The sequence below is a fragment of the Microbacterium sp. CIAB417 genome (assembly GCF_022788845.1).
The window spans coordinates 334,300-448,450 of the sequence record NZ_JAHZUT010000002.1 but is presented as its reverse complement, the minus strand read 5'-3'; the positions used below and the strand labels follow the sequence as shown (position 1 = coordinate 448,450).

Sequence of the window (114,151 nt, the reverse complement as noted above, 5' to 3'; positions counted from 1 at the left end):
CTCGCGGGCCGAGGTCAGCGAGTAGAGGATGCTCGAGGGGTTCATGCGGTCGACGGCGAGGCGCGCGAGCACGTGCTCGCGGGTGACCGTCTCGACGCCGTCGGGCGGCAAGGATCCCATGACCGCGAGCAGCGAGCGGCAGGCGGTGTCCTCGTCGATCCAGGGGTCCTCGAGCAGCAGCTGCAGATGCACGTCGAGGATGCGGGCGGTGCCGTCGCTGCGCTCGATGTAGCGCCCGATCCAGAACAGGCTCTCGGCGATCCGGCTCAGCAGCATTCCGCACCCCCATCCATGTCCCGATTGCTGCAAGGCATGTCCCGGTTGCCGCAGTTTTCGGGGTCGACTCCTGCGGAAAGTGGGACATGCCGTGGGGCGGATGCGGCCTGTTGTTGCTGCTCCTGCTGCTCGACGTGGGAGCGCGGGCGGTCATGCGGCGAGTGATCGACCTCGTCGGGGGTGACCTCGAGTGCCGCATCCGTGATGATCGGGATGGCCTGCGTGATCGTCGAGGCCTGGTCGGCCACGAGCCCCGCCAAGCCCTGGCCCTGGCCGTACTCGACGTGGCCGGGCGCTGCGCCGCCGACCACCCACGTGTCCTTGGAGCCGCCACCCTGGCTCGAGTTGACGACGAGCTGACCCTCCGGAAGCGCCACCCGGGTGAGCCCGCCGGGCAGTACCCAGATGTCGTCGCCGTCGTTCACGGCGAACGGTCGCAGGTCCGCGTGACGCGGCCGCATCCCGTCTTCGACGAGGGTGGGGATGGTGGAGAGCATGACCACGGGCTGCGCGATCCACCCGCGCGGGTCGGCCAGCAGGGTCTTGCGGAGCGTGTCGAGCTCGGCGCGGGATGCGTCGGGGCCGACGACGAGTCCCTTGCCGCCGGAGCCGTCGACGGGCTTCACGACGAGCTCGTCGAGCCGGTCGAGCACCTCTTCCAGCGCCGCCGGATCCTCCAGCCGCCAGGTGTCGACGATCGGCAGGATGGGCTCCTCCGACAGGTAGTAGCGGATGAGGTCGGGCGTGTACGTGTAGAGCAGCTTGTCGTCGGCGACGCCGTTGCCCACCGCGTTCGCGATCGTGACGTTGCCCATGCGCGCGGCGAGCATGAGCCCGGGCGCGCCCAGCATCGAGTCGGCGCGGAACTGGAGCGGGTCGAGGAAGTCGTCGTCGACACGGCGGTAGATGACGTCGACGCGCTTGGGCCCGCGGGTGGTGCGCATGAAGACGCGCCCGCCCATGCACAGCAGGTCGCGTCCCTCGACGAGCTCCACGCCCATGAGTCGCGCGAGCAGTGTGTGCTCGAAGTACGCCGAGTTGTAGACGCCGGGAGTCAGCACGACGACGTTGGGGTCGTCGATTCCGGGCGGAGCCGAGGCGCGCAGGGCCGCGAGCAGCTTGTTGGGGTAGTCGCCCACGGGGCGCACCCGCATCGAGAGGAACAGCTCCGGCAGGGTCTGCGCCATGACCCGCCGGTTGGAGATGACGTAGCTGACGCCCGAGGGCACCCGAACGTTGTCCTCGAGCACCCGCATCTTGCCGTGCTCGTCGCGGATGAGATCGATGCCGGACACCTGGATGCGGACGCCGTTCGCCGAGTGGATGCCGGCTGCCTGGCGGTAGAAATACTGGCTCGACGCGATGAGCCGTGCGGGGATCACGCCGTCGCGCACGCAGTTCTGGCGGCCGTAGGCGTCGTCGAGGAAGGCCTCGAGGGCGCGGACGCGCTGCTTGACGCCCGCCTCGATCTCGCTCCACTCCGCGTAGTCGATGATGCGAGGCACCGCATCCAGCGGGAACGGCCGCTCCTCGCCCGCGAAGTCGAAGGTCACACCCTGCGCGAGGTAGCTGGAGGCGAGCGACTCGGTGCGTCCGCGCAGCTCCTCCTGCGTCATGCGCGCCAGCGCCTGGTAGAGCTCCCGATAGGCTCTGCGTGACTCCGCCGCGGCCCCGGGGTGCGCGGGATGACCGAACATCTCGTCGAAAGCGGGCAGCCCCTGCGGGGTCTTGCGCGGCGCGAGAGTGGAGCCGTAGCCGTCGAACAAGTCGCCCATGCGATGAGCCTAATCGCGAGCGTATTGCCAGGATGTTTCTCCGCCGTTCGCGGCGCGGATTCGGGCCCCCGCCCGCGCGGATTCGGGTGACCGCCCGGCGGGGCGCGCCACCCCGCCCCGCGCGGTGCGCACCGCCCCGCGCGCCCTGCCCCGTGCCGCGCGCCCCGCCCCGCATCCGTGTCGCGCGCACCCTCCCCTGTCGCGCGCCCTGCCCCGCATCGGTGTCTCACTTGTGCACGCTCAGCACCTCCGAAACCTGCACGAGTGAGACACGCACCGCCCTGCATCCGTCGCGCGCGCGTCACTCGGCATCCGTGTCCCACTTATGCACGCCTGGCACCCCCGAAACGTGTACAAGTGAGACACGCACCGCCCTGCATCCGTCGCGCGCGCGTCACTCGGCATCCGTGTCCCACTTGTGCACGCCCAACGCCCCCGAAACGTGCACAACTGAGACACGCAGGGTCCCGCACCACGCCGGGGTCCGCCGCGCCCCGGGGGCCCGCACCACGCAGGGTCCCGCCCCCCCGGGGGCCCGCCGCACCACGCAGGGTCCCGCACCGCGCAGCGGCGCCCGAACCGCCCCGGCGTGCGCGTCAGGCGGTGAGGACGAGCTTCAGCTGCTCGATCGCCCAGTCCAACTCGGTCGCGCGCACGACGAGCGGCGGCGCGATGCGGATGGTCTGTCCGTGGGTGTCCTTCACGAGCACGCCGCGCCCGAGCAGCCGCTCGGCGATCTCGCGCGCGGTGCCCTGCGCGGGGTCGATGTCCACGCCCGCCCAAAGCCCCGCCACACGCACCGCCGTCACGCCATGACCGACGAGGTCGTTCAGACGTGCCTCGAGGTGCTCGCCGAGGGCCTTCGCGCGCTGCTGGAACTCGCCCGTCGCGAGCATCTCGACCACGCGGTGACCGACGGCCGCGGCCAGCGGGTTGCCGCCGAACGTCGAGCCGTGCTCGCCGGGACGGATGACGCCCAGCGCCGCCGCGTCGGCGGCGACGGCGGACACGGGAAGGATGCCGCCGCCGAGCGCCTTGCCGAGCACGTACATGTCGGGCACCACGCCCTCGCGCTCGCACGCGAACGTGTATCCCGTGCGGCCGAGGCCCGACTGGATCTCGTCGGCGATGAACAGCACGCCGCGGCGGGTGCAGATCTCGCGCACGGCGGCGAGGTACCCCGCGGGAGGCACGATGACACCGGCCTCGCCCTGGATCGGCTCGATCAGCACGGCCGCGGTGTGGTCGGTGATGGCCGCTTCGAGGGCGTCCGCATCGCCGAAGGGCACGGTGACGAAACCGGGCGTGAACGGCCCGAAGTCTCCGCGCGCTTCGGAGTCGTCGCTGAAGCCGACGATGGTCGTCGTTCGCCCGTGGAAGTTGCCGCCCGCCACAACGATCTCGGCCGCGCCGGCCGGCACACCCTTCACGCGGTACGCCCACGCGCGGGCGACCTTGATGGCCGTCTCGACCGCCTCGGCGCCCGTGTTCATGGGGAGCACGAGGTCCTTGCCGCAGAGCTCCGCGAGCGCTGACGCGAACACGCCCAACTGGTCGTTGTGGTACGCCCGGCTGGTGAGGGTGAGACGCGTGAGCTGCTCCTGCGCGACCGCCACGATCGCCGGATGCAGGTGCCCGAAGTTGAGGGCGGAGTACGCCGACAGCAGGTCGAGGTAGCGCTTGCCCTCCACGTCGGTGACCCACGACCCCTCGGCGCGGGAGATGACGACCGGCAACGGGTGATAGTTGTGGGCGAGGTGCTCCTCCTCGGCCGTGATGATGTCGCTCGTGGTGGTGTCGAGCACGGACATGTCGGTCTCCTTCATCGCCGTCATCGGCGCAGTTCGAGCGTGCAGCACTTGATGCCGCCGCCGCCGAGCAGCAGCTCGGACAGATCGATCAGCACGGGGTTGTAGCCGCGCTCACGCAGCTGCGCCTCGAATCCCTTGGCGCGGGGCGAGATGAACACGTTGTAGCCGTCGCTGGCCGAATTGAGCCCGAAGACGTCGCCGTCCGCATCCGAGACGCGGATGGCGTCGGGGTAGCGCTCGGCGAGGATCTTCTGGCTCTCCTCGTCGAACGCGCCGGGAAGGTAGGCGATGTTCGCCTTCTCGACGCCGCCGGGGCCCTCGACAGGGTCGAGCACGGCGATCGCGGTGTCGAGGTGGTAGAACCGCGGGTCCACGAGCGTGAGCGAGACGACCTCGCGGTCGAACACCTCCCCGACCTCGCGGTGGCTGTCGCCGGTGGAACGGAAGCCGGTGCCGGCGAGGATCGTGTTCCCGACCAGCAGGAAGTCGCCCTCGCCCTCGTTGACCTCCTCGGGGCGGGCGACGCGGAACCCGTTGGCGGCGAACCAGTCCATGAACGGCTCCGCCTCGTCGGCGCGCTCGGCGAAGCGGAACTTCGGGCCGTACGCGACACCGTCGATGATGAAGCCGCCGTTCGCGGTGTAGACCATGTCGGGAAGCCCGGGCACGCCGTCGATGAGGCGCACCTCGTGGCCGAGCGCGACGTAGGCGTCGTACAGCGTCTGCCACTGCGCGACGGCCTTGGCCGTGTCGGTCGGGTCGGCAGGCCGCATCCACGGATTGATGGAGTAGCTGACCGTGAAGTGCTCGGGACGGCACATCAGGTAGCTGCGGCGCTGGGCGATACGGGATGAGGGCACAGATGCGGTGGACATTCAGCTCCTTCGACACACGGCGGACGCTGTCCTCGGGCCCGGCGGAGCTGTCAGAGAGCCGGCGACACGGGCACGCCGGATGACATTCTCGCACGACGAGACGCATCACGACCGGAAGCGCGTACCCGGATGCTGTCGTGCCAGTCTGGTGACCACACCACCTGTCGAAGGAGACCCATGAAGCAGCGCACCCTCGGCCCGTTCTCCGTCTCGGCCATCGGCCTCGGAGCCATGCCTCTCTCGATGAACAACGACAACGAGCTCCCCGACCGGCAGAGCGCGATCGCGACCGTGCACGCGGCTCTCGACGCCGGCGTGACGCTCATCGACACGGCCGACATCTACGCCCCGAGCTGGGACGCGATGGGGCACAACGAGGAGCTCGTCGCCGAGGCCCTCGCATCCTGGGGAGGCGACAGGTCCTCGATCGTGGTGACGACGAAGGGCGGCATCACCCGCACCGAGGAGAAGGACTTCGGCCGCGACGGCTCGCTCCCCTACTTGCGCGGCGCCGTCGAGTCGTCGCTGCGCCGCCTCGGCACCGATGTCATCGACCTCTACCAGTACCACCGCCCCGACCGGTGGATCGTTTACGGCGAGATCATGCAGAACCTCAAGACGCTGCACGACGAGGGCAAGGTGCGGGCCCTGGGCATCTCGAACGCGAGCATCGAGGAGATCCAGATCGCCCAGGAGGTGCTCGGCGACGCGCTCGTCAGCGTGCAGAACGAGTTCTCGCCGCGCCACCCCGGCAGCTACAAGGAGCTGACCTACTGCGCGGATGCGGGACTCGCGTTCCTCCCCTGGAGCCCGCTCGGCGGCACCGGCGGCGGCGGACGCTCGGTCGGCGAGCGCTTCCGCGTGTTCTCCGAGGTCGGCGAGGCGCACGGCGTCAGCCCGCAGCAGGTCGTGCTCGCGTGGGAGCTCGCTCTCGCCGACACCGTGATCCCGATCCCGGGCGCGCGGCGTGCCGCATCCATCACCGACAGCGCGAAGGCGGCCGATCTGCAGCTGAACGCGGACGAGGTCGAGCGCCTGTCGTACTCGGTGGGCATCGACGCCTGATCACCCGGCGGCGAGCGCGGAGGGGATGCGGCGGGCGAACGCCCCGACCGCATCCCCTCCTGGTCGATAGCCCCGTGGCGTCCGGTGGTCACGGAGCGGGTCTAGGATCAGACGTCCGATAGTTGCGGATAGTCAACTTTTTCCGCCTCATCCCGCCGGAGGCTCCATGTCCGAGACTGCGCGCACCGACCAGCCCGTGATGACGCACCGCGCCATCCTGCTGGTGATCTTCGGCCTCATGGCCGGCATGTTCCTCTCCGCCCTCGACCAGACGATCGTCGGCACGGCGATCCGCACGATCGGCGACGACCTGCACGGGCTGAGCCTGCAGGCGTGGGTGACGACGGCTTACCTGATCGTTTCGACGATCGCCACGCCCATCTACGGCAAGCTCTCCGACATCTTCGGCCGTCGCCCCCTGTTCCTCTTCGCGATCATCGTGTTCATCGTCGGCTCCGTGCTCGCGAGCTTCTCGACCGACATGGTGCAGCTCGCCGCGTTCCGCGCCGTGCAGGGTCTCGGCGCGGGCGGGCTCATGTCGATGCCGCTGGCGATCATGGGCGACATCCTCGCGCCGCGCGAGCGCGCCAAGTACCAGGGGTACTTCCTCGCCGTCTTCGGAATCTCGAGCGTCATCGGACCCCTCGTCGGCGGCCTCTTCTCCGGTGCGAACGAGATCCTGTGGATCGCGGGATGGCGCTGGGTCTTCCTCATCAACGTGCCGATCGGCATCATCGCGCTGTTCATCGTCGTGCGCTTCCTGCACATCCCGCACCACCCCCGCGAGTCCGTCCGCATCGACTGGTGGGGTGCAGCCCTCGTCGTGGTCGCCCTCGTGCCGCTGCTGCTGGTGGCCGAACAGGGCCGCGAGTGGGGCTGGGACTCCCCCATCGCGATCGCCTGCTACGTCGTGGGCGCCCTGGGCGCGGTGGCGTTCGTCTTCGTCGAGCGCGCCATGAAGACGGATGCGCTCATCCCGCTGAGCCTGTTCCACTCGTCGACGTTCTCGATGGCGACCGTCATCGGCGTCCTCGTCGGCTTCGGCATGTTCGGCGCGATGCTGACGCTGCCGCTGTACCTGCAGCTCGTGCTGGGAGCCACGCCCACGGAGAGCGGCTTCCAGATGCTGCCGATGATCCTCGGACTCATGATCGCCTCGATCGCGAGCGGTCAGATCATCGCGCGCACCGGCCGGTACCGCATGTTCCCGATCCTGGGCACGCTGTTCCTCTCGGGCGGCTACGTGCTGCTCACGTTCCTCCGCGTCGACAGCTCGTACTGGTTCCTCGCGGGGGCGATGCTGCTGCTCGGCCTCGGCCTCGGCCAGCTCATGCAGACGCTGACGATCGCCAGCCAGAACTCCGTCGGCCTGCGCGACATGGGTGTGGCCACGAGCGCATCAACCTTCTTCCGCCAGATCGGTGGCACGCTCGGCACGGCCGTGCTGCTCTCGCTCCTGTTCACGCTGGTGCCCTCCAACATCCAGAACTCGTTCGCCGACGAGGGGACGGTGACGAACGCGCTGGAGGCCGCGCTCGACCCCGCCGTCGCCGAGGCTCCCGAGAACGCGGCGATCATGAAGACGATCTACGACCCGATCGTGGCGAACCTGCAGCAGGCGGCGACTGCCGCATCCGTCGACCTGTCGAACGAGGCGGCTCGCGAGGCGTTCGTCGCTCAGGCCGTGCCGCAGGTGCAGGAGGCCCTCGCCACGAAGAGCGACGACCAGAGCTTCGACGGCTCGGTCATGAACGACACGTCGTTCCTCAACGGCGCAGATCCCCGTCTGACCGCGCCGATTCTCGTCGGGTTCAACGACTCGGCGACGGTGGTCTACCGCGTGGCGCTGGGCGTCGTGCTGCTCGCCTTCGTGCTGACGCTCTTCTTCCGCACACCTCCGCTTCGGGCGAAGTCCGCGCTGCAGGAGGCGGCGGATGAGGCGGCCGCCGCATCCGAGTCCGACGACCCGTCCGTGCTCGCGCAGGCCGCGGCGGCGGATGCGGGTGCGCTGGTCGCGCCCGACACCGGCCCCGTGCCCACCGCGGACCGACCGCTCACCCGACGCGACCTTCGCGACTGAGTTCCGTCGGCCCCGCGCGGCATGTCCCACGTGCTGCACCGCATGTCCCACGTGCTGCAGGAATCGGGCCTGATTTCTGCAGCAAGTGGGACACGGATGCCGGCGGCGGGACACGGATGCGGAAGCCGACCGGCCCGGGCGACCCTCAGATGACGGCTTCGCTCCACGCGTCGGGGTTGCCGAAGCGATGCGCGGTGATCGCGATGGCCTGCTCGTGCAGGAACGGCAGCAGCTCGAGGCGCCCGGCCGTGGTGACCGGGTTCGCGTAGACGGCCAGATCCGGGTCTCCCGCGATCGCCTCGGCGAGGGTGCGGTGCAGGATCTCGGTCTCGGATGCGGGGCCCACCAGGCGTGCCCGTGCGACGCGCGGCTTCACGCTGACACCGGCCTCATCCGCCTCGGCGCGAGTGAGGCGCTCGATCCACTGCGCATCCGTCTCGACGTGCACCGTGAGCCCAGCCTCGCCCAGCGCGCGGCGCACGGCAGGCGGAAGGCCCGTCGCCGTGCTGAGGGATGCGGCGGAGCCCGCGCGCAGGGCGGCGAGCGCGACGCGCAGCACCTCTTGCACCTCGGCGCCCGCGGTCGCCCGCACGGCCGCATCGACCGAGCGGTACCGGAACAGGTTGCGCTCGACGCCGAGGCCCGTCACATCCTTGATGCGGCCGAACTCCCGATCCCACTCCACGGCATCCGACAGCGCGGCGCGGCGCAGCCATTCGAACCGTTCGTAGTCCAGCGACGGCTGGGCGGCTTCGATGATCGCCGTCATGCGCGAGTCGAGCCCGCGTAGGTGCAGCGTGGTCGAGCCGCTGACAGCGGTGGGTCGCCAGCTCCCGAGACCGATCAGGTAGTTCGGGCCGCCGGCCTTCGTGCCCGCGCCCACCGATGAGCGTTTCCAGCCGCCGAACGGCTGGCGCTGCACGATCGCACCCGTGATGCCCCGGTTCACGTACAGGTTGCCCGCTTCGACGCGGTCGAGCCACAGCGCGAGGTCATCGGGGTTCTGCGTGTGCAGGCCCGCCGTCAGGCCGTAGGCGACCGCGTTCTGCAACTCGATGGCCTCGGCCAACGACGACGCGTGCATGATGCCCAGCACCGGCCCGAAGAACTCCTCGAGGTGGAAGCGCGACCCCGGCGCGACGCCGGTGCGGATGCCGGGACGCCACAGTCGCCCCGCCAGCTCCGGCGCCCCGTCGATCCGCTCGGGCTCCACGAGCCACTTCTCGCCGTCGTCGAGCGTGGTCAGCGCCCACGCCAGCTTGCCCTGCGGCGGCTCGATCACCGGGCCGACCTCGGCGGCGGCGTCGGCGGGCGATGCGACCACGAGGGAGCGCGTGGCATCGACGAGCTGGCGCGCGAAGCGGGCCGAGCGTCCCACCGATCCGACGAGGATCGCGAGGGATGCGGCGGAGCATTTCTGTCCGGCGTGCCCGAACGCGCTCTTGACGAGATCGGATGCGGCGAGGTCGAGATCAGCCGACGGCATGACGATGATGGCGTTCTTACCGCTGGTCTCGGCCAGCAGCGGAAGGTCGGGCCGCCAGGAGCGGAACAACTGCGCGGTCTCCCAGGACCCGGTGAGGATCACACGGTCCACGGCGGGGTGGGAGATGAGCTGCTCCCCCAGCGCACCCTCGTCGATGTCGACGAGAGCGAGCAGGTCGCGGGGGATGCCCGCATCCCACAGCGCTTCGGCGACGACGGCCGCCGAGCGGCGCGCCTGCGGGGCGGGCTTGAACACCACACCGGATCCGGCCGCGAGGGCCGCGAGCACACCTCCCGCGGGGATCGCGAGCGGGAAGTTCCACGGCGGCGCGACGACCGTCAGCCGCGCCGGGACGAAGACGGCGCCGGCGACCCGGTCCAGCTCGCGCGCGGTCGCCGCGTAGTAGTTGGCGAAGTCCACCGCCTCGCTCACCTCGACGTCGGCCTCGGCGAGCACCTTGCCGGTCTCGGATGCGGCGACTTCGATGAGCAGGTCGCGGCGCGCCTCGAGCGAGCGCGCCGCCGCCTGCAGCACCACGGCGCGGTCGGCCGCGGGCAGCGTGCCCCAGCCGGCGGCCGCATCGCGCACCCGCGCGATCGTGCGCTCGAGCGTGTCGGCGTCGCCGACGCGGGCGCCGCCGATGGTCGCGTCACCGGCGGTCGAGGTCTCGATCCGCTCGATGATGCGCTGCGCCCACTCGCGGTTGGCCGGGAGCGCCGGATCGGTGTCGGCCGCGGGGCGGAAACCGGGAGCGCCGTGCACGCCGGCGTTCGATTCGCGCGGGGAGAAGACTGCCGTCTCGACGAACTCCGCGCCGCCGAACAGGACGGAGTGCGCGTCGGGTTCGGTGCGGTCGGCGGCGATGCCGAGCACGGCCTGGGTGAGGCCGGCGACCTCCTGCGTGGGTGCGGGGTCTCGCAGGATGGCGGGCCCGGCCGCGTCCGGCGCGCTCTGCTGGCGGTTCTGCCCACGGCGGGGGCCGGTGCGCAGCGCCGCATCCGTCGACCGCTCGATCGAAGCGAGGAAGCGGTCGCGCTCCCGCGCGAACAGCTCCGGATCGGTGTCGAGATCGAACGCGGCGGAGAGGAAGTTCTCGCTCGAGGCGTTCTCCTCGAGTCGGCGCACGAGGTAGCTGATCGCCACGTCGAACTCGTCGGGACGCACGACCGGCACGTACAGGAGCACGGCGCCCACCTCGCGCGAGACCGCGGCGACTTGACCTGCGGCCATGCCCAGGAGCATCTCGAACTCGATGCGCTCGCGCACGCCGCGCTCTCCGGCGAGGAGCCACGCGTAGGCGACGTCGAAGAGGTTGTGACCGGCGACACCCACCCTCACGGCGGCGGCGTGTTCGGCATCCAGCGCCCAGTCGAGGCAGCGCAGATAGTTGGCGTCGGTGTCGAGCTTCGTCTCATACGGCGCCTGCGGCCACCCGTGCATGATGGCATCGACGCGCTCCATCGCGAGGTTCGCGCCCTTCACCAGACGCACCTTGATGCCGGAGCCGCCGCCCGCGACGCGCTGCTGGGCCCACGCGGTCAGCTCCTGCAGAGCCGGAAGCGCATCGGGCAGGTACGCCTGCAGCACGATGCCCGCCTCGAGATGCGAGAGCCGCTCGTCCTCGAGGATGCGGGTGAACACCGCGATCGTGAGGTCGAGGTCGCGGTACTCCTCCATGTCGAGGTTGATGAACGTGCCGTCGGCGGCTGCGCTCAGATAGAGGGGTAGCAGCCGCTCGACGACGCGCTCGATGACCTCGTCGAAGGCCCAGAGCGAGATGTGCCCGGCGATGGCCGAGACCTTGACCGAGACGTAGTCGACGTCGGGTCGGCGGATGAGCTCGTGGATGCCGTCGAGGCGACGCCGCGCCTCGTTCTCACCGAGCACGGCCTCGCCCAGCAGGTTGAGGTTCAGTTTCGCGCCGCCTTCGCGCAGCGTGGCGATCGCGGCACCGAGCTTCTCGGGGCGCGCATCGACGATGAGGTGGCCGACCATGTCGCGGAGGGCACGGCGGGCGATCGGCACGACGGGTGCCGGCACCGCGGGGGCGACGGCCCCTCCGACCCGCACCGCGGAGCGAAGGTACCAGGGCAGGAAGTCGGGCACGAGCGGGGCGATGCGGCTGAGGTTCGCCGCCGCGGCCGACAGGCTCTCGGGGCGCATGACGCCGTCGACGAACCCGATCGTGAACGGGAGCCCGTTGGGGTCGCGCAGCACTCCCGCGAGGCGTTCCGCGGCAGGGTCGGCGTGAGCGTCGGCGGCTTCGGTGACCCAACGGCGCGCGAGGGTGACCGCGTCGTCGGCGAGGGATGCGGGACGCGGCGCTCGTGGCGCCCCCGCCTCGGTGCTGGAGGACATGCGCTCAGCCTACGTCGGGGCCCTGCGGCGCCACGGGCGTGACACGAGCCCGCCGGCGGCGCCGGTTCAGCGCCAGATGCTGGGCGCGGGGCGGCGCGTCGAGGGGAGCGCCACGTCCTCCGCCCAGCGCAGCATCCACTCCTCGGGAGCGGGCACGGTGGCGGGGTCCTGGCCGAGCGCTTCGAACAGCTCCGCGAGGCCGACCGTGCCGCCCGAGCGGCGCACGAAACGTCCGCGCGCGATGAGCTGCGCGTAGATCTCACCGTCGACGACGGCACGGTGTTCGAGGTAGACGGCACGGTCGTCGGCAGCGATGACGCGCGACTCGACATCGAAGCGCTGCCACAGATGCAGCGACTTGCGATAGCTGATGGTCGCGTTGGCGACGACCGGATACCAGCCGCGCTCGCGCATGAGGTCCCAGAGGCCGGTGCGCATGAGCAGGTCGAAGCGTCCGAGGTCGAACAGCGACAGGTACCGTCCGTTGTTCATGTGTCCCACGACGTCGAGGTCGGTGGGAAGCGTCGTCAGCCGGATACGGCCGACGCCGAGCGAGTCCATCGCGCCTTCGCGACGGTAACGGCGGCGAGAGGAGGCGAGCAGAAGCAGGGTGCGCCAGATCACGTTCACGACGTCAGATCGTAGGAGAGGGCAGGCGGATGCGGGATTCGATTGTGTGATCCCGACAGCGGCGGCGGCCGCATCCGGCTCGTCGCTGGTGGCCCGCAATGACCCGGCGCAGCCGATTTCCGCCGGTCGTGCCGCCCGCGTAGAGTCTGGCCATGGAAGCCGACCTCACCACCGATGTGATCGTCCGCCCGGTACGCGATGTGGACGCCGAAGCCCTCGGTCGCGTGCACGCGACGTGCTGGCACGAGACCTACGACCACCTGATCAGCAAGGCCGCACTGGAGCGCGTCTCGCCCCGCAGGCTCGCCGAGCTCTGGACCCACTGGGCCGAGCAGGGCCCCGACTACCGCATGTCAGCCGCGCTCGTGGAGGGCGAGATCGTGGGTTTCGTGGGCTCCGGCCCCGCGCGCGACGAAGACGCCCCGCGCGAGCGCGAGCTGTACTTCATCTACCTGCTGGACGCGTGGCACGGCACCGGAATCGGCCAGAAGCTCTTCGACGCCGCGGTCGAGGAGGGCGAAGGGCTGTACCTGTGGGTCGCCGAGGACAACCCCCGCGCCCACCGCTTCTACACGCGCAACGGTTTCGCCCTCGACGGCGCGACGCACACCGAGCCGTTCCTGGGCGAGACGCTGACCGAGGTCCGCTTCACCCGCTGACCCGGCCCCGCTCTTCCGCGAGACTGCATCTTCGTCACGAGATCACGGGTAAACACCGTGATCTCGTGCGGGAAATGCAGTCTCGCGGTCGTTGGAAGGGGTACGCGCGGCAACCGGATGCGGGTCAGCGGGCGCTGACGGTGCCGAAGAGTCGCGCGATGGGCGCGAGCACGAGGGGACGCGCGGCGATCCACCCGCCGGCCATCACGAGCACGGATGCGGCGAAGATCCAGAACCCGACCCAGTTGTCCGCGTAGGCGGTGGGATCCGTCGACCCCTGCGCGGCGTACATGTGGTTGAGGTTGCGCAGCGCACCGGTCGCGAAGACGAGGGCGACGTGCACGATGATGAACGCGACGAAGAAGAGCATCACGGGGAAGTGCACCCTGCGCGCCCATTCGATCGGATAGGCCCGGTTCAGGGTCTCCGCCTTGCGCGGCCACAGCCCGCTCATCCGCACCCCCGTGAGGATCGCGAGCGGCGCGGCAACGAACACCGTGGTGAAGTAAGCGAGCTGCTGGAGGCTGTTGTAGTTCACCCAGCCGTTCTCGCTCGGCCAGTCCAGCGACGCGTACTGCAGCATCGCCGACAGCGCGTTGGGCAGCACCTCCCAACTAGTCGGGACGATCCGCATCCACTGCCCCGTCACGAACAGGAGCACGAGGAACACGAGCCCGTTCACGAGCCACAAGAGGTCGAGCGACTGGTGGAACCAGATCGTCAGGCTGGTCTTGCGCTTGCTGTTCCACCGCGGCGTCCAGAACGCCGACGGCCGCTTCTCGCGCCGCACCTGCAGACCCGACCGGATGATCAGCAGCATGAAGAACGCATTGAGGAAGTGCTGCCACCCCAGCCACGCGGGAAGCCCCACGGGGGCGCTCTCGGGGAGGTGGTACTCGCCCGGGTAGGTCGCGAGGAAGTCGCGCAGCGGCTCGAGCGAGACGAGCCACCGCGTCGCGAACACGACCATCGCGAGGGCGAACAACGCGCCCACGCCAGCCACGATGGAGGCGCCCACCCACTGCAGTGCGGTGAACGGACCGTAGCGGCGAGGCTCGGGCCGAGGCGCGGGGCGCTCGAATGCGGCACGTCCGGGAAAGACGGTCGGCGTGAACGGCAGCGGATCCCGCATCCGTTCGACGTCCGCACTCCCCGGTTCGAGGGACTCCGGATGCGGCTCCGCGCCCGATTTCCGCGCAGGTGGGGTCTCTTGAACTCTCGACGTGGGCGCAGATCCGGCGGCGGATGCCGCGAGCCGCCCCGCCGCGGCGGACTCGGACCCCGGGACGGCGCCGGCGTTCGCGGCGGACCCGGGCTTCGTGACGGCGCCCGGCTCCGGGCCGGGGCCCGCGTTCGCGGCGGGTGCCACAGCGGCCGCCGGCCGCATCCGTCCCGCCGGAGGCCACGGCTCGCCGCCCGCAACGCGCGGCAGCCCACGCCGGAGGGGCCGCGCATCCGCGTCGAGGGACTCCTGCTGCGGCCCGGAGCCCGTGAACGCAGCATCGCGCGTCCCGTCAACGGGAGGGACGGGGGCCTCAGGAGCCGCATCGGGCACGGTCGGCGGCACCGGCGCGGGCACCGGCGCCGGTATGGTTCGCACGGCGGCGCCCGTGGACACCGCAGCGACGAATGCGGGAGGCCAAGGCTCGCCGCCGGGCACCCTCGGCAGGCCGCGGCGGCGCTTCACCCCCGCGACACCGGACTGCGTCGCGTCCCCACCGACACCGGTCCCCATGTCCTGTTCGACGGACTCTTGATGCGCCTCCCGGGCCGAGAACGCCGCATCGCGCGTCCCTTGAACACCGACAGGGACACCCACACTCGGTTTGAGGGACTCGTGATGCGCCTCCAAGCCGGAAAACACCGCATCGCGCGTCCCTTGAACACGGAGACCGACGGAACCGGCGGGAGAAGCACCGGCACCCGCGGCACCCACGGCACCCGAGGCACCAGCGGCACCAGCAGAAGCCTCGGCACCACCGCCGGCGCCAGCGGCCGGGACGAAGGATGCGGGGGGCCACGGCTCCCCGCCGGCGACGCGCGGGAGTCCCCGGCGCACGCGACGCGGGAGGTCGGCCACGCTCAGCCTCGCTTCGCCGCGAGGGCGTCGATGAGCTGCGGCACCACCTGGAACACGTCGCCCACGACGCCGAAGTCCGCGATCTGGAAGATCGGCGCGTCGGCGTCCTTGTTCACGGCGACGATGGTCTTCGCGGTCTGCATTCCGGCCTTGTGCTGGATGGCACCGGAGATCCCGAGCGCGACGTACAGCTGCGGCGACACCGAGACCCCGGTCTGGCCGACCTGGTGCTCGTAGGGGATGTACCCCGCATCCACCGCCGCGCGAGAGGCGCCGACAGCGGCGCCGAGCGCGTCGGCGAGCTGCTCCACGAGCGCGAACTTCTCGGCCGAGCCCAGTCCGCGCCCGCCCGACACGACCCGCGCGGCTCCTCGCAGCTCCGGCCGCGACGAGGCCTTCTCGACCACCTCGGTCGACACGACGGATGCGGCCGGCGCACCCGACGCGGTCACCGACAGCTCCGTCACGACCGGCTCAACGGCCGCCGCACGGTCCTCGACCGCGCCCTGCCGCACCGTCGCCACGAGCGGCCCGAAGGTCGCCGCCGCGTCGACGGAGTACGCGCCGCCGTACACGGAGTGGTGCGCGATCACGCCCTCCTCATCGCGATCGAGGCCGACGATGTCGACGGCAAGGGCCGCGCCCAGGCGCGCGGCGAGCCTGCCCGCGACGTCGCGCCCGTCGAGCGAGTGCGACACGAGCACGGCCTCGGGGCTCACGTGCGCCACCGCAGCGGCGAGCGCGTCGACCTCGGCTACGCCGAGCCCCTCGCCGGCCGGTGCGACGAGCACACGAGTCGCGCCCCATTGACCGGCGGTCTCGGCGAGCTCCGCGTCCCCCACGACGAGGGCGACGGGTGTTCCCACGCGGGACGCGGCCCCGATGAGTGCGGCCCCGGATGCGGCGAGTCCCCCGCCCGCCGAGGTCTCGAGCAGCACCAGGATGGCGTCGTCGGCGAAGTCGGTCATCGTCGTCACCTCTCAGACCAGACGGTTCTGGATCAGGAACTCGGCGAGGCGGTTGCCGCCGTCTCCGTCGTCGACGATCACCTGCCCCGCCGCCCGCGCGGGGCGGGGAGCGATGGCGATCATGATCGAACGTGCGACGGTCGGATCGTCGGCGTCGATCGCGAGATCGGCGAGCGACAGCGTCTCGATGGGCTTCTTCTTCGCCGCCATGACGCCCTTGAAGCCCGCCATCCGCGCCTCGGGCATCGCCTCGGTGATCGAGATGACGGCGGGCAGTTCGGCACGGATGCGGCGCACGGCGCCCTCTCCGGGACGGTCGCCCTCGACGGCGTCCTCGGCGAGCTCGACGCGGGCGAGCCCCGTCGCCGAGGCCACCCCCAGTCGCTCGGCGATCATGGCGGGGATGACGCCGCCCACACCGTCGGTGGACTGGTTGCCCGCGATGACGAGGTCGAATCCGGTTCGCGCGATGGCAGCGGCGAGCACCTGCGCGGTGAGCCCCAGGTCGGCACCGCGGAGCGCGTCGTCGACGATCTGCACGGCGGAGCCCGCACCGAGCGCGAGCGCCTTGCGCAGCGTGGGCGTCGCCTCGTCTGCGGCCATCATCATCGCCACGACCTCGGTGCCCGGGTGCGCGTCGGCGTAGGAGAGTGCGGCCTCGAGGGCGCGCTCGCCGATCTCGTCGATGACGCGATCGCTGGCGGCGCGGTCGGCGAGGCCGGTCTCGAGATCCAGAACGCGGTCACCGTAGGTGTCGGGGACTTCTTTGACCAGCACGACGATTCTCATGGGGCGGTGCTCCTTCGACGGGACGAGTCTAGACGACACTGGGTGTCAGCGATGGCGGAACTCAGGCGCACGCTTCTCGCGGAACGCAGCCATCCCCTCCTTCTGGTCGTCGAGCGCGAAGAGGGTCGCGAAGCTCTGCTTCTCGAACCGCAGGCCCTCCGCCAGCGTCGTCTCCTGCGCGGCACGCAGAGCCTCCTTCGCGGCGTAGACCACGGGCAGCGACTTCGCGGCGATGGCCTCGGCGACCTCCATCGCCGCATCCCGCAGCTCGGCCGCGGGAACGACGCGCGAGACGAGGCCCGCACGCTCGGCCTCCTCGGCCCCCATGCGGCGGCCGGTCAGCACGAGCTCGGCGGCCTTGTACGCCCCGACAGCACGGGTGAGCCGCTGCGTTCCACCGAGGCCCGGGATCACTCCGAGCGCGATCTCAGGCTGACCGAACTGCGCGGTGTCGGCGGCGAGGATGATGTCGCAGATCATGGCGAGCTCACACCCGCCGCCGAGGGCGAAGCCGGCGACCGCCGCGATGAGTGGCGTCCGGGCCCGCGCCACGTCTTCGAGGGCCGCGAACGGGTTGTCCACGAGCATGTCGCGTGTCGACTTGTCGGCCATCTGCTTGATGTCGGCGCCTGCGGCGAAGGCGCGCTCGCTCCCCGTGAGCACGATCGCCCCGATGCCCTCGTCGGCGTCGAACGCCGCGACCGCCGCCGCGAGCTCACCGACCAGCGTCGAGTTGAGGGCGTTCAGGGCGTCGGGACGATTCAGGGTGATCCAACCGACGCGGCCGTGCTGTTCGACGAGGATCGTCTCGTAGGTGCTCATCTGCCCATCGTGGCATGAGCGCTCGAGGGTGCGGCAGGGTCGATCCCGGAGGAATCCCTCTCAGACCCGTTCGATGATCAGGGCGTTCGCCATCCCGCCGCCCTCGCACATGACCTGCAGCCCCCGGCGACCGCCGGTGTGCTCCAGGTGGGCGACGAGGGTTCCCAGCAGGCGCGTCCCGGATGATCCGAGCGCGTGGCCGAGTGCGATCGCACCGCCCCAGGGGTTGAGACGCGCGGGGTCGGCGTCGAGCTCCTCCTGCCACGCGAGCGGCACCGAGGCGAACGCCTCGTTCACCTCGTACGTGTCGATGTCATCGATCGTGAGCCCCGCCCGGTCCAGGATGCGGCGCGTCGCCGGGATCGGCGCGGTGAGCATCATGAGCGGGTCGTCGCCCACGACGGCGAAGGAACGCAGCACGGCACGGGGCCGCATCCCGAACTCGGCCGCGCGCTGGGCGCTCATGAGCAGCACCGCGGACGCGCCGTCGGTCAGCGGTGACGAGGACCCGGCGGTGACGCGCCACTCCAGCTGCGGGAACCGGGCCGCGGCGGCATCGGTGCGAAACACCGTCGGCAACCCCGCGAGCGCGTCCGCGGTCGTGGCCGCACGGACCGTCTCGTCGACCTCGACGAGCCCTGCGGGCGTCTCGACGGGCACGATCTGCGAGGCGAACAGTCCCGCCGCAGCGGCTGACGCGGCGCGGCGATGCGACTCGGCGGCGTACGCGTCCAATGCCTCGCGCGACAGACCCCACTTCGCAGCGATCAGCTCGGCGGCGATGCCCTGCGACACGAGCCCGTCGGGGTAGCGCCCAACGAGCAGCGGCGAGACCGGGGATCCGGATGCGGCCGCCGACCCCAGCGGCACTCGGCTCATCGACTCGACGCCGCCGGCGATCACGATGTCGGCCGCCCCCGCCATGATCGCCTGCGCCGCCGAGTGGACGGCCTGCTGCCCCGAGCCGCACTGGCGATCGAAGGTCGCTGCGGGCACCGTCTCGGCGAAGCCGGCCGCGAGCACGGCCTGGCGCGCGATGTTCGTCGACTGCTCGCCGACCTGACTGACGCAACCGAGCAGCACGTCGTCGACGAGGGCGTCGTCGAGAGAGTTGCGATCGGCGAGGGCGCGCAGCACACCGGCCGCGAGATCGACGGGGTGCACACCGCTGAGCGCACCGCCCGGCTTTCCCCGACCGGAGGGCGTGCGCACCGCGTCGACCAGCACCGCCTCGCGCACGGTCTCAGCCCTTCTCTTCGGGCCGCTCGCTGACCTGCTCTGCCGCGTCGTCGGGGACGTAGCCTGCGACGTGCCGTTCCTCGTGGCCGGTGTAGACCGAGAGCGGCCGGATGAGGGCGTTGCGGCTGTACTGCTCAATGATGTGCGCCGTCCACCCGACCACACGGGCGGCGACGAACAGCGGGGTGAAGGTCACCGTGTCGAACCCGATGAGGTTGTAGGCGGGCCCCGACGGGTAGTCGAGGTTGGGGTAGATGCCCTTGCGCGCCACGAACTCGCTCTCGAGCGCGTCGTAGAGGCGGGCCACATCCGGGCGGCCGTAGTGGGCGACCAGGTCGTCGAGCGCGGCCTTCATGGTGGGCACGCGGGAGTCGCCCCGCTTGTAGACGCGGTGGCCGAAGCCCATGATCTTGCGCTTGTTCGCGAGCGCATCATCGAGCCAGGCGGAGACGTTCTCCGCCTCGCCGATCTCGTCGAAGATGTGCAGCACCGCCTCGTTCGCGCCGCCGTGCAGCGGGCCCTTCAGCGCGCCGACCGCGCCGACGACCGCGGAGTGCAGGTCGCTGAGCGTCGAGGCGATGACCCGCGCGGTGAAGGTGGACGCGTTGAACGAGTGCTCGGCGTACAGGATCATCGATCGGTTGAAGGCGTCGGCGACGACCGCATCCGCCTCTTCACCGAAGGCCATCCAGAGGAAGTTCGCCGCGTAATCCAGATCGTCGCGCGGCGGGATCGGAAGCTGTCCGCGGCGGCGGCGCTGGCCGTAGGCGACGATCGCTGGCAGCGCAGCGAACAGCCGAAGACTGCGCGCGAGGTTCTCCTCGGGGGTGCCGACCGCATCCAACACCGAACCGACACCCGCGAGATCCGCCGCCCCCAGCACGCTGAGCGCGGTGCGCACCTCGTCCATCGGATGCGCGTCCAGCGGCACGAGCTCGATCGCCGCCTGCACGGCCGCCGTCAGCGGCCGGTGCTCCCGCTCGGCACGTCGGAGCTCCGCGAGCTGCTCGTCGCTCGGCAGCTCGCCGTGCCACAGCAGGTAGGCGACCGCCTCCACGGGCTGCGTGGCGGCGAGCTCCTGCACCGGGTAGCCGCGGTACAGCAACGAGTTCGTCTCGGGGTTGACCTTGGAGATGGCGGTCTCGTCCGCGACGACCCCCGCCAGTCCCTTCCGGATCTGCTCCTGCTCGGTCATGTCACTCCTTCGTGCTCGGCCGCGCGTCACGGACGCGTGTAGGTGAAGATGCTGTCGTCGAAGCTGTTGTACTGCTCGTAGTCGATCAGGTCGTAGAGCTCGGCGCGATGCTGCATCTCGCCGACCTTGTCGCGCAGGTGTCCCTTGTCGACGAGGTCCTCCAGCGCGCGCTCGGTGGCTCCCATCGCGATGCGCAACAGCGAGACCGGCCAGATCACGATGTTCACGCCCACGTCGCGCAGCTGATCGACGGAGAAGAGATCGCTCTTGCCGAACTCGGTCATGTTGGCGAGGATCGGCACGTCGACGGCACGGCGCATCGCCTCGAACTCGTCGAGGGTCGCCAAGGCCTCCGGGAAGATCGCGTCCGCCCCCGCATCCACGAGCGCCTTGGCGCGGTCGATCGCCGCGTCCAGTCCCTCGATCGCGCGGATGTCGGTGCGTGCCATCACGAGGAAGTCGGGATCGCGGCGCGCGTCCACGGCGGCACGGATGCGGCGCAGCGCCGTCTGCTCGTCGACCACGGCCTTGCCGTCGAGGTGCCCGCAGCGCTTCGGGTTGATCTGGTCCTCGATGTGCGCCCCGGCGACGCCCGCGTCCTCGAGCATCTGGATGGTGCGGGCGACGTTCATGGGCTCGCCGAATCCGGTGTCGGCGTCGATGAGCGCAGGGAGCTCCGTCGTGCGGGCGATCTGAGCCCCGCGCCCGGCGACCTCGCTCAAGGTGGTCAGGCCGATGTCGGGAAGCCCGAGATCGGCCGACAGCACCGCGCCGGAGATGTAGACGCCCTCGAATCCCTTGCGTTCGATCACGCGCGCCGACAGGGGATTGAAGGCGCCGGGCAGCCGCATCAGCTCGCCCGAGGCGAGTCCGGCGCGGAAGGCGCGGCGCTTGTCGGATGCGGAGGCCGTCGACCCGAGCATCAGAACAGCCCCTTCGGTGCCGGCTGCGAGAGCAGCAGTCCCGGCTTCGCGACGATCGAGAGCTGGCGCACCTCGTCGGCGGTCAGCTCCGGCAGGCGCTGCACGAGCTCGAGGAACCGTTCGATCTCCGCCTCCTCCAGCACGGGCTCCGCCAGCAGCCGGAACTTGCGGACGTAGTCCTCGCGCACGAAGGGGCGGGCGCCGAGCGGATGCGCGTCGGCGACGGCGATCTCATCCTCCACGACCGATCCGTCGGCGAGCGTGATGATCACGCGCCCGCCGAACGCCTTCTCGTTCGGGTCCTCGGAGTGGTAGCGGCGGGTCCACTCGGCGTCCTCGGCCGTGGTCACCTTGTTCCACAGCTCGACGGTGTCTTCGCGCGCCGCGCGCTCGGGCGCGTAGGAGTCGACGTGGTGCCACGCGCCGTCCTGCAGCGCCACCGCGAAGATGTACGGGATCGAGTGATCCAGCGTCTCGCGGGATGCGGTCGGGTCGTACTTCTGCGGGTCATTCGCCCCGGAGCCGATCACGTAGTGCGTGTGGTGGCTGGTGTGCAGCACGATCGACGCCACGTTCGCGGGGTCGCGCAGCTCGGGTCGCTCGGTGCCGAGCTTGCGGGCCAGGTCGATCCACGCCTGCGCCTGATACTCGGCCGAGTGCTCCTTCGTGTACGAGTCGAGGATCGCCCGTTTGGGCTCACCCGCGGCCGGAAGCGGCACGTCGTACGAGGCGTCCTTGCCGTCGAGCATCCAGGCGACGACGCCGTCTTCACCCTCGTAGATGGGCGACGGGGAGGTCTCGCCGCGCATCGCGCGGTCGACGGCCTCGACCGCCATCTTGCCGGCGAACGCGGGGGCGTGTGCCTTCCATGTGGAGATCTCGCCCTTGCGGGACTGACGGGTCGCGGTCGTCGTGTGCAATGCCTGCGCGACGGCCTGAGAGATCGTCTCGGTGTCCAGGCCCAGCAGCGTGCCGATACCGGCCGCCGCCGACGGGCCGAGGTGTGCGACGTGGTCGATCTTGTGCTTGTGCAGGCTGATCGCGCGCACGAGGTCGATCTGGATCTCGTAACCGGTCGCGATGCCCCGCACGAGCGCCTCCCCGTCGGCGCCCACGTGTTGCGCGACGGCGAGGATCGGCGGGATGTTGTCGCCGGGGTGCGAGTAGTCCGCGGCGAGGAAGGTGTCGTGATAGTCGAGCTCGCGCACGGCGACGCCGTTCGCCCACGCCGCCCACTCGGGCGAGGTGCGGCGCTCGAGCGCGCATCCGAACACCGTCGCACCGGCGCCGCCGATGGAGACGGCGTGGTCGAGTGCCTGCTGGCGTGCGGCGACGACAGGACGGCGGGTGAGGGATGCGGCGGCGACGGCGGCGTTGTCGATGAGCCGGTTGACGATCATGTCGACGACCTCCGGCTCTACCGCCACGGGGTCGGTGGCGACCTCGGCGATGTGCCAGGCCAGCTGGCCCTCGCGGGCGAGCTTCTCCTCGCTCGTGTGGACACGGAGGTGGTGCGTGATCATGCTGCTCCCGGGGTGGATCGTGCGACGCGGGGGGCGTCGGATGCGTCGGCGAGCGACGCGAGGATGGCGGTCAGGGCGTGGTGCAGGTGCACGTGGGTGGCGTGGGCTGCGAGCTCAGGGTCGCCGTCGGCGATCGCGCACGCGATGAGGCGATGCTCGGCGGCGGAGGCGGCGAGGCGTGCGGGGTTGTCGCGCGCGAGGCGACGCACCCGCACGAGATGGGTGCGCACGGTTCGCAGTGCTGCGATGAGATAGTCGTTGCCGACGGCGGCGTCCAACGCCTGATCGAACTCTGCGATCGTGGCGTAGTAGGCGTCCGCATCCGCCTGCGGGTCTTCGGCCGACCAGCGCTCGGCGAGCGCCGCGAAGGGCTCGCCCGCAGCTCCGTCGGCCACCCGTTCCGCCGCGATGCGGGCCGCGGACTCCTCGAGCGCGCGGCGCACGGCGAAGAGGGCGCGGATGTCGTCGGCATCGATGTCGGTCACGACGGTGACCCGCGGCGAGGCCTGAGCGACGAGTCCGTCGGCGGCGAGCCGACCGATGGCCTCTCGCAGCGGAGTACGGCTCACGCCGAGCCGGCGCGCCTGCTCCACCTCGGCGAGCACCGTTCCCGGCGCCAGCTCGCCGGACTGGATCTGCTCGAGAAGAGTGCGGTACGCACGGTCGCTGGCCCGCATCCCGCCTCCTCTGGCACCGTCCGACGAACTCGCACAGTGTATGCACAATCGGCACCGCGATGCCACCCGCTGACTCGATGAGCGCTTTGGGTATACACAATGTGTTCGCGGCGTTCAGCCCACCAGGTGCGGGGCGAGGGCGTCGAGCACGGGGCGCTGCGCGGCGACCAACAGGTCTCGCGCATCGTCGACCCGCACCCATTCGGCACGGTCGACCTCGGGGAACGACTCCATGCGCCCCGAGTGCGGCGGCCACTCCAGCGCGAACTCCCCGAACCGCATGCCGACGAGAGCGAAGCCGTCGGCGTCCAGCGCGAAGACACGCAGGCGCTTGCCCGACGAGTAGCGGAACTCGCCGAGCTCCACCCGTTCGCCGGCGGGCGGAGTGAGCCCCAACTCCTCGCGGAACTCCCGCTCGGCGGCGGCGAGCGGGTCCTCGGATGCGGGGTCGTACTCCCCCTTCGGGATCGACCACGCCCCCGCCTGCTTGCGCTGCCAGAACGGGCCACCCATGTGCGCGATCAGCACCTCAGCGGTGTCGGGCCGGAAGAGGAGGAGTCCTGCGCTGTACGCGGTCATCGCCGCATCCCGTCGCTTCTTCGCCGCACCCGTCCACGCTAGCGGGGTCTGAGACGGCGAGGGTCGGCAGGCCCCTATCGCCGCCGCTCGAAGGCCGCGCGAAGGCTCCGCAGCAGCAGGAGCAACCCGCCGAGTCCCACCACGGCGCCGAGGAACGGGAACAGCGGCACCTGCGCGGTGAGGTGCGGCCCCGCATCCGAGACACCGAGCAGCACCGCCGAGATCACGAGGGCGATGCCCACCAGCGTGGTCGTGAAGCGCGAGAACAGCTGCTCGACGAAGCCTCGACCGGTCGCGTCGTCGAAACTGCGCAGACGCACCGAGAACGTGCCGTCCTCGAGCTGCTGGCTGAGAGTCGAGATCGTCCGCGGCAGTCGCCGCAGCTGCTCGCCCACGATCGCCGCCTGCGTCTGCGCCGTGAGCGCGAAGCTCTTCGGCGAGGTCAACGCGCGCGTGAAGGCGGGTGCCTGCGACAGCGCTCTGCCCACCATGTCGTAGTCGTGACGCAGGCGCCGCAGCGACCCCTCCAACGAGGCCAGCGTGCGAAAGACCAGCAGGAGCGAGGGCGGCAGCGCGAGCCTATGGTGGCGCATGACGTCCACGAGGGCGGCGAAGACGTTCTGGTCCACTCCCGCGTTGTGCATGCGGGTCAGGATCACGCCGATGTCGTGCTGCAGCGCGACCTGGTCGAACGTGTCGGTGTCGGGAGGGGTCACGAGCATGAGCACGATGTCGGTCGCGGCGACGTCGTCCTCGTTCGCGATGGCCACCAGCAGCGGCAGCAGCAGGCGGCGCATGCTCTTCTCGAGCACCCCGACGGAACCGAAGTCGATGAGGGTCACGGTGCCGTCGTCCGCGAGCATGAGATTGCCGGGATGCAGGTCGGCGTGGAAGACGCCCCGCACCGCGATCTGCTCGAAGACGGCGTCGACGACCCCGTCGGCGATCCTCGTCGCCGCATCCGGGTCCAGCGTCGACGCATCGACGTGTCCGAAGGGGATGCCCTCGGCGCGCTCCTGCACGAGCATCTGCGCGGTCGTGTACTGCGCGAAGACTTTCGGCACGGCGAGCGGGGTGAGCGTCGAGCGGGCCGCGGCCCCGCGCAGCATCTCGGTGTTCGCCGCCTCGATGCGGTAGTCCAGCTCCTCCCGCAGCGACCTCGCGAACTCCGCCGCCAGCGCCGTCACGCCGTAGTCGCGTGCCCACGTCGTGTGGCGCTCCGCATCCGCCGCCAGACGCTCGACGATGTCGAGGTCGGTCGCGACCTGGGCGCGTGCGCTCGGGCGCTGGATCTTGATGACGACCTCCTGGCCGTCCTGCAGCGTCGCCGCGTGCACCTGCGCGACGGATGCGGCCGCCAACGGCGTCTCGTCGACGCGCGCGAAGACCTCTTCAAGCGGCCTGCCGAGCTGCGTCTCGATCGCGTGGCGTGCCTCGACCCACGGGATCGGCACGGTCTCCATCTGCAGCGTCGACAGGGCGGTCGTGAACTCCGGCGGCAGCACATCGTCGCGGGCGGAGAGCACCTGGCCGATCTTGATGAACGTGACGCCGGCGTCGTTCAGCGCGGCGACGATCGCCGCCGGCAGCTCCTCGCGATCGGGCCGATGCCGGCCTCGGTACACGCCGAGCCCGTGCCGCGAGGCGATCGCGATGATCTCGGCGTAGCGGCGCGCGCGGTCGCGGCGGCGGAACATGTCCCGCACCACGACGATCGGATTGCGCAGCGGCCGGGTCGGCCAGAGGAACTCGAGCGCGACGATCGCGATGACGTCGATCGCGAACAGCCACCCGATGGTCAGCAGCAGGAACAGCGCACCGATCGCGTCGTCGACCGTGAGGACGTCGCCGTCGACGACGTCGGCCTGCTGGAGGGCCCACAGCGCCAGCGGAGCGCCAGCGATGACCACCAGCACGCCCGTCACGAAGGGCCGGATCCACCCGATTGGCATCCCCAGCAGCCTGCGGGCGACCCAGGCTGCCACGCTCGCGAACACGAGGATGAACAGAATCACCCACACGATCTGCGGCATCGCACCCTCCCCTGTGCGACGACGCTATCGCGTCGGGGGTGCCACCGGGAGGCTATCGGCGGCGGATCAATCGACCGGGGTCGCCGCCGCGACCGCCTGGTCCTCCTCGGTCGCCACCAGCTGACCGCACGCGCCGTCGATCTCCTTGCCACGGGTGTCGCGGAGCGTCGTCGGGATGCCCGCATCGTTCAACCGCCGCACGAACTCGTTCTGCACCGGGCGCTCGGACGAGGTCCAGACGGAGCCGGGGGTGGGGTTCAGGGGAATCGGATTGACGTGCACCCAGCCGCGACCGCGCGCATTGAGCTTCTCGGCCAGCAGATCCGCTCGCCACGCGTGGTCGTTCATGTCCTTGATCAGCGCGTACTCGATCGACACGCGCCGGCCGGTCTTCTCGAAGTAGCCGCGCGCGGCGTCCAGCACCTCGTCGACCTTCCACCGCGAGTTCACGGGGATGAGCTCATCGCGCAGCTGATCGTCGGGCGCGTGCAGCGACAGGGCGAAGGTCACCGGGATGTCCTCGTCCGCGAGCTTACGGATGGCGGGAGCGAGTCCCACGGTGGAGACCGTGATGCCGCGCGCGCTCATGCCCAGACCGTGTTTCTTGTCGGTCATCACGCGCACGGCGTGCATGACGCGGGCGTAGTTCGCCAGCGGCTCCCCCATGCCCATGAACACGATGTTGGTGACGCGCTCGTCCGGGTGCTCGGCGGGTCCGAGGCCGCCGTCGCGGATCAGCCGGTTCGCGCGGACGATCTGCTCGATGATCTCCGCCGCGCTCATGTTGCGGGTCAGGCCCGCCTGACCGGTCGCGCAGAACGGGCAGTTCATGCCGCATCCGGCCTGCGACGAGACGCACAGCGTGATGCGGCCCGGGTAGCGCATGAGCACGGACTCGACGAGGGCCCCGTCGTGCAGCTTCCAGAGGAACTTGATCGTGTCGCCGCGGTCGGTCTCGAGCCGGCGAACCTCGGTCAGCAGCGGAGGCAGCAGGCCCGCGACGAGCTCCTCGCGGCCGGACGCGGGCAGGTCCGTCATGAGCGCGGGATCGCTCGTGTAGTGCGTGAAGTAGTGCTTCTCGAGCTGCGCGGCGCGGAACTTCGGGAACCCGAGCTCGACGAGCTTCTCGGCGCGCTGATCGTGCGTGAGGTCGGCGAGGTGCACCGGCGGCTTGCCGCGCTTGGGGCTGGCGAACTGCAGGAGGGGCCTACCGCTCTCGTCCTTCTGCTGCGACCAGCCCTCGGTGCGGGGGCGCACCTGCCGCACGGCGGATGCGGCATCGCGCGGCACAGTCGTGCGGATGGGAGGCTGGTCGGTCATACCCTCCAGGCTACCGGTGCGCGGCTGCCAGGGCCCTGGGCGCGACAGCCCTGACAGACCGCGCCGAACGAGCACCCGATCATCCAACGAGCATCCGATGGAGTGCTCACTCGGCGAACGGATGCTCCCTCGGCGAACGGCGCGAGGCCGGGCCTGGAGTCCCCAACCCGATTAGGATGCACGCATGCCCTCACCCGAAGGGCGCGACGGCGCGCGCGAGAATCACGTCGTCGCGCACAAGGTCCTCAACAACAACGTCGTCATCTCGATCGACGAGCACGGCCGCGAGCGCGTGCTCATGGGGCGCGGCCTCGGGTTCCAGCTGAAGCCCGAGGACCGACTGGATCCCACGAAGGTCGAGAAGACGTTCGTCCTCGACTCCGGCGCCGAGGGCGATCGGGAGCGGCAGCTGCTCACAGACGTGCCCTATCCGGTGATCGAAGCTGTTACCGGCGCGGTCGACCTGGCCGAACGCGAACTCGGCCACCACCTCGGTCGGCGCCTCGTGATTCCGGTCATCGACCACATCCAGTACGTGTTGGAACGCCTCGACCAGGGCGTGCGCATCCCGGCGACCCACATGCCCGAGCTGCGGGTGCTGCATCCGCACGAGTTCCGCGCGGCCGAGCACATGGCCGACCACATCGCCACCGCGCTGGATCGGGAGCTGCCGCCCGAGGAGGCCGTCTTCCTCACGATGCACCTGCTGAACGCGACACGCGACGAGCCCAACGGCACGGCGGCCCTGCTGTTCCGACGCGTGCAGCACGTGGCGACCACGGTCGAGACGGGGCTCGGGGTCACCCTCGACGTCGAGAGCCCCGACTACGCGCGGTTCATCCTGCACGTGCAGTTCCTGCTGCAGCGGCTGGTCTCCAAGACCATGCTGCGATCGAACGACACCTCGTTCTTCGAGTTCGCCAAGCACAGCTACCCGCGTTCCTACGCGATCGCCGAGCAGGTGAAGGCCTATGTGCGCGCCGCCACGGGGTCGGACCTGACCGACGAGGAGCTGCTGTATCTCATCGTGCACGTCGAGCGACTCGCGTCCCAGGTGGGTGCCGAGACCGATCCGGGAGACGCTGGCGGCGGCATCGAAGAGGTGCTACGGTAACTCGCGCAGGGCGTCGTCGCTCTGCGGACGCGACGGATTGTTACTGCGGCAGCAGGCAAAACCTGAACTCACATCGTCTTGACCGACGGTGAACGAGTTCAGGTTTTTTTGTTGCCCGGAAACGACCCGACCCGGCGCGTCCCCCACTCGAGTGCCGCACCGATGCGGCGGAAAGAGGGAGTCCGAGATGGACTACTCGAAGACAGCAGCGGGCGTCCTGAAGGGCGTCGGCGGCGAGGAGAACGTCACCTCGCTGGTCCACTGCATGACGCGCCTACGGTTCGTCCTCAAGGACGAGAGCAAGGCGGATGCGGCTGCCATCAAGGCCGTCCCCGGCGTCGTGACCACCGCGCAGGCGGGAGGCCAGTACCAGGTCGTCATCGGCAACGAGGTGCCCGAGGTCTTCGCCGCGATGGGCAAGATCTCGAAGTTCGGCGGCTCCGGTGATTCCTCCGCACCCGCCGAGGACGCCCCCAAGGGCAACCTGTTCAACCGCTTCATCTCGATGATCTCCGCGATCTTCACCCCCGCACTCTGGGCCCTCGCCGGCACGGGGCTGCTGAAGGCGTTCCTCGCCGCCGCCGTGACGTTCGGCTGGATCGACACGACCACGTCGACCTACATCGTGCTGAACGCCCTGTCGGATGCGTTCATCAACTTCCTGCCCCTCGCGCTCGCGATCACCGCCGCCCGCTACTTCAAGGCGTCCGAGTTCACGTCGCTCGCCATCGCCGGCGCGCTCGTCTATCCGAGCATCACGGCACTCGTCGGGGCTCCCGATCTGACCTTCTTCGGGATCCCGTTCACGATGGTCAGCTACGTCTCGAGCGTGATCCCGATCATCATCGTGGTCTGGCTGCAGAGCCATGCCGAGCGCTTCCTCTACGCGAAGCTGCCCGCGGCCGTCCGCCGCTTCGTCACCCCGATGATCGTCGTGCTCATCGCCGTGCCGCTCGTCTTCGTCGTCATCGGCCCGATCTCCGCCATCGTCAGCGGCTGGGTCGGATCGGGCATCGGCTGGGTCTTCGAGACCGTGCCGTGGCTGGGCGGCGCGATCATGGGCGGCCTGTGGCAGGTCTTCGTGATCTTCGGTCTGCACTGGGGCCTCGTGCCGCTGTTCCAGCTCGAACTGCAGACCACCGGCCAGATGCTGCTGATCGCTCCCGTCTTCGCCGCAGTGCTCGCGCAGGCCGCGGCCGTCGCCGGCGTCTGGGCGCGCACGAAGGACAAGAACCGTCGATCGCTCGCCGCTCCCGCGACGCTCTCGGGCTTCCTGGCCGGCGTCACCGAGCCCGCCATCTACGGTGTGAACCTGCCCCTCAAGCGCCCGTTCGCCTTCGGAATCGTCGGCGGTGCCGTGGGTGGCGCGATCATCTCGCTCGGCGGCGTGTTCTCGACCGCGTTCGTGGTGCCGTCCGGCCTCGCGATCCCCGCGCTGCTCGGCAACGGCAACATGGTGTTCCTCGTGCTCGGCCTGGGCGCCGCGATCATCATCCCGTTCCTGCTCACGGTGATCGTGGGCTTCAACGAGCCCACCACGGATGCGGCGACTGCCGCTGACAGCACCGATCTGGAGGTCTTCAGCCCGGTCGACGGCACCGTCGTGCCGCTGTCCGAGACCCCGGATGCGGCCTTTGCCGACGGTTCGCTCGGTCAGGGCGTTGCGATCATCCCCCGCAGCGGGGCGCTGTACGCACCGTTTGATGCGACCGTCGCCGCCGCGTTCCCGACCGGTCACGCGATCGGCCTGCGTCATGCGGATGGCGCCGAGGTGCTGATCCACATCGGCATCGACACCGTCAAGCTCGCGGGTGAGCACTTCAGCCTCAAGGTCACCGGCGGTCAGCAGGTGAGCAAGGGCGACCTGCTGGTCGAGTTCGACATCGAGGCGATCGCCGCCGCCGGTTACGACCTGACGACCCCCGTCATCGTGACCAACTCCGACCTGTACCCGACCGTCGCCTCGCCCGCATCCGGGCCGATCGCGCACGGCGAGCCGCTGTTCTTCGCGGTCGCCGTCGAGCAGGCCGTCGCGGCCAAGTGACACCCCGTGCGGGCGGGGGCGCATGCTCCCGCCCGCACGCCGCATCCCCAGATACGAAACGGAAGAGAACCATGAGCACCACCACCCCGTTCCCCCAGGGCTTCCTCTGGGGCGGCGCCACCGCCGCCAACCAGGTCGAGGGCGCCTACGATCAGGGCGGCAAGGGTCTGTCGGTCCAGGACGTGATGCCCCGCGGCATCGTCGGCCCGCGCACGGCTGAGCCCACGGCCGACAACCTCAAGCTCGAGGCCATCGACTTCTACCACCGCTACGCGGAGGACATCGCCCTGTTCGCGAAGATGGGCTTCGGCGTCTACCGCTTCTCGATCGCATGGAGCCGCATCTTCCCGAAGGGCGACGAGGCCGAGCCCAACGAGGAGGGCCTCGCGTTCTACGACCGCGTGCTCGACGAACTCGAAAAGCACGGTATCGAACCGCTCGTGACGATCTCGCACTACGAGACGCCGCTGCACCTGGCCGAGACCTACGACGGCTGGACCGACCGCCGCCTGATCGGCTTCTACGAGAACTACGCCCGCACGCTGTTCGAGCGCTACGGCTCGCGCGTGAAGTACTGGCTGACCTTCAACGAGATCAACTCGCTGCTGCACGCGCCGTTCATGTCCGGCGGCATCAACACCCCGAAGGAGCAGCTGAGCGACGCTCAGCTGTACCAGGCCATGCACCACGAGCTGGTCGCATCGGCCCGCGCGACGCGCATCGCCCGCGAGGTCGCGCCGAACGCGCAGATCGGCTGCATGGTGCTGTCGATGCCCGTGTACCCGCTGACGCCGTCACCCGCCGATGCGCTCGCCGTCATGGACTTCGACCACTCCAACCTCGTCTACGGCGACGTGCACACCCGCGGTGCGTATCCCGGCTACTTCCTGCGCACTCTCCGCGAGAAGGGCATCGAGCTCGAGATCACAGACCAGGACCGCGAGGACCTGACCAACACGGTCGACTTCGTCTCGTTCAGCTACTACATGTCGGTCGCTCAGACCGCCGACCCCGCCAAGAAGGTCACGGGCGAGGGCAACATCATGGGCGGTGTCCCGAACCCGACCCTCGAGGCCAGCGAGTGGGGCTGGCAGATCGATCCCGTGGGTCTTCGCCTCGTGCTCAACCAGTTCTGGGACCGTTGGCAGAAGCCGCTGTTCATCGTCGAGAACGGCCTGGGCGCCAGGGACGAACTGGTCGAGGTCGACGGCGTCAAGACCGTCATCGACGACTACCGCATCGCCTACCTCAACGACCACCTCGTGCAGGTCGGCGAGGCCATCACCGACGGCGTGAACGTGCTCGGTTACACCTCGTGGGGCTGCATCGACATCGTCAGCGCCTCCACCGCGCAGCTGAGCAAGCGGTACGGCTTCATCTACGTCGACCGCAACGACGACGGCAGCGGCACGCTCGAGCGCTTCGAGAAGAAGTCATTCGGCTGGTACGCCGAGGTCATCCGCACGAACGGCGCCAGCCTCACGCGCTGACGCCACCTGCGCACGTGTGCCCACCGGCGTCCCTCGCGGACGTCTCGTGGGCACACGCGTCTGGCGTCCCCCTCCCGAGCCCACCCCGACATGCCTCCCAGGCGGAAGCGGGGAGAATGGATCATCGTGACCCCTCCCCGCATCGCATTCCTCGACGTCGACGGCACGATCCTCGATCACGGCACCACGATCGCCCCGTCCACCGTGACCGCGATCCGCACCGCCCGCGAGCGCGGCGCGCTCGTGTACCTCAGCACCGGACGCTCGGCCGGCGACATCCACCCGGCGGTGCGGGAGATCGGCTTCGACGGCGCGATCACCAACGGCGGCGCGTACGCCGTTGCAGGAAACGAGGAGATCGTCGCCGAGCCCATGCCGGCGGATGCGGTCGACCGGCTCGAGCGGTTCTTCCGCTCGCACGACATCCACTACTTCCTCCAGACCGACGAGGCCGTATACGCCTCGGCCGAGGTGCAGGCGGCCGTCGTCGCAATGCTCTCGTCGTTGCGCGCCCAGCTCGCCGGCGACGAGCCGCAGACGGCCCCGCAGGGTCGACCCCGCTTCCGCGATCTGGCCACGGTGGACCGCACCCGCGTCGCCAAGGCGGTCTTCCTCAGCGACTCGACGGATGCGGTCTCGCGCGCGCAGTCCGAACTCGGCGACCGCTTCCACGTCGTGCCTGGCAGCATCCCGCTTCCGGGTGGGACCAACGGCGAGATCGGCATGCAGGGCGTCACGAAGGGCTCGGCGATCACTGCCGTGCTCGACCACCTCGGGATCGACGCCGCCGACGCGATCGGCATCGGCGACAGCTGGAACGACGTCGAGATGTTCCAGGTGTGCGGCACCGGGATCGCGATGGGCAACGCCGCGCAGGAGCTGAAGGACCTCGCCGACGAGGTCACGACCGCGGTGCTCGACGACGGCGTGCACAACGCCTTCGCCCGCCACGGCCTCATCTGACCCCCGCGGCTCTCCCCTTCCCCCTGCCCGAGTTGCGTCTCCCCCTGCCCGAGTTGCGTCGCAGTTGCGCACCCGCGCCACTTCTGTGCAGATGCGCCTGTTATTGACTGGCGCATCTGCACAGAAGTGTGGCGCCACGTGGCTGTCCGAGGGCGGATGCGGCGCGTGCCCGCATCCTGGTTCGGCCCGCAGCCGCGGCGCGGCGTGACGGATGCGGGGCAGGTTGCGAGGATGGGGGGATGCAACGCGGGCGGGTGCACATCCTCGGAGCGAGCGGCAGCGGCACCACGACGCTCGGCGCCGCCCTCGCCTGCGCGTGGAGCGTGCCGCACGCGGACGCCGACGACTACTACTGGCTGCCCACCGACCCGCCGTTCACCGAGAAGCGCGCGGATGCCGATCGGGTGGCGCTCATGCGGGCGATCTTCGCGCCGCGCGCGGCATGGGTGCTCTCCGGCTCGATGATGGGCTGGGGCGACAGCATCGCCGCGGAGTGCGACGCGATCGTCTTCGTCACGCTGGACCCAGCCGAGCGGATGCGGCGGCTCGAGGCGCGGGAGCGGCGCCGGCGAGAGGGACGCCCCCTCGATGACCAGGCGTGGGAAGCGTTCCGCGACTGGGCGCGGAACTACGACGATCCGGGATTCGGCGGACGGAGCCTCGCGACCCACGAAGCGTGGCTCGCAGCGCTCGGCAGACCGGTCCTCCGGCTCGACGGCGCCCACCCGACGGCGGACCTGCTCGACGCCGTCCTCCGTTGGCATCCCGCGTAGCCCTCACCCAGCGTCCCCACCTCCCGCGAGACTGCATTTCGAGCACGAGTTCACGGGTAATGACAGTGATCTCGTGATGAAGATGCAGTCTCGCGGGCGAAGCGGAGGAGAAGCCGAGCCCGCTAAGAGACGGCGGCGGGAGGGCCGGATGCGGGCGGTGCGGGTGCGGTGACGATCGCCGCACGCTCGTGCCACGTCTTCGCGGTCACCCGGTCGAGCGAGACCTGCCGACGGAGGGCATCGGCCTTCTCGTAAATAGACGGGTCACCGAAGCTCGTCAGCACCTTCACCAGCACGGGCAGCAGCTCGATCATGAAGAACAGCGCCGCGATGAGCCAGTGCGCCCACGCCAGGGTCGGCTCGCGCTCGGACAGTCGTTCGAGCGCGCTGATCTGACTGAGCAGCCCGACCGCCTGCGCGTTGCCGCCCGCGATGGATGCGGCGCGCTCGTTGTAGGCGGCGAGAGCAGCGTCGTACTGCGCCTGCGCCGCCGGCAGCTGGTCCTCGGCCTGCTTCTTGTTCTGCTCGGCGGATGCGGCGGCCGCATCCGTTCCGGCGGCGTTGGCCGCGGTGAGGGCGGCCTGCGCCTGGCTGAGCTGGGTGGCGAGGGCGTCGTAAGCGGACTGCGCCTGCGTGAGCTGCGCCTGCGCAGCGTCCGAGCTCGTGCCCGATCCCTGCACGCCGGTGCATCCCGGGACGGTGCCCGATCCCTCGCCGGTCAGCTCGCACTGGTAGAGCGCACGGGCCTGATCGATGACCTTCTGCTGGTCGGCGAGCTGCTGGGTGAGCTGGTCAACGTTCGCCTGGGCCGCCACCGACTCCGCCGAGGTCGACGAGGTTCCCGTGACGATGCCGGTCGCCGCCTGGTTCTGCAGGGCGGCGAGCGAGGCGGATGCGGCATCCAGCGCCTGCTTCTCGGGTCCGTTCGTGACCGCGTCCTGGTCGGACTGCGCCTGCACCACGTTGGTCGAGTTGACCTCCCGGGCGATGTCGTTGTGGAACACCTGCAGCACGAGCGGCTCGGCGACGACGATCCCGATCAGCGCGGCCATGATGACACGCGGGAACGCGAGACCGAGCAGCCGCCACACGTTCCGGGTCGAGCGCATCGTCGAGGTGAGGAAGCGGTCGAGGTTGAAGATGATGAGCGCCCAGATGATCGCGAGCGGCACGGCGGCCCACACGGCGATTTGCACACCTGTGACGAGCGCGAATCCCATCGAGAGGGCGGAGACGAGCGCCGTGCCGACCAGCACGAAGAACATCTGCACGAAGCGCGGCGTCTCGCCGGGCACGTCGTCGAGCACCTCTCCGTCGGCGCCGCCGAGCACTGCGAGGGTGCGCGAGAGCGGTTGCCGGGGACGGCGGCGCGGGCTCCGGCGCTCGCGCACCACGGGCGGTGCGGGATCGGGAACCGACGCTTCGGGCTGCGGCTCGGCCTCGGGTTCGTCGATCGGGTCGATCACCTCGGTCGGGCCGGTCGCGACGTCACCGGAGGGACGGACGTCGCTCAGATACAACGCCTCCTCTTCGGCCTGCGATTCGAGGTCGATGCGGCCGTCGGAGCCGAAGCGACCGGGTCGATGCGCGGAGAATGACACTGCGCAAGGGTAGGAGGCCCTGCCTGTGTGACAGGTGCGAGCCGCCCGAGCGCGCTCAGTCGAGGAAGATGTCGGGGAACATCGCCGAGTCGGGGGTGCCGGGCACGGCGGCGTATCCCGAGAGGTCGGTGACGCCCGCCTCGGCCAGCACGTCCTCGACGATCAGCGTCTGGCCCGTGTACTCGCGCGCGGGCCGCGTGATCACCTCGTACGCCGCGTCCGCGTAGATCTCGGGGGTGCGGCTGACGGCCATCATCCGCTCGCCGCCCAGCGAGAACTGCACGGCGGCGGTCGCGATCGTCGTCCGCGGCCACAGTGTGTTGGCGGCGATACCCGCATCTGCGAACTCCGCGGCCATGCCGAGGGTCGCCATCGTCATCCCGTACTTCGCGAGGGTGTAGCCCGTGTGCGCGCCGAGCCACCGCGGCGACAGGTTCAGCGGCGGCGACAGCGACAGGATGTGCGGGTTCGGCGCATCCTTCAGCATCGGCACCGCGGCGCGGGAGAGCAGAAAGGTGCCGCGCACGTTGACGTCCTGCATGAGGTCGTACTTCTTCGTCGCGAGCTCGAGAGAGCCGGACAGGTCGATGACCGACGCGTTGTTGACGACGACGTCGATGCCGCCGAACTCCCCGTGGGCGGTCAGCACGGCCTGCGTGATGTCGTCCTCGTTGCGCACGTCGCCCACGAGGGGCAACGCGTGCCCGCCCGCTTCCTCAATCGCTGCCGCCGCGGTGTGCACGGTGCCCTCGAGCTTCGGATGCGGGGTGTCGGTCTTGGCCAGCAGGGCGATGTTCGCGCCGTCGCGCGCCGCGCGCAGCGCGATCGCGAGGCCGATGCCGCGGCTACCGCCGGACATCAGGATGGTCTTGCCGGCGAGCGGCTTCTGCTCGGTCATGGGATCTCCTTGGTACGTCTGAGACGTCGGCGTCACCCGCGGCGGGCGGATGCGGCGGCGAACGCCTGGATGCGGGCTTTCGCCTCGGGGGTGTCGAAGGCGGCGCCGATCGTGCGCGCCTCGTCGTCGAGGTTCTCGGCGAACGACCGGTCGGCGCCCGAGCGGACGAGCCGCTTGGCCTGGCCGAACGCGCCCGTCGCGCCCTCGAGCCAGAAGCGGGCGATGTCGAGAGCACGGGATGCGGGATCGGCGACCACCTCCGCGACGAGCCCCCATTCGAGCGCCTCCGGAGCCGACAGCGTGCGGTCCTGGAGGAGCAGCTGCAGCGCGCGGCGCGAGCCGACGGCGGCGGCCAGCAGGGTCGAGACGCCGAGGTCGGGCGTGAGGCCGATGTTCGCGTAGCGGCTGACGAACTTCGCACCCTCCGCCGCGACGATGTAGTCCGCCGTGAGCATCAGGCCGAGCCCTCCCCCGGCGACCGCGCCTTGGACCGCCGCGACCACGGGTACGTGGGACTCGGTGAAGGCACGGATGCCCTCGTGGATCACGTGCGCCGCCGCGGTGACGTCGCTGCCGCCGGCGCCGGAGGTCGCCATGGAGATCACGTCGCCGCCGGCGCAGAAGGCGGGGCCCGCCGCATCCAGGAGCACGGCGCCGACTGCGGGGTCGGCGGTGACCTGGCGGGCGACGTCGCGCCAGCGCTCGCCCATGGCGAAGTCCATCGCGTTCAGTCGATCGGGACGATTCAGCGTCACGCGGGCGAGACCGTCGGCAATCTCCACCAGGATCGAGTCGGCGCTCATCGCGGAGCCATCCGAATCGCGCCGTCGAGACGGATCGTCTCGCCGTTGAGGTAGCCGTTGCGCACGATCTCGGCCACGAGGCCCGCATACTCGTCGGGCCGTCCGAGGCGGGCGGGGTACGGCACCTGCTGACCGAGCGAGTCCTGCGCGGGCTGCGGCAGACCCGCGAGCATCGGCGTCTCCATGATGCCCGGCGCGATCGTGACGACCCGGATCGCATGGCGGGCGAGTTCGCGGGCGATCGGCAGGGTCATCGCGTGCACGCCGCCCTTGGACGCGGAGTACGCCGGCTGCCCGATCTGCCCGTCGAACGCGGCGACCGACGCCGTGTTCACGATGACGCCTCGGTCACCGCCCGCGGCCGGCTCGGTGCGGGCGATGGCGGCTGCTGACTGGGCGATGACGTTGTAGGTGCCGACGAGGTTCACGCGCACGAGCTTCTCGAAGTCGGCGAGCGGTGTCGGGGCGCCCTCACGATCCAGCACCTTGGCCGGCGGGGCGATGCCGGCGCAGTTGACGACCACGCGAAGGGGCGCGACGGCGGATGCGGCGGCGACCGCATCCGCAATCGGCTCCGGACTCGTGACGTCTGCCGCGGCGAACGTGCCGCCCAGCTCGGCCGCGCGTTCCTCACCCGCCGAGGACGGCAGATCGACGAGCACGACGTGCGCCCCGTCGGCGGCGAGTCGCTGCGCCGTGGCCCAGCCGAGTCCGCTCGCGCCGCCCGTGACCAGCGCGGATGCACCCGCGACATCCATACGTTCTCCTTCGTACGTCGGTATCGGGTTCCACCCTACGCGGCACCGGGTCCCACCGTCACGCGCCACCCCCGCTTCGGCTCCGCGGACCCGCTCACCCTGCCCCCCGCCCGCCCGCCCCCGGCCCGTTCGCCCGGCCACACTCTCGCTCCCCTGTCACAGATCGACGCGCAGCGCTCGATCTGTGACAGGGGAGCAGGCGGGGTGACTGTTCGCCTGTCTGAGATCGAGGCCGGCGGCTCGATCTCAGGCAGGCGAACAGCGGGCGGAGCCCGGAAGCGTCAGAGGGCGAAGACGAGGGTCCAGGTGCCGGCGAGCACCGCGGCGGTCACGGATGCGGCGGCGATCACCGCCGCGAGGGCGAGCAGCACCGCGTCGCGCCAGCCCAGCCGCGACGGCCGAGCCCACGTACGCGGTGCGTCCGACCCGAAGCCGCGGGCCTCCATCGCCGTCGCGAGCTTCGTGCCGCGGCGGATGGAGAGCACGAAGAGGGCGAACGCCTGACCGAGGAAGCGGCGGATGCGGCCGCGGTCGGCCACCCCGCGCGCCCGCCGCGCCAGCGCGAGCTCGCGCCAGTCGTCGACGAGCAGCCCCACCAGGCGCAGGCCCGCGAGCGCACCGAGCACGAAGCGGGCGGGCAGGCGCAGCAGTTGGGCGAGACCGTCGGCGAGGTCGGTCGGATCGGTCGTGATGAAGAGGACGACCGACGGCAGCGCGATCGCCAGCACCCTCAGCACGATGGCGGCTGCGAGCGAGAGGGATCCCTCGCTGACACGCACGAGCCCCCACTCGAAGAACACCGCGCCGGAGGGCCGGCCGTACAGCACGGTGGCGGCACCGCCGATGAGTGCCGCGACTCCGATCGGCCACACGCGCAGCCAGAGCTCGCGCGCCCGCAGCCGCGAGAAGGCGAGGAGCACGAGCGTGGCGGCGAGAGTGACGGCTGCCGAGACCGGGTCGATCGAGAGCAGCAGGGTGACCGAGACGACGAGGGTCGCGACGAGTTTGGCGACCGGGTTGATCCGGCCCAACGGACTGGCCGAGGCGTCGATCGCGAACAGGCTCATGAGGCCCGACCCAGCCGCAGCTCGTCGTCGGCGAGCGCCTCGACGAGGGCGGGATCGTGCGAGACGAAGCCGATCGCGGTGCCGTCGGCGCGGAGCTCGTCGATCAGGTCCGCGAGCTCCCGCCAGGTGCGCGCGTCCTGCCCGTAGGTCGGTTCGTCGAGCAGGATGACGCGGGGCGCGGTCGCGAGAACCGCCGCGACCGTCAACCGGCGCTTCTCCCCGCCGGAGAGCGTGAAGGGGTTCACCTCGGCGAGGCGTCCCAGGCGCAGGCGCTCGAGCAGCGGATCGATCCGCGCGGCGACCTCCGCCTCGGAGAGCCCCAGCGCGCGAGGACCGACGGCGAGCTCGTCGCGCACCCGCGCGGTGAGCAGCTGATGCTCGGGCACCTGGAAGACGGTGCCGATGCGGGTGAGCAACTGCGCGGCGCGCCAGCGCGAGGGGTCGGATCCGACGCCGGCGGCCAACGCATCCGCCGCGCGTACCTCGCCGCCGATCGGCGGCAGCAACCCCGCCAGGGTGAGGGCGAGCGTGGACTTGCCGGCGCCGTTGGCTCCCGTGATCGCGAGCGCCCGCCCCGCGCTCAGCTGCACGTCGATCCCGGATGCGGCGGCGAGCGCCTCGCGGCGTCCGATCCGCCGCCGCCCGACCGCGAGGCCGGCGCCGATCACGAGCGGTGACGCCTCGGCGGTGCGCGGGCGCCGGGTGGTCTGCACCGGCACTCCCGGCACCCAGACCCCGGCCTGCGTGAGGGCGTCTGAGGCCGCGGCGAAGACGTCGGCGGGAACGCCGTCCGCCAGCACCCCGCCCTCGGGCGCGAGCACGACGACGCGGTCGACGAGATCGGCCCACAGGTCGACGCGGTGCTCGACGACGACGAGCGTCGCCCCGGTGCGGGCGGCGACCGCGGCGACCGCATCCCGCACCTGTCGAGCGCCGTCGGGATCGAGGTTGGCCGTCGGCTCGTCGAGCAGCAGGAGCTTCGGGCGCATGGCCAGCGCACCGGCGAGCGCGAGCCGCTGCTTCTGTCCGCCCGACAGGGCGGACGTGGGGTGGTCGAGCGGCACCGACAGCCCCACCGCATCCAGCGCTTCACCGACTCGCGGCCAGATGTCGCCGGCGGGTACCCCGAGGTTCTCGCAGCCGAACGCGACGTCGTCGCCGACGCGGGCGAGGATCACCTGCGCGTCGGGGTCCTGCAGCACCATGCCCGCGACGCCGCGGACGGATGCGGGGGGCTGGCCGTCGACGGTCAGCTCTCCCGTGGCCTCGCCGTCCTCGTCGCCGCCCAGCACGCCGGCGAAGGCGCGCAGCAGCGTCGACTTTCCCGCACCGCTCGCTCCCAGCAGCAGCACCCGCTCACCGGGCTCAATCGTCAGATCGATGTCGGCGACGGCCCAGCGCCTGCGGCCGGCGTGCCGCCACCCCCACCCGCGGGCGACGACCCGCGCGCCGAGCGTCACGCCGCGTCGGCGGCTTCGACGATGCGCGCCTGACGTCCGGAGGCGAACCGGTCGAGCGCTCCCGTCGCGGCGAGCGCACGAGCGATCAGCCACGAGACGAGCCCCGCGATGAGGATGCCCGAGACGATCGCCGAGACGAAGTAGATCGCGCGGGGGCCGGCGTCGTACGCCGCGATGGAGGAGAAGTTGGTGTCGAGCAGCGCCACGGCCAGTCCCGTGAGCGCACCCGAGACGAGGGCGACCCAGAGCCGGTAGTTCGCGTAGGCGAACAGCGCGAAGCCGAGTTCGGCACCCACCCCCTGCACGACGCCCCAGATGAAGGTCGTGAAGCCCCACTGCGTGCCGAGCGCCATGGAGACGACCGCGGCGACGATCTCGCCGTACAGCGCCGCGCCGGGCTTGCGGATGATGAGCCCCGTGAGCACACCCGCGAACAGCCAGCCCCCGGCGAGCAGGCCCTCGAGCCCCGGCAGGAACGCGAGCGCCGTGCTCAGCGGCGTCCAGGCCTGGCCCCAGACCCAGAAGATGACGCCGGCGGCGACACCGATCACGCTGGCGACGACGATGTCGACGACCCGCCAGCGCCACCGGGAGGTGAGAGAAGGACGAGCGGATGTGGACGTGGACGTGTGCATTGATGCTCCTTCCTGCGCCGGCATGATCCGGATCAGGTTCGACGGTCGAAGCGTGGATCCGCTTCCTCTCAGCCCGGCTCACCGGACTCCCGTGGTTGACGTGCCGAGTATAGACCCGCAGCTCGCGCTACCGTAGGCGAGTGACCGTGACAGGCCCGACCCCGCCCACTCGGCGTTCGCTGCGCCGCGGCGGACGCGCCGAGCCGACCGTCGACGAGGCGCCGCTGCCGCCCGACGACCTCCAGATCGACGTGCCGCGCGTGCCGGCGGATGCGGCATCCACTCCGGCGATGATCGCGGCCGCGAGCTTCGACGACACATCGGAGCACACCTTCTCTCCCGCGCAGGATGCGACCGCGTCGGTGCCGGTGGTCGTGCCTCCCGTGACCACGGCGCTGAGCTGGGTCGATGAGACCTCCGTTACCCACGCGTCCCGGGCGGTTCCGCAGATCGAGGCCGCGGGCGCCGCATCGTTCACCCCCGTCGCCGCAGACCTGCTCGCCCGCGCCCCGCGCCGCACCCCGTGGCGCCCCGGGGTGCTCGTTCCGATCGGGCTGATCGTCGCCGTGATCGCGGCGTACTGCGGCACCACGCTCCTCTGGCCGCTGCATGCGATCGCCCCCACCGTGCAGGCGTCCGTCGTCGAGCCCACCCCCGCGGCAGCGGCCGTCGGCGCCTGGCCGGGCGAGGGCAGCGCCGCCGTTGTGGTCGACGGCGTGGGCTCGGCCATCGCGTCCAGCGCCGATGCCCGGTCGATCGCGAGCATCACCAAGGTCGTGACGGCGATGGTCGTCCTCGACCAGATGCCCCTGGCCGCGGGCGAGCAAGGCAGGGAGTTCGCCTTCAGCGCCGCCGACGAGCGCGAATACTGGTCGTACCGCCGCAACGGCGAATCGGCGCTGGACGTTCCTGTGGGAGGAACGCTCAGCGAGTACCAGATGCTGCAGGGCATGCTCATGGGCTCCGCGAACAACTACGCCGACCGCCTCGCCGACACCATCTGGCCCAACAACGCCGTCTACGCGCGGGCGGCCAACGACTGGCTCGCCGCCCACGGCCTGGCGGGCATCACGATCGCCGGCCCCGCCGGCATCGAGGCCGAGAACACGGCGACCCCCGAGGCGCTCCTGGAGGTCGCCAAGCGCGCGTTGGCAGACCCGGTCATCGCCGAGATCGTGCGCACGCCCTCCGTCGAGCTTCCGGGCGCGGGTCTCGTCGAGAACACGAACAACCTGCTCGCGGACCCCGGCGTCGTCGGCCTCAAGACCGGCACTCTCGACTCCTACAACCTGCTCGCCGCGAAGGACGTCACGATCGGCGACACCACCGTGCGCATCTACGCCGCGACGCTCGGACAGCCCGACGTCGAGACGCGGGATGCGGTCACGCGCGCCCTGTTCGCCCAGGTCGAGCAGGAGCTGCAGCTGGGGCCCTCGGTTGCGGCCGGCACGACGGTCGGACGGGTGGAGACGCGGTGGGGCACGACCGTTCCGATCGTGACCGCGTCCGACGCCGATGTGGTGCTCTGGAACGGCTCCGCCGCGTCGGTGGCGACCTCGTTCGACCTCGGCGACGCACGTGAGCAGGGCGAGGTCGTCGGCTCTCTCATCGCGACCGGCCCGAAGAACGCGTCGACCGTGGACGTCGTGCTCGACGGCGAGGTGGACGGCCCCAGCCCCTGGTGGCGTCTGACCCACCCGCTCGAGCTGTTCGGCCTGGTCTGAGCGATCCCGTCGACGGCGCTCAGGCGCGGAAGTCGGGAGAGCCGAGCACGCGCTCGACCGTGATCTCCAGCACGACCCGGTCCGGGTTCGGACGCGGCTCGCGGTAGCGCCGGGTGTAGAGCTCGACGGCGTGGGCGACCGCATCCGCATCCTCGACGACGCGCGCCGCGCCCTCGAAGCTGAGCCAGCGCGGACCGTCGACGGTGTTGACGGCCGCACGGCCCGCGCGCTCGGCGTTGAGGAACTTCTGGCTGCCACGGGAGCCGATCACCCGCACGACGCCGTCCTCGTACGTGATGCCGACCGGCACCGAGTGGATGCGGTTGTGCCGGCCCAGCGTCGACAGCGTGGCGAGGTGGTACTCGGACAGGAACGCGCGCGCGGCATCGGTGATCACCGCCTCAGCCTGCCAGAGCCCGATAGGCGAGCGCTCACCGTGGGCCGACTCTCCCTCAGAAACGCCAGACGAGCGGCACGTAGAACACGGCCGCGGCGAGGAAGAGAAGGGCGAGCGGGAGTCCGAGGCGCCAGTAGTCACCGAAGCGGTATCCGCCCGGGCTCAGCACCATGAGGTTCGCCGGGGTCGCGACGGGCGTCAGGAAGGAGGCTGCGCCGGCGACGGTCAGCGCCATGAGAAAGGTGATGGGGCTGACCCCGAGGTTCACCGCGATCGCCGTGGCGACGGGCGCGACGATCAGCACCGTCGCGACGTTCGAGATGAACTGACCGAGCACAACCGTCACGACGCAGACGGCGAGCAGCGCGAGGTGCGGATCGGCCGAGCCCACGACGCGGAGAACACCGTCGGCCACGACCTCCGCCGCGCCCGTCTGCAGAAAGGCGGCCGAGAGCGGGATCATGCCGGCGATGAGCACCAGCGTCGTCCACGAGATGTCCTGATACAGGGCAGGCAGCGTCACGACGCGGGTGAGGACGAGGGCACCGGCCGCCACCAGGCCCGCCACCGCCGGCGGCGCGATCCCCGTCGCGAGCAGCACGACCATGATGCCGGTGATGACGAGCGTGCGCCGGGCTCCGCGCCGCATCCCCGTGCGCACGGTCCGCACGGCGCCCGTACGCACGGTCTCGGGAACAAGCGACAGTGTCTCCGCCTCACGCGGCCCGGGTGCGGGATCCGGGAGGACATCGGTTCGGGAGGGCAGCAGACGGTCCCCGAACAGGATGATGACGGCGAGGGCGCCGCCCAGCAGGGGGAGCCCGACGAGCGCGAACTCCGCGAAGCCGAACCCTCGGCCGGTCTCGGCCTCGGCGAGCTCGGAGACGACGACGTTCACCGGTGTGCCCGTGAGCGTGAGCAACGAGGCCGCCGACGCCAGGAACGCGAGCGGGATCATCACCTTCGACGCGGGGATGCGGGCGCGCCGGGCGATCACTGCGGCCACAGGCACCAGGGCGGCCACGGCGCCGTTGATGCTGAGAAAGGCGGTCAGCACCGCCACGAGCGCACCGAGCGCGGCGATGACCGGGCCACGGCGATGGCCGGCGCGCGCGACGATCAGGCCTCCGAGCCAGCGGGTGATGCCGCTGCGTTCGAGCGCGCTGGCTACGACGAACAGACTGGCGATGAACAGCACCGTGGGATCGCCGAAGCCGGCAAGCGCTTCGGGGAGCGTGAGCACACCTGTCGCCCACAGGGCGAGCGCGACGCCGATCGCCACGACCTCCAGGGGCACGCGGCCGGAGAGGAACGCGAGCACCGCCAGCCCCAGGATGAGGAAGGTCGCGGCGATCGGATCCATGCCTCCACGCTAGCGGCGGGCTGTTCGCCGCGCCGGTGCGAGGCCGTGCGATCAGACGAAGCGCACGGTGGCGTCGAGGCGCGTGCGCACGTCGAAGACCTCGTTGCCGCCGATGTCGCGCGCCCCGCTCACGCCGCGACGCAGCACGGTGGCCAGCGCCGAGCGACCTGCGACGACGACGGGCGTGCCGCGCACGGTGCCGAGCTCGGTGATCTGCTGGGCGAGGTCGTTGTCGGGCAGCACGACGATGGCGCCGCTGAAACGCACCCGCGCTGCGCGGGCCACGACCCGCATCCGCGAGATCAGGTCGCTGACGGGAGCGCCGACGACGGCGGGGCCGATGATCTCGCCGCGGCGGAAGCCGACCGGGCCGCCGAAGTCCTCCGAGAGCACCCCGTACAGGCCGCTCGGGCCGAGCACGATGTGGTCGAGCTTCTCGTCGAGGTCGCCGCTGCGGCCGGATGCGGCCACGTCGTGCCAGACGCTGTAGCCCATGCCGAGATCGGCGACGATGCGCGCGGTCGCCTCCTCGGCGAGCGCGTCGGCCAGAAGGCGCCGGATCTCGCGCGGCGCCGAACGCACCAGCTGCGCGTCGTAGGGATCGGGCACCTCCGCACCGCGCCCCACCCACTCGCGGATGAGGGTGAGGTAGCGCTCGCGTCGCCATCCGCCGGGCTGGCCGGCCGATCGGGCGCGCGGACGCGTGTCCTGCCGCGCACGCGGCGGCGTCCACGCGCCCTCCGCCTCGGGTGCGGCACTCACCGCGCCCCGGCCGCGGTCGTACGCCGCTCGCGCCTCGGGCGTGCCCACGAGCTCCCACGCGCGCTGCACCTCGACGAAGCGCACGGCGTCGCCGCCGGTGTCGGGGTGCGTCTCTCGCAGGCGCACCCGGAACGCACGCCGCAGAGTCTCGTCGTCGGCGTCGGCGGCGACCTGGAGGACGTCGTACGCGGATGCGGAGAGGGGACTGTCGAACACGCCGCCTCGCTTTCACCTGCCGCACGGCAGCGTCCAGGCTACCGGCCCGCGCCTGTTCGGGCGCCGTGAGCTCAGCGGCGTTCGTTGCGTCGCGCGTACGCCGCGGCCTTGCGGCTGGACAGCGCGAGCAGCACCAGGATGTCCAAGCCGAGGTTCAGCAGGGTGCCGCTGATGCGGATGTCCTGACCCTGCACCCACCAGGTCGAGAACGCGAAACTGATCGACAGCACCGAGAAGACGAGCACGGTGACCCGCGAGCGGTTGCCGCCGCGCAGGACGAAGATCGCCATGAGGGCGTCGAACAGCAGGACGGCGCCGCCCACGGCCCACACGAAACCGAGCCCGAGGGCCCGCTCCTCTTCGCTCAGGGGCACGCCGTCGATCACGAGCGACGCGTCGTGCACGATGTGACGCCACTCGAGGCTGATCGACAGCAGCCAGAACACGCCCGCGAGCACACGCAGCAGCACGAGGAGCCCGCCGGCGACGGTCGCAGCGGGCCGGGGCATGTGCGGGTCGTAGGCCAGCGGGCGCGCGAGACGCACCGGCGACTCGAACGCCGCGCGTTTGCGCGGGACTCTCTCGCTCATGCCCTCACCCCCCGCACATCCACGATCGGCAGATCGCCGTCGGTGCGGATGCTGTCGCCGCCGCCGTTGCGGGCGTGATAGCCGGTGGAGAAGTCCGCGATGACGTCCACGCTCACCCGCGGCTCGGCCGCGGTCACCGTCTGCACGATGTGGTCGCGCTCGACATCGGTGTCGGCGTCGATGCGGTGGGTCACCTGGAGGGTGAACAGCGACAGTCCGACGGCCGTGTCGAAGGTGCCGGCGGCCAGCCAGTCGACCCGACGCCCGCCCGGCAGCAGCCAGTCGTCGGGGCAGCGCCAGAAGCGCACATGATGCCGCTGCGCGGGATTGCCGTCCACCTCCTGCTGGTAGGCGAAGTCCTGCTGCCTGGAGAACAGGAACAGCGGACTGACGGGGGCCTCGTCGTAGCTGCGTCTGGTCAGCGTCGACGTGATGATGCGCCAGGACGAGGCGAGGGTCACCGGATCGGCCTTCGTCCAGCCGGCGCGGCGCAACACCTCCTCGATCTGCTCCGCACTGCCCATGAACGCGAGGTTCACCGGGTCGCCGAGCAGTCCGTCGCTCGTGCGCGTGCGGCCGATGAAGTAGTCGGGCACGTAGATCATCGTCAGGATCCGGTGCAGCCGCGGCAGCACCAGGTAGGCCAGCAGCACCCAGAACGCGATGGCGAGCGGGATGCCCCACCATCCGACACGGAACGTCTCGGTGAAACTGAGATACGCGAGCCAGACGGAGGCGAGGCCGGCGAAGACGAAGAAGAAGCCGTCGAGCGCGACGCCGATCGAGTAGGCCCGACGCTTTCGCTTCTCCCCCGCAACCATGATCAACCCCAGAGCGCCCGCGGAGGTCGGAAAGCGAAGGCCTGGTCGATGAGACCGGGATCGAGCTCATCGAGGGAGGCGGGTTGCCAGCGCGGGGACCGGTCCTTGTCCACCAGCTGCGCGCGGATGCCCTCGACGAGATCGGGCTGGGTGAGGGCGAACCACATCACGAGGCCGTACTCCTGCTCCAGCACCTCGCGCAGCGACCGCTTGCGCCGTGCGCGACGCACCGCCTCCAGCGTCACGGTCAGCGCGGTGGGCGAGAGCGAGGCGATCAGCTCGGCGGCGGCGGCCGCATCCGGCTCGGGGTGCGCGCGCAGCCGCGCGAGGATCTCGCTCACCGAATCGGCGGAGAACACGTCGTCGATCCAGGGCCTCGCCTTCTCGAGGCGGGAGGTCTCCGGGGTCTCGTCGAACAGGAGCACCAGCTCGGCCGGGCCCTGCGGGTCTGCGCGGGTCTCGAGCGCGTCGCGGAACGCATCGATACGGTCGGCGGGAACGAGGTGGTCGGCGAAGCCCGCGTAGATCGCATCGGCCGCATCCATCGTGCCGCCGGTCAACGCGAGGTACTCGCCGATGCGCCCGGGCGCGTGGGCGAGCAGCCACGTGCCGCCGACGTCGGGGGTGAAGCCGATGCGGGTCTCGGGCATCGCCAGCTGCGAGCGCTCGGTGACCACGCGGTGCCCGGCGTGGGAGGCGAGCCCCACGCCGCCGCCCATCGTGATCCCGTCGGCGATCGTCACGACCGGCTTCGGGTACTCGGCCAGGCGGGCGTTCAGCGCATACTCCGCGAGGAAGAACTCGGCGGTGCGCTCCGCGTCGGAGCTCATCGCCTGCTCGCGGAGCGCCCGCACATCCCCGCCCGCGCAGAAGCCGCGATCGCCCGCGCCGTCGAGCAGCACGACCTCGACATCGGCGTCTCGCTCCCAGGCATCCAGCGCGGCGGCGAGACTGCTCACCATGTCGATGTCGACCGCGTTGAGCGCGCGCGGGCGGTTGAGCGTCAGCCGCCCCACCCCCTGATCCGACCGCACCAGCACCGTCGCATCCGCACCGCTCATGCCCGCCACGTTAGCGCCGCCCGAGCGTCCGGACGGGATCCGCGAGAGTCGATCCCCGTTTTTCCGCGGATTTCCGCCAGAATGGAGAAACGTTCTGACCTTGACGGAGGTTCCCATGCCCGACGGCCAGATCCTGGAGTTCTCCGAGGTCACCAAGAGATTCGGCGCGATCGACGCCGTCTCCCGGTTGAGCGCGCGTATCGAGCCCGGCCTCGTGACCGGCTTCCTCGGCCCGAACGGCGCCGGCAAGACCACCTCGCTGCGCATGCTGCTGGGGCTCGTTCGACCCACCTCCGGCACCACGACGATCGGCGGATCGCACTACAGCGAACTGCGCCATCCGCTGCGCACCGTCGGCGCGGCGCTCGAAGCGTCGAGCTTCCACCCCGGCCGCAGCGGCGCCAACCACCTGAAGGTGTACGCGCAGGCGGCGGGGCTGCCGACCGGCCGCATCGACGAGACGCTGGCCCTCGTCGGTCTCTCCGACGCCGCCGGGCGCAAGGTCGGCGGCTACTCGCTCGGCATGCGGCAGCGGCTGGGCCTGGCGACGGCTCTGCTCGGCGACCCGGGCGTGCTCGTGCTCGACGAGCCCTCCAACGGACTCGATCCCGAGGGCATCAAGTGGATGCGGATGCTGCTGCGCACCTTCGCCGACGAGGGCCGGACGGTGCTCGTCTCCTCGCACCTACTCATGGAGATCCAGCAGACCGCGGATCGCCTGCTCATCCTCGCCCGGGGAAACCTCGTCTTCGACGGCGGCATCGAAGACCTCGCCGACCCCGACGAGTACGCGACGGTCGTCGATGCCCCCGATCGCGCCGCCCTCGAGGCCGCGCTCACCGCAGCGGGCCACTCGTTCGAGGTGCTGCGCTCGGGTCTCACCGTGCGCGGAGCGGAGCCGGTCGAGGTCGGCGCGCTCGCCGCCGCATCCGGCATCGCCCTGTCGAGTCTGCAGCGCCGTGGCCCCGAACTCGAGGAGATCTTCCTCGCCCTGGTCGACGGCACGCGGGTGCATCCAACGGTGAGCGAGGTCTCGGCCATCCCCGCGGTCGACGAAGAGGCCCCGCTCGCGCCGGAGAACGACCCCGCCCCGGAGACGTCGGAGATCACCGAGGCGCCGGATGTGGAGGTGCCGCTGGACACGCCCGTCCCCGAGGGCGCCGCCGAGGCCGCCCGCGAGGATGCCGCCGCCGCCGAGACCGTCCCCGCGGATCAGACCGCGCCGGTCGTCGAACCCGCGGCGCTGAGCGAGCAGAAGGGTACTGCCGCCGATGACCTCCCGCCCGCCGTCGAGAGCGCACAAGCTCCCGCATCCGACGTCGCACCGGCGGAAGGCGAGGCCTCGGACGCGGATCCGGCCCCAACCGAGGCCATCCAGATCAGCGAGCCGATGGATGAGGCCGAGCCGCATCCCGAAGCCGACGACCACGCGGAAGGGGGCCGGGCATGAGCCTCGTGAACGTCACCCGCTCCGAGCTGACCAAGCAGTTCACCACCTCGATCTGGTGGATCCTCGGGATCGTCCTCGCCGGTTACGTCGGGTTCACCGCGGCCGGGCTGACCGTGGTGTTCGCGCTGGCCGCGAGCGGCGCCCTGCCCTCGAGCGGCGGCGGCCTCACGGCGACGGGCGTACCCGGTGATGTCAGCGCCCTGATCTACAGCCTCGCCGCATCCGTCGGTTACGTGTTCCCGTTGCTGATCGGCACACTGCTCGTCACCGGCGAGTTCCGCCACAACACGCTCACCCCGACGTTCCTCACCACTCCGAAGCGCGGGCGGGTGCTCACGGCGAAGGTCCTGGCCGGGGCCGTGATGGGCCTGGTCTACGCCGCCCTCGCGCTGATCGTCACCGTCGGTCCCGCCGCCGGCATCCTGGCCGGATTCGGGCAGCACACGGGCCTCGACTCCTCCGACACGTGGGCGATGTTGGGACGCATCGTGATCGCGTTCGTGCTGTGGGTCGTGGTCGGCATCGGCGTGGGTCTCGTGGTGCGCAACCAGGTCGCGGCCGTCGTGATCGTGCTCGCCTTCACGCAGTTCGTCGAGCCCCTGTTGCGCTTCGGCGGCGCCTTCGTCTCCGGCTTGAGCGACGCTGCCCGGTTCCTTCCGGGCGCCGCGAGTGACACCCTCGTCGGCGCGAGCCTGTTCTCGGCCAGCGCGGGAGGGGATGCGGGCCAGCCGTTGGAGTGGTGGGTCGGCGGCCTCGTGCTGCTCGCCTACGGCCTGCTGTTCACCGTGCTCGGCTACCTCTCGAGCTGGCGCCGCGACGTCGGCTGACCCGCGCCCGCGGGCGCTCCCGCACCCTCCCTCTCGCCGACTCGCCCTCTCGCCGAGTGAGTATTCATTCATCGAGCGAGCACCCCATTGAGTGCTCATTCGGCGAACGGATACTCACTCGGCGGATGCGCGGATGCGCGGATGGGGGGATGCGGGGACGTGGGGATGCGGGGATGCGGGGGGCCGGGCGCGGCGACCCGACGCAGTTCCCGCAGGAACCGGCTTAGGCGCGCGTCTCGGCGCCGCGTCCCACCCACCCGTCCCAGCCTCGACCTCGCCGAGTGAGTATTCATTCATCGAGCGAGCACCCCATTGAGTGCTCATTCGGCGAACGGGTGCTCACTCGGCGGATGCGGCGGCTGCGGGGGGATGCGGGGGCTCCCGCCGGGGGTCCCGGGGATGCGGGCTCAGCTGGAGGCGAGCTCGACGATGTCGGTCGGGTCGTCGCCCGCGTCGACGCGAAGCGCCCGCACGAGGGCCTCGCCGTGACGAGTGCCGAGCACGAGTCGCTGGAACTCGGTGTCGCCCTCGAGGTCGATCACCACGCCGGGACGCTTCTTGCGGATGACGGCGAAGTCCTTGCCGCCCGCGTACCGCCAGGTTCCGATGGCGAGGGTCGCGGGGATGAACGTGCCCGGGGAACGGACCCCGCGCAGCCACGTCCAGGGGTCGTCCGTCAGCTGCACCCGCGAGATCGCGGCACGATCGAGCGTCACATTCCGCTTGCGGAATGCCAGCGCCTTCTCGGCGCCCGACAGCACGATCTCGAGGTGCCCCGAGTCGAGCATGAGCGTCACCATGGTCCAAGTCTGCCAGCGACCCCTCGACCGCGGCAGCGAATTTGCTCACAGACGGACAACGATCCGCCAGCTTCGTGCGACCCCGACCCCGCACGGCGGTGGAAGACTGTAGCGGTGCCCACGCCTCGTACCGACCTCCGGTCAGATGTGGGGCCCGAGACGGCTCCCGTGCTCGTCGCCCACGTGATCGACCGCGCCCGAGCCGGCGCACGGCTGAGCGTGGACGAGGTGCTCGCCCTCGTGACCGCGGACGACACCGACCGGGATCTGCTGTTCGCCGCCGCATCCACGCTGCGCGACGAGGGCCTCGCTCTCGCGGGACGCCCCGGCGTCATCACCTACTCGCGCAAGGTGTTCGTGCCGCTGACGACCCTGTGCCGCGACCGGTGCCACTACTGCATCTTCGTCGACACTCCGGGCCAGCTGCTGAAGAAGAACAAGCCCGCCTACATGTCGCCGGAGCAGGTGCTGCAGGTCGTGCGCCAGGGTGCGGCACTCGGTTGCAAAGAGGTGCTGTTGACCCTCGGCGACCGGCCCGAGGATCGCTGGCCCGAGGCGCGCGACTGGCTCGACGAGCACGGATACGCATCGACCCTCGACTACGTCGCCGCGATCGCCCGCCTCGTCACCGCGGAGACGGGCCTGCTCGCGCACCTGAACCCGGGCGTCATGCACGCCCACGAGCTCGCAGAGCTCCGCCCGGTCGCCCCGTCGATGGGCATGATGCTCGAGACCACCTCTCGCGCTCTCTTCGAGACGCCGGGGCAGCCCCACTTCGGCTCTCCCGACAAGGATCCCGCGCTCCGGCTGCAGGTGATCGAGGATGCGGGGGCTGCCCGCATCCCGTTCACGACCGGCATCCTCGTCGGCATCGGCGAGACCCCGGTGGATCGCGCGGAATCGCTCATCGCGCTGCGCGATGCCGAGGAGCGGCACGGCCACATCCAGGAAGTGATCGTGCAGAACTTCCGCGCGAAGCCGCGCACGGCGATGCAGGACGCCCCGGACGCGGACCTCCTCGAGTACGCGACGGTCGTCGCTGCGGCGCGGGTCGTGATGGGCGCACGGATGCGGATCCAGGTACCGCCGAACCTGTCCGACCCGACCGAGTTCGCCCTGCTCGTCGGTGCCGGGATCGACGACTGGGGCGGGGTGTCGCCGCTGACCGCGGACCACGTGAACCCCGAGCGCCCCTGGCCGCACGTCGACGATCTGGCGGCGGCGACCGCATCCCTCGGCTACGAGCTGCGCGAGCGCCTGACCGCCCACCCCGAATACCTCGCCGATCCGGAGACCTGGCTCGACGCGGCGATGCACGCACCGGCCGCCGCCCTCGCCGACCCCGCGACTCACCTCGCCCGCACCGCACCCCCTGTTCAAGGGACCCGAAATGCGGCCCCGGCGGGCTCCGGGGCGCAAGAAGAGTCCCTCGAACAGGAAATCGGCGCCGTCGATCATGTTCGAGGGACCCGAAACGCGATGCCGAGCGCTCCCACGCCGCAGACCGGGTCCCTCGAACACGGGACGACGCGCGGCACGAGCACGGGCGGCACCGTGCGGGGGCTGGCGGAGCGGGCGGCGGCCGATCCGCTCGCGCTCGACGATGCCGCATGGCAGCGACTGCTCGAGGCGACGGGCACCGACCTCGACGACCTCGCGCGCATCGCCGACGACGTGCGTCGCTACACGGTCGGCGAGGCGATCACGATCGCGGTCAACCGCAATCTCACCTCCACCGGATTCCGCGCCGCGGGCGCGCAGACGCCCGACCAGTTCGACCTCGCGGATGCGGCAGCGATCGCCGCGGACGCCTGGGACCTCGGCGCGACGGAGCTCTGCATCCAGGGCCTCATCGCCCCGGAGGAGGCGCCGACGGCCTACCTCGACATCGTCCGCGCCGCGCGCGCCGCGGCGCCCGGTATCCACCTGCACGCCTACCGTCCGCAGGATGTGCAGGACCTCGCCGCCCGCAACGGCCTCACGCTCGACGAGGCGTTCGCCGCGATGCGGGATGCGGGCGTCGGCACCGTTCCCGGCACCGGGGTGAAGGTGCTCTCGGAGCGGGTCCGCGGTCTCGTCGCCCCGGGCGACCTTGAGATCGACCGCTGGGTCGAGACCGTCACGGCCGCCCACCGCGCCGGATTCCGCTCGACGAGCGTGCTGTTCTACGGCCACGTCGAGACCGCGGCGGAGCGCATCGCACACCTCGGCGCCCTCCGCCGCATCCAGTCCGAGACGCGCGGGTTCACGGAGTTCGTGCCGATCCCCCTCCCCGGCCCAGCGGGCGGCGTCGGCCTGGTCCCCGGCCGCTCCGCGCTCGACGAGCACCGCGCGATGGCGGCGGTCGCACGCCTGTTCCTGTCGGGCAGCATCCCTCACATCCAGATCCCGTGGACGCGGCACGGCCTCGAGACGAGCACCGTGCTGCTGCAGGCGGGCGGCGACGACCTCGGCGGCACGCTGCTCGACGGTCGCGTGCGCCCCGAGGCGGGGATCGAGTCGGGCAACGAGCTTCCGCTGACGGATGCGGCGCGCATCGCCCGGCGACTGTTCCGCCCCCTGCGCCAGCGCACCACGGTCTACGGCGAGCCGTCGGACGAGCGCAAGGCGGCGGTGCGATGACGCGCGAGGTCGACGTCGCGATCGTCGGCGCGGGCTTCGGCGGGCTCGCGATGGCGTCGGCGCTGCGGCGGGCGGGGCGGGAGTCGTTCGCCGTGCTCGACCGGGGATCCTCGGTCGGCGGCACCTGGCGCGACAACACGTATCCGGGCGTCGCGTGCGACGTCCCCTCTCACCTCTACGGGCTCGAGAACCACCCGTGGCCGGACTGGTCGGGACTCTTCGCCCGCGGCGACGAGATCCACCGCTACCTGCAGCACATCGCGGAGGCGGAACAGCTCGGCGAGCGCCTGCTGCTGGACACGCCGCTGCAGTCGGCGGCGTGGGACGGCGAGCGCTGGCTCGTCGAGACCGGGCGCGGCGAGGATGTGCGTGCCCGCCGCCTCGTACTCGCGTGCGGACGGCTGACGGAGCCGTCGATCCCCGACATCCCGGGACTCGAGACCTTCGAGGGCCCGCTGTTCCACTCCGCGCGGTGGGACCACACCGTGCCGCTCGCCGGCCGGCGCATCGCCGTGGTCGGCACGGGCGCGTCCGCCGTGCAGCTCGTGCCGGCGCTCGTCGCACAGGGCGCCGAGGTCGTGCTGTTCCAGCGCACGCCCGCCTGGATCGTGCCGCGCGGCGACGTGGACTACACAGCCGCCGACCGGCGCCGGTTCGCCCAGCATCCGGACGAGCTGGCGCAGCTGCGCGACGAGCTGTACCGCGAGGGCGAGGAACGCTTCGCCTCGCGCTCGGGCGATGCGGATGCGGCGCGGGCCGCCCGCGCGGTCGCGCTCGCCCATCTGGAAACCCAGGTGGCGGACCCGGTGCTCCGCCGGGCACTGACCCCGGATTACGCGTTCGGTTGCAAGCGCGTGCTGCTGTCGGACGAGTTCTACCCCGCCGTCGCCTCGGATGCGGTCGCGTTCGAGCCGTCGGCGCTCGCGCGCGTGGACGGCGGCGAGCTGGTCGCCGCATCCGGCGCCCGCTACCTCGCCGACATGCTCGTGCTGGCGACCGGCTTCGCCGCATCCGAGCAGCCGTATGCCGAGCTCGTGACGGGCGAGGACGGCACCACGCTCGCCGAGCACTGGAGCCAGGGGATGACCTCCTACGCCTCCACGGTCGTCGCGGGCTTTCCGAACCTGTTCGTGCTCAACGGACCCAACGCGTCGCTCGGGCACAACTCGTCGCTGCTGATGCTGGAGGCGCAGGCGGAGTACGTGGCACGCTGCCTCGACCGCGCGGGCGACGACGTTCTGCGTCTCCGTCCGGATGCGGAGATGGCCTACACCGCCCGCATCGATGCGGCGGCCGCATCCCGCCCCTGGCTCACCGGGGGCTGCGACAACTGGTACGTCGACGCGCGGTCGGGCAGGCTCACTCTGCTGTGGCCCGACACCGTCGACGCGTTCCGCGCCATGCTGGATTCCACCGACGGGTCGGAGTTCCTGCCGGCCCCACTGCACCGCGACGCGTCGCGGGCGAGAGGAGAGTCATGACCGTTCCCCTGCGTCTGGGCTACAAGGCCTCGGCCGAGCAGTTCTCCCCCGATCGACTCGCCGACTTCGCCGTACTGGCGGAGGAGGTCGGGTTCGACTCGGTCTTCATCTCCGACCACTTCCAGCCGTGGATGCACGAGGGCGGCCATGCCCCCGCGGCGCTGCCCTGGCTCGGCGCCGTGGGCGCGCGCACCTCGCGGGTGCTGCTGGGCACGAGCGTGCTCACGCCCACCTTCCGCTACCACCCGGCCGTCGTCGCGCAGGCGTTCGCAACGCTCGGGGTGATGTTCCCCGGTCGTGTGATCCTGGGCGTCGGCACGGGTGAGGCTCTCAACGAGGTGACCCTGGGTCTCGACTGGCCCGAGCCACCCGAGCGCTTCCAGCGTCTCAAGGAGGCCATCACGCTCATCGAGAAGCTGTGGGCGGGTGAGCGCGTGACCTTCGAGGGCACCTTCTGGAGCGTGAGCGACGCGACTGTGTACGACCGCCCGACGACGCCCGTGCCGATCTACATCGGCGCGGCGGGGCCTGCGGCCACGCGTCTGGCCGGGCGCATCGCCGACGGCTTCATCACGACCAGCGGCAAGGATCCGAAGCTCTACACCGACACGCTCCTGCCCGCCCTCGCCGAGGGCATCGAGAAGGCGGGACGCTCCAGCGACGACGTCGACACCCTCATCGAGGTCAAGGTCTCGTACGCCGCCGACCGCGAGACGGCGCTCGAGAAGACGCGCTTCTGGGCTCCGCTCGCGCTGAGCGCCGAGGAGAAGATGGGCATCCACGACCCGATCGAGATGCAGCGGCGGGCGGCCGAGCTGCCGATCGAGCGCGCCGCATCCCGCTTCATCGTCTCGACCGATCCCGACGAGCACGTCGAACAGATCGCCCGTTACGTCGACCTCGGCTTCCGACACCTGGTGTTCCACGACCCGGGCGAGGATCAGGAGCAGTTCCTGCGCACCTACGGCGAGGAGATCCTTCCGCGTCTGCGCGCACGTTTCGCGTGAGCCTCGACTGGACGGTGGTCGTCCCCCTGAAGGCGGCGGCATCCGGCAAGTCGCGGCTGGGGGCGAGCGCCGAACTCGTGCGGGCGATCGGGCTCGACACGGTGGCTGCGGCCGCCGCGGTCGCGCGCGTCGTCGTCGTGACGGCCGACCCGCAGACGACAGCGGATGCGGCAGCAATACCCGGCGTGACGGTGGTGACCGAGCAGGAGCCGCGCGGCTTGAACGCGGCGATAGCTCTGGGCATGCCAGCGGTCGAGACGCCTCGCGCGGCGCTCCTCGGCGACCTGCCGGCGCTGCGTCCCGATGACCTGCACGGAACGCTGGATGCGGCCGCATCCGTCGACCGCGCCGTGGTCGCCGACGCCGAGGGAACCGGCTCGACCCTCGTCACCGCACGGGCGGGGGTGGCGTGGGAAAGCGCGTTCGGCGCGGATTCCCTGGCCCGCCATCTGGCGCTCGGATGCGTGCGGCTGCACGTGCCGGAGCACTCGTCGCTGCGCCGCGATGTCGACACGATGGCGCAGCTCGCCGAGGCCGCCGCGCTGGGGCTCGGACCCCGCTCCGTTCGGTTCTCCACAGGTAGCGCCCTTTCGCAGGGAGGCCCTCGCCGAGAGGCGTAACGTGCCAAAGGTGAGCGACGATTTCATGCGGGATGCGGACGCGTCGATCGCCCGTGTCGAGCAGCAGATCGCGGCCGCCCAGGAGCAGGCGAAGCGCGGTCAGCAGTTCCAGCGCGACGTCGCAGATGTGCGCGCCACGGCCAGCTCGCCCCGGCGTGAGCTTCGCGTGACGGTCGACGCCTCGGGCCGCTTGCTCGATGCGGACCTGTCGGATGCGGCCATGGACCTCTCTCCGCAGGCCCTGTCGCAGTTGCTCGTCGACACTGCCCGCGCCGCACAGCGCCAGGCGGGTGAGCAGGCGGTGCGCATTGCCGCGGAGCTGTTCGGCGAGCAGGCCGGCGCCACCGAACGGCTGCGTGCCGAGATCGCAGACGCCCTGCCGCAGGGCGGCGGCACGGATGTGCGGTGGTCGTGATGGCCGACCACATCGCGCTCGACGGCGACCTGATCGCCGCGCAGGCGTCGCGGGTCGAGCTCGTGGCGTCCGACGTCTCGGTCGCACGGGATGCGGCGGGCTCCACGAACATGGGCGGCGGCGCCTTCGGGGTGCTGTGCTCGTTCCTCGTTCCGCCTGCCCAGATCGCGGCGGCGATGGCGCAGCAGGCGATCGGTTCGGCCGAGCAGATGCTGCGCCGGTCGGCGACGGAGTTGCGCGGTGTCGGCAGCGACATGGCCTCGTTCGAGGATGACGTGGTGCAGGGCATCCACACGCTCGGTCAGGGACTCGGATGAGTACCGCGAACGTGCTGGTGGCGGCGCCCATCGACACGGCGACGCCGTTCAGCGGCGCGGGGCTGCTCGATTCGGGCAGCCAGCTGGTCGCCGCGGTGGACTCCGGCTCCTGGGTCGAGGGGGGACTCGCGGGCGTCGGCTTCGCGATCGATGTCGCCGCGACAGCGATCGATCCACTGGGGTCGCTGATCGGGGCGGGTCTTGGCTGGATCATCGACCACCTCGAACCGTTGAAGGGTTGGCTCAACGACTTCGCGGGCAACGCGGGCGAGGTCGCCGCGTTCGCGCAGACCTGGTCGAACATCCAGACCCAGCTCGAGACGTCGGCACAGGAGCTCGCCCACGTGGTCGGCCAGGTCGACGAGATGGCGGGCGAGGCGATGGAGGCCTACCGCCGGTTCCAGCAGGATGCGGCGAAGCATCTGTCTGGCGCCGCATCCTGGGCCGGCGCGATGTCGACGGGTCTGCAGATGGCGTCGACGATCGTGCAGGTCGTGCACGACCTGGTGCGCGACGTCTTGTCGCAGCTGGCCGGGGCGATCATCTCGTGGGTCGCCGAGCTGGTGGTGACGGTGGGCCTGGCGACACCCGTCGTGATCGGCCAGGTGACGACGCGGGTCAGCCAGCTCGCGACCACGGTCGGCGAGACGGTCACGAAGGTGCTGCGCTCGTGCAAGAACCTCGGCAAGCTCCTCGACGACCTCAAGGGTCTGTTGCAGCGGGCGGGCGATCTGTTCAGCAGCGTGCTGAAGGGCGGCGCTTCGGGTCCGTCGGTGCGCGTGCCGGACGGGGCCACCATCCATGCCCGCGTCGGCGAGCCGCTCTCGCCCGCCGACCTGAAGAGCATGATCGACGAGGGATATCACACGTCGATTTTCAGCGACAAGGTCGTGCAGCATTACGACCACTCGGCGGCGACGCTCGGCCGGTCGGGCTCGGATGTGTGGGCGATGCCGACGGAGGATGCGGCCAAGATCCACACGCCCGCGCAGGCGGCGCGCGAGACCGGCATGGCGCCGATGGCGCAGGACGCGTACCTCAACGGCGGCGACATCTACGCCGTGCACTTCCCGGTCGACCCCAGCGAGCTGCGCCGTCCGACGGTTGCGGATTCGGGCGGGTGGGAGCACTTCTATCCCGACCCCACGAACACGAGCACCACCTACGGCCACACCGCCGTCAACACCGGTACCGGGGCGTACCTGGTGAACTCCACGCGTGAGACGCTCATCGCCGGCGGCGACGCGATGCGCAGCAATGCGGTGCTGACGAAGCTGGAGAATGGAGCGTGGGTGCTCGTGAGACGGTATTGAGCGCCGCGACGGAGCTCGGGTGCCCGGTGTGCCGCGAGGGCGCGTACAGCGGCGGGCAGCCGCGCTTCGTGACGTCGACCTCTCCGGTCGACCTGCTCTATCGTTGCGAGGTGTGCCGCACGTGGTGGTTCGACAACAGTCGAGCACTGCGTCCGATGACAGACGAGGAGGCGCGCGAGCGCTTCCCGAACGAGGTGGGCAATGACTGAACCGACCGTCGTCGATCTGGCGATTCTCCAGGCGCGCGAGCAGCGCCTCACGATGCAGACCGTGCTGTGGACCTTCGCAGCATCCACCGTCTACGTGCCCAGCGGCGGCGACCCCGGCGAGGACTTCCGGGGCTTCCAGCCGGTGTACTACCCGGGCGCCTCCGAGCGCGTCCTGGCCGTGTTCACCGACCCCGACCTCGCGAGCGAGCTCGACGCCCTCGCCCCGTGGATGGTGACGTTCACGGGTGCCGACCTCATCCGTCGGATGCCCGCAGGCGAGGGACTCGTCGTGAACGCGGGCTCGAGCGTCGGCTTCGAACTCCCCGCGGCTGGCCTGGCCGCCTTCCGCCAGGAGCTGGACGCCGCACGGAGTCTCGCCCAGTCCTGATCCGGATGCGGCCCGCGTCGACCGGCAGCCGCTAAGGGTTTGTCTGCCGCGACCGGTTGCTCCGCCGCACGAGCACCACCGTCACGACCACACCCACCACGATCAGTGCGAGCACGCCGACCGCGATCCCGATGGTCACGGGCAGGAACGCCGCGATGCCATCGGCGTCAGTGCCGCCAGACTGGCCATCGGATTCCGCAGATGCAAGGGTTTGCTCGGCGGCCGCCACCTGCTCGGGGGAAGGCCGCGGGCTCGTCTTGTTCAGGAGGGGATTCACATCCTCATACCCGAGCGGGTCCTTGCTGAGCACGTGACGCAACGACGCGGTCCCGTACCCGAAACCATCGCTGTCGTTGTACTGGAGTTCGTGGTCTTCGTTGCCCGTGTTGCGCGTGAGCGACTGGAGGAGCTGGTTCCCCGTGGCTTCCGGGTACTTCTGCTTCGCCGCCGCCAGAATGCCGGCGACCTGCGGTGTCGCCAGCGAGGTACCAGTCGCTCGGCCCGCTACGTCCCAGGATCCCGAACCATCGCCTATCGTCGAGATGTCGACGCCCGGTGCGACGACCGTCGTCTCACCGATCTGGTTCTCCACCCCGAGCGCTCCGAGCGGGAGTTTTCCTTCTTGATCGACGGCGCTGACGGCGACGACGCCCGCAAAGCCCGCCGGAAACGCGCCCTCCTTGAAGGCGTCGTTCGGATTTCCCGCCACGAAGGGGATCTTCTTCGCGACGAGTTCGGCGATCGTCTCCACGTCCGCAACAGTGCTGACTCCGACGACCGTTGACGTGGTGATGATGTCAGCTCCATCGTCGATGGCCCGTTGGATCATCCAACCCATCGGTTCGTGACCAGAATCCTTGACGTCGGCCGTCGGCACACAGTCCGATGTCGCACCCAGCCCGTAGAACGTCACCGACGCATCCGGAACGATCCCCTTCGTCCCCGCCACCCCCGTTCCATTGCCGATCAGCATCGCCGTCACCGTCGACCCATGCTCCGACGTCGCCGTCGCCTCAGTCGTCGCAGGATCCTTCCCCACACACGCCGAACCCTCAGCCACCGTCAGATCCGCACCCTGAAAGTCCGGCAGATCCGGATTGATCTGACTATCAATCACCGCGATCTTCACGCCCTTACCGGTCCACCCCTCCGCATTAACGTCCGCGACACCGTAGATGTCGTACCACCACTGCCCGCCATCCGCAGCGGATGCAGGAGCCGCACCAAGTGCCAGCACACCCGCAAGCCCCACCGCGGCCACCGCACCAGCACGCACCCAACGCGTCCGCGACACCACCATCACGCCCCCACCCGCCGACGACTCCGCCGCACCAGCACCACCGTCACAACCACACCCACCACGATCAGTGCGAGCACGCCCACGCCGACACCGATGAACACGGGCAGGAGCGCCGCGATGCCACCAGGATCGGTGCTGGCGGGCTGACCGACGGAGTCCGGAGATATGAGGGCCTCCTCGGCCGCGGCGATCTGCTCTGCCGAAGGCAGTTGCAGCACCTTGTCCAGGAGCGGATTCGTGTCGGCGTACTGCGATGGGTCGGCAGCGAGAACCCCCGTCAGCGATGCGGCCCCGTATCCATATCCGTCGGTCGCGTCGTAGCTCGCCGGCTGATCGCCGCTCCCCGCGTTGTTCACGAGCGCCTGAATGAGCTGGTTTCCTGTCGCATCCGGATACTTCTGCATCGCGACGGCCAGCATTCCGGCGACCTGAGGAGTTGCGAGCGACGTGCCTGTTCCGAGCCCTGGATCATCCCACGAGTTGTTGTCACCAAGAGTGGAGATCCCGACTCCCGGCGCGACGACCGTCGTGTCCAGGATGGCGTTTTCCACACCGAGTGCGGCGATAGGAAGATTGCCGTCACGGTCGACGGCACTGACGCCGACCACCCCGCTCAGACCGGCGGGAAGACCGCCCTGTTTGAAGCCATCATTAGGATTTCCTGCGACGAACGGGGTCTTACTCGCCACGGCCTCTGCCACGGTCATCAGATCCGGTATCGTGGCCTGGCCCTGAACGATCGCCGTCATGACGATGTCCGCGCCGTCATCCAGGGCACGCTGCAGCATCCACCCCAGCGGAGTGTGACCCGAACCCTCCACCTCAGACGTAGGAGTGCAGTCTTCCAGCGCTCCCACGCCGTAGAACGTCACGGATGCGTCCGGGACGATCCCCTTCGTTCCCGCCACGCCAGTGCCGTTACCGATCAGCATCGCGGTCACCGTCGACCCATGCTCCGACTCTGCATTCGCTTCGGTCGTCGACGGCTCCACGCCCTCACACGCCGCACCAGGAGCGACAGTCAGATCAGCGCCCGCGAAATCCGGCAACTCCGGATTGATCTGGCTATCGACGACGGCAATCTTCACACCCTCGCCCGTCCACCCCTCCGCGTGCACATCCGCGACCTTGTACGCGTCGTACCACCACTGCCCGTCATCCGAAGCAGACGCAGGAACCGCACCAAGTGCCAGCACACCCACAAGCCCCACCGCGGCCACCGCACCAGCACGCACCCAACGCATCCGCGACACCACCATCACGCCCCCACCCGCCGACGACTCCGCCGCACCAGCACCACCGTCACAACCACACCCACCACGATCAAAACCAGGAGCCCCACGCCAACCCCGAGGACGACCGGGGGTAACAGCGATCCGTCGGTTGATCCCGCGGGCGGGGCCGCAGCAAGCTCCTGTTCGGCGGCGGCGATCTGCTGGGCCGACGGCTGTTGAAGACGCTTGTCCAGCAAAAGATTCTCGTCCGGGTACTGCAACGGGTCCGCCGCGAGGACGCGGGTGAGAGAAGCGGTCCCGTAGCCGAAGCCATCGTCTGCGTCGAACTCGAGCGGGTGATCTTCGGACCCGGTGTTGTGCACGAGCGACTGGATCAGCTGGTTGCCCGTCGCGTCGGGGTACTTCTGCATCCCGACGGCCAAGATGCCCGCGACCAGCGGAGTCGCCAGCGAGGTCCCAGTGCCGCGCCCGGCGACATCCCATGAACCAGTGGTGTCACCGATCGTGGATATGTCTACGCCCGGCGCAACAACAGTCGTTCCAGAGATTCGGTTCTCTACTCCGAGGCCCCCCGCGGGAAGCGTGGAGTTGCGGTCGATGGCGCTCACCGCGATCACGCCGTTCAACGCTGCGGGAAGAATGCCCTGGTTGAATCCATCGTTGGGATTACCCGCCACGAGCGGAACCTTGCGAGCCACTGCCTCGGCGACGGTCTCGTTATCCGCACTCGTAGTCTCGCCAACGACGACCGCCGTCATGATGATGTCGGCGCCGTCGTCGAGGGCGCGCTGGATCATCCACATCAACGGCGAGTGCCCAGAAGCCTCAACCTCGGGCGTCGGCGTGCAATCCGCCAGAGCACCCACCCCATAAAAAGTCACAGAAGACTCAGGCGCAATACCCTTCGTTCCCGCCACACCAGTGCCGTTACGGATCAACATCGCCGTCACCGTCGACCCATGCTCCGACTCAGCATTCGCCTCAGTCGTCGACGGCTCCACGCCCTCACACGCCGCACCAGGAGCGACAGTCAGGTCAGCGCCATCGAAATCCGGCAACTCCGGATTGATCTGGCTGTCCACCACCGCGATCCTCACGCCCTTACCGGTCCAACCAGCATCATGCGCATCCTGAACGTGGTAACCCTCATACCACCACTGCCCGTCATCCGCAGCAGACGCGGGAGCCGCACCAAGTGCCAGCACACCCACAAGCCCCACCGCGACCACCGCACCAGCACGCACCCAACGCATCCGCGACACCACCATCACGCCCCCACCCGCCGACGACTCCGCCGCACCAGCACCACCGTCACAACCACACCCACCACAATCAGTACGAGCACGCCCACCCCGACACCGATGAACACGGGCAGGAAAGCACCGATCCCCTCCTGCGACGGCTGATCCGTCGGCGCCGACGACGCCAATGCCGCAGCCGCCTCATCGATCTGCTGCTGCGTCGGCCCCACACCCTTGTCGAGAAGCGGGTTGACGTCTTCGTACTGCGTGGGGTCTTTGCTCAGGGTGTGGCGCAGCGATGCCACACCGTATCCATACCCGCCCGTGTCGCTGTACTGCACCTCGTGATCCTCGGTACCTGTGTTGCGCGTCAACGACTGGATCAACTGATTGCCCGTAGCGTCCGGGTACTTCTGCTTGGCCGCCGCGAGAATCCCCGCCACCAACGGCGTCGCCAACGACGTTCCCGTCGCACGGCCCGACACATCCCACGAGCCCGGGTCGGAGCCATCGCCGATCGTTGCGATGTTCACGCCCGGCGCCACCACCGTCGTGTTCGTCACGGCGTTCTCGACACCTAGGGCCGCAATCGGAAGCTTCTGATCGGAACCGACTGCGCTCACACCGACGACGGTGTTCAAATTGGCCGGATAGCCACCCTCTTTGAACACATCGTTCGGGTTCCCCGCGACCACGGGCACCTTCCTGGCTGCGGCCTCGGCGAGAACGAGATCGTCCGGAATACCGCCATCGTCGGTCACCATGGACACCGAAACGATGTCGGCGCCATCCTCTACAGCACGCTTCACCATCCACATGATCGGCGTGATCTTCGATTGCGCGATCTCCGGAAGAGGCTCGCAACCCGCCGTCGCGCCAACTCCGTAGAACGTGACGGACGCATCCGGGACGATTCCCTTCGTCCTTGCGACGCCTGTGCCGTTTCCGATCAGCATGGCTGCCACAGTGGAGCCGTGCTGAGCTCCCGCACTCGCCTCCGTCGATGAGGGCTCGGTACCCGCACACGCCGATCCCTCGGCCACCGTGAGGTTCGCTCCTTGAAAGTCGGGGAGATCCGGGTTGATCTGAGTGTCGACCACAGCGATCTTGACGCCCTTACCCGTCCATCCCTCGGCGTGCACGTCGGCAACGCCGTAGGCCTGATACCACCACTGCCCGTCATCCGCAGCCGAGGCGGGCGACGCACCCACCAGCACACCCGCAAGCCCCACCGCGGCCACCGCAACAGCACGCAACCAACGCGTCCGCGACACCACCATCACGCCCCCACCCGCCGACGACTCCGCCGCACCAGAACCACCGTCACAACCACACCCACCACGATCAGTACGAGCACGCCCACCCCGACACCGATGATCACGGGCAGGAAAACACCGATCCCCTCCTGCGAGGGCTGATCCGTTGCCGGCGGCGACGCCAATGCCGCAGCCGCCTCATCGATGTCCTCCTGCGTTGGTCCGACGTCCTTGTTCAGGAGCGGGTTGACGTCTTCGTACTGCGTCGGATCCTTGCTCAACACGTGACCCAGCGACGCCACACCGTACCCGAAACCGTCGGTGTCGCTGTACTGGAGCTCGTGATCCTCGGCACCCGTGTTACGCGTCAAGGACTGGATCAACTGGTTGCCGGTCGCATGCGGGTACTTCTGCTTCGCCGCAGCGAGAATCCCCGCCACCAACGGTGTCGCCAACGACGTTCCCGTCGCACGCCCCGACACATCCCCTGACCCCGGATCCGAACCATCGCCGATCGTCGCAATGTTCACACCAGGAGCCACCACCGTCGTATTCGTGACAACGTTCTCTACTCCCAGCGCGGCAATCGGGAGCTTCTGATCGGAGTCAACCGCACTCACCCCAACGACAGAGTTCAGTCCTGCGGGGAGGCCGCCCTCCTTAAACACATCGTTCGGGTTGCCCGCGACCACAGGGACCTTCTTCGCCGCAGCCTCCGCAAGAACTCGGTCGTCCGGAGTCGTGCCTTCACCTGTGACCATCGAGACTGAAACGATGTCCGTGCCGTCGTCTACCGCTCGTTTGACCATCCACATGATCGGCGTGAGCTTCGACTCCGCTACCTCAGGCAGCGGGTCGCAGTCCGCGGTCGCTCCGACCCCGTAGAACGTGACCGACGCATCCGGAACGATGCCCTTCGTCCCGGCCACACCGGTTCCGTTGCCGATCAGCATCGCCGTCACGGTCGACCCGTGCTGAGCCCCGGGGCTCGCAACCGACGTCGACGGCTCCGCGCCCACACACGCCGACCCTTCAGCCACCGTCAGATCCGCGCCCTGGAAGTCGGGAAGATCCGGATTGATCTGCGTGTCGACGACCGCGATCTTCGCACCCTTGCCGGTCCAGCCCTCAGCGTGCACATCCGCGACACCGTACGCGTCGTACCACCACTGGCCATCGTCCGCAGCGGATGCAGCCGCAGCTGCGGGCGACGCGGTGCCCAAGACGGCCGCGATCGCCATGAACGCGGTCACAAGATAAGCGCGAGACGCTCGAGTTCGCATCTCTTCTCCCCCCGGAAGCGGCATCGGGGAGCGAACGCTCTCGTTCGCTCCCCGATGCCGACATCAGGCCGCGTCGACCCGCGGCTTCAGCATGTCTTTCAGCGCTGGAACAGCTTTGCCGAGTTGCGGTCGGTGGTCACGTAGTCCTCAGCGATCGACTCGGTCGCCGACGCGATGCGGGCGAGCACCGTCTTCATGTGCTCGAACTCCATCGACCACGCGCGCTGCGCGTTGTCATAGGCCACGCGGGCCGCACCGTCCCAGTTACCGCGAAGGCGGTTCGCCTCCTGCTCGAGAGCACGCAGGGCGCCCTCGATGCGCTGCGATTCGCGGCGCAACTCACCTGCAGATGCGGTCAGCGCCGCTGGAGTGATGCTCAGATCGCCCATCTCACGCTCCTCCCATCATCGCACCCAGACCACCGATGGTGGACTGGTGCTGCTCCTCCAGAGCGTTCTGCGAACGCTCCGTGGAGCGCAACGCCTCCTCCAGGTGGACCAGCGTCTGGTTGATCTTCTGCGCGCCCGCCGTCCACGTCTGCATCATCTGCGCGTAGGACTGCGAAGCCTCGCCCTGCCAGATCGACTGGATCTGGTCGAGCTCAGCGATCACGCGTCGGGTGCTGTCGGCAATGTCGAGGTAGGTCGCTGAGACCGCCTCGGCGCCGCGCAGCAGCGCTCCCTCTTCTGCGGAGATCTTCTCGCTCATGTGTCAGTCCCTTCCCCCTGCGCCCGCGCCCTCGGAGCGAGGGCCGAACTCTGCATCGTCTTCGATCGACGGCGCGATCGGCCCGCCAAGTCCGCGGCCCTTCTTGTCGCTGCGACCGCCGCCACCGGCGCCCGCACCGGCACCACCACCGCCCATCATGCCGGTAGCACCACGCGAGCCGCCCGCTTCAGCGGCGGCACCAGCGGCACCGCCGCCACCGACGCCGCCCTTGCCGAGGAGTCCACCGCCTGCGCCGCCGCCGGCGTTAGCCGTGAGACCGCCACCGAGGCCACCGGCACCACCACGCCCGGCGATACCAGCACCGCCGCCACCGCCCACCCCGGCGATACCAGCACCGCCGCCACCGCCCACGCCGCCGATGCCACCAAGGCGCCCGAGTCCTCCAGCGGCCGCAGCCTTGCCGAGACCGCCGAGAGCCGCGGCACCTCCGGCGCCCGCCATGAAGCCGCTGGAGAGACCGCCCGACCCGGAACCGCCCGAGCCGACTCCGCCGAGTCCGCCGGAGCCGCCGGGCCCGCCCGACCCTCCAGGGCCAACAGGCGCCCACGGTGATTGACCGCCGCCGGGGTACGTCCCGATGCCATCCGTGGGGCCGTCGGGGTGAACGATGACGCCCGGCCCGGGCAGAGGCAACCCGTTATAGATCGGAGGGCGCCCGGTACCACCTGGGCCGCCGTTGTCGCCGCCGTCGGGATCGTTCGGCACGAAGCGCGGGCCACCGCCGTCCGGGTCAGGCATGATCACGCCGCCCTGCCCAGGGGGCACTCCGACCGGAACGTTGTAGTCGGGGTACTTCTGGAAGCTCGGGGTCTGAGGCCCGCCCGGATCGATGTTCGTGTCCTGCAAGTGCGGCGGGATGTTCGGGATACTCCCGTAGACATTCGCCATCGGCGGGAGGTCCGGGAACGCCCGCTGGTCTTCGTTGAGGGCGTTGCTCACCGCCTCGACCGCCGTCTTCGCCTGTGCTTCGCGCTGAGACCCGAGGTACCAGTTCGCTGCGGCGATGGCGCCTTCACCCGCGATGATGGAGAAGCCGGGGAAGAAGATCGTTGTGCCCGCAGCGACATTACGGATCGTTTGCTGATCCTCTGCGCTCAACGACCCCGAGCCGAGCGCTGCCAGATGACGCTGTGCCTCTTCGCGGCGCGTGTTCGCGATGCTGATTGCGGCGGGGAGCGTCGTCTTGACGACGTCAATGAGGTCACCGATGTCCTGCTTCGCCGCCTCCATCTGCGCGATGGCCTCGCGGTCAGTGTCACCCGTCAGACCGGTGTCGCTGGCAACGCGGTTGAGCAACGTCGTGAGCGCGTCCAGAGCTTCGCCGACCTGTGGAAGATTCGGAAGCGTCCAGTCTGGCGCGTTGGCGAGATTCTGGAGGCGCGTCTCCCATTCGCTCATGATTGCCCCTTTCGCTGGGTGCGGTTGTTTCGACGGATGATGATGACGGTCACCACGACGGCGACCAAGACGAGAACGATCACGCCGATACCGACGCCGATCAGAATTGGGACAACCGAGGCCCCGCTCCCCTGCGAGCTGTCGCCAGGAGCCGTAGGCGCCGCCGACGCGAGCGCCTTCTCGGCATCGGCGATGTCGGTGGCCGATGGCTGGTCGAGTCGCTTATCCAAAAGGGGGTTCTCATCGGGATACTGAGTCGGGTCCACGGCGAGCACACGCGTGAGCGAGGCCGCTCCGTAGCCAAACCCGTCAGTCTCGTTGTACCTGAGTGGATGCTCTTGTCCGCCTGTGTTGTGAACGAGCGACTGAAGCAGTTGATTACCGGTCGCGTCGGGGTATTTCTGCATCGCTGCGGCCAAAATGCCAGCCACTTGAGGGGTTGCGAAGGATGTCCCCGTACCCAATCCCGCAACATCCCACGAGCTGCCGTCACCGAGAGTCGAGATCGCTACTCCAGGCGCAACCACGGTCGTCTCAGGGATCGCATTGGCGACCCCGAGCGCGCCGGTGGGCAGCGTGAGATTCTGATCGACGGCACTGACTGCGACGACACCGTCAAGGCTCGCGGGGAGGAACCCTTGAGAGAAGCCATTGTTGGGGTTGCCTGCGACGACCGGCACCTTGCGCGCGATAGATTGCGCGATCGTGCTCACATCCGCAGATGACACCTGGCCGACGACGATGGTTGTAAAGACGATGTCCGCGCCATCATCGAGCGCCCGTTGAAGCATCCACCCGAGGGGTGTGTGCCCCGACTGCTCGACCTCGGTCGTCGGCGTGCAGTCCTCCAGCGTGCCCACCCCGTAGAAGGTTACGGATGCGTCCGGGACGATACCCTTCGTTCCGGCCACGCCAGTGCCGTTCCCGATCAGCATCGCCGTCACCGTCGAGCCGTGTTCTGACAGCGCGGTGGCCTCCGTGGACGCCGGCTCCGCGCCCTCACAAGCTGCGCCAGCAGCCACAGTCAGGTCCGCGCCGCCGAAGTCGGGCAAGTCCGGATTGATCTGGCTGTCGACGACGGCGATCTTGATGCCCGCGCCGGTCCAACCGGCCGCGTGCGCGTCCGCAACCTTGTAGGTGTCGTACCACCACTGACCGTCGTCGGCAGTCGCGGATGACGGCACAGACACAGCGACCGTCAAAGCTGCTACCGGAAGCAGGACAGTGATGGCCCGCCAACCGCGGCGCGAGGTCGAGGGACTTTTCACCAGGTGCGTTCCGTCATCGGACCACCGACCTGCTTGCCCGGCGCGTCTTGGGGCGCGGCAGTGGCGGCCTCGATGAAGGCAGCAGCCTGGCGAGCTTCCAACGACGTGTTTCCGTCCGTCGTCAGGAGCGCCTCCGACGCCTTCTGCAGGGCTTCGGCGTTGGTCTGTACGTACAACTTGACGAGCTCGGTCTTCTTCGCGACGCGGTCCGCGTACCGCTTCAGAGCATCGACGTAGTCCGCTTGCGCCTTCTCCTTAGTGGAGCCCTCCGTCGTGCTGATCTCATCTGGAGTCGGCAACGTCGCTGCCTGCTCTTGAAGACGAGTGATGTTCTGCATGAGTACATCGAGGCTGAGCGAGATCTGGTTCGCGATGCTCATGGTGTTCCCCCGGAAAGTCTGTGTGTGAAAGTCGGATGCGGGCCGGCGCGGTTGATCACCGGCCGACCCGCAACACGAGGTGTGTCAGAGCGCGAAGCGCCCGGCGGCCGAACGGTCGGTCGAGACATAGCCCTGCGAGATCTCTTCGGTCTTCGCCGCGATCTGCTCGAGGAGCGTGTTGAGGGCGATCAGCGACTGGTTCCACTTGCGCTGAGCGTCGTCGTAGGCGTTCTGCGCCTCACCGTTCCAGGAGGCGCGGAGCTTGCCGACCTCGGACTCGAGGGTCTCGAGCTGCGACTTGATCCCGTTGGCGCCGCCGCGGATCTGCTGCGAGAGCGCGATGACCTGCTCGGGACGGACGGACATGGACTGCATTGACGTTTCCTTTCCGAAAGCCTGCGCCGAAGCGTCAGGCGCCCATCATCGAGTTGAGACCGGAGATCGTCTGCTGGTGCGACTCTTCCGAGGCGGCCTGGTCGCGCTCCGTGCCCGACAGGGCCTCCTCGAGCGTCACCAGCACCTCGTTGAGCTTGGTGGTCTCCTGGTTCCACCGCGCCATGAGCTGCGTGTAAGCGCCGGCTGCGGCGCCCGTCCAGAATCCGGAGACCTGCTCGATCTCGGAACGGACCTTCTTGACCTGCTGGTCAACACCGGCCTTGGCCGTGTTGACTGCCTGGGCGCCGCGCTTGAGAGCACCCTCTTCAGCGGAGATCACATCTGCCACGACTTCCCCCTCATCCCTCATCATCGGCGTTCCCGCCAGCCGGCCGCTCTTCCTGAAATGAAGGGCGTAGGAAACCGACCGATCTAAAGCTAGGGAGGTTTTCGAGGGGTGGGCAAGCTCTCCACAGGGCATTGCCATGAGACTTCTCTCACGTTATAACCCACCCGCACTGCGGCGTCCAGCAGCCATGCCCGTCGTGCGGGGGACCATAGAATGGCGGCGCGCGAGGACAGCGCATCTTGTCGCCCGAGCCGGAGGGGGAGCCCGCACCGTGGCCCAGACGATCAGCGCGCCGCGCGCGCTACTTCGGATCTCCGTACAGAGCGAAGGCCGCCGACTCGACATCGGCGTTCCTGCGCACGTGCCGCTCATCGAGTTCATGCCCGGCTTCGCCCGGAGCCTCGGTGTACTCGACCCCACGATGACCTATGCGGGCTATGCCCTGCAGAAGGCCGACGGCACGGTGCTGGATGCGGCGCAGGGTGCCGCGCCGCAGGGCGTCTCGGACGGCGACGTGCTGACCCTCGCCCGCGGCGGCCTCATCGCCCAGCCGCGGGTCTACGACGACATCGTCGAAGCGGTGATCGATGCCACCGGCCAGCAGAACCGCCCCTGGACGGCACGCGACAACGCACGCACCGCCCTGGCCGTCAGCCTCACTCTCCTCGGCCTCTGCGCACTTCTCCTTCTGGCGGCAGGCCCCTCGCTCGGACTCGGCGCGCTCATCGCTGGCGGCGGAGCCGTCATCCTCGCCACCGTCGCCGCCGTCGTCGCCCGGCTCGGGCAACTCGAAGCGGGCCAGGGACTCGGCATCGCCGCATCCGTCTTCGCGGCCCTCTCGGGATACCTCGCCGTGCCCGCGTCGCTGGATCTGTGGGGCTGGCCGCTCGCCGCGGCAGGGCTCGGAATGCTCGTCGTGGGAGGGGCCACGCTCGCACTCATGCCCGACCGCGCCGAGGTGCAACTCGTTCCCGTGGCGCTGGGTGGAGTCGTCGGCATCGCGGCCGCGATCACGGCGCTGCTCCCGGAGGGGACGGTCGCGCCCTACGCACTCATGATCGGCATCGTCGGCACACTCTCCGGCACCCTGCCGTGGCTCGTGCTCAGCTCGACGCGTCTGCGCGTCATCTCACCGCAGAGCGACGCGGACATGTTCGCCGACCCGCAGCCGATCGACGCCGCCGACGTGCGGGCGCGCACAGCGCGTGGACAGCGCACCCTCGTCGCCCTACGCGTCGCGCTCGGCATCGCCGTGCTCGCCGCGACACCGCTCGTGGCCTCCGACGGCGTTGTGGGCGCGATCCTCTGCACACTCGCGTTCCTCGGAATGATGTTCCCGTCGCGCCAGACCTACGCCCGCTCGGGCGTGCTCGCCATCATGGCCGTCGGCACGGCAGGACTCGCCGCATCCGGCCTGACGATCTCGCTCACCCAACCCGAGCTGCGCACGGCGCTGCTCATCGCGCTGGGGGTGGCCGCTGCCATCGTGGTGACCGTCACGCTGCTCTCCCCCAAGGCCCGCACGCGCCTCGCGCGGCTGTCCGACACCGTCGAGCTCGTGCTGCTCGCGCTGCTGCTGCCCCTGGGCGTCATCGCGGCGGGGCTGGCCTGAGCCATGGCGACCAAGAACGACCTCATCGAGGCGCAGACCTTCTCGCGCCGCCGCCTGCTCACGGCCTTTGTCAGCGGCGCCCCCGGCGGCAAGGAGCTCGAGCCCACCGCACCGCTTCGCGCGGTGATCGCCGCCATCGCGCTGACCGTCGGCGTCATCCTGGTCGGGGTGTTCTACGGGCTCATCCGGCCGGGACTGCCGAACGGATGGGACAACGGCAAGCTCATCATCGTCAAAGACACCGGGTCCCGCTTCATCACGCAGGAGGGGGTGCTGTACCCCGTCATCAACACGGCCAGCGCCCGCCTTCTGCTGCCCTCCAGCGACTTCCAGGTGATCGACACCGACCAGCAGAACCTCGAGGGCGTCCGCCTCGGCCCCACGCTGGGCATCGTCGGCGCACCCGACGAGATTCCCACACCGGCGGGGCTGACGAACAGCGGCTGGGGCGCCTGCGTCACCGACGACGCCGCACTGGACGTGCGCATCGGTGGCACTGCCCCACAGGAGGCGAGCGGGCGGGCCGTCGTCGTCGATGCCGCCGGTTCGCGTTACGTGATCTCCGACGGGCTGCGCTTCGCGGTCTCGCAGAACGACGGCGATGCGGTGCTGCGCGCCGCCGGCATCGCCACGCTCAACCCGGTGAAGGTTCCGGTCGACTGGCTGAACCTGTTCACGCCGGGCGCGGATCTCGCCCCCCTGCGCGTCTCGAACGCGGGTGCCGCGGTGCAAGGCACATCGTTGCGGGTCGGAGACGTCGTGCACGCTGCGGGTGAGCCCGAAGACAAGCGCTCTCTCGTGCAATCCGACGGAACCCTCGCCGAGCTGACACCGCTTGCTTGGCAGCTGTACCAGCTCGGCGGCCAGACTTCGCAGGTGCGCGAGGTCACGCAGGCCGAGACGGGCAGCCTTCCCTCCGCGGACAAGCGCGCCGGCGGAGCGGACTGGCCGACGCAGAGCTTCACCGCCATCGACACCGACGACCGCCCCTGTGCCGCGCTCATCGGCGATAACACCGAAACTCGCACCGTGCTGGCCACTCAGCCGCGTTCCGACAGCGTCACCGTTCAGGTGCGTGTCACCGCTGGTGCGGGAGCCCTGGTGCGATCCGGGGGCCGCGGCGATCAGAACACCGCGCTGGTGACGCTGGTCGACGCCACGGGAACCTCTTACGCGCTGCCCGGCGCCACGGAGGAGACCATCGCACGACTCGGCTTCACCCCCGACGACATCGGCACCGCCGCAGACGTGTGGATCGACCTGCTGCGCACCGGTCCGGCATTGACCGAGGATGCGGCCGGCCTATCCACCGACGGCTCGCGCCCGCTGCCCACCCCCACGGCGGGAGGCTGATCGCTTGACCTCCGCACACGCGACGAGTCCGCGACCGCTCCGACGCGTTGCCGCGGCGGTGTCCGCAGCGGCCCTGGCGGGTGTGCTGCTGGGCGCCGTGCCCGTGGATGCGCCCGCCGCATCCGCGCAGTCGTCGCAGGGCTGCAACGCCGCGACGCGTATCGGCGCAGCGCCCCCGGCGCTGTCGATGCTGCAGAGCGATCTGGCGTGGACGATCACCCGGGGGGCGGGCGTGACCGTCGCGGTCGTGGATTCGGGCGTGCTTGCGATCAACCCGCATCTCGTCGACGCGTTCGCGGGCGGAGTGAATCTCGTCGGCGATGGCCAGGCACCCGACGGCTCGACCGACGTGTACGGGCACGGTACGGCGATCGCCGGGCAGATCGCGGCCCGCAAGCTCGACGCGTCGGGCGTCGAAGGTCTCGCCCCTGAAGCGAAGATCCTCTCGGTGCGCGTCTTCGCCAGCGACGACAAGCAGACGGCGGAGGCGGGCTTCGGCCCGCAGATCGGCAAGCTCGCGGCCGGCATCCGTTGGGCGGCCGACGCCGGGGCTCAGATCATCAACGTGTCGATGAGCACGACCGACGACGTGCCCGAGGTGGCGGATGCGGTCGCGTACGCGACCTCTCGCGGTAGCCTCGTGATCGGCAGCTCGGGCAATCGCAACAGCGTCCTCTCGCTCGTGCAAACCGAGGCCGACGTGCCGCGCTACCCGGCGAACTATCCAGGAGTGCTGGGGGTGTCCGCCACGAATCTGCAGGGCGTCGTGACCGACGACAGCATCCACGGCTCGCACGTGGCCGTCGCCGCTCCGGGGCAGAGCATCATCACGACCTCGCAGTTCGGCGGCGACTGCGTGTACTCCGACGACGCCCCGGCCACAAGCTACTCCGCGGGATACGTCTCGGCGGCGGCTGCCCTCGTGGCGGCCGCGCACCCCGACGAGACCCCCGCCGAGTGGGCCTATCGTCTCACCGCGACGGCCGTGCGCAGCGACCCAGACACCCGTGACGACCGGGCGGGTTGGGGAGTCGTGCAGCCCTACGACGCCATCGTGATGCAGCCGGGTCCCGGGCTGCGCGGTCCCGCGAGCCCGTTCCCCGGCAGCGAAGCCGCCGCGCCGGAGCAACCTGCCGCCGACCCCGTCGTCGTGGTGCACAAGCCCGCGCCCGACGAGGAGGCCATCCTGTTCGGAACGACGGCAGCCGTCGGCGCGCTCATCGCGATCGGCGGGGCCGGGGCACTCGGCGTCTTCGTGGCGCGGCGCCGACAGGCCGCGACGGCCACGCCTCCTGCGCGCCGCGGCGGCGGGCTCTACCGCGACGACGAGCCCCGCGACTGAGAGAACCGGTCAGTTCGCTCGGCGAAGCTGCACCACGGCGTCGCCGAGCACGAAGCGGTCCGTCACCGGGGCGGATCCACCCGCCGCGACGGCCTGCTCGGCGCCGGTGGCGTCCAGCAGGCTCACGCCGTTCGTGGAACCGAGGTCGGTGATCGTCCACGCTGTGCCGTCCCAGACGAGACGCGCGTGCTCCTTCGAGACCGTGCGGGCCTCATCCGTGACCGCGACGTACTGCACGCCGCTCGCGGTCGCCCGCGGATTGCGACCGAGCACGAGCGCGACTGCGGCGACAGGGACGACCTCGCCCGTCGGCAGGGTGAGCGACCATCCGCCGGGCACACTTGCGTCCTCCGCGCCGCGCCGGGCGCGCCGGGTGAGGGGCGCAGGCTCTGGCTCGACCGCTCCCGAGCGCAGAACCGGTGCGGGCTGCGCGGGCGTCGGGGGCTGTGCCGGGGCGGCGGAAGTGGGCGGCACCGCTGCGGCGGAAGTGGGCGGAACGGCGGGTGCGGATGCGGGAGCAACAGCCGGCGCGGGGGCCGACGGCACGCCCACGGGCGGCGGCACAGCCGCAGCGGGAGCCACGGGCACGCCCGGAGTCACTCCCCGGCGCATGGGGCCGATCCCACCCGCGACGGGTGCCGGAGGGGCGGCCACGGGTGCAGCGCCCGGAGCGGGAGCTGCCGCAGCGGGAGCGACCGGCGGCACGGGCGGCGCGACGACCGCATCCGGGATGCCGGGCGGACGCTGAGCCGGCGGAGCGACAGCGAACACGGGCGCGGGGCGTCCGGGCGCGACCGCGGGCTGCTGCGGCGCGGCCGGAGCATGACCGCCGGAGAGCACCGCAGCCCACACGGGCGGCAGCAGCACCCCCAGCACGGTCGTTCCCGCGCCGCGGCCCGCCTCGCTGTTGATGCGGTGCACGGCCATGATCTTGAGGATGAGGGCGTAGACGTTCACGAACGGCACGAGCAGCAGCGCCGCCTTCACCGGATCGACGTTGCCGAGCCGGAAGAGCTCCGCCTCGTTCATGATCGGGACCCACGCCCGCCAGGGCTCGGTCTCTCGCTGCTCGAGCACGCGCGAGAGTCCGATGGCGTACCAGACGTGCCAGCCGGCGGCGAAGATGCCGCCGAGCACGGCGACGACGATCACGACGGTCAGCACGACCGAGCTGTCATCCACGGAATCTCCGTCTCCCCTCGGGCCGCCCGCTCGAGGGCCCTCGTCCCACGCTACCGGCCCGCATCCGAGGGACGCAGCCCCTTGCCTTCCGTCAGCGAAGCGACCTTGTATTCATAGCCGGCCGCAAGGAGCGCAGCCGCCCCGCGAGCGAGAGCGTCGGCCGTGTAGGGCAAAGCGGTGATGCTTCCGTGTGCGAGCCCGTCGAGCATGATCACGAGACGAGTGCGGCCCGCATCCGTCTCCGCAGACAACGTCGCCCGCGCCTCGAAGCCCCACGTCCGCATGCCACGGACGAGTTCGACGGGGACGACGTTCGAGGCGATGAACCGCAGCGCCGATCCGGCCTTCAGCCGGCGCATCGACGGCGCAGAGTCGATCATGCGGTACTTCGCATCGACCAGACCGCGAGCGAACGCGTCGAGCGCAACGGATGCGGGCGCCGTCGTTCGCACGATCCAGGTCGGCTTGATGAAGGGGCCGCCCTCGATCGGGAAGCGACCCGCCGCATCCGTCTCCATGCGCCCTCCGACGCTGATCGACCTCAGGCGCCGCGCAGGCGCTCCGCCAGATAGGCGTGCAGCTTCTCGAGCGGCACGCGCTCCTGCGTCATGGTGTCGCGATCGCGCACCGTGACGGCGTCGTCTTCGAGCGAATCGAAGTCGACCGTGACGCAGAACGGTGTACCGATCTCGTCCTGACGGCGGTAGCGCCGGCCGATGGCGCCGGCGTCGTCGAAGTCGACGTTCCAGCGGCCGCGCAGCTCGTCCGCCACACGCCGAGCCAGCGGCGAGAGGTTCTCGTTGCGGCTCAGCGGCAGCACCGCGACCTTGACAGGCGCGAGACGCGGGTCGAGCTTGAGCACCGTGCGGGTGTCGACGCCACCCTTCGCGTTCGGCACCTCTTCCTCGCGGTAGGCGTCGACGAGGAACGCCATCATCGCGCGCGTGAGGCCGAACGAGGGCTCGATGACGTACGGCGTGTACGTGGCGTTCGAGGCCTGGTCGAAGTAGGCGAGCTTGGTGCCCGACGCCTCGGCGTGGCTCGACAGGTCGTAGTCGGTGCGGTTGGCGACGCCCATGAGCTCGCCCCACTCCTTGCCCTGGAACCCGAAGCGGTACTCGACGTCGATCGTGCCGGCGGAGTAGTGCGCGCGGTCCTCTTCGGGCACATCGAGCCGACGCATGTTGTCGGCGTCGATGCCGAGATCGATGAACCAGTTCCAGCAGGCCTCGACCCAGTGCTCGAACCACTCGTTCGCCTCGGCGGGCGGCGTGAAGTACTCGATCTCCATCTGTTCGAACTCGCGCGTGCGGAAGATGAAGTTTCCGGGAGTGATCTCGTTGCGGAACGCCTTGCCGACCTGGCCCACGCCGAACGGCGGCTTCTTGCGGCTCGCGGTGAGCACGTTCGAGAAGTTGATGAAGATGCCCTGCGCGGTCTCGGGACGCAGGAAGTACAGGCCCGACTCGTCGTCGACGACGCCGAGGTAGGTCTTCACGAGGCCGGAGAAGGCCTTGGGCTCGGTGTACTGCCCCTTCGTGCCGCAGTTCGGGCACGGGATGTCGGCCAGCCCGTTCTCCGCGGGGCGCCCCTTGCGCGCCTCGAAGTCCTCGATGAGGTTGTCGGCGCGGAACCGCTTGTGACAGTGCAAGCACTCCACCAGCGGGTCGGTGAAGGTCGCGACGTGGCCGGATGCCTCCCACACACGCTTGGGCAGGATGATCGACGAGTCGAGCCCCACCATGTCGCCACGACCGCGGACGAAGGTCTGCCACCACTCGCGGCGGATGTTCTCCTTGAGCTCCGTGCCGAGGGGGCCGTAGTCCCAGGCGGAACGCGATCCGCCGTAGATCTCGCCCGCCTGGAAGACGAACCCGCGATGGCGGGCGAGGGCGATGACTTTGTCGAGACGGGACTGCTCGGCCACGGTGGCTCCAATGGTCGCTGTGCGAAGGGCGCGCGGGCGCATCGGGGATGCGGCGCGGGATCATCCGATTCTATCCGCGCCGGTCACGCTCTCCGCCGCGCGCTCTGCGCGGGTCAGCCGGTGGGGGCGGCGGCGCACGCGGCAGCGATCCGCGCCGCCACGACACCTTCGGGATCGGCCAGTGGCGTCACCGCGACACCGATGGCCGCGCCCAGCGCGAATCCGATCGTCGCCGTGGGGTCCTCGCTCGCGCCGCTCACCGACGGAGAGGGAGTGGGCACCGGGGCCGCATCCGCTCCCGCGGGCGCACTCGCGTCCGCCTCGCAACGGATCTGCGGCAGAGACACCACGATCTCGGCGCTCTGGCCCGCCTCGACCTCGATGCTTCCCGAGCCGACCTTGCGACCGATGCCGGCGAATCCCGGAGCGTCGATGCGGATGCGGGTGAGCGCGAGGTTCTCGTCGGTCGTGTTCTCGACCCACAGTCGGACCTCGTCGGCACCCTGGGCGGGCGTCGCGGGCAGAAGGGTGGCCGTGATGCCGGACGGGAGCGCCGTCGCGCTCGGCGCCGGGCGCGGCTGCGCGCCGCATCCTGCCAATGCGAGAGCCGCGATCAGCAGTGCTGCCGTCGCCACCCCGGTGCGCGCCGCCCCACGGCGCGCGGGCCTCGCAGACGCGGCATCTCCCCCATTCGGCATACCTGCACTGTAACCGGGGGGCGCCTATGGCTTCCCTGAGGGCTCAGCTCCTCGCGGCCGCTTTCGCGGCCCGCTTCGTCTCGCGGACCTTCGCGAGGGACTCGGGACTCGTGATGTCGGCGACCGAGCGGAACGAGCCTTCCTCGCCGTACGGAGCGGATGCCTCGCGCCATCCGGCGCCGGTGAACCCGCGCTGCTTGCCCAACAGCGCGAGGAAGATCTTCGCCTTCTGTTCACCGAAGCCCGGCAGGGCCTTGAGCCGCTTCAGCACCTCGCGGCCGTCGGGGTCGCCCTCGCTCCAGATCGCCGCCGCATCCCCGTGCCACCGGTCGGCGATCTCGGCGCTGAGCTTCTGGACGCGCTCCGCCATCGATCCGGGGAAGCGGTGCACGGCGGGGGTCTGGCCGAACGCCGCGGCGAAAGCCTCGGGGTCGTACGCCGCGAGCGCCGCCGGCTCCAGCGTGCCGACCCGGTCGAGGATCTTGAGAGGCCCGGCGAACGCGGTCTCCATCGCGACCTGCTGGTCCAGCAGCATCCCGATCAGCAGGGCGAACGGGTCGCGCGTCAGCAGTGCGTCGGCGTTCTCGTCGGCGGTGATATGCAGGTCGGCGCTCATGCGTCTCCTTCGTGATGCGGGGCAGGTACGGGCGTGCGAAACCGATCCGGGCGGTTCTTCTGCGGCCGGCGTCGGTTCTGCGCGAGGGGCCGTAACGCGCCCTCGAAGTAGGCGATCGCCGCCAGAGCATCCACGTGCCCGTGCGTGATGCTCCGCCCCACCACGGGAAGCGGGTATCGGGGGTTCTCGTAGACCGCGGCGATCCGAAGGATGGCGGCGTGATCGTCGGCGCTCATCGCCAGGGCGCGTTCGGCGAGCTCGTCCTCGCCGAAGTCCCAGAGACACCCCGCGATCAGGGTGACCGGTGCGCTCACCCGGAAGTTCGTCCGACCCTTCATGGCCTCCAGGACGTCAGGCGCCCAATGAGAGGCGGCGGGTGCTTCGGCGCGCATGTCTCCATGGTGCCAGTCCCCGGACCGCGGCGGCAGGGATGGGCGGGGCGGCAGGGATGGGCGGAGGCTGTGGGGCGGGTGGGGGCGAGTGCCGGGGGCGCCGCCAGCGCGCCGCCAGCCCGTTCCCCTGTCAGAGATCGACGCCAACGCGTCGATCTCTGACAGGGGAACACCACCCCCGCGCGCTCGCCTGTCACAGATCGACGGCGGAGCGTCGATCTGTGACAGGCGAGCTGATCGGGCAGGCCGGCGGGGGGGTGAGCTAGCCCGGCCGGGCGACAAGGCGACGGCGGGATCAGGCAGGCGTCCGGAGGGACGACGAGGCGGTGGGCGGAGCGTCGATCTCAGACGGGGAAACGGCCGGCGGGCGACGACGCACGGCGCGAGTTGGGCAGGCGCTGCGGGCGGCCCGGCGACGCGCGGGCGGGTCAGCCGGCGAGCTCGGATGCGGCGTCGCCGTCGTCCTCGGATGCGGCATCCTCCGGCGCAAGCCCGTAGAGCACCTCGAGCGCGGCGAAGACCTCGTCGGCACGGCCCTGCTCGGCGAGGGCGTGCGCGCGGGTCGTGGGGGTGTGCAGCAGCCGGCCCACGAGATGACGCAGCGCCTGCTCGGTGCGCTCGTCGTCGCCGCGACGGCGCCCGCGGGCGATCTCCGCCTCGAGCAACTCGAACATGTGGGTGCGCAGCGCCACCACGGCGGGCGCGACCGCGCGGCGTTCGCCGACGACCACGAAGCGCTGGGCGGCGTCGGCTACGAGCGCGCGGGCCGCATCCGTCGCCTGCAGCTCTTCGAGCGGGGCATGCACGCGGATGGTCTCGAGATCGAGCAGGTCGGTGCCGCTGACGGTCGCGACGTCGGGGTCGACGTTGCGGGGCAGGCCGAGGTCGATCACGAGACGGCGGTGCCGGTCGTGCCCGGGAGCCGTCCGTGCAGGGGACGGCTCGTCGCCGAAGGCCGCGGCGTTGAGCACGGGGTGCTCGACGCTCGTGCACGTGATGATGAGATCCGACAGTTTGGCGGCCGTGGCGAAGCCCGCCGCATCCGCGACCGCGAGGCCGTGCTTGCGGGCGAAGCGCTCACCTCGACCCGACGGCGAGTGCACGGTGACGTCGGTGACGCCGCGCTCGCGGAGGGCCGCGAGGGTCGCGGCCGCGTAGGAGCCGGTGCCCACGAGCAGGACGCGCAGCGTCGCCCAGTCGGCGAACCGCGCCGACGCGAGATCCAGAGAAAGGCGCACGAGCGAGCGGCCGGCGCGACCCAGCGCGGTGCTGTTCTTGACGCCGCGCTGCGTCTCGGATGCGCGCTGGAACAGTCGCTCGAGTTCGGGCGAGGTCGTGCCGTCACCGCGCGCCTCGGTGAGCGCCCGGCGCACCTGACCCGCGATCTCGCCCTCGCCGACGACGACCGATTCGAGACCCGACGCGACCGCGAACAGGTGCTGCGCGACGCGGGGGCCGGAGATGACCTCGTACGAGCCGGAGAACTCCTCGGCCGAGACGCCCGTAGCGGACTCGATCGCCGACAGCGCCGCTTCGAGCCCGACGGCCTCGGCCGCAGTGACCGGCTCGTCCATGTCGACGTACGCCTCGAAGCGGTTGCAGGTCGCCACGACGACAGCACCCTGCACGCACTCGTCGTGCTCGGCGATCAAGGGGGCGACGCGGGTGGTGTGGATGCTGAGTCGCTCGAGGAGCTCGAAGGACGCGGTCTTGTGACTCGCGCTGACACACAACAGCACGCATTGATTGTACGCCGCGTCGAAATCACCGGCCGCGGGAGGTTGCGCACGAACGTGCACCTGCTCGACATGTGGCCCTCACCCACCGGATGCGAGGATGTCGGGGTGAGCTCCACCGGACCCGCTTCCTCCTCCCTCATCCGCGCCCTGAAGGGCGAGCGCACCGACCGCCTCCCGGTCTGGTTCATGCGTCAGGCGGGGCGGTCACTGCCGGAGTATCGCGATCTGCGCGTGGGAACCCGCATGCTCGACGCCTGCCTGACCCCCGACCTCGCGGCCGAGATCACCCTGCAGCCCGTGCGCCGTCACGGCGTGGACGCGGGCATCTTCTTCAGCGACATCGTGGTGCCGCTGCGCCTCGCGGGCATCGCCGTGGAGATCGAGCCCGGACGCGGGCCCGTCTTCCCCGACCCGGTGCGCACCGCATCCGATGTCGCCCGCATCGTGGACATCGATCCGCAGGCGGTCGCCGCCGCGGCGGAACCGGTGCGCGAAGCCGTGCGCATCGTCGTGGACGAGCTCGGCGACACCCCGCTCATCGGGTTCGCGGGTGCGCCCTTCACGCTCGCCGCGTACCTCGTCGAAGGTGGGCCGTCGAAGGAGCACCTGCGCGCCCGGGCGCTGATGCACGCCGACCCGGAGTCGTGGCACGCGCTGGCCGGTTGGCTCGCAGAGGTCTCGCGCACCTTCCTCGCCGCGCAGACGGATGCGGGAGCCTCCGCCGTGCAGCTGTTCGACTCGTGGGCGGGCTCCCTGTCGGTGGCCGACTACCGCACCTACGTCGCCCCCCACTCGCGGGCGGCGCTGGCCGGAACGGACGCCCCCCGCATCCACTTCGGCGTCGGCACCGGACACCTGCTGACCGACATGCGGCTGGACGGCACGACGGATGCGGTGGGCGTGGACTGGCGCACACCGCTCGACGAGGCGGCCGCAACCCTCGGCCAGGACGTCACCCTGCAGGGCAACATCGACCCCGCACTGCTGCAGGCGCCGTGGCAGATCGTCGAGGAACACGTGCGCGACGTCATCACGCGCGGGCGTGCCGCGCGTGCCCACATCCTCAACCTCGGACACGGCGTGCCGCCCGAGACCGACCCCGACGTGCTGACGCGCATCGTCGAGCTGGCGCACGAGGAGCAGGCGTGAGCGCGGCCGATCTCGACGATCTCGCCGCGCGGGCGGAGGCAACACGCGCCGTCGTGGTCGGCGGCGGCGTGGCCGGTCTCGTCGCAGCCCTCGACTTCGCCAAACTGGGCTTCCGCGTCACGGTACTCGAAGCATCCGCGCAGCCCGGCGGCGTGCTGCGCGGCGCAGAGGTCGCGGGACTCTCGGTGGATGTGGGAGCGGAGAGCTACGCGACGCGCGGCGGCACGGTACGAGCTCTGATCGACGAGCTCGGCATCGGCGACGAGGTGGTGACCCCTGCCGCCGGCGGCGCCTGGGTCGCGGGCCTTCCCGGCGGACGGGCCGCGCCCCTGCCGCGCGGCGGGGTGCTCGGCATCCCGGAGAATCCGTTCGAGCCGAACGTGCGGCACGTCATCGGGTGGTCGGGCGCCTGGCGCGCCTACCTGGATCGTCTGCGCCCGCCGCTGACGATCGGGCACGACCGCAGCCTCGGCCACCTCGTGCGCAGCCGCATGGGCCAGGCCGTGCTCGACCGCCTCGTCGCCCCCGTCACGAGCGGCGTCTACTCGGCGCGCCCCGACGACATCGACGTGGACCTCGCGGCCCCCGGCCTGAACGCCGCACTGACCCGCGCGGGTTCACTCAGCGGCGCTGTGGGCGAGCTTCGCGGACGCAGCACCGGCACCCCCGGAAGCGCGGTCGCCGGGCTCCGCGGCGGCATGACGCGCCTCGTGCGAGCGCTCGTCGCCCGTCTCGAGGAGCTGGGGGCAGAGGTGCGCACGGATGCCGCCGTGACCGCGCTCGAGCGTGTCGGCGACCTGTGGTCGCTCACCGTCGCTGAGGAACAGATCGAGGCCGACCTCGTGGTCGTCGCGACCACCGAGGACGAGGCGCGCCGTCTGCTCGTGCCGGTCGTGCCGACGCTGGAGCCGATGACGAGCGCGCCGCCGGTGGTCGAGATCGTCACCCTGGTCGTGCACGAGCCGCGCCTGAACACCCCGCCGCGCGGAACCGGCGTGCTCACGGTGCCGGGCTCGCACCGTGCGAAGGCACTCACCCACGCGAGCGCGAAATGGGAGTGGATCGCGGATGCGGCCGGCCCCGGCGTGCACGTCATCCGTGTCTCGTTCGGCGCCCAGGGCGAAGACCCGGCCACCGCCCCGCTCGGCGACGATGCCGCCACGGCGCTCGCGCTCGACGAGGCATCCGCCCTGCTCGGCGTCCGCCTCGACCCGGCCTCGGTGCGGGGTTCGCATCGCGCCCGCTGGGTGCAGTCGCAACCCGCATCCGTCATCGGGCGCACGGAGCACACCGCCGCAGCACGCGGTGCCATCCGGGCCGTTCCGGGCCTCGGCGCGGTCGGCGCATGGCTGTCGGGAACCGGGCTCGCCCAAGTCGTCCCGGATGCTCGCGAAGAGACCGATCGACTGCGCCGTTCGGCACTGTGGGGGTCGCCGCGTTCTCAGGATTGAGCGCGCATGTCAACCGGATAACCCGAACGGCATACAGCGCTACGCTGGGCGCACACTCGCTTGATCCACCCCGAACGTGAGGAGACCCCATGAGGGGCAAAGCTGGACTCGTCATCGGACTGGCAGCGGGCTACGTGCTCGGAACGCGCGCAGGCCGTGAGCGCTACGAACAGATCAAGACGCAGGCGCAGAAGGTGTGGAACCTGGCGCCCGTGCAGAAGCAGGTCGGCAAGCTGCAGGAGGTGGGAAAGTCCGCGCTGCTCGCGGTGCCGACCGCGCTGTTCAGCGGCGCGGTGAAGATCACCAAGGCCGTCACGACCGACGGGACCCCCGGTCAGCGTCTGGATGCGGCGCTCGACGCCGGCGCCGACGCGGCGGAGGATGTCGCGGACGCCGCCGAGACCACGGCATCGGCCGCGAAGAAGTCCACGCCCTCCACGACCGCGAAGCGTCCCGCCGCCAAGCGCAGCACGGGCGACTCCTCCTCGGGCGGGAAGTGACATGACCACCCCCCGCGGCTTCCGTGACAAGTCGGAGAAGAGCCTGCTGACCCTGGTCGGCGAGGTCCCCGAGCTCGTCCGCAACCTCGTGACGGCGGAGATCGACTCCGCGAAGAAGTGGCTCGGCAAGGCGGCCAAGAACGCCGGTATCGGCGGCGGCCTCATGCTGGGCGCTCTATTCATCCTGTTCTGGTCGATCCCGGCGCTCGGTGCGTTCATCATCATCGGGCTCTCGTCATGGTGGCAGCCCTGGGTCGCCGCCCTCGTGCTGTTCGGCGCGATGCTGCTCATCGCCGTCGTCCTGGCGCTGCTCGGTTATCTGCGCTTCCGCAGGATCGGCAAGGACAACCCCGCATCCCACATCGCCGAAGACGTGCGCGTCGTGAAGGAGGCAGGCGAATGACCGCTCCGGTTCCCGTTCCCCGCACCGGTGTCCCCCTGGGCATCACCGACCCCGTCGAGAAGGCACGTGCGGAGCTCAAGGCGACGTTGGCCGCGATCGAGGAGAAGGCCAACGTCCCGCGCCGCGTGGGGACGGCGGCCGAGCGCCGCATCGCCCAGTTCCGCCGCTTCGCTCGCGAGGAGCCGGCGGCGGCGACGCTGGCCGTCCTCGGCGCCGCGGCGGCCGCGGGCGTCGTCGTGTGGGGCGCCATCCGCGCCTACGTGCGCTGATCGCCTCGCCCGCGTCGACGCATCGCGGATAGCACCGGCGGTCGCCGTTTGGCGTCTGACGACGACGGGGTGAGACTGGAGGTCATGAGCTCCGCACCCGAGTCGACGTCCACGCAGTTCACCCTCTGGGCGGTTTTTCGCCGCGACCCCGCCAAACCGGTCACTGCGACGGATGACACGGAGCTCGCGGCTCTCGTCGAGCTGATCGAGGCGGGCGGCGTCACCATCCGCGGGTTCTACGACGTCAGCGGACTGCGCGCCGACGCCGATCTGATGGTCTGGATGCACGGCCCCGTCGCCGAAGACCTGCAGCGCGATCTGCGTCGCCTGCGTCGCACCGACCTGCTGCAGGATCTGCTTCCGGTGTGGAACGCGATGGGCGTGCACCGCGACGCGGAGTTCAACCGCTCGCACGTGCCCGGCTTCCTCCGCGGCGAGCACGCCCGCGAGTGGCTCACGGTCTACCCCTTCGTGCGCAGCTACGAGTGGTACCTGCTGCCGGAGGAGGAGCGTCGCGCGATGCTCGCCGACCACGGCCGAAAGGGCGCCGCGTACACGAACGTGGTCGCGAACACCGTGGCCTCCTTCGCCCTGGGCGACTACGAGTGGCTGCTGCCCATGGAGGCGGATGAGCTGAGCGATCTGGTCGACATGATGCGGGCGCTGCGTTACACCGAGGCGCGTCGCCACGTGCGCGAGGAGGTCCCCTTCTTCACGGGCCGCCTCATCCCCACCTCGGCCGTCGCCGAGGTTCTGTCGTGACCCACGAATGCCATCGCCGGAGCGGAGCGTGAGCGCACCGCTGCGCCTGGGTACTCGGCGCAGCGCCCTTGCCACCGCCCAGTCGCAGCAGATCGCCGATCTGCTCGCGACGGTGTCCGGACGCGAGGTCGTGCTCGTTCCCATCACCTCTGAGGGCGACGTCTCGCGCGCCTCGCTGTCTCAGCTGGGCGGACGCGGCGTGTTCGCGACGCGTCTGCGTGAGGCCCTGCTGGCCGACGAGTGCGACCTTCTCGTGCACTCGCTCAAGGACCTGCCCACCGCCGACGCTCCGGGCCTCGTGATCGCCGCCACCCCTCGGCGCGAAGACGCCCGCGACGTCGTGATCACGCGCGACGGCACCCCGATCGCCGAGATGGACGCGGGCAGTGTCATCGGTACCGGCTCGCCCCGCCGCATCGCCCAGTTGCGCCGCCGCAACCCCGGACTCGTGGCGCATGACCTGCGCGGCAACGTGGACTCGCGACTGTCGCGTGTGCGCGACGGAGAGCTGGATGCCGTCATCCTCGCGGCGGCGGGACTCGCGCGCCTCGGCGGCGCCGCCGGTGGCCTGTTCACCGAGCCGCTCGAGCTCGCGCAGTGGCCGACTGCTCCGGGTCAGGGATCGCTCGCCGTCGAAGCGCGCCAAGACGCGCCGGACGACCTGCTCGCGGCGATCGGACGACTCGACGACGCCGCGACCCGCATCGCGGTGGCCCTCGAGCGAGCGGTGCTCGCAGGGCTGGATGCGGGCTGCTCGGCGCCGGTAGGCGTGCACGCCGTGCTCGAAGGCGATCAGCTGCAGGTGCGCGCCGCGGTCTACGCGGCGGACGGTAGTCGCGCGATCGAAGCTGAGAGAAACCTGTGCGTGAGGGACGGGTATGCTGGGCCGACAGGCAGCGGCGATGGTGCAAGAGCTGCCGGCGATGACGACCCGATCGCAGGTGCACGCGAAACGGGGCGTGACGTCGCACGCGAGCTGCTCGAGCGTGGAGCAGCCGAGGTCTCACCATGAAAGCCGAAGCCATGCACGAAGAGCCCCGACGGCACGAAGCCGCCAAGCCCCTGACGGGCTGGCGCGTGCTCGTGCCTCGCGGCGGCCCCTGGGGCGACGGGGTGGCAGCGACGTTGCGCTCGCAGGGCGCGGTGCCGGTCGTCGCTCCCCTCATCAACTTCGCTCCGACCAATGACGAGAAGACGCTCGAGGCCGCTCTCGCCGACCTCGCCGCGGGCCGCTTCGACTGGGTCACCATGACCAGCGCCACCACGGTCGATGTGCTCTTCGCCTACCGCGCGGTCATTCCCCCCTCCACCAAGGTCGCCGCCGTCGGCGAGACGACCGCCGCCGCACTGCAGGCCGCCGGCTACCGCGTCGATCTGGTTCCCGACCGCGACAACTCCGCTGCCGGCATGGCCGAGCAGATGATCGCGCTCGAGCCGGAACCCCGCCGCATCCTCACACTGCGCAGCGAGATCGCCAAGCCCGTGCTGACCCGCAAGCTCACCGAGGCCGGGCACGATGTGCGCAGCGTCGTCGCCTACCGCACGGTCGGCGTGCCCGTCACCGAACGCATCGCCCACGACGTGGCATCGGGCCGCATCAACGCGATCCTCGTCACGAGCGGCTCGGTCGCCGAGCAGGTGCAGTTGCAGTTCCCCGACATCCCCGAATCGACCGTCATCGCCGCGATCGGTCCGCAGACCGCGAACGATGCACGCCGTGCGGGACTCGGTGTCTCCGTCGTGGCCGACCGGCAGACCGTCGACGCGCTGATCGAAGCCGTGTCGCACTTCGCGCTTCCGCACGCGGCCGACGAGTTCCAGCCGTGAGCTTTCCCACCCATCGCCTGCGCAGGCTCCGCCAGTCACCCGCCGTTCGACGGCTGGTGCGCGAGACGCATCTGGCGCCCTCGCAGCTCGTGCTGCCGATGTTCGTGCGAGAAGGCCTGAGCGAACCCCAGCCGATCGGCTCCATGCCGGGTGTCGTGCAGCACTCGCTCGACTCGCTGCGTCGCGCGGCGGCGGATGCGGCGGCGGCCGGTGTCGGCGGAGTGATGCTGTTCGGCGTGCCGACGATTCGCGACGCCGTGGGCTCGGGGGCGGACGACCCGGACGGCATCCTCAATGTGGCCACCGCGGCGCTGGTCGCGGAGGTCGGCGACGCTCTCGTCGTGCAGAGCGATCTGTGCCTCGACGAGTTCACCGATCACGGCCACTGCGGCGTACTCACCCCGGATGGCGCCGTCGACAACGACGCGACCCTCGAACGCTACGCAGCCATGGCCATCGCGCAGGCCTCGGCCGGCAGCCACCTGCTGGGGCTCTCGGGCATGATGGACGGCCAGGTCGCCCATGTCCGCGCCGCGCTCGACGCCGAAGGCTTCACCGACACCATCCTCCTCGCCTACGCGGCGAAGTACGCGGGGGCCTTCTACGGCCCGTTCCGCGAGGCCGTCGACTCGCAGCTGAAGGGCGACCGCCGCACCTACCAGCTCGACCCCGGCAACGGCCGCGAGGGCGTGCGCGAGGCCGTCGTGGACGTCGCCGAAGGCGCCGACATCGTCATGGTCAAGCCCGCCTTGCCCTACCTCGACGTGCTCGCCGACGTGCGCGCATCCGTCGAGGTCCCGGTGTGGGCGTATCAGGTGTCGGGCGAGTACGCGATGATCGAGGCCGCTGCCGCGCACGGCTGGATCGACCGTCGCGGCGCGATCACCGAGTCCCTTCTCGGCATCCGCCGCGCCGGCGCCGACGCCATCCTCACCTACTGGGCCCTCGAGGCGGCCGCGTGGCTGCGCGAGAGCCGCTGAGACCGCATCCGATCCGCACGCACCGGATGCGGACCGGACCGCATCGGATGCGGCGAGATCCTCGGAAGGACGAGTCATGACCGACCGCAACGACGAACTGTTCGCGCACGCCCGCGAGGTCATCCCCGGCGGCGTGAACTCCCCCGTGCGCGCCTACGGCTCAGTGGGAGGCGCGCCGCGCTTCCTCGCGTCCGCCTCGGGTCCGTACGTGACGGATGCGGCGGGTCGCCGCTACGTCGACCTCGTCGCGTCGTGGGGGCCGGCGCTGCTCGGCCATGCGCACCCCGAGGTCGTGGCGGCCGTGCAGGATGCTGCCGCGCGCGGGCTCTCCTTCGGCGCGCCGACCGAGGCCGAGGTCGATCTGGCCGCCCTGATCGCCGAGCGCGTGCGCGTGGGCGACGCCGCGCCGATCGACCGTGTGCGCCTCGTCTCCACCGGCACCGAGGCGACGATGACCGCCATCCGGCTGGCTCGCGGCTACACCGGCCGCGACCTGCTGGTGAAGTTCTCCGGCCACTACCACGGCCACTCCGACGGCCTGCTCGCGGCGGCCGGGTCCGGCGTCGCCACCCTCGCGCTCCCCGGATCCGCCGGTGTGCCCGCGCCGATCGCGGCGCAGACGCTCGTGATCGACTACAACGACCTGACGCAGGTGCGCGAGGTCTTCGCGGTGCATGGTGACCGGATCGCGGCCGTCATCGTGGAGGCCGCCGCGGCGAACATGGGCGTGGTCCCTCCCGCGCCGGGCTTCAACGCCGCGCTCGCCGACATCGCTCATCGGCACGGCGCCCTGCTCATCCTCGACGAGGTGCTGACCGGCTTCCGCGTACACCCGGCGGGATTCTGGGGGCTGCAGCAGGAGGCGGGCGAGCACTACGTCCCCGACATCTTCACCTTCGGGAAGGTCGTCGGCGGCGGGATGCCGTTGGCCGCCCTCGGCGGGCGCGCCGACGTGATGGACACCCTCGCTCCGGTGGGGCCGGTGTACCAGGCGGGCACCCTGTCGGGGAACCCGCTGTCGGTCGCCGCCGGTCTCGCGACGCTGCGGCTCGCCACGCCCGAGGTGTACGCGCGGGTCGACGCCGCCGCATCCACGATCGTCGCGGCCCTGTCGGGTGCGCTCGAGCAGGCCGGCGTGACGCACGCCGTCCCGCGGGCGGGTTCGCTGTTCGGCGTGGCCTTCCTTCCGGAAGCGCCGCTGTCGTACGCGGCCGCGCAGACGCAGGAGGCGTGGCGGTACCCGGCGTTCTTCCACGCGATGCTGGATGCGGGCGTCTCGCTGCCGCCGAGCGTGTACGAGGCCTGGTTCCTGACCGCCGCGCACGACGACGACGCTCTCGCCGCCGTGGTGGCGGCCCTTCCCGGTGCCGCGCGCGCGGCCGCCGAGGCGCGACCTCAGGGCTGATCCAGCGTCGACGCGACCGTCGGAATACCCCGATCGGTGGGGGTTCCGAGCAGGCGCATCTTGCCGATGCGGATGCCGATCGTGCCGTCGGCCGGCGGCGTGTTCTCCCACACGTCGTGCGCTTCGCCGAGCTTTAGCGTCACCGTGCCTTCCGCGGTGGGGGTGTCGCGCCAATCCACCTTGTTCAGGCCGTAGCCCTTCCAGTCGCGCGCCACCAGGCGCTGCTCCAGACGCAGACCGGAGCCGTCCGCGAGCTCCTGAGGGAAGACGCCGGTACCTGCCACGAGCGCGTCGGCTCGGCCCCAGCACGACGAGGGAACCTGTTCGACGAGGGAGGCGAGCAGCGCGAGTCGTGCGTCGACGGTGGCGACGTCGAGCGTCTCGGAGCCGTAGGTCAGGATGAATCCGGCACGGATGACGATCGGGCAGCGAGTGGGTGCGACCTCGAGGGCGCTGCGGAATCCGGGGGTGAGCAGGTCGATCGCGAACGCGGGGATGAACCCCTCGACGCTCCAGCGCGAGCTCGGCCAGTTCGGGCTCATCGGCGGGATCCACGGCAGCCGGATGCCGTAGTCCTTGCCCCGCCCGAGCGTGGTATCGCCGAAGCGGATCTCGGGAAGAGCCGCGGGTAGCCGCATCCAGACGAGGTTCACCTCGCGGCGCTCACCCCAGGAGTTGCCGCCGCTGCCGGTGTTGTGCTCGTACCCGACCAGTCGTGCGGCAGTCGCCTGATGGCCGTGCGCCTCGCCGGTGACGACCTCGCTCATCCCCGTCGGCCAGATGTCCTGCGAGCGGCGCGCCCGCATCGCCGCCTCGGCGATCTCGAGCGCCGGCGGTGGGGTCGCGTCCTCCCACTTCCACCCACGGGCCTCGAACACAGGGCGCGTGGCGCGTCGAGCGGCCGCATCCGCCTCGCGACGCTTCTTCCCGAACGGCAGCATGCGCGTAGCGTAACGGCCCGGCGCATCCGACGCGCTCTGGGAGAATCACGGGATGGGACAGAACGAGCAGCCCCGGGTCGTCGTCATCGCGGGAGGCGTGGGCGGGTCCACGTTCAGCGAAGGGATGCGGGCGGAGCTGTCGCGCCGCGGCGCGGGCCCCGCGACGATCATCGTCAACACCGGCGACGACCTGTGGCTGTCGGGCGTGCGTCTGCAGCCGGACATCGACTCGGTGCTCTACCGCCTCGCGGGGCAGAACGACATGGTGCGCGGCTGGGGACGCGCGGGCGACACCGAGCGGGTCAACGAAGAGCTCCAGGCGTGGGGAGCGGGCTGGCCCTGGTTCACCCTCGGCGACCTGGACCTCGGCACGCACCTCGCGCGGACCGGGTGGCTGCGCGAGGGCGCGACGGTGTCCGAAGTCGTCGCGCGCCTGTCCGAGCGATGGCCGCTCGGGGTCCGTCTGCTGCCCATGACCGACGCCGAGGTCGACACCCACGTGCTTCTCGAGGACGGCCGCCGACTGCACTTCCAGGAATGGTGGACGCGTCATCGGGCCACGCTCGCCCCTCGCGCCTTCGAGAACCCCGGGATGGATGCGGCCGCACCCGCGCCGGGTGTGGTCGAGGCCATCGCGCAGGCTGACGTCGTGGTGCTCGCGCCGTCGAACCCGGTGGTGTCGATCGGCCCCGTGCTCGCCGTGCCCGGCATCCGGGAGGCACTCACGCAGACCTCGGGCCGTGTCGTGGGAGTCTCACCGATCATCGGCGGCCGTGTCGTGCGGGGCATGGCGGATGTCTGCCTCACCGCGATCGGCGTGGAGACCTCCGCCGCCGCCGTCGCCGCCCACTACGGCGGCCGCGCCGCGGGCGGAGTGCTGGATGCGTGGCTGCTCGCGGAGGAGGATGCGGACGCCGCCGCATCCGTCGAATCCGCGGGGATCCGCGCCGTGGTCGCGCCGCTGTGGATGCGGGATGTGGAGGCGACGCGCGCGATCGCCGCGACGGCGCTGGAGGCCTGATCGACGCGGGCGCAGAATCGTAGCGGTTCTGTGGACAATCCGCGCGCGGGCGTCGGAGGGCGACGCCGGACGTTACGCTGTCGAGACGTGAGAAGTGGGGGCGGCACGACGATGGCAGGCGCACACCGGGCGCTGCGGCGAGGCACCGCGGCTGGAGGGCAGCAGTGACGACGCCCGCCGACACCGAGGAACGCCGACGGATCGCGATCGTCGACGGAGCCGCGCGCCACGATCTGCTCATTCCGCCGGCGGCCAGCATCGCCGATGCGCTCGCCAGCCTCGGCATCCGGCAGGAGGTCGGCCGCGACGTGCTGCTCGAGGTCGACGGACGCGAGGTGAGCCCGCTGCTCCGGGTCGATGACCTCAGCGACGGTACGGTGCTCGCGCTCGTGGACCTTTCCCAGAAGGTGAAGCAGGACCGCCGCCGCCGTCGCGACCGCTCTCGCGGCGAAGCGCCCGGCGCCTGGTGGGTGCTCGGCGGCATCGCACTCGTGCTCGCGGTGTTCTCGCTCATCGCCCCCGATGCCGTCCGCGAATCACTGCGTCTGCCGCTCGCGGGCGCCATGGGGGCCTTCGCCATCACTGCCGGAATGGCGCTCGCGGTGCGCGCGACGGGCGTTGCGAACGGCACGGACGCCGCTCTCGTGGCGGTGCTCACGCTGGCATTCGCCGCGGGCGCGGGCGTCGTGCCCGCGTTCCCCGCCGCGACCTCGACGCTGCAGGTGTTCGTCGGCCTGCTCTCGGCGGCGGTGCTCGCGGGGATGCTCGCGCTCGTCGGGCGCCCCGCGGGGCTGCACGCACGCCTCTCGGCCGCCACGACCCTGCTGCTCGTGCTGGCCGGGGTCTGGGGCTTCTCACTCATCCTCTCGCTGCCGCTTTCCGCACCCACCGCCGTCACGCTCGGCCTCGCGCCCGTGGCGCTGCGCATCCTGCTCGCGACCCTCGTCGATGTGCCGCCCGGCATCTTCATCGACTACGAGCGCTACCAGACCACACGCTGGAGCGTGCGTCAGCAGCTGCCCGAGGAGATCCACTCCATCGGCGCCGCCGACGCCCAAGACCTCGTCGCACGTTCCACCGGCCGGCTCGTGGCCGGCACGTTCGTGCTCACGGTCGCGGTCGCCCTGAGCGCTCCCTTCGCGCTGCCCGACATGGACGATTTCGACCCGCTCGTGCTCTCCGGCCGCATCGCCCTGGCCATCACGGTCGTGCTGGCGCTGCTGCTCGGCGCACGGCGCTTCTCGATCCCCCTGCTGCGGTGGCTGCCGCGCCTCGCCGCGGGCGCCGTCGCCGTCGTCATGGTGCTGACGGCGACCCGAGAGGCGAACCCCGTGCTGTTGACGGTGCTGGCAGGGATCCTCCTCGCCGTCGGTGCGATCGCCGCGCTGGTCATCATCCCCACGAGCCGCGGCGCGCAGTCCCTGCGCTGGTCGCGCTTCGGAGACGTCATCGAGTGGATCGCGATCGCGTTGTCGCTGCCGGCCGGCCTGCTGGCCGCCGACACCATCGATATCCTGCGTGGAATGATGGGCGCATGAGTCTGCCGCCGCAGTTCACGGGCGAACCCGCCGGAGTCGGAGCACGACTCGCCGCCTTCACGATCGACGTCGCGCTCGTCGTCGCCCTGAGCGTCAGCGTCGCCCTCGTCAGCGGGTCCGCCGTGTTCGGGCTACTGGTGGGCGCAGAGGCTGTGCTTGCGCTGTGGGTCCTGCAGGCCCGCACCGGCTCCGGGCCCGGAAAGGCCCTGCTCGGACTGCGCGTCGCGCGCCTGGACGCCCCGTACTCCCCGGGCGCCGGCCGCAGCTTCGTGCGCGGTCTGCTCGTCGCCATCGGCTCCCTCGTGTTCGGCGCGGGAGCGTGGGTCGTCGAGGGATCCGCAACCGCCGACCGTTCGGGGCTGCGCCGCTCCTGGGCCGACCGCGCCGCGCAGACCGTCGTGGTCGCGGTACCCCGCCGCCCCGCAGCGGAGCGTCGCAGCAGACGGCGCTCCGGTGACGAGATCGTCGCCGTGCCGTCCCCGACCGTGATCGCACGCCCCTGGTCGCCGGCACCCGTCGAGTCCGGCAAGGCCCGTGGACCGATCGCCGCGCCCGCACCCGTCGAGCCGCCAGCAGCGCCCGTCGCCGCCGGCGTCGCCCCCGATGCCCCGGCTCCCGCCGCTGCGGTTGCAGGATGGGCGGGACCCACTGCCGCGGCACCCGTCCTCGACCAGCCCGAGTCGGGCGAGCGCCCCACCGGAGAGCTGCTGCTCATCTTCGACACCGGTCAGCGCGCGCGCCTGCCCCTGCCCGTGGCCGTCAACCTCGGCCGCAGCCCCGAGCAGACCGAGCCGACCGACCTGCTGGTGACGGTGAGCGATCCGGACTCCAGCGTCTCCAAGACCCACCTGCGCCTCGAGTTCGACCACGCGGGCCTCTGGGTCACCGACACGGGTTCGACCAACGGAACCGAGCTCCTCGACGACGACGGCACGGTGTCACCTCTCACCCCGCACGCACGCACCTTCGTCGACGACGACACCCGCATCCGGATCGGGAACCGCATCTTCACCGTCAGCCGACTGATCGGAGCCGCTTCGTGAGCAAGGGACCACGCCTGGCCCCGCCGTCCGTGCCGAGTGGTCGCATCGTCGTGCAGCCGCCGCCGGAGCTGGTTCCGAACGAGGGCGGCAGCAGCATGCTCACGTCCCTGCTGCCGATGCTGGGCAGCGTGGGCGCGATCGTCATGGTGACGATCTCCAACGCGGGCCCGACCGGCTTCATCACCGGCGGCATGTTCCTGCTGTCCTCCCTCGGCTTCGTCGCGGTCAACGGATGGCGCCAGCGCGCGCAGCGCAACGCCCAGGTGCTGGGCAACCGCCGCGAGTACCTCGCCTACCTCAGCGATCTCCGCGAGACCGTCCGCACCGCCGCCCGCAAGCAGCGCCGCCACGGCGCGTGGGTCACTCCCTCGCCCTCGGCGCTGCCGTTCATCGCCGAGGAGCGCACCCGTGTCTGGGAGCGCCAGCCCGGCGACGAGAACTTCCTGCTGACCCGCATCGGCGCGTGCGATCAGCCGCTGTGCATCTCGCTCGAGGCGCCCGAGCTTCCGCCGCTCGCCCAGCTCGACCCGGTCGCCGCGTCCGCCGCCCACCGGTTCATGCTCACCCACGAGATCCAGCCGGACCTGCCCTTGGGCGTGACCCTGACCGACTACGCGCGGATCGAGATCGTCGGCCCCGACGAGGACTCCGTCCGCGCTCTCGCCCGCGCCATGGTCGTGGGTGCGGCGACGCTGCAGGATCCCGAGGATGTCGTCGTCGCGATCCTGGCCGGGCCGGACCAGTTGCCCGCCTGGGAGTGGGCCAAGTGGCTGCCGCACGCGCTCTCGTCGCGCTCCAGCGACAAGCTGGGCCCCGCCCGCATGATCGCCTCCTCGCTGGACGACCTCGAAGACCTGCTGCCCGCCGGGCTCCGCGAACGCGCGCGCTTCGCCCGTGGCGGCGGCGCGACGCCGCACGTGATCCTCGTCGTCGACGGAGTACAGCTGCCGATGGGCGACCCCGTCGTCGGCGGCGACGGGATGCTGGGCGTCACCGTGGTGGAGCTGCCCGGCCGTTGGGGAGAGCTCGAGAACCCCGACGTCCTGCGCATCGTCATGCCGGAGGCCACCGCATCCGATCGCCACGCGGAGCTCATCGACGTGGTGTCAGGCTCGCGCACTTTCACCCCCGACACGACCTCGATCGCCGTCGCCGAGGCCACCGCACGCCGCCTGATGCCGCTGTACTCCAATCCGGCGGCCCTCGCCGAGACGCCCGGCGCCCAGCAGGGCCAGCGCGAGCTCGTCGAGCTGCTCGGCATGCCCGACGTGCGCGAGATCGACTTCGACCGCACCTGGTCGGGGCGCCTCGAACGCGACCGCCTGCGCGTGCCGATCGGTCAGGACACGACGGGCGCCCCGCTCGTGCTCGACCTCAAGGAAGCCGCCCAGCAGGGTATGGGCCCGCACGGCGTGATGATCGGCGCCACGGGTTCGGGTAAGTCCGAGGTGCTGCGCACGCTCGTGCTCGCACTCGCACTGACCCACTCCCCCGAGCAGCTGAACTTCGTGCTCGTCGACTTCAAGGGTGGCGCGACCTTCGCCGGCATGGCGGGGATGCCCCACGTCTCGGCGATCATCACCAACCTCGGCAGCGAGCTCGCCCTCGTCGACCGCTTCCAGGACGCCCTGCAGGGTGAGATCGTGCGCCGCCAGGAGCTGCTGCGCGCCGCCGGCAACTTCGCCAACGTCTCGGATTACGAGAAGGCCCGCCGCGGCGGCCGCACCGACCTCGCGCCGCTTCCGGCCCTGCTGATCGTGGCCGACGAGTTCAGCGAGCTGCTGGCCGCGAAGCCGGAGTTCGTGGAGAGCTTCATCAACATCGGCCGCGTCGGCCGTTCCCTCCAGGTGCACCTGCTGCTGGCCTCGCAGCGCCTGGAGGAGGGAAAGCTGCGCGGCCTCGACACCTATCTGTCGTACCGCATCGGTCTGCGCACGTTCTCCGCCGCCGAGTCCCGCACCATCATCGGCACCCCCGACGCCTACACGCTGCCGCAGGAGCCCGGCGTGGGTTACCTCAAGGCCGACACCGACAACCTCGTGCAGTTCCGCGCCGCCTACGTCTCGGGAACCCCGAAGACGAAGCTCACCGGCGGCCGCTCGAGCGAATCGACCGACACCTCCGGCGAGGCCGCGCGCATCGAGGTCTTCACCGCCGCCCCCCAGCCGCTCGAGCTGGTCGAGGAGCCCGTCGACGATTCGCGCGACATCGTGGCGCGGCCGGTCGAGGAACGTTCGACCTTCCAGATCGCCGTCGAGCGGATGAAGGGTCGCGGCCCCGCCGCCCACCAGGTGTGGCTGCCGCCGCTGGAAGAGCCCTCCTCGCTCGACGAGCTCATGCCCGACCTCGTCGTCGACCCGCGGATGGGGCTGCACTCCCCCGCCTGGCGCGCGGCCGGAGCCCTCACGGTTCCGCTCGGAATCGTCGATGTGCCTCTCGAGCAGCGCCGCGAGAACCTCGTGGTCTCGCTCGGCGGTGCGGCCGGACACGTGGCGATCGTCGGAAGCCCGCTGAGCGGCAAGTCGACGCTGGCTCGCACGCTGGTCTCGGCCCTCGCGCTGACGGCGACACCGCTCGAGCTGCAGTTCTACGTGCTCGATTTCGGCGGCGGTACCTTCACGGGTCTGCAGCGCCACCCGCACGTCGCCGGCGTCGCCACGCGCACCGAGGCGGAGGCCATCCGCCGCACGGTCGCCGAGGTGGAGTCGATCATCGACGACCGCGAGCGGTACTTCCGTCAGAACGGCATCGACTCGATCGACACCTACCGGCTGCGACGCAGCCAGGGCGTCGTCGACGACGGCTACGGCGACGTGTTCCTCGTCGTCGACGGATGGGCGACGCTTCGCGCCGACTACGAGGCGCTCGAGACGCGCGTGCAGACCATCGCCGCGCGCGGCCTCAGCTTCGGCGTGCACGTGATCGTGACGGCCAACCGGTGGCTCGAGATCCGCGCCAGCCTCAAGGACCTCATCCAGACGCGCCTCGAGCTGCGCCTGGGAGACCCGACAGACTCCGAGATCGACCGCAAGCAGGCGGCCAACGTTCCGGCCGGTCAGCCCGGTCGAGGCCTGAGCGCCAAGCGCCTGCAGATGCTCGCCGCGCTGCCGCGCATCGACGGATCCTCGGATGTGGCCGCCCTCGTCGACGGCGTCGACGACATGGTCGCCCGCGTCGGCGCCGCCTGGCAGGGGCCGACGGGTCCGAAGCTGCGGCTGCTGCCGGAGATGATCACCCTCGACGAGGTGCGGACGCAGACCACGCCCGACGACGCCCGCATCCTGCTCGGTGTCGACGAGGCGCAGCTCGCGCCCTTCGGCATCGACCCGCGCAAGGAACCGCACCTCTTCCTGTACGGCGACTCCGGCATGGGCAAGTCCTCGTTCCTGCGGGGCATCGCGCAGGAGATCATGCGCAAGTACGGCCCGACCGAGGCGAAGATCTTCGCCGTCGACTACCGTCGCTCGCTGCTGGGCGAGATTCCGCAGGAGTACCTGGGCGCCTACCTCACCTCGCACGAGCCGGCCACGAGCGGTCTCGCCGAGCTGGCGCAGTTCTTCTCGAGCCGCATCCCGGGCCCCGATGTGACCCCCGAACAGCTCCGCGAGCGCAGCTGGTGGAAGGGCGCAGAGGGCTTCGTGCTGGTGGACGATTACGACCTCGTCGCGACGAGTCAGGGCAACCCCCTCGCCGTGCTGCAGCCGCTGCTGGCACAGGCCGGCGACCTCGGCCTGCACGTGATCCTCACCCGCCGTACCGGTGGTGCGAGCCGCGCGGCCTACGACCCGATCATCCAGCGCTTCACCGATCTGGGTGTCACCGGCATCCTGCTCGGCGGAAACCCGGAGGAGGGTCCGCTCATCGGCCGCGTGAAGGCCGCGCCCGCGGCGCCGGGTCGCGCGCAGATCGTGAGCCGCGAGCAGGGCCTGCTCTCTGCCCAGCTCGCCTTCTCCCCCTCCCACCACTGACGCCTCTGGGTCGCCCTCGCGTCGCCCGCCCTTCGTTTCCCGCGAGACTGCATTTCGAGAACGAGATCACTGTCATTACCCGTGATCTCGTGACGGAAGTGCAGTCTCGCGGGCGGGGAGAGGGTGAGAGCGGCGAGGCGGGCGGGCTCAGGATGCGGGGAGGAGCTCGCGGATGAGGCGCACCGCAGGTGAGTCGGTCATGCTCGTGCGCCACACCAGGGCGACACGACGCGTCGGCTCCGGGTCGCGCACCGGCACCGCGACCACGGAGTCCGGAAGCTGCCCGCGCCCCAGGCGAGGGACGAGCGCCACGGCGACCCCGTGCGCGACCAGCTCGATCTGCGAGGCGAACTCGCGGCACCAGAAGTCGATGCGCGGCGGATGCGGTTCCGCGCGGAACATGTGGCAGAACCACTCGTAGCAGATGGTTCCGTCGGGCGTGCTGGACCACACGTGATCGCGCACGTCGACAGGGGTCACCGCATCCCTCGACGCGAGATGGTCGTCGCGGTGTACGAGCAGGTCCGCCGTGTCACGCAGGAACTCAGCACTGCGAACGCTCAGCGGCAGTGTGAGCGAGACGCCCTCCCAGTTGTGCACGATCGCGAGATCCAACGTGCCTGCCGTGACCGCATCGACGGCGTCCCACGGCTCGACTTCGGTGACGGTCAGCCGGAGATCCGGCGCCTCGGCCGACGCCCGCGTCACGAGCCCGGGCACGAGGCCGCGCACGGCGGTCGAAAAGACCCCGAGCCGCAGTGTGCCGGTGGGCCTCGCTCCCGCGTCGTGCAGCCGCGAACGCAGCTGCTCCACCTGGCTACGCAACTGCGCCCCCTCCTCCACGAGCCGGCGGCCCGCGGCGGTGAGCACGACACCGCGGCCCTGCCGATCGATGAGGCGGGCGCCGAGGTCACGCTCGAGCCGCTTGATCTGCTGCGACACCGCCGACGGTGTGTAATCGAGCTCGGCCGCCGCCGCATGGACGGTGCCCGTGCGGGCGAGGGCGAGGAGCGCCTCGACGGCGGCGAGATCGATCATGGCGAGAATGTATCACCGGCCTGCATGGATCTATGCAGAACCGTGCGCTGGTGCTGCACGAACATGCTCGGTCACGATGGGCAAGTGCCCCTTCGCTCCTCTCTTCTCGCCGCCCTCGTCGCCGTCATCTGGGGCGTGAACTTCGTCGTCATCGACGCAGGCCTGGACGGCATGCCGCCCGCCCTGTTCGTCGCGCTGCGCTTCATCGCCGTCCTCTTGCCCGCCATCTTCTTCGTCCCGCGACCCCGGGGCCGGATGCGGGATGTCCTGCTCATCGGGCTGTTCATGAGCCTCGGTCAGTTCGGACTGCTGTACACGGCCCTCGCGATGGGGATGCCGCCGGGACTGGCCTCTCTCGTGCTGCAGGCCCAGGTCGCCTTCACGATCGTCTTCGCCGCCTTGGCCCTGCGCGAAGCACCCCGCCGTTCGCAGGTCGTCGGCGTGGTAGTGGGCGCCGCCGGACTCGGGATCGTCGCCGTGGGGCGCGACGCCGCCACCCCCGCGCTCGCCCTGCTGGTGACCCTGGCGGCGGCGGCCTCATGGGCCATCGGCAACGTGATCGCGCGACGCCTCGGCGGCGCAGGCGAGACCGGCGCGCTCGCGGGATTGTCGGTGACCGTCTGGTCGGCGCTCGTCGTCCCCGTACCGATGGTGCTCCTGGCCCTCCTCCTCGACGGACCGGATGCGGTCGGCACCGCGCTCACGCACCTCACCACGGCGCAACTGCTCTCGACCGCCTACACCGCGTGGCTGGCGAGCCTGGTCGGCTACGGCATCTGGAACACCCTGCTGGCCCGGCACACCGCATCCGCTGTCGTTCCGTTCACGATGCTCGTGCCGCCGGTCGGGATCGCGGCGGCATGGCTCGCACTCGGCGAGACACCCGCGCCCGCCGAGCTCGTCGGTGGCGCTGTTCTGCTGGTCGGCGTCGCCATCGCGGTGCTGCCGCCGCGCGGTCAGAAGGTGAGCGGGCTGTCCTCGGGCACGCGCAGGCGAAGCGCGGCCGGGGCCGGCCAGCCGAGCTCGTAGGTGCGAAGGGGCGCGTCGATCGCACCGAAGTCCTCGCTCTTGACCACGATGCGCTCCGGGGTCACCTCCACCAGACGCACCGCCAGCGGAGCCTCGCCCTCGCGCTCCAGCATCCACTTCTCGGCGAGCCAACCGAGGCCGCGCGCCTCGAGCGCCTCTTCCGCGTCGAGCCACTCGACAGGCTCCGTCATGTCGTGGCCGAGGAGATCGACGGCGACCCAGTCGGACCCCTCCGGCCGGATCCACCCGAGCAGCTCGCCGTCGTCGCGGCGGTGCGGGGTCCAGTCAGGGTTCATCCCGCCACCCTACGACCTCGCATCCACCCCCGGGCACACATGACGCACCACCCTCCCCCGGCACCCTCTCGGCCACGCTCCTGCCCGCGAGACTGCACTTCCACCACGAGATCACTGTCATTACCCGTGATCTCGTGCGAAAGATGCAGTCTCGCGGGTAGAGGGTGAGGAGAACCGGGCACGCGGGACGGGGACCCGAGAACCGGGCAGGCGGGACAGGCGAGAGCCGAGACCCGGGGCGGTGCGTGACAGCGCGGTGACAGCGGCGGGGGCGGCATGACAGCGGCATGACGGCGGATGCGGCGCACTCTGGGAGCACGCCAGCAGAAAGGCTCCCCATGACCACCACACTCCCTCCCGCCGTCCGGGCCGAAGGCCTCGTCAAAGTGTTCGGCGACAACCGCGCGGTAGACGGCGTCGACCTGCTCGTTCCCACCGGCACCGTCTACGGCGTGCTCGGCCCCAACGGCGCCGGCAAGACCACCACCATCAACATGCTCGCAACACTCATGCGTCCGGATGCGGGCAGAGCCGAGATCTTCGGCCACGACGTCACCGCCGAGCCGCAGGTCGTACGCCAGCTCATCGGCGTCACCGGCCAGTTCGCCTCCGTCGACGAGACCCTCTCGGCCACCGAGAACCTCATGATCTTCGCGCGGCTGCTCGGCCTCAGCCGTGCCGACGCACGCGCGAAGTCGACCGAGCTGCTCGAGCGCTTCGGCCTCACCGATGCCGCACGACGCCCCCTGAAGAAGTTCTCCGGCGGGATGCGGCGGCGCCTCGACCTCGCCGCCTCCCTCATCGCCCAGCCGCCGCTCATCTTCCTCGATGAGCCGACGACGGGCCTCGATCCCCGCACCCGCGGGCAGATGTGGGACACGATCCGCGAACTCGTCGCCGGCGGCTCCACCGTGCTGCTGACCACGCAGTACCTCGACGAGGCCGACCAGCTCGCCGACCGCATCGCGGTGATCGATCACGGCCGCGTCGTCGCCGAGGGCACCTCCGACGAGCTCAAGGCGTCCGTCGGCACCGCCAGCCTGCAGCTGCGCGTCTCGGAGTCGGTCGACACCGCATCCGCCCTCGAGATCGTGGAGAGCGTGCTCGGCGTGCGCGCCACGCTGTCGCCCGAGGCCTCCCGCATCACGGCTCCCATGGCGGATGCGGACCGTGTCACCGACCTGCTCATCGCCCTGCGCACCGGCGGCGTGCGTCTGGCCGAGATGAGCGTGCAGAAACCCACCCTCGACGAGGTGTTCCTCACCATCACCGGTCACGACACCGGTTCGGGCACCGCCGACGAGACCGAGACGAAAGAGATGGTGACCGCATGACCACCCTCGCACCCCACCGCATCGTGCCCGCCACCGAGCGCGCCCTGAAGAACCGCACGAGCCTGTCGCAGACGGTGAGCAACACCCTCACGATGGCCTACCGCGGCCTCGTGAAGATCCGACGCACACCGGAGCAGCTCGTCGACGTGACGCTGCAGCCGATCATCTTCACTCTGATGTTCGCCTACATCTTCGGCGGCGCAATCTCCGGCGACGTGCAGAACTACCTGCCGCTGTTGATCCCCGGCATCCTCGTCCAGACCGTCGTGACCACCTCCGTCGTCACCGGCACGCAGCTGCGCGAGGACATGGACAAAGGCGTGTTCGACCGGTTCCGCTCCCTGCCGATCGCCCGCATCGCGCCGCTGTCGGGCGCACTGCTGGCCGACACCCTGCGCTACACGATCGCCACCACTCTCACCTTCGGGATGGGCTTCGTCATGGGCTACCGGCCCGGCGGCGGCGTGCTCGCCGTCATCGGCGCGGGCCTGCTGGTGATCGTCTCGTCGTGGGCGATGAGCTGGATCTTCGCGTTCTTCGGCGTGATCGCCCGCACCGCGGCGAGTGTGCAGGGCATCTCGATGCTGGCGCTGTTCCCGCTGACGTTCCTCTCGAACGCCTTCGTCCCGGTCGACACGCTCCCCGATGTGCTGCGGTGGTTCGCGGAGATCAACCCGATCTCCCACCTCATCACCGCCGTGCGAGACCTCGCGAACTCCGGCGCCATCGGCAGCGACCTGTTCGTCTCGCTCGCGGGCGCCGCCGTCATCGTGGTGATCTTCGCCCCGCTGACCGTGCGCGCATACATGCGCAAGGCCTGACTCAGAGCAGCGCCACCAGGTCGCCGAGATCTCCGGGGCCGGATGCGGGAGCGTCCGGCCCCGGATCCGTTCCGACCTTCGCCCGCACCCGCTGCACAACGGGATCCGTCTCGTCGGCCCGGCCCCGCAGCACCGCCGCGAGCGCGAGAGCGCGCCGCGAGTCGTCGGGGCGGTCCGTCGCGGCGAACAGCTCGGCGGCGGCGAGCGCCGCATCCGCCATGATCGGCTGGTCGCCCGATCCGATCGCCAGCTCGATGCCGATCCGCACCTCATCGCGTGCCTCGTCGAGCCGCCCCGCGAGCACGAGCGCCTGCGCGTGACGCGAGTGCATCCAGGCATGGATCTGCGGCGGGATCCCGGGCAACGACCCGTCCCGCAGCGCGGGCGGCATCGCCTCGAGGATCGCCAAAGCCGCGACCCCGTCGCCGACGATCACCTCGAAGGTGACCACGGTGATGGCCGCCTGGAGCATGGCGCGGTCGGAGCCGTCCCGGCGGGCCGCCTCCTGCATGCCGACCAGGCGCGCCCGCGCCTCATCGACGCGACCGAGCCGCACCAGCAGCACGATCGCGAAGGCCTGCTGCTGCAGTTGGTCGGAGGCGGAGGTCAGTCCCTCGAGCGCACGGCTGGCCGCATCCGTGATCTCGAGCGCCTCCTCGAGCCGGCCGTGCAGCATGAGCCACTCGGAGCGCATCTGGCTGGCCAGGGCGATGCCCCACGTGTCGCCCACCTCGCGCAGCAGACGCAGCGCCTGCTCGCTCTGACGGTCGAGCCGTTCGATGTCGCCGCCGTTCTGCGCGATGGCCGCCTCGATCGCGGCGACGACGCCGCGTGACCAGGTCGGCGCCCCCGCGAGATCGGCGGGGTCCAGACGGAAGTTCGGCAGCCACGGCGTGCCGGGGCGACCGTCACCGATGGCTCGCGCCTGGGCCTTCAACAGGACGGGCAGGATCAGCGACAGCTCGGACGGATGCGCCGCCGCGGCCTCGGCGATCCGGTCGGCGTCCTCCGCGGTGAAGCCTCCCGAGACCTGCGCGTCGGCGGAGGCGAAGATCAGTCGCACCCCCGTGATCACCACCCCCGCCTCGGAGTCGAGCGTGGCATCCGCACCGACGAGCTCGAGGGCGGTGCGCAGGGCTTCGAGCCGTTCGCGCATGATCCACACCCAGATCTGGGCGCGCACCAGCTCGACGGCCGTCTCGCTCATCTGCGCCCGCGCACCGCTCCAGCGGGTGGCGGCGGCCAGGTTCTCCTCGTTGGCATCGAACCACGCGATCGCGGAGCGCACCGCGGGCGTACGCAGCTCGGCGTCGCGCTCGAGGGCCCGCCGCGCGAGCACCCGCGCCTGCGCGTCGCGCGCTCGCTCCTCGGACCCGCGGTGGCGCAGCTGTTCGATGCCGTACTCGCGCACCGTCTCGAGCACGCGGAACCGCCCGCGCGCCCGCTGCACGAGTGAGCGGTCGACGAGCTCGTCGAACACGCGCGCGGGCAGGCCGAAGGCCGCGGCGACCGCCCCTGCATCCGCCGCGTCGATGCCGTCCGGGAACACGGCCAGGGCGAGCAGTCCCTCACGCTCCGGCTCGCCGAGCAGGTCCCAGCTCCAGTCGATGACCGCGCGCAGGGTCTGGTGGCGGGCCGCCGCCGAACGAGGGCCGCGATCGAACAGCGCGAACCGGTCGGAGAGCCCGGACTCCAGCTCGTCGATGCCGAGCGTGCGCGCCTTGGCCCCCGCCAACTCCAGGGCGAGGGGAAGTCCGTCGAGGTGCCGCGCGATGCGCGCGACGGCGGGGAGCTCCTCGGGAGTGGGCGCCGTGCCGCGCGCGGCGAGGATGCGGGCGGCGAGGAGAGCGGTGGCGTCCGCATCCGGCAGCGGACCGAGCTCGACGAACGCCTCGCCGGGCAGCCCCAGCGGCTCGCGGCTCGTGACCAGCACCCTCACGCCCGGCGTCGTGAGCACGGTCGCTGCGACCTCGGCCGTCTCCTGCAGCACGTGCTCCGCGTTGTCGAGCACCAGCAGCACGGAGCGACCCGCGAGGGCGGCGAGCACGCTGTCCGCCGCGGGGAGCTCCCCCGCCGGATTGTCCGTGAGCCGGATGCTGCGCCCGAGCGCGGTCACCACCGCACCCCAGACCTCGCCCGGCTGGGCCGGCGCGAGTTCGACGAACACGGCGGGCGGCTGGTGCCTGGCGGTCTCGAGGGCGAGGGTCGTCTTCCCCGCGCCTCCCGGACCCAGCAGCGTGACGAGTCGGAAGGTGCTCAGCTGAGCGGCGATCAGGGCGAGTTCCTCGGCACGACCCACGAGCGGGGTGAGAGCCGCCGGGATCGCCGGCACGGGCGTCGGCGCGTCCTGCGTCGCTCCTCGCGTGAGCCGCTCCGCGTGCGCGCGGTCTTCGAGAAGGTCCCGCAGCACCCAGTCGAAGCCGTCGGCCAGCCAGGGCTCACCGCGCCACAGGGCGAGCGCCTCGCGGGCAAGGGGCGCGGGGTCTGCGCCCGCGCGTGCCGCCTGCACGAGGTCGGCGAAGCGCACGAGATCGACGTCGTCGCGGGCGACGTCGAGCGTGTAACCGCCGGGTTCCGCGCGGAGGACCCCGTCCGGCAGTGTCCGCCGCATCCGCGACACGAGGGACTGCAGCGACGCGCGCGGGTCCTCCGGGGGATCGTCGGGCCACACGTCTTCAGCCAGAGCGCGGTAGCTGACCGTCGTTCCCGCATCCAGCGCGAGCCTCAGCAGCAGCGCGCGCTGGCGCGATCCGCGCACCTCGATGGGCGAGCCCGCCGCATCCTCGGCCGCGAAACCGCCGAAGAACTGCAGCCGCATGCTCTCACTGTAGAGCGCGCCCGCATCCGACCCCGCCGGGCCGTCGGCGGACCCCCGCGGGGAGAGGAGGGGTGCGCCCCGAAGCGCGGGACGCCCGGGCTCAGGCGCGGGTGGTGACGTGCTCGGCGAAGAGGCCCGGCCAGGCCATCACACCGTAGGGGCTGCGAGCCACGATCAGGCGGCTGTCGTCGATGAGCTCGCGCAGTGTGCGGGCGGTCTTGAGCGGATGCGTGCGGTCGCCCGTCCAGGCGAGGATGAGGGTCGGTACCTCGATGCGGGCGATGCGCTTCTTGGGCGGGAGATCGGTCGCGGCGGCTCCCCGCAGCACGATCGGCAACAGCTCACCCGGCACGGTGGGACGCGTCTCGGGCGCATCGGCGAGCGCCGGGGGCACGGGAGCCGTGTTGCCGATCTCGAGCAGCGCGGCGAGACCCCCACGCTCGACGAGTTCGGCGTTCGCCCGATACACGTCGCCCTGCGCCCGGCGCCGCTTGAAGGCGGTGGGCGGCGTGACGAGGGTGAGCGTCGAGAAGCGGCGCCGGTCGGCGGCCGCCGCGTGCAGCAGGGTGCCGGTGCCCATCGACGGACCGACGCCGTGGACCTTCTCGCCGGGCGCGACGGCGTCCAGCAGCATCAGCAGGTCTTCGGCGAGCGCGTCCCAGCCGTAGTCCGATTCACGATCCGTGCCGCTCGATCTTCCGTGGCCGCGCGCGTCGTAGCGCAGGATGCGGTGCCCGCGCAGAGCCCGGCCGAGATCCAGGCCCAGCTGTGCATCGCGGCTGCGGCTCGAGGTGAGCCCGTGCAACTGCACGACGAGAGGCCCCTCATCGCCGGTGATGTCGTAGTCGAGGCTCGCTCCCCGCACGCGTAGCGCCGGCATCCGCGTCTCCGTTCCCACCCGTCCACTGCCCGCAATCTGCGCCCCTTAGACTACGGCGCCATGCGCCTGACCAATGTCGCCCACCTTCGGCTCCCGCCCGGGCGGCTGCACAGTTATGACGTCGTGATCGAGGCGACGGATCAGGAGCTGCCCGTCTCGTTCGATCAGGGCCGTCATGTGGGCGAGGGCGACCGGCCCGGATCGTGGATGGCGATGTCGTTCCGCCTTGCGGGCGCCGAGCGCCAGGCTCTGGGTCGAGCGTGGGATGCGGTCGTCGCCCGCCACGGGACCCTCCGCACCGTCTTCCGCGACCACGACGGTGTGCGGCTCTTCGCCGGCTCGCAGGCCCCCGGCACCTGGCGCTCGCATCCGACGGATGCCGGAATGGCCGAGGCGGTGCGAGAGGCCTTCGACACCGGATGCCGCCCGTACGGCGCGGGCTCGTTCCTGCTGTGTCTCGTGGAGCCGGATGCGGGCGAGCCGGTCGTCATCATCGGCAGCGACCACGCCCACGTCGACATGTGGTCGCTCCTCGTGCTGGGCCGCGATCTGGACCGCGCGCTGCGCCGCGTGCAGGCGGGCGCGAAGGCGGACCTGGCGCCCGCGCATCCGTTCGCCGAGCACACCGCCCTGCTGGAGTCGATGGGCGAGTCGCCCGCCGACGTCCGCGACGAGTGGGAGCGCCTGCTCGCCGCCGGTGGACAGGCCATGCCGCGCTTCCCGCTTCCGCTCGGCGACATGAGCCGCGCACACGACGAGGTCGTGGAGGTGCGCGACGTGCTCGATCCCGCCCAGGTCGTGGAGCTGACCCGGGTCGCGGACGAGAGAGGCGTTCGGCCGACCGCGGTTGCGCTCGCGGCGGTCACGCGGGCCACCCGCCGCGTCGCCGACGCGCCCCTGCGCGCCGTCTTCCCCGTGCACAGCCGGAACGATCCGCGGTGGATGGATGCGGTGGGCTGGTTCATCACGAACTCGGTCATCGAGTGCGAGGACGGCGACCCGGCAGCCTGCGCCGCCGATGTCCGCCGCGCACTGCAGCTCGGATCCCATCCGCTGGCACCGGTGTTCGCACCGCGCGGGGGGATGCCCCGCACACCGGGCATGTTCGCACTGTCGTGGCTGGACACGCGGCGCCTGCCGGTCGCGGTCGATGACCCGCAGGCAGCGTGGATCTCCGCGGTGATCCGCACGGACGGCGTCATGGTCTGGTTCGTGATCAACGACGCGGGTCTGCACCTGCGCTGCCGCTATCCCGACACCCCCCAGGCGCGCACCTCGCTCACTCTCTGGCTGGATGCGGTGGAGAGCGAGTTGAAGGCGGCGGCGACCACACGCCTTCCCGTCGCGGGCTGATCACCCGGCGACAGCCTCCCGCACGGAGCGGCCGCGCCCGGCTACGGTGGCGGTTATGACGGCGTCCGAGAGCACCACGCGCGACACCCGCTTCTTCGGCCAGCCCTGGGCACTGGCCCACGTGTTCGGCGTGGAGATGTGGGAGCGGTTCAGCTTCTACGGCATGCAGGGGATCCTGCTGATCTACCTCTACTACTCCGCCACCGACGGCGGGCTCGGCCTCGACAAGCCCGTCGCGACGAGCATCGTCGGCGCCTACGGCGGCGCCGTGTACCTCTCGACCATCCTCGGCGCGTGGATCGCCGACCGCCTGCTCGGCTCCGAACGCGTGCTCTTCTTCAGCGCCATCGTGATCATGGCAGGGCACATCGCGCTGGCGCTCCTGCCCGGTTTCGTGGGCGTCGGCATCGGCCTCGCACTCGTAGCCCTCGGCTCCGGCGGGCTGAAAGCCAACGCCACATCCGTCGTCGGCACGCTGTACACCGACGACGACCCCCGCCGTGACGGCGGCTTCTCACTGTTCTATCTGGGCATCAATCTCGGCGCGTTCTTCGGCGCAATGTTGACCGGGCTCCTGCAGTCGCTCGCGGGCTTCCACTGGGGCTTCGGCCTCGCGGCGGTCGGCATGGCCATCGGTCTCGTGCAGTACTCCTTCGGACGCCGCCAGTTGCCCGCCGAGGCGCGAGCGGTGCCGAATCCGCTGCCGCGCGAGCGGCACGCACTGTGGATCGGCATCGCCGTGGCCGGCGTGGTCGTGATCGCGGCGAGCGTGCTGCTCGGCATCGTGCGCGCCGACAACCTGGCCCTCGTCGTCATCGTCGTGACGATCGTCGCCGCGATCGCCTACTTCGCCGTCATCCTGAGCTCACGGCGCATCGATGCGACAGAACGCTCACGGGTCTACGCGTTCATTCCGCTCTTCATCGTGAGCGTCGGATTCTGGTCGCTGTACCAGCAGCAGTTCACGGTGCTGACGATCTACTCCGACGAACGACTCAACCGCGACCTGTTCGGCTGGGAGATGCCCGTCTCGTGGGTGCAGTCGATCAACCCGGTGTTCATCATCCTGCTCTCGGGCGTCTTCGCGGCCCTCTGGACGAAGCTCGGCCGACGGCAGCCGTCGACGCCCGTCAAGTTCGCGATCGGGGCGATCGTGATGGGCGTCGCGTTCTGGCTGTTCCTCTTCTGGGCGAACGGCGGAGAGAACGCCACACCGCTGCTGGGCGTCATCGGCATCCTGTTCGTGTTCACCGTGGCCGAGCTCTTCATCTCACCGATCGGCCTGTCGGTGTCGACGAAGCTCGGGCCGACGATCTTCCACACCCAGATGGTCGCGCTGTTCTTCCTCTCGGTCGCGCTCGGCACCGCCATCGCCGGCGCGATGGGCGAGTACTACGACCCCGAGAACGAGGTCGGCTACTTCTCGATCCTCGGGTTCATCGCGATCGCCCTCGGCGTCGTGCTGCTGCTGGCCGTGAAGCCGGTGCTGCGACTCATGAAGGGCGTGCGCTGACCTCAGACGCGGCGCAGCTCGTCGCTCACGCGCTCCGCGGTGGCGACGAGGGCCGGCAGGTAGTGCTGCACCAGGTGCTCGACGCTGTCGCGTGTCGCCGATGACGAGACGTTGATCGCAGCCGCGACCCGACCGCTTCGATCGCGCACACCGACGGCGATCGAGCGCAGCCCTGCCTCGAGTTCGCCGTCCACGACCGCCCACCCCTGGGCCGCGACCCGGTCGAGTTCGACGCCGAGGCGCGCCGCATCCGTCACGGTCCGATCGGTGAGCGGATGCAGGTGCGCCAGCGCCTCGGCACGAGCGGATGCCGGCAGCGCCGCCAGCAGCACGCGCCCCATGCTCGTGGCGTACGCCGGGAAGCGGGTGCCGATCGTGATGCGCACGCTCATGATGCGCCGAGCCGGCACACGGGCGATGTAGACGATGTCGGCGCCGTCGAGCACAGCCGCCGACACGCTCTCTCCGACCTCGCGCGAGAGCAGTTCGAGGTGCGGTTGGAGCACGTCGGGCAGCGAGAGCGACGACAGGTAGCTGAAGCCGAGCTCGAGCACCCGCGGCGTGAGGGCGAACAGGCGTCCGTCGCTGCGCACGTAGCCGAGGCTCACGAGGGTGTGCAGGAAGCGGCGGGCAGCCGCGCGCGTGACCTCGGCGCGGCGCGCGACCTCGCTCAGAGTGAGCTCCGCGTGGTCCGCATCGAACGCGCGGATCACCGCAAGCCCGCGGGCGAGCGACTGCACGAACTCGCCGGATGCGTCGCCCTGCTCACTCATCCGCTCACCATATCTGCGCCCGTCACCTCTCGAGGACGACCGCGAGGCCCTGTCCGACCCCGATGCAGATCGCGGCGACCGCGACGCCCCCGCCGCGACGCGCGAGCTCGTGTGCGGCGTGACCGATGATGCGCCCGCCGGACGCGCCGAGGGGATGGCCGATGGCCAGCGCGCCGCCGTGGATGTTCACGCGCTCAGGATCCAGGTCGGGCCATCCGGCGACGCAGGCGAGGCTCTGCGAGGCGAAGGCCTCGTTCAGCTCGACGACATCGACGTCGTCCCACGTGAAGCCGGCGCGGGCGAGCGCCTTGTTCGCGGCCTCGATGGGCGCGATCGGGAACACATCGGGGTCGACGCCGTGGGCGGCACGGGCGGCGATGCGTGCCAACGGCTCCCCCGGCAGCGCCCCCTCGGCCGCGACGAGCACCGCGGAGGCTCCGTCGTTGATGGGCGACGAGTTGCCCGCCGTCACGGAACCGTCACCGTCCGCCGCGAACAGTGCCCGCAGACCCGCGAGCTTCTCGAGGGAGGTGTCGGGGCGGATGCTTTCATCGCGGGCGAGTTCGGCACCGGGGACCTGCACGATCTCGCCGTCGTACACACCGGCGGCCCACGCCTCGGCGGCGAGGCGGTGCGAGCGTGCGGCGAACGCATCCTGCGCCTCGCGAGAGATACCCCACTCGCGCGCGATCTTCTCCGCCGACTCGCCGTTGCTGATCGTCCACGGCTTCGGCAGCGCAGGGTTGGTCATGCGCCATCCGATCGCCGTGTTCCACAGCGTCTGGTTGCCCACCGCGGGCCACGGTTTGGCCGACTTCTCGACGACGAAGGGCGCGCGGCTCATCGACTCGACGCCTCCGGCCAGGATGATGTCGGCGTCGCCGGACTCGATCGCGCGGGACGCTTGGATGACGGCTTCCACCGACGAGGCACACAGTCGGTTGACGGTCGCACCCGTCACAGTCGTCGGGAAGCCCGCGAGCAGCGCGCCGAAGCGGGCGACGTTGCGGTTGTCTTCGCCCGCCTGGTTCGCGTCGCCGAAGATCACGTCGTCGATCCGGGCCGGGTCGAGGCCGGTGCGTTCGACGGCCGCACGCATGACGAGGGCGGCGAGATCGTCCGGCCGGATGCCGGAGAGCGCACCACCGGCTCGACCGAACGGTGTGCGGACGGCGTCGTAGACGAAGCTCGCGGTCATTTCTCCTCCTGGGACGCGGATGCGGCCGCATCCGTCGCATCGATGAGCGCAAGACCGGTGAGCTCGCGCAGCTGCTCGATCGTGTTGTCGCCGAACGCCTCGGTGACGGCGAAGCCCGCATCCGTGATCTCGAAGACCGCGTGATCCGTGTAGACGCGCGACACGCAACCCACACCGGTCAGCGGGTACGTGCACGCGGCGACGAGCTTCGGCTCACCGGCGCGGGTGAGCAGATCCGTCATGACGTAGACCGACTTGGCGCCGATCGCGAGATCCATCGCACCCCCCACGGCGGGGATCGCACCGGGCTCACCCGTCGACCAGTTGGCCAGGTCGCCGTTCTGCGCGACCTGGAAGGCGCCGAGCACGCACACGTCGAGATGCCCGCCGCGCATCATCGCGAAGGAGTCGGCGTGGTGGAAGTACGCGGCACCAGCGACGGCCGTGACCGCCTGTTTGCCGGCGTTGATGAGATCAGGGTCGATGCGGTCCGGCGCAGGTGCCGGTCCCATCCCCAGCAGGCCGTTCTCGGTGTGCAGCACGATCTCACGGTCGGCGGGCAGGTGGTCGGCGACGAGCGTCGGCGCTCCGATGCCGAGGTTCACGACGGCGCCGTCGGGGATGTCGGCGGCGATGCGGCGGGCGAGGTCTGCACGGGAGACGCGGGTGGTCATCGCTGCTCCTGCTTCTCGAGGGGGCGGCCTTCCAGGTCGGTGCCGCCGACGAACACGCCGTCCTTCAACCAGCGCCGCTCGCCGACCGCGACCACGCGATCGACGTAGAGCCCGGGGGTCACGACCGTCTCGGGGTCGATCGAACCCAGCGGCACGATCTCGTCGACCTGCACGATCGTCGTGGTCGCCGCGGCCGCCATGATGGGCCCGAAATTGCGGGCGGTCTCGCGGTAGACGAGATTGCCCCAGCGATCCGCCTGGCGGGCCGAGACCAGCGCGTAGTCGGCGCGGATGGGGTGCTCGAGCACGTAGATGCGTCCGTCGATCTCACGGTGCTCCTTGCCCTCGGCGAGCGCGGTGCCGACGCCGGTCGGAGAGAAGAACGCACCGATCCCCGCGCCGGCGGCACGGATGCGTTCGGCGAGGTTGCCCTGCGGGACGAGCTCCAGCTCGATGCGGCCCGAGCGGTAGAGGTCGTCGAAGACCCAGGAGTCGGACTGCCGGGGGAAGGAGCAGACGATGCGACGCACACGTCCGGCGGCGAGCAGCGCGGCGAGTCCCGTCTCGCCGTTGCCGGCGTTGTTGTTCACGATCGTGAGGTCGCTCGCGCCGTGCGCGATGAGGGCGTCGATGAGTTCCACGGGTTGGCCGGCGCGGCCGAAGCCGCCGATCATGACGGTCGAGCCGTCCTCAATGCCTGCGACCGCCGATGCGATGTCGGCGACAGTCTTGTCGATCACACATCCTCCTTCGGAAGTGTTCGCTCTGCGAACGCAGGTGCGTATAGCGAACATCTTACCGCGCACCCTCACCCGCCGCCATCCCCTGTCCCCTGCTCAAGGGACGCGGATTGCGCCCCGCAAGCCGCAAACGTCGCGTTTCGGGGCCCTCGAACGAGGCGGCATCCGCATCAGCGCGCTCGCCTACACCGGGGCGATACCGGACAAACCTGCAGCGACAGGGACAGCCCGGCGCCGCCGGTTGATCACTCCTCGGCGAAGACGTCTTTCACGATGCGGAACGCGGTGTTCGCCGCCGGCACGCCGCAGTAGATCGCCGACTGCAGCACGACCTCGACGATCTCGTCGCGACTCAGTCCGTTGCGCAGGGCGGCGCGCACGTGCATCGCGAACTCCTCGTGGTGACCGAGCGCGATGAGCGCCGTCAGGACCGCGATCGACCGGTCGCGTCGGGGCAGGCCCGGCCGCGACCAGATGTCACCCCAGGCGTAGCGCGTGATGAGGTCCTGGAAATCCGCCGTCTCTGCGGTCGTGCCCGCGACGGCGCGATCGACGTGAGCGTCGCCGAGCACCTCGCGGCGCACCCGCATCCCGTCGTCGTATCGCTGCTCGTCGCTGCGGCCCGCACCGCTCGGCCGGCTCATCGCGCGACCTCGCGGAAGAACTCGCGCAGCACGGCCGCGGTCTGCTCCGGCTGCTCAGCGGGTGGCAGGTGCGCGGCGGACTCGATCACCGCGATGCGCCCGTCGCGCACGCCTTCGGCGATCTCGACGCTCTTCGCCTCGGGCGCCACCTTGTCGTTCCGCCCGAAGACAGCGAGCACGGGAAGGGCGATCTCACCCAGCCGCGGGCGCACGTCGTAGGCGGCGAGCGCCTCGCAGCACCTGGCGTACCCCTCGTCGTCCGCATCCTGCAGCGCGTGCAGCAGCCGGCCGCTCAGCTCCGGGCGACGCTCGATCGAGCCCGGGGCGAACCAGCGCTGCGCCGAGCCGATGATCACCGACGAGGTGGACTGCGCGCGCACCTGAGCAGCCCGTTCGCGCCAACTCGCCGCATCGCCGAGCTGAGCACCCGAGGCGACGATCGCCGCACCGCGCACGAGTTCCGGGTGACGCAAGAGCAGTTCGAGCCCCGTCGCGCCGCCGAGGGACACCCCGGCGTAGAGGATGCGTTCGCCGCCGATCGAGCGCACGGCATCCGCGACCGCGTCGGCGATCTCGGCGACGCTGAACGGCGAGCTCGGCGAAGGGGCGGCCCCGTGACCGGGGAGGTCCCAGCTCACGACGCGGTAGTCGTCTGTGAGGAGCGGGACGACGTCCTCCCACAGGATCGTGGAGGTGCCCAGCGACGGACCGAGCACGACCAGGGGCGCACCGGCAGGGCCGGTCGGCTCGGTCAGGGCGATCGTGGGTTGAGTCATGCGGGATCCTCCGTCGGCGCTTCGATGCTCTCGCGCGCGGCATCCGCCGGCGCGTCGGCGACGGCCCGGTCGACCAGCGCGCCCGCAAGACCGGTGTAGGCGGCAGGGTCCAGGAGGGCGTCGACGTCGTCGGCGGGATGCGGCGCGCCGGGCGCACGGTCGAGCGCGGCCTCGAGCGCG

At 70.7% G+C, this 114,151-nt stretch carries 105 protein-coding genes and 1 riboswitch (2 of these 106 running past the window's edge); of the genes, 42 read left to right on the top strand and 63 right to left on the bottom strand.

The features are described 5' to 3' along the window. From KYX17_RS08860 to ddaH, 4 genes are all read right to left on the bottom strand, one after another. Positions 1–273, bottom strand: the beginning of a protein-coding gene (locus tag KYX17_RS08860) for an alpha-E domain-containing protein (RefSeq protein WP_243227279.1). It extends 660 nt beyond the left edge of the window; the window shows 273 of its 933 coding nt (coding positions 1–273); it begins with the start codon at positions 271–273; its stop codon lies beyond the left edge, outside the window. Next, on the bottom strand, positions 267–2,051 hold the full coding sequence (locus KYX17_RS08855) for a circularly permuted type 2 ATP-grasp protein (RefSeq protein WP_243226634.1): 1,785 nt from the start codon (positions 2,049–2,051) through the stop codon (positions 267–269). The genes KYX17_RS08860 and KYX17_RS08855 overlap by 7 nt, the downstream gene beginning before the upstream one ends. Positions 2,052–2,647: 596 nt before the next feature. Next, the gene (gene rocD, locus KYX17_RS08850; RefSeq protein WP_243226633.1) at positions 2,648–3,862 is read right to left on the bottom strand and encodes an ornithine--oxo-acid transaminase; all 1,215 of its coding nucleotides are present in this window, start codon (positions 3,860–3,862) and stop codon (positions 2,648–2,650) included. A 20-nt stretch (positions 3,863–3,882) separates the two neighbouring features. Then, entirely contained in the window at positions 3,883–4,737 is an 855-nt protein-coding gene (gene ddaH / locus KYX17_RS08845; protein ID WP_243226632.1) for a dimethylargininase, read from the bottom strand. A 177-nt stretch (positions 4,738–4,914) separates the two neighbouring features. Here ddaH and KYX17_RS08840 point away from each other — a divergent pair, with 177 nt between their 5' ends. Together KYX17_RS08840 and KYX17_RS08835 are read left to right on the top strand one after the other, a co-directional pair. Beyond that, a complete protein-coding gene (locus tag KYX17_RS08840; RefSeq protein WP_243226631.1) occupies positions 4,915–5,802 on the top strand; it encodes an aldo/keto reductase in 888 nt (295 codons plus the stop codon). A gap of 166 nt (positions 5,803–5,968) precedes the next feature. Then, on the top strand, positions 5,969–7,882 hold the full coding sequence (locus KYX17_RS08835; protein ID WP_243226630.1) for an MDR family MFS transporter: 1,914 nt from the start codon (positions 5,969–5,971) through the stop codon (positions 7,880–7,882). A gap of 145 nt (positions 7,883–8,027) precedes the next feature. Here the strand turns inward: KYX17_RS08835 and KYX17_RS08830 are convergent, their stop codons facing one another. Next, the gene (locus KYX17_RS08830; RefSeq protein WP_243226629.1) at positions 8,028–11,726 is read right to left on the bottom strand and encodes a bifunctional proline dehydrogenase/L-glutamate gamma-semialdehyde dehydrogenase; all 3,699 of its coding nucleotides are present in this window, start codon (positions 11,724–11,726) and stop codon (positions 8,028–8,030) included. A gap of 66 nt (positions 11,727–11,792) precedes the next feature. Next, positions 11,793–12,356 (bottom strand): acyl-CoA thioesterase, encoded by a 564-nt coding sequence (locus tag KYX17_RS08825; RefSeq protein WP_137418857.1) that lies wholly within the window; start codon positions 12,354–12,356, stop codon positions 11,793–11,795. 152 nt (positions 12,357–12,508) lie between these two features. On the opposite strand from KYX17_RS08825, the gene KYX17_RS08820 reads away from it, so the two are divergent. After that, positions 12,509–13,015, top strand: a complete 507-nt coding sequence (locus KYX17_RS08820; RefSeq protein WP_243226628.1) for a GNAT family N-acetyltransferase — start codon at positions 12,509–12,511, stop codon at positions 13,013–13,015. 124 nt (positions 13,016–13,139) lie between these two features. Here KYX17_RS08820 and KYX17_RS08815 read toward each other — a convergent pair whose 3' ends face one another. The 12 genes from KYX17_RS08815 to rlmN all read right to left on the bottom strand — a co-directional run bounded on the left by KYX17_RS08815 (position 13,140) and on the right by rlmN (position 27,163). Continuing rightward, on the bottom strand, positions 13,140–14,147 hold the full coding sequence (locus KYX17_RS08815; protein ID WP_243226627.1) for a cytochrome b/b6 domain-containing protein: 1,008 nt from the start codon (positions 14,145–14,147) through the stop codon (positions 13,140–13,142). A 950-nt stretch (positions 14,148–15,097) separates the two neighbouring features. Further along, positions 15,098–16,063: an electron transfer flavoprotein subunit alpha/FixB family protein gene (locus KYX17_RS08810; protein ID WP_243226626.1), complete on the bottom strand. Its 966-nt coding sequence runs from the start codon at positions 16,061–16,063 to the stop codon at positions 15,098–15,100. 12 nt (positions 16,064–16,075) lie between these two features. Then, complete coding sequence (locus KYX17_RS08805; RefSeq protein ID WP_243226625.1) at positions 16,076–16,852, bottom strand: electron transfer flavoprotein subunit beta/FixA family protein; 777 nt, start codon at positions 16,850–16,852, stop codon at positions 16,076–16,078. Positions 16,853–16,897: 45 nt separating this feature from the next. Next, positions 16,898–17,674 (bottom strand): enoyl-CoA hydratase-related protein, encoded by a 777-nt coding sequence (locus KYX17_RS08800; protein WP_243226624.1) that lies wholly within the window; start codon positions 17,672–17,674, stop codon positions 16,898–16,900. 60 nt (positions 17,675–17,734) lie between these two features. Further along, positions 17,735–18,913 carry a thiolase family protein gene (locus KYX17_RS08795; protein WP_243226623.1) on the bottom strand — a complete coding sequence of 393 codons (1,179 nt, stop codon included), beginning with the start codon at positions 18,911–18,913 and terminating at the stop codon, positions 17,735–17,737. Between the two features lie 4 nt (positions 18,914–18,917). Continuing rightward, a complete protein-coding gene (locus KYX17_RS08790) occupies positions 18,918–20,108 on the bottom strand; it encodes a bifunctional 2-methylcitrate synthase/citrate synthase (RefSeq protein WP_243226622.1) in 1,191 nt (396 codons plus the stop codon). Between the two features lie 26 nt (positions 20,109–20,134). Beyond that, positions 20,135–21,031 (bottom strand): methylisocitrate lyase, encoded by an 897-nt coding sequence (prpB, locus tag KYX17_RS08785; RefSeq protein WP_243226621.1) that lies wholly within the window; start codon positions 21,029–21,031, stop codon positions 20,135–20,137. Beyond that, a complete protein-coding gene (locus tag KYX17_RS08780; RefSeq protein WP_243226620.1) occupies positions 21,031–22,554 on the bottom strand; it encodes an MmgE/PrpD family protein in 1,524 nt (507 codons plus the stop codon). The genes prpB and KYX17_RS08780 overlap by 1 nt, the downstream gene beginning before the upstream one ends. Further along, positions 22,551–23,231: a GntR family transcriptional regulator gene (locus KYX17_RS08775; RefSeq protein WP_243226619.1), complete on the bottom strand. Its 681-nt coding sequence runs from the start codon at positions 23,229–23,231 to the stop codon at positions 22,551–22,553. The genes KYX17_RS08780 and KYX17_RS08775 overlap by 4 nt, the downstream gene beginning before the upstream one ends. Before the next feature lie 114 nt (positions 23,232–23,345). Continuing rightward, entirely contained in the window at positions 23,346–23,810 is a 465-nt protein-coding gene (locus tag KYX17_RS08770) for an NUDIX domain-containing protein (protein WP_243226618.1), read from the bottom strand. A 74-nt stretch (positions 23,811–23,884) separates the two neighbouring features. Continuing rightward, complete coding sequence (locus KYX17_RS08765; RefSeq protein WP_243226617.1) at positions 23,885–25,843, bottom strand: AarF/ABC1/UbiB kinase family protein; 1,959 nt, start codon at positions 25,841–25,843, stop codon at positions 23,885–23,887. A 66-nt stretch (positions 25,844–25,909) separates the two neighbouring features. Beyond that, entirely contained in the window at positions 25,910–27,163 is a 1,254-nt protein-coding gene (gene rlmN / locus KYX17_RS08760) for a 23S rRNA (adenine(2503)-C(2))-methyltransferase RlmN (protein WP_243226616.1), read from the bottom strand. A 184-nt stretch (positions 27,164–27,347) separates the two neighbouring features. Between rlmN and KYX17_RS08755 the strand changes: the two genes are divergently transcribed. From KYX17_RS08755 to KYX17_RS08735, 5 genes are all read left to right on the top strand, one after another. Then, the gene (locus KYX17_RS08755) at positions 27,348–28,277 is read left to right on the top strand and encodes a PRD domain-containing protein (RefSeq protein ID WP_243226615.1); all 930 of its coding nucleotides are present in this window, start codon (positions 27,348–27,350) and stop codon (positions 28,275–28,277) included. 187 nt (positions 28,278–28,464) lie between these two features. Continuing rightward, complete coding sequence (locus tag KYX17_RS08750; protein ID WP_243226614.1) at positions 28,465–30,321, top strand: beta-glucoside-specific PTS transporter subunit IIABC; 1,857 nt, start codon at positions 28,465–28,467, stop codon at positions 30,319–30,321. Positions 30,322–30,392: 71 nt separating this feature from the next. Then, positions 30,393–31,811 (top strand): glycoside hydrolase family 1 protein, encoded by a 1,419-nt coding sequence (locus tag KYX17_RS08745; protein WP_243226613.1) that lies wholly within the window; start codon positions 30,393–30,395, stop codon positions 31,809–31,811. Between the two features lie 90 nt (positions 31,812–31,901). After that, on the top strand, positions 31,902–32,774 hold the full coding sequence (locus KYX17_RS08740; protein WP_249223377.1) for a Cof-type HAD-IIB family hydrolase: 873 nt from the start codon (positions 31,902–31,904) through the stop codon (positions 32,772–32,774). Positions 32,775–33,013: 239 nt separating this feature from the next. Beyond that, a complete protein-coding gene (locus tag KYX17_RS08735) occupies positions 33,014–33,547 on the top strand; it encodes a hypothetical protein (protein ID WP_243226611.1) in 534 nt (177 codons plus the stop codon). 122 nt (positions 33,548–33,669) lie between these two features. Here the strand turns inward: KYX17_RS08735 and KYX17_RS08730 are convergent, their stop codons facing one another. From KYX17_RS08730 to KYX17_RS08700, 7 genes are all read right to left on the bottom strand, one after another. Beyond that, a complete protein-coding gene (locus KYX17_RS08730; protein ID WP_243226610.1) occupies positions 33,670–35,148 on the bottom strand; it encodes a DUF4407 domain-containing protein in 1,479 nt (492 codons plus the stop codon). Between the two features lie 55 nt (positions 35,149–35,203). Beyond that, positions 35,204–36,046, bottom strand: a complete 843-nt coding sequence (locus KYX17_RS08725) for an NAD(P)-dependent oxidoreductase (protein WP_243226609.1) — start codon at positions 36,044–36,046, stop codon at positions 35,204–35,206. Positions 36,047–36,078: 32 nt separating this feature from the next. Continuing rightward, complete coding sequence (locus KYX17_RS08720) at positions 36,079–36,849, bottom strand: enoyl-CoA hydratase/isomerase family protein (protein WP_243226608.1); 771 nt, start codon at positions 36,847–36,849, stop codon at positions 36,079–36,081. After that, positions 36,846–37,607, bottom strand: a complete 762-nt coding sequence (locus tag KYX17_RS08715) for an SDR family NAD(P)-dependent oxidoreductase (RefSeq protein ID WP_243226607.1) — start codon at positions 37,605–37,607, stop codon at positions 36,846–36,848. Before KYX17_RS08715 ends, KYX17_RS08720 begins: the two co-directional genes overlap by 4 nt. A gap of 281 nt (positions 37,608–37,888) precedes the next feature. After that, a complete protein-coding gene (locus tag KYX17_RS08710; RefSeq protein WP_243226606.1) occupies positions 37,889–38,674 on the bottom strand; it encodes an energy-coupling factor transporter transmembrane protein EcfT in 786 nt (261 codons plus the stop codon). Beyond that, positions 38,671–40,134, bottom strand: a complete 1,464-nt coding sequence (locus KYX17_RS08705) for an ABC transporter ATP-binding protein (protein ID WP_243226605.1) — start codon at positions 40,132–40,134, stop codon at positions 38,671–38,673. Before KYX17_RS08705 ends, KYX17_RS08710 begins: the two co-directional genes overlap by 4 nt. After that, on the bottom strand, positions 40,131–40,769 hold the full coding sequence (locus tag KYX17_RS08700; RefSeq protein ID WP_238343723.1) for an ECF transporter S component: 639 nt from the start codon (positions 40,767–40,769) through the stop codon (positions 40,131–40,133). The genes KYX17_RS08705 and KYX17_RS08700 overlap by 4 nt, the downstream gene beginning before the upstream one ends. Further along, positions 40,762–40,872: riboswitch (TPP riboswitch) on the bottom strand. (Overlaps the previous gene by 8 nt.) A gap of 37 nt (positions 40,873–40,909) precedes the next feature. Here KYX17_RS08700 and KYX17_RS08695 point away from each other — a divergent pair. Then, positions 40,910–42,493, top strand: coding sequence for a D-alanyl-D-alanine carboxypeptidase (locus KYX17_RS08695; protein WP_243226604.1), 1,584 nt, complete (start codon positions 40,910–40,912; stop codon positions 42,491–42,493). Between the two features lie 19 nt (positions 42,494–42,512). Here KYX17_RS08695 and KYX17_RS08690 read toward each other — a convergent pair whose 3' ends face one another. The 6 genes from KYX17_RS08690 to KYX17_RS08665 all read right to left on the bottom strand — a co-directional run bounded on the left by KYX17_RS08690 (position 42,513) and on the right by KYX17_RS08665 (position 47,703). Beyond that, complete coding sequence (locus KYX17_RS08690; RefSeq protein WP_243226603.1) at positions 42,513–42,890, bottom strand: TIGR03618 family F420-dependent PPOX class oxidoreductase; 378 nt, start codon at positions 42,888–42,890, stop codon at positions 42,513–42,515. A gap of 55 nt (positions 42,891–42,945) precedes the next feature. Then, positions 42,946–44,253 (bottom strand): SLC13 family permease, encoded by a 1,308-nt coding sequence (locus tag KYX17_RS08685; protein ID WP_243226602.1) that lies wholly within the window; start codon positions 44,251–44,253, stop codon positions 42,946–42,948. Positions 44,254–44,304: 51 nt separating this feature from the next. After that, the gene (locus KYX17_RS08680) at positions 44,305–45,231 is read right to left on the bottom strand and encodes a J domain-containing protein (protein ID WP_243226601.1); all 927 of its coding nucleotides are present in this window, start codon (positions 45,229–45,231) and stop codon (positions 44,305–44,307) included. Positions 45,232–45,302: 71 nt separating this feature from the next. Further along, a complete protein-coding gene (locus KYX17_RS08675; RefSeq protein WP_243226600.1) occupies positions 45,303–45,821 on the bottom strand; it encodes a hypothetical protein in 519 nt (172 codons plus the stop codon). After that, positions 45,818–46,642, bottom strand: coding sequence for an LssY C-terminal domain-containing protein (locus KYX17_RS08670; RefSeq protein ID WP_243226599.1), 825 nt, complete (start codon positions 46,640–46,642; stop codon positions 45,818–45,820). Before KYX17_RS08670 ends, KYX17_RS08675 begins: the two co-directional genes overlap by 4 nt. Positions 46,643–46,644: 2 nt before the next feature. After that, positions 46,645–47,703, bottom strand: coding sequence for an enoyl-CoA hydratase/isomerase family protein (locus KYX17_RS08665; RefSeq protein WP_243226598.1), 1,059 nt, complete (start codon positions 47,701–47,703; stop codon positions 46,645–46,647). 115 nt (positions 47,704–47,818) lie between these two features. Between KYX17_RS08665 and KYX17_RS08660 the strand changes: the two genes are divergently transcribed. Beyond that, on the top strand, positions 47,819–49,153 hold the full coding sequence (locus tag KYX17_RS08660) for an ATP-binding cassette domain-containing protein (protein WP_243226597.1): 1,335 nt from the start codon (positions 47,819–47,821) through the stop codon (positions 49,151–49,153). Continuing rightward, the gene (locus KYX17_RS08655) at positions 49,150–49,980 is read left to right on the top strand and encodes an ABC transporter permease (protein ID WP_243226596.1); all 831 of its coding nucleotides are present in this window, start codon (positions 49,150–49,152) and stop codon (positions 49,978–49,980) included. The genes KYX17_RS08660 and KYX17_RS08655 overlap by 4 nt, the downstream gene beginning before the upstream one ends. Positions 49,981–50,387: 407 nt before the next feature. On the opposite strand, the gene KYX17_RS08650 is transcribed toward KYX17_RS08655, so the two are convergent. Next, complete coding sequence (locus tag KYX17_RS08650; protein ID WP_243226595.1) at positions 50,388–50,780, bottom strand: hypothetical protein; 393 nt, start codon at positions 50,778–50,780, stop codon at positions 50,388–50,390. 114 nt (positions 50,781–50,894) lie between these two features. On the opposite strand from KYX17_RS08650, the gene cofG reads away from it, so the two are divergent. The 9 genes from cofG to KYX17_RS08605 are packed head-to-tail and all read left to right on the top strand — an operon-like array spanning position 50,895 to position 59,152. Continuing rightward, entirely contained in the window at positions 50,895–53,402 is a 2,508-nt protein-coding gene (gene cofG / locus KYX17_RS08645) for a 7,8-didemethyl-8-hydroxy-5-deazariboflavin synthase CofG (RefSeq protein WP_243226594.1), read from the top strand. Then, entirely contained in the window at positions 53,399–54,883 is a 1,485-nt protein-coding gene (locus tag KYX17_RS08640) for an NAD(P)/FAD-dependent oxidoreductase (RefSeq protein ID WP_243226593.1), read from the top strand. The genes cofG and KYX17_RS08640 overlap by 4 nt, the downstream gene beginning before the upstream one ends. After that, positions 54,880–55,890, top strand: a complete 1,011-nt coding sequence (fgd, locus tag KYX17_RS08635) for a glucose-6-phosphate dehydrogenase (coenzyme-F420) (RefSeq protein ID WP_243226592.1) — start codon at positions 54,880–54,882, stop codon at positions 55,888–55,890. The genes KYX17_RS08640 and fgd overlap by 4 nt, the downstream gene beginning before the upstream one ends. Beyond that, positions 55,887–56,510, top strand: coding sequence for a 2-phospho-L-lactate guanylyltransferase (cofC, locus tag KYX17_RS08630; protein ID WP_243226591.1), 624 nt, complete (start codon positions 55,887–55,889; stop codon positions 56,508–56,510). Before fgd ends, cofC begins: the two co-directional genes overlap by 4 nt. A 10-nt stretch (positions 56,511–56,520) precedes the next feature. Continuing rightward, positions 56,521–56,925, top strand: coding sequence for a YbaB/EbfC family nucleoid-associated protein (locus KYX17_RS08625; protein WP_243226590.1), 405 nt, complete (start codon positions 56,521–56,523; stop codon positions 56,923–56,925). Then, positions 56,925–57,242: a hypothetical protein gene (locus KYX17_RS08620; RefSeq protein ID WP_243226589.1), complete on the top strand. Its 318-nt coding sequence runs from the start codon at positions 56,925–56,927 to the stop codon at positions 57,240–57,242. The genes KYX17_RS08625 and KYX17_RS08620 overlap by 1 nt, the downstream gene beginning before the upstream one ends. Beyond that, complete coding sequence (locus KYX17_RS08615) at positions 57,239–58,555, top strand: hypothetical protein (protein ID WP_243226588.1); 1,317 nt, start codon at positions 57,239–57,241, stop codon at positions 58,553–58,555. Before KYX17_RS08620 ends, KYX17_RS08615 begins: the two co-directional genes overlap by 4 nt. Beyond that, complete coding sequence (locus KYX17_RS08610; protein ID WP_243226587.1) at positions 58,531–58,764, top strand: hypothetical protein; 234 nt, start codon at positions 58,531–58,533, stop codon at positions 58,762–58,764. The genes KYX17_RS08615 and KYX17_RS08610 overlap by 25 nt, the downstream gene beginning before the upstream one ends. Continuing rightward, the gene (locus KYX17_RS08605) at positions 58,757–59,152 is read left to right on the top strand and encodes an SseB family protein (RefSeq protein WP_243226586.1); all 396 of its coding nucleotides are present in this window, start codon (positions 58,757–58,759) and stop codon (positions 59,150–59,152) included. The genes KYX17_RS08610 and KYX17_RS08605 overlap by 8 nt, the downstream gene beginning before the upstream one ends. Before the next feature lie 31 nt (positions 59,153–59,183). Here the strand turns inward: KYX17_RS08605 and KYX17_RS08600 are convergent, their stop codons facing one another. The 12 genes from KYX17_RS08600 to KYX17_RS08545 form a co-directional block, all read right to left on the bottom strand. Beyond that, positions 59,184–60,452 carry a S8/S53 family peptidase gene (locus tag KYX17_RS08600; RefSeq protein WP_243227278.1) on the bottom strand — a complete coding sequence of 423 codons (1,269 nt, stop codon included), beginning with the start codon at positions 60,450–60,452 and terminating at the stop codon, positions 59,184–59,186. Further along, positions 60,452–61,711: a S8 family serine peptidase gene (locus tag KYX17_RS08595; protein ID WP_243227277.1), complete on the bottom strand. Its 1,260-nt coding sequence runs from the start codon at positions 61,709–61,711 to the stop codon at positions 60,452–60,454. Before KYX17_RS08595 ends, KYX17_RS08600 begins: the two co-directional genes overlap by 1 nt. Continuing rightward, entirely contained in the window at positions 61,711–62,955 is a 1,245-nt protein-coding gene (locus KYX17_RS08590; protein WP_243227276.1) for a S8/S53 family peptidase, read from the bottom strand. The genes KYX17_RS08595 and KYX17_RS08590 overlap by 1 nt, the downstream gene beginning before the upstream one ends. Continuing rightward, complete coding sequence (locus tag KYX17_RS08585) at positions 62,955–64,208, bottom strand: S8/S53 family peptidase (RefSeq protein WP_243227275.1); 1,254 nt, start codon at positions 64,206–64,208, stop codon at positions 62,955–62,957. Before KYX17_RS08585 ends, KYX17_RS08590 begins: the two co-directional genes overlap by 1 nt. Continuing rightward, entirely contained in the window at positions 64,208–65,425 is a 1,218-nt protein-coding gene (locus KYX17_RS08580) for a S8/S53 family peptidase (RefSeq protein WP_243226585.1), read from the bottom strand. The genes KYX17_RS08585 and KYX17_RS08580 overlap by 1 nt, the downstream gene beginning before the upstream one ends. 140 nt (positions 65,426–65,565) lie before the next feature. Then, a complete protein-coding gene (locus KYX17_RS08575; RefSeq protein WP_243226584.1) occupies positions 65,566–65,856 on the bottom strand; it encodes a WXG100 family type VII secretion target in 291 nt (96 codons plus the stop codon). 1 nt (position 65,857) lies between these two features. Further along, positions 65,858–66,175, bottom strand: a complete 318-nt coding sequence (locus KYX17_RS08570) for a WXG100 family type VII secretion target (RefSeq protein WP_137418809.1) — start codon at positions 66,173–66,175, stop codon at positions 65,858–65,860. Positions 66,176–66,178: 3 nt separating this feature from the next. After that, positions 66,179–67,594 carry a hypothetical protein gene (locus KYX17_RS08565; RefSeq protein ID WP_243226583.1) on the bottom strand — a complete coding sequence of 472 codons (1,416 nt, stop codon included), beginning with the start codon at positions 67,592–67,594 and terminating at the stop codon, positions 66,179–66,181. After that, a complete protein-coding gene (locus KYX17_RS08560) occupies positions 67,591–68,784 on the bottom strand; it encodes a S8/S53 family peptidase (RefSeq protein WP_243226582.1) in 1,194 nt (397 codons plus the stop codon). The genes KYX17_RS08565 and KYX17_RS08560 overlap by 4 nt, the downstream gene beginning before the upstream one ends. 74 nt (positions 68,785–68,858) lie before the next feature. Then, entirely contained in the window at positions 68,859–69,242 is a 384-nt protein-coding gene (locus tag KYX17_RS08555) for a hypothetical protein (protein ID WP_243226581.1), read from the bottom strand. A gap of 84 nt (positions 69,243–69,326) precedes the next feature. Next, positions 69,327–69,617 carry a WXG100 family type VII secretion target gene (locus KYX17_RS08550; protein WP_234073807.1) on the bottom strand — a complete coding sequence of 97 codons (291 nt, stop codon included), beginning with the start codon at positions 69,615–69,617 and terminating at the stop codon, positions 69,327–69,329. Between the two features lie 34 nt (positions 69,618–69,651). Continuing rightward, positions 69,652–69,966 (bottom strand): WXG100 family type VII secretion target, encoded by a 315-nt coding sequence (locus KYX17_RS08545; protein WP_137418805.1) that lies wholly within the window; start codon positions 69,964–69,966, stop codon positions 69,652–69,654. A 271-nt stretch (positions 69,967–70,237) separates the two neighbouring features. On the opposite strand from KYX17_RS08545, the gene eccD reads away from it, so the two are divergent. The 3 genes from eccD to KYX17_RS08530 are packed head-to-tail and all read left to right on the top strand — an operon-like array spanning position 70,238 to position 74,273. Beyond that, positions 70,238–71,578: a type VII secretion integral membrane protein EccD gene (gene eccD / locus KYX17_RS08540; protein ID WP_243226580.1), complete on the top strand. Its 1,341-nt coding sequence runs from the start codon at positions 70,238–70,240 to the stop codon at positions 71,576–71,578. 3 nt (positions 71,579–71,581) lie between these two features. After that, entirely contained in the window at positions 71,582–72,931 is a 1,350-nt protein-coding gene (gene eccB, locus KYX17_RS08535) for a type VII secretion protein EccB (protein WP_243226579.1), read from the top strand. A gap of 4 nt (positions 72,932–72,935) precedes the next feature. Beyond that, positions 72,936–74,273, top strand: coding sequence for a S8 family serine peptidase (locus tag KYX17_RS08530; protein WP_243226578.1), 1,338 nt, complete (start codon positions 72,936–72,938; stop codon positions 74,271–74,273). A 9-nt stretch (positions 74,274–74,282) separates the two neighbouring features. On the opposite strand, the gene KYX17_RS08525 is transcribed toward KYX17_RS08530, so the two are convergent. The 7 genes from KYX17_RS08525 to KYX17_RS08495 all read right to left on the bottom strand — a co-directional run bounded on the left by KYX17_RS08525 (position 74,283) and on the right by KYX17_RS08495 (position 80,827). Then, on the bottom strand, positions 74,283–75,455 hold the full coding sequence (locus KYX17_RS08525; RefSeq protein WP_243226577.1) for an FHA domain-containing protein: 1,173 nt from the start codon (positions 75,453–75,455) through the stop codon (positions 74,283–74,285). A gap of 50 nt (positions 75,456–75,505) precedes the next feature. Next, positions 75,506–75,973, bottom strand: a complete 468-nt coding sequence (locus KYX17_RS08520) for a hypothetical protein (protein WP_243226576.1) — start codon at positions 75,971–75,973, stop codon at positions 75,506–75,508. Between the two features lie 23 nt (positions 75,974–75,996). After that, the gene (locus KYX17_RS08515; protein WP_243226575.1) at positions 75,997–77,382 is read right to left on the bottom strand and encodes a glycine--tRNA ligase; all 1,386 of its coding nucleotides are present in this window, start codon (positions 77,380–77,382) and stop codon (positions 75,997–75,999) included. Between the two features lie 113 nt (positions 77,383–77,495). After that, a complete protein-coding gene (locus KYX17_RS08510) occupies positions 77,496–78,080 on the bottom strand; it encodes a hypothetical protein (RefSeq protein ID WP_243226574.1) in 585 nt (194 codons plus the stop codon). Positions 78,081–78,123: 43 nt separating this feature from the next. After that, entirely contained in the window at positions 78,124–78,696 is a 573-nt protein-coding gene (locus KYX17_RS08505) for an HhH-GPD-type base excision DNA repair protein (protein WP_243226573.1), read from the bottom strand. Further along, positions 78,693–79,088 (bottom strand): hypothetical protein, encoded by a 396-nt coding sequence (locus KYX17_RS08500; protein ID WP_243226572.1) that lies wholly within the window; start codon positions 79,086–79,088, stop codon positions 78,693–78,695. Before KYX17_RS08500 ends, KYX17_RS08505 begins: the two co-directional genes overlap by 4 nt. Before the next feature lie 428 nt (positions 79,089–79,516). Next, the gene (locus KYX17_RS08495) at positions 79,517–80,827 is read right to left on the bottom strand and encodes a glutamyl-tRNA reductase (protein WP_243226571.1); all 1,311 of its coding nucleotides are present in this window, start codon (positions 80,825–80,827) and stop codon (positions 79,517–79,519) included. 69 nt (positions 80,828–80,896) lie between these two features. On the opposite strand from KYX17_RS08495, the gene hemE reads away from it, so the two are divergent. From hemE to hemL, 10 genes are all read left to right on the top strand, one after another. Further along, the gene (gene hemE, locus KYX17_RS08490; protein WP_374208944.1) at positions 80,897–81,976 is read left to right on the top strand and encodes a uroporphyrinogen decarboxylase; all 1,080 of its coding nucleotides are present in this window, start codon (positions 80,897–80,899) and stop codon (positions 81,974–81,976) included. After that, positions 81,973–83,427, top strand: coding sequence for a protoporphyrinogen oxidase (hemG, locus tag KYX17_RS08485; protein WP_243226569.1), 1,455 nt, complete (start codon positions 81,973–81,975; stop codon positions 83,425–83,427). The genes hemE and hemG overlap by 4 nt, the downstream gene beginning before the upstream one ends. A gap of 89 nt (positions 83,428–83,516) precedes the next feature. After that, a complete protein-coding gene (locus KYX17_RS08480; protein WP_243226568.1) occupies positions 83,517–83,927 on the top strand; it encodes a hypothetical protein in 411 nt (136 codons plus the stop codon). 1 nt (position 83,928) lies between these two features. Further along, positions 83,929–84,330 (top strand): phage holin family protein, encoded by a 402-nt coding sequence (locus KYX17_RS08475; RefSeq protein ID WP_243226567.1) that lies wholly within the window; start codon positions 83,929–83,931, stop codon positions 84,328–84,330. Next, positions 84,327–84,599, top strand: coding sequence for a DUF3618 domain-containing protein (locus KYX17_RS08470; protein ID WP_243226566.1), 273 nt, complete (start codon positions 84,327–84,329; stop codon positions 84,597–84,599). The genes KYX17_RS08475 and KYX17_RS08470 overlap by 4 nt, the downstream gene beginning before the upstream one ends. 84 nt (positions 84,600–84,683) lie before the next feature. Continuing rightward, the gene (gene hemQ, locus KYX17_RS08465; protein WP_243226565.1) at positions 84,684–85,361 is read left to right on the top strand and encodes a hydrogen peroxide-dependent heme synthase; all 678 of its coding nucleotides are present in this window, start codon (positions 84,684–84,686) and stop codon (positions 85,359–85,361) included. 28 nt (positions 85,362–85,389) lie between these two features. After that, positions 85,390–86,373 (top strand): hydroxymethylbilane synthase, encoded by a 984-nt coding sequence (gene hemC / locus KYX17_RS08460; RefSeq protein WP_243226564.1) that lies wholly within the window; start codon positions 85,390–85,392, stop codon positions 86,371–86,373. An 11-nt stretch (positions 86,374–86,384) separates the two neighbouring features. Continuing rightward, complete coding sequence (locus KYX17_RS08455; RefSeq protein WP_243226563.1) at positions 86,385–87,188, top strand: uroporphyrinogen-III synthase; 804 nt, start codon at positions 86,385–86,387, stop codon at positions 87,186–87,188. After that, the gene (gene hemB, locus KYX17_RS08450) at positions 87,185–88,168 is read left to right on the top strand and encodes a porphobilinogen synthase (RefSeq protein ID WP_243226562.1); all 984 of its coding nucleotides are present in this window, start codon (positions 87,185–87,187) and stop codon (positions 88,166–88,168) included. Before KYX17_RS08455 ends, hemB begins: the two co-directional genes overlap by 4 nt. 76 nt (positions 88,169–88,244) lie before the next feature. Beyond that, positions 88,245–89,573 (top strand): glutamate-1-semialdehyde 2,1-aminomutase, encoded by a 1,329-nt coding sequence (gene hemL, locus KYX17_RS08445; protein WP_243226561.1) that lies wholly within the window; start codon positions 88,245–88,247, stop codon positions 89,571–89,573. Here the strand turns inward: hemL and KYX17_RS08440 are convergent. Next, positions 89,564–90,514 carry a hypothetical protein gene (locus KYX17_RS08440; protein ID WP_243226560.1) on the bottom strand — a complete coding sequence of 317 codons (951 nt, stop codon included), beginning with the start codon at positions 90,512–90,514 and terminating at the stop codon, positions 89,564–89,566. The two genes, hemL and KYX17_RS08440, sit on opposite strands and share 10 nt — an antisense overlap. Before the next feature lie 52 nt (positions 90,515–90,566). Between KYX17_RS08440 and cofD the strand changes: the two genes are divergently transcribed. From cofD to eccCa, 4 genes are all read left to right on the top strand, one after another. Further along, positions 90,567–91,535, top strand: coding sequence for a 2-phospho-L-lactate transferase (cofD, locus tag KYX17_RS08435; RefSeq protein ID WP_243226559.1), 969 nt, complete (start codon positions 90,567–90,569; stop codon positions 91,533–91,535). 164 nt (positions 91,536–91,699) lie between these two features. Next, the gene (locus KYX17_RS08430) at positions 91,700–93,073 is read left to right on the top strand and encodes a hypothetical protein (protein ID WP_243226558.1); all 1,374 of its coding nucleotides are present in this window, start codon (positions 91,700–91,702) and stop codon (positions 93,071–93,073) included. After that, a complete protein-coding gene (locus tag KYX17_RS08425) occupies positions 93,070–94,116 on the top strand; it encodes an RDD family protein (protein ID WP_243226557.1) in 1,047 nt (348 codons plus the stop codon). Before KYX17_RS08430 ends, KYX17_RS08425 begins: the two co-directional genes overlap by 4 nt. Beyond that, positions 94,113–98,084: a type VII secretion protein EccCa gene (eccCa, locus tag KYX17_RS08420; protein ID WP_243226556.1), complete on the top strand. Its 3,972-nt coding sequence runs from the start codon at positions 94,113–94,115 to the stop codon at positions 98,082–98,084. The genes KYX17_RS08425 and eccCa overlap by 4 nt, the downstream gene beginning before the upstream one ends. Positions 98,085–98,231: 147 nt before the next feature. Here the strand turns inward: eccCa and KYX17_RS08415 are convergent, their stop codons facing one another. Then, positions 98,232–99,122, bottom strand: coding sequence for a LysR family transcriptional regulator (locus KYX17_RS08415; protein ID WP_243226555.1), 891 nt, complete (start codon positions 99,120–99,122; stop codon positions 98,232–98,234). Positions 99,123–99,206: 84 nt separating this feature from the next. Between KYX17_RS08415 and KYX17_RS08410 the strand changes: the two genes are divergently transcribed. After that, the gene (locus tag KYX17_RS08410) at positions 99,207–100,151 is read left to right on the top strand and encodes an EamA family transporter (protein WP_243226554.1); all 945 of its coding nucleotides are present in this window, start codon (positions 99,207–99,209) and stop codon (positions 100,149–100,151) included. Here the strand turns inward: KYX17_RS08410 and KYX17_RS08405 are convergent. Further along, positions 100,079–100,447, bottom strand: coding sequence for a hypothetical protein (locus KYX17_RS08405; RefSeq protein WP_243226553.1), 369 nt, complete (start codon positions 100,445–100,447; stop codon positions 100,079–100,081). The genes KYX17_RS08410 and KYX17_RS08405 overlap by 73 nt on opposite strands. 338 nt (positions 100,448–100,785) lie before the next feature. Here KYX17_RS08405 and KYX17_RS08400 point away from each other — a divergent pair, with 338 nt between their 5' ends. Both KYX17_RS08400 and KYX17_RS08395 read left to right on the top strand, forming a co-directional pair. After that, positions 100,786–101,781, top strand: a complete 996-nt coding sequence (locus KYX17_RS08400) for an ATP-binding cassette domain-containing protein (protein WP_243226552.1) — start codon at positions 100,786–100,788, stop codon at positions 101,779–101,781. Then, on the top strand, positions 101,778–102,602 hold the full coding sequence (locus KYX17_RS08395) for an ABC transporter permease (RefSeq protein ID WP_243226551.1): 825 nt from the start codon (positions 101,778–101,780) through the stop codon (positions 102,600–102,602). Before KYX17_RS08400 ends, KYX17_RS08395 begins: the two co-directional genes overlap by 4 nt. Position 102,603: 1 nt before the next feature. On the opposite strand, the gene KYX17_RS08390 is transcribed toward KYX17_RS08395, so the two are convergent. Both KYX17_RS08390 and KYX17_RS08385 read right to left on the bottom strand, forming a co-directional pair. Further along, positions 102,604–105,420: an NB-ARC domain-containing protein gene (locus KYX17_RS08390; RefSeq protein ID WP_243226550.1), complete on the bottom strand. Its 2,817-nt coding sequence runs from the start codon at positions 105,418–105,420 to the stop codon at positions 102,604–102,606. A 100-nt stretch (positions 105,421–105,520) separates the two neighbouring features. Beyond that, a complete protein-coding gene (locus KYX17_RS08385; RefSeq protein ID WP_243226549.1) occupies positions 105,521–106,300 on the bottom strand; it encodes an alpha/beta fold hydrolase in 780 nt (259 codons plus the stop codon). A 60-nt stretch (positions 106,301–106,360) separates the two neighbouring features. On the opposite strand from KYX17_RS08385, the gene KYX17_RS08380 reads away from it, so the two are divergent. Then, a complete protein-coding gene (locus KYX17_RS08380) occupies positions 106,361–107,653 on the top strand; it encodes a condensation domain-containing protein (RefSeq protein ID WP_243226548.1) in 1,293 nt (430 codons plus the stop codon). A gap of 55 nt (positions 107,654–107,708) precedes the next feature. Beyond that, on the top strand, positions 107,709–109,166 hold the full coding sequence (locus tag KYX17_RS08375; RefSeq protein ID WP_243226547.1) for a peptide MFS transporter: 1,458 nt from the start codon (positions 107,709–107,711) through the stop codon (positions 109,164–109,166). A gap of 2 nt (positions 109,167–109,168) precedes the next feature. Here the strand turns inward: KYX17_RS08375 and KYX17_RS08370 are convergent, their stop codons facing one another. The 7 genes from KYX17_RS08370 to KYX17_RS08340 all read right to left on the bottom strand — a co-directional run. Continuing rightward, complete coding sequence (locus tag KYX17_RS08370; protein WP_243226546.1) at positions 109,169–109,939, bottom strand: IclR family transcriptional regulator C-terminal domain-containing protein; 771 nt, start codon at positions 109,937–109,939, stop codon at positions 109,169–109,171. A gap of 22 nt (positions 109,940–109,961) precedes the next feature. Beyond that, a complete protein-coding gene (locus KYX17_RS08365; RefSeq protein ID WP_243226545.1) occupies positions 109,962–111,137 on the bottom strand; it encodes a thiolase family protein in 1,176 nt (391 codons plus the stop codon). Further along, positions 111,134–111,811: a 3-oxoacid CoA-transferase subunit B gene (locus KYX17_RS08360; protein ID WP_243226544.1), complete on the bottom strand. Its 678-nt coding sequence runs from the start codon at positions 111,809–111,811 to the stop codon at positions 111,134–111,136. The genes KYX17_RS08365 and KYX17_RS08360 overlap by 4 nt, the downstream gene beginning before the upstream one ends. Next, the gene (locus KYX17_RS08355; protein WP_243226543.1) at positions 111,808–112,551 is read right to left on the bottom strand and encodes a 3-oxoacid CoA-transferase subunit A; all 744 of its coding nucleotides are present in this window, start codon (positions 112,549–112,551) and stop codon (positions 111,808–111,810) included. Before KYX17_RS08355 ends, KYX17_RS08360 begins: the two co-directional genes overlap by 4 nt. Positions 112,552–112,796: 245 nt before the next feature. Further along, a complete protein-coding gene (gene pcaC, locus KYX17_RS08350) occupies positions 112,797–113,195 on the bottom strand; it encodes a 4-carboxymuconolactone decarboxylase (RefSeq protein ID WP_243226542.1) in 399 nt (132 codons plus the stop codon). Next, positions 113,192–113,971 (bottom strand): alpha/beta fold hydrolase, encoded by a 780-nt coding sequence (locus KYX17_RS08345; RefSeq protein WP_243226541.1) that lies wholly within the window; start codon positions 113,969–113,971, stop codon positions 113,192–113,194. Before KYX17_RS08345 ends, pcaC begins: the two co-directional genes overlap by 4 nt. Continuing rightward, a protein-coding gene (locus tag KYX17_RS08340) for a lyase family protein (RefSeq protein ID WP_243226540.1) crosses the window boundary here: on the bottom strand, positions 113,968–114,151 show its end. The gene runs 1,256 nt beyond the window's last position; the window shows 184 of its 1,440 coding nt (coding positions 1,257–1,440); its start codon lies beyond the right edge, outside the window; the stop codon is at positions 113,968–113,970. Before KYX17_RS08340 ends, KYX17_RS08345 begins: the two co-directional genes overlap by 4 nt.

What these genes read in the sequence shown, in the direction of transcription:
- KYX17_RS08800 (WP_243226624.1), bottom strand. Translation starts at nt 17,674, where the DNA reads ATGAGCACCTACGAGACGATCCTCGTCGAACAGCACGGCCGCGTCGGT.
- KYX17_RS08520 (WP_243226576.1), bottom strand. Translation starts at nt 75,973, where the DNA reads ATGGAGACGGATGCGGCGGGTCGCTTCCCGATCGAGGGCGGCCCCTTC.
- KYX17_RS08405 (WP_243226553.1), bottom strand. Translation starts at nt 100,447, where the DNA reads ATGAACCCTGACTGGACCCCGCACCGCCGCGACGACGGCGAGCTGCTC.
- KYX17_RS08810 (WP_243226626.1), bottom strand. Translation starts at nt 16,063, where the DNA reads ATGACCGACTTCGCCGACGACGCCATCCTGGTGCTGCTCGAGACCTCG.
- KYX17_RS08380 (WP_243226548.1), top strand. Translation starts at nt 106,361, where the DNA reads ATGCGCCTGACCAATGTCGCCCACCTTCGGCTCCCGCCCGGGCGGCTG.
- KYX17_RS08745 (WP_243226613.1), top strand. Translation starts at nt 30,393, where the DNA reads ATGAGCACCACCACCCCGTTCCCCCAGGGCTTCCTCTGGGGCGGCGCC.
- KYX17_RS08650 (WP_243226595.1), bottom strand. Translation starts at nt 50,780, where the DNA reads ATGGTGACGCTCATGCTCGACTCGGGGCACCTCGAGATCGTGCTGTCG.
- KYX17_RS08415 (WP_243226555.1), bottom strand. Translation starts at nt 99,122, where the DNA reads ATGATCGATCTCGCCGCCGTCGAGGCGCTCCTCGCCCTCGCCCGCACG.
- KYX17_RS08820 (WP_243226628.1), top strand. Translation starts at nt 12,509, where the DNA reads ATGGAAGCCGACCTCACCACCGATGTGATCGTCCGCCCGGTACGCGAT.
- KYX17_RS08665 (WP_243226598.1), bottom strand. Translation starts at nt 47,703, where the DNA reads ATGAGCGGTGCGGATGCGACGGTGCTGGTGCGGTCGGATCAGGGGGTG.
- KYX17_RS08510 (WP_243226574.1), bottom strand. Translation starts at nt 78,080, where the DNA reads ATGCCGAATGGGGGAGATGCCGCGTCTGCGAGGCCCGCGCGCCGTGGG.
- ddaH (WP_243226632.1), bottom strand. Translation starts at nt 4,737, where the DNA reads ATGTCCACCGCATCTGTGCCCTCATCCCGTATCGCCCAGCGCCGCAGC.
- KYX17_RS08345 (WP_243226541.1), bottom strand. Translation starts at nt 113,971, where the DNA reads ATGACTCAACCCACGATCGCCCTGACCGAGCCGACCGGCCCTGCCGGT.
- KYX17_RS08770 (WP_243226618.1), bottom strand. Translation starts at nt 23,810, where the DNA reads ATGACCGCGTACAGCGCAGGACTCCTCCTCTTCCGGCCCGACACCGCT.
- KYX17_RS08670 (WP_243226599.1), bottom strand. Translation starts at nt 46,642, where the DNA reads ATGGTTGCGGGGGAGAAGCGAAAGCGTCGGGCCTACTCGATCGGCGTC.
- KYX17_RS08675 (WP_243226600.1), bottom strand. Translation starts at nt 45,821, where the DNA reads ATGAGCGAGAGAGTCCCGCGCAAACGCGCGGCGTTCGAGTCGCCGGTG.
- KYX17_RS08805 (WP_243226625.1), bottom strand. Translation starts at nt 16,852, where the DNA reads ATGAGAATCGTCGTGCTGGTCAAAGAAGTCCCCGACACCTACGGTGAC.
- KYX17_RS08835 (WP_243226630.1), top strand. Translation starts at nt 5,969, where the DNA reads ATGTCCGAGACTGCGCGCACCGACCAGCCCGTGATGACGCACCGCGCC.
- KYX17_RS08550 (WP_234073807.1), bottom strand. Translation starts at nt 69,617, where the DNA reads ATGCAGTCCATGTCCGTCCGTCCCGAGCAGGTCATCGCGCTCTCGCAG.
- fgd (WP_243226592.1), top strand. Translation starts at nt 54,880, where the DNA reads ATGACCGTTCCCCTGCGTCTGGGCTACAAGGCCTCGGCCGAGCAGTTC.
- KYX17_RS08470 (WP_243226566.1), top strand. Translation starts at nt 84,327, where the DNA reads ATGACCGCTCCGGTTCCCGTTCCCCGCACCGGTGTCCCCCTGGGCATC.
- KYX17_RS08565 (WP_243226583.1), bottom strand. Translation starts at nt 67,594, where the DNA reads ATGAGCGAATGGGAGACGCGCCTCCAGAATCTCGCCAACGCGCCAGAC.
- KYX17_RS08480 (WP_243226568.1), top strand. Translation starts at nt 83,517, where the DNA reads ATGAGGGGCAAAGCTGGACTCGTCATCGGACTGGCAGCGGGCTACGTG.
- KYX17_RS08455 (WP_243226563.1), top strand. Translation starts at nt 86,385, where the DNA reads ATGCACGAAGAGCCCCGACGGCACGAAGCCGCCAAGCCCCTGACGGGC.
- KYX17_RS08570 (WP_137418809.1), bottom strand. Translation starts at nt 66,175, where the DNA reads ATGAGCGAGAAGATCTCCGCAGAAGAGGGAGCGCTGCTGCGCGGCGCC.
- KYX17_RS08440 (WP_243226560.1), bottom strand. Translation starts at nt 90,514, where the DNA reads ATGCTGCCGTTCGGGAAGAAGCGTCGCGAGGCGGATGCGGCCGCTCGA.
- eccB (WP_243226579.1), top strand. Translation starts at nt 71,582, where the DNA reads ATGGCGACCAAGAACGACCTCATCGAGGCGCAGACCTTCTCGCGCCGC.
- KYX17_RS08590 (WP_243227276.1), bottom strand. Translation starts at nt 62,955, where the DNA reads ATGGTGGTGTCGCGGATGCGTTGGGTGCGTGCTGGTGCGGTGGTCGCG.
- KYX17_RS08700 (WP_238343723.1), bottom strand. Translation starts at nt 40,769, where the DNA reads ATGCACACGTCCACGTCCACATCCGCTCGTCCTTCTCTCACCTCCCGG.
- KYX17_RS08815 (WP_243226627.1), bottom strand. Translation starts at nt 14,147, where the DNA reads ATGCGGGATCCGCTGCCGTTCACGCCGACCGTCTTTCCCGGACGTGCC.
- KYX17_RS08855 (WP_243226634.1), bottom strand. Translation starts at nt 2,051, where the DNA reads ATGGGCGACTTGTTCGACGGCTACGGCTCCACTCTCGCGCCGCGCAAG.
- KYX17_RS08720 (WP_243226608.1), bottom strand. Translation starts at nt 36,849, where the DNA reads ATGAGCGCCGACTCGATCCTGGTGGAGATTGCCGACGGTCTCGCCCGC.
- KYX17_RS08575 (WP_243226584.1), bottom strand. Translation starts at nt 65,856, where the DNA reads ATGGGCGATCTGAGCATCACTCCAGCGGCGCTGACCGCATCTGCAGGT.
- KYX17_RS08780 (WP_243226620.1), bottom strand. Translation starts at nt 22,554, where the DNA reads ATGATCACGCACCACCTCCGTGTCCACACGAGCGAGGAGAAGCTCGCC.
- KYX17_RS08755 (WP_243226615.1), top strand. Translation starts at nt 27,348, where the DNA reads ATGCCCTCACCCGAAGGGCGCGACGGCGCGCGCGAGAATCACGTCGTC.
- KYX17_RS08505 (WP_243226573.1), bottom strand. Translation starts at nt 78,696, where the DNA reads ATGAGCGCCGACCTGCATATCACCGCCGACGAGAACGCCGACGCACTG.
- KYX17_RS08765 (WP_243226617.1), bottom strand. Translation starts at nt 25,843, where the DNA reads ATGCCGCAGATCGTGTGGGTGATTCTGTTCATCCTCGTGTTCGCGAGC.
- KYX17_RS08555 (WP_243226581.1), bottom strand. Translation starts at nt 69,242, where the DNA reads ATGAGCATCGCGAACCAGATCTCGCTCAGCCTCGATGTACTCATGCAG.
- prpB (WP_243226621.1), bottom strand. Translation starts at nt 21,031, where the DNA reads ATGCTCGGGTCGACGGCCTCCGCATCCGACAAGCGCCGCGCCTTCCGC.
- KYX17_RS08715 (WP_243226607.1), bottom strand. Translation starts at nt 37,607, where the DNA reads ATGGATGTCGCGGGTGCATCCGCGCTGGTCACGGGCGGCGCGAGCGGA.
- KYX17_RS08580 (WP_243226585.1), bottom strand. Translation starts at nt 65,425, where the DNA reads ATGGCGATCGCGGCCGTCTTGGGCACCGCGTCGCCCGCAGCTGCGGCT.
- KYX17_RS08840 (WP_243226631.1), top strand. Translation starts at nt 4,915, where the DNA reads ATGAAGCAGCGCACCCTCGGCCCGTTCTCCGTCTCGGCCATCGGCCTC.
- KYX17_RS08740 (WP_249223377.1), top strand. Translation starts at nt 31,902, where the DNA reads ATGCCTCCCAGGCGGAAGCGGGGAGAATGGATCATCGTGACCCCTCCC.
- KYX17_RS08735 (WP_243226611.1), top strand. Translation starts at nt 33,014, where the DNA reads ATGCAACGCGGGCGGGTGCACATCCTCGGAGCGAGCGGCAGCGGCACC.
- KYX17_RS08360 (WP_243226544.1), bottom strand. Translation starts at nt 111,811, where the DNA reads ATGACCACCCGCGTCTCCCGTGCAGACCTCGCCCGCCGCATCGCCGCC.
- hemL (WP_243226561.1), top strand. Translation starts at nt 88,245, where the DNA reads ATGACCGACCGCAACGACGAACTGTTCGCGCACGCCCGCGAGGTCATC.
- hemE (WP_374208944.1), top strand. Translation starts at nt 80,897, where the DNA reads ATGTGGCCCTCACCCACCGGATGCGAGGATGTCGGGGTGAGCTCCACC.
- KYX17_RS08600 (WP_243227278.1), bottom strand. Translation starts at nt 60,452, where the DNA reads ATGGTGGTGTCGCGGACGCGTTGGGTGCGTGCTGGTGCGGTGGCCGCG.
- KYX17_RS08655 (WP_243226596.1), top strand. Translation starts at nt 49,150, where the DNA reads ATGAGCCTCGTGAACGTCACCCGCTCCGAGCTGACCAAGCAGTTCACC.
- rlmN (WP_243226616.1), bottom strand. Translation starts at nt 27,163, where the DNA reads ATGACCGACCAGCCTCCCATCCGCACGACTGTGCCGCGCGATGCCGCA.
- KYX17_RS08775 (WP_243226619.1), bottom strand. Translation starts at nt 23,231, where the DNA reads ATGCGGGCCAGCGACCGTGCGTACCGCACTCTTCTCGAGCAGATCCAG.
- KYX17_RS08365 (WP_243226545.1), bottom strand. Translation starts at nt 111,137, where the DNA reads ATGACCGCGAGCTTCGTCTACGACGCCGTCCGCACACCGTTCGGTCGA.
- KYX17_RS08710 (WP_243226606.1), bottom strand. Translation starts at nt 38,674, where the DNA reads ATGAGCCTGTTCGCGATCGACGCCTCGGCCAGTCCGTTGGGCCGGATC.
- KYX17_RS08400 (WP_243226552.1), top strand. Translation starts at nt 100,786, where the DNA reads ATGACCACCACACTCCCTCCCGCCGTCCGGGCCGAAGGCCTCGTCAAA.
- KYX17_RS08750 (WP_243226614.1), top strand. Translation starts at nt 28,465, where the DNA reads ATGGACTACTCGAAGACAGCAGCGGGCGTCCTGAAGGGCGTCGGCGGC.
- KYX17_RS08615 (WP_243226588.1), top strand. Translation starts at nt 57,239, where the DNA reads ATGAGTACCGCGAACGTGCTGGTGGCGGCGCCCATCGACACGGCGACG.
- cofD (WP_243226559.1), top strand. Translation starts at nt 90,567, where the DNA reads ATGGGACAGAACGAGCAGCCCCGGGTCGTCGTCATCGCGGGAGGCGTG.
- pcaC (WP_243226542.1), bottom strand. Translation starts at nt 113,195, where the DNA reads ATGAGCCGGCCGAGCGGTGCGGGCCGCAGCGACGAGCAGCGATACGAC.
- KYX17_RS08385 (WP_243226549.1), bottom strand. Translation starts at nt 106,300, where the DNA reads ATGCCGGCGCTACGCGTGCGGGGAGCGAGCCTCGACTACGACATCACC.
- KYX17_RS08370 (WP_243226546.1), bottom strand. Translation starts at nt 109,939, where the DNA reads ATGAGTGAGCAGGGCGACGCATCCGGCGAGTTCGTGCAGTCGCTCGCC.
- KYX17_RS08390 (WP_243226550.1), bottom strand. Translation starts at nt 105,420, where the DNA reads ATGCGGCTGCAGTTCTTCGGCGGTTTCGCGGCCGAGGATGCGGCGGGC.
- KYX17_RS08395 (WP_243226551.1), top strand. Translation starts at nt 101,778, where the DNA reads ATGACCACCCTCGCACCCCACCGCATCGTGCCCGCCACCGAGCGCGCC.
- KYX17_RS08660 (WP_243226597.1), top strand. Translation starts at nt 47,819, where the DNA reads ATGCCCGACGGCCAGATCCTGGAGTTCTCCGAGGTCACCAAGAGATTC.
- KYX17_RS08830 (WP_243226629.1), bottom strand. Translation starts at nt 11,726, where the DNA reads ATGTCCTCCAGCACCGAGGCGGGGGCGCCACGAGCGCCGCGTCCCGCA.
- KYX17_RS08790 (WP_243226622.1), bottom strand. Translation starts at nt 20,108, where the DNA reads ATGACCGAGCAGGAGCAGATCCGGAAGGGACTGGCGGGGGTCGTCGCG.
- KYX17_RS08605 (WP_243226586.1), top strand. Translation starts at nt 58,757, where the DNA reads ATGACTGAACCGACCGTCGTCGATCTGGCGATTCTCCAGGCGCGCGAG.
- KYX17_RS08685 (WP_243226602.1), bottom strand. Translation starts at nt 44,253, where the DNA reads ATGGATCCGATCGCCGCGACCTTCCTCATCCTGGGGCTGGCGGTGCTC.
- KYX17_RS08640 (WP_243226593.1), top strand. Translation starts at nt 53,399, where the DNA reads ATGACGCGCGAGGTCGACGTCGCGATCGTCGGCGCGGGCTTCGGCGGG.
- KYX17_RS08375 (WP_243226547.1), top strand. Translation starts at nt 107,709, where the DNA reads ATGACGGCGTCCGAGAGCACCACGCGCGACACCCGCTTCTTCGGCCAG.
- KYX17_RS08475 (WP_243226567.1), top strand. Translation starts at nt 83,929, where the DNA reads ATGACCACCCCCCGCGGCTTCCGTGACAAGTCGGAGAAGAGCCTGCTG.
- KYX17_RS08595 (WP_243227277.1), bottom strand. Translation starts at nt 61,711, where the DNA reads ATGGTGGTGTCGCGGATGCGTTGGGTGCGTGCTGGTGCGGTGGCCGCG.
- KYX17_RS08725 (WP_243226609.1), bottom strand. Translation starts at nt 36,046, where the DNA reads ATGACCGAGCAGAAGCCGCTCGCCGGCAAGACCATCCTGATGTCCGGC.
- hemQ (WP_243226565.1), top strand. Translation starts at nt 84,684, where the DNA reads ATGAGCTCCGCACCCGAGTCGACGTCCACGCAGTTCACCCTCTGGGCG.
- KYX17_RS08620 (WP_243226589.1), top strand. Translation starts at nt 56,925, where the DNA reads ATGGCCGACCACATCGCGCTCGACGGCGACCTGATCGCCGCGCAGGCG.
- KYX17_RS08585 (WP_243227275.1), bottom strand. Translation starts at nt 64,208, where the DNA reads ATGGTGGTGTCGCGGACGCGTTGGTTGCGTGCTGTTGCGGTGGCCGCG.
- KYX17_RS08500 (WP_243226572.1), bottom strand. Translation starts at nt 79,088, where the DNA reads ATGCGCGCCGAAGCACCCGCCGCCTCTCATTGGGCGCCTGACGTCCTG.
- rocD (WP_243226633.1), bottom strand. Translation starts at nt 3,862, where the DNA reads ATGTCCGTGCTCGACACCACCACGAGCGACATCATCACGGCCGAGGAG.
- KYX17_RS08425 (WP_243226557.1), top strand. Translation starts at nt 93,070, where the DNA reads ATGAGTCTGCCGCCGCAGTTCACGGGCGAACCCGCCGGAGTCGGAGCA.